The sequence below is a fragment of the Paenibacillus sp. FW101-FHT12H11 genome (assembly GCF_058790355.1).
In genome coordinates this window covers 144,705-256,211 of the sequence record NZ_JBYTCO010000011.1, presented here as the reverse complement: position 1 = coordinate 256,211, position 111,507 = coordinate 144,705, and the positions used below count along the sequence as shown (strand labels likewise).

The window sequence follows — 111,507 nt, the reverse complement described above, 5'->3', positions numbered from 1 at the left end:
GATGATTTCGAGCGATCATTTTAATAATCTCGTACTGCACGGTGTTCGTATCTTGAAATTCATCGACGCTGATATAAGAAAACTTCCGCTCCAGCGAGCGCAGGATATCGCCATTGTCCTTCAGCAGCTGATAAGCGAGAATCAAAATATCGTCGAAATCAATCTTCATCTGCTCCATTTTCCACTGTTCATATTGCAGAAAAATTCGCTTCATCTCCTGATCTTCTTCCGTATCTTCGGGAAGGTCGCTGACGTTGATCAGCTGCATTTTGTAGGAGGAGAGGATGGAGATGAGAACCTCGGGTTGGTAGGTATCCTGAAGTCCCATGCTCAGCATGATACGTTTGAAAACAATCTGCTGATAACGGCCGTCGCTCAGAATCTCCTGATTGAACCCGTTCATTCGCAGCAACCGGAGGCAGAAGGCATGGAACGTCCTCACTTGCATCGAGTGAGTCATACTTGCATCCAGGCCAGGCAGGGAAGTGAGGCGCTCCCGCATTTCTTCAGCGGCTTTTTTCGAAAATGTAATGAGCAGCACATTCGACGGATGCACTCGGTGAACGCGCAGCAAATAAGCCACTCGGCATACCAGCACGGTTGTTTTGCCAGAGCCTGCTCCCGCTAACGTGAGAAGAGGACCCTTGAAATGGCGCACAGCTTGTACCTGCGCTTCATTCAACAAAATGCGATGGCGTTCCAAATCGCGGAAAAAATAAGCGTCCCGATCCTCGTCGGGCACAAAATCGGAGCTATTCGTTAACCGGGCCATCTGCGCATGCGGAACCTTTCGCTCAGCGGCCGGTTTAGAGCTTATTGGAGTAGGGTAAATAGAAAGAGAGTTCATTAATTGGTAATCACCTGTTCCTTGCAGGACTGAACTACCTATTTTATCACAATTCTTGAGCAATGAAAGGATAACTCCGCCAATGGTTATATCTAACTTAAAATTGCTCTGGCACCAATTCCAAAAGCACGATGCTACGGGGCTGGCTGCACAGTGCGCCTACTATTTCTTGCTGTCGCTGTTCCCGTTTCTACTCTTTATTCTGAGCTTGCTCGGGTACTTGCCATTCTCATCTGACGATGTGGTGGCGCTAATCAAAGACTACATACCAGGCGCCGTTTCCAGCTGGCTTGAGGATACCTTGACCAATCTGCTCGATGTAAAAAGAGGCGGAACCTTGTCCTTCGGGTTAATCCTCGCCTTGGTGAGCGCTAGCGCAGCGATGAACGCGATCGTGATAGCCGTGAATAAAGCCTATGGCTTGCCGGAGCGCAAAAGCTTTATTCACTCGCGTTTTCTGGCGGTTATGCTGACGCTGGGCATGCTTATTGTTATTGCTTCCGCGCTGCTTCTGAGCGTATTCGGCCATTGGATTGGCGACTGGGTACAGGCGCATGTTCATCTGGCGGCAACGAAGGTTAACGTTTGGAACAATCTTCGCTGGATACTTAACTTCATTATCCTGTTCATTGTTTTCACAGGCATTTATTACATAGCTCCGAACACCTGTCTGACGTGTAAAAGTGTGCTCCCCGGCGCCTTATTCGCCTCCCTTGGCTGGCAGGGGACAGGTCTAGGTTTCTCTTTCTACGTGAATAACTTTACGAATTATAGCGCCACTTATGGCAGTGTCGGGGGGATTATTGTCCTTATGACTTGGTTCTACATCTCCGCGCTGCTCATTATTATCGGGGGGGAGATCAATGCCCTGAAGCATGTGAAGATGCAGGATCATGTTCATACCTTTCCGTTGGATAAACGGGACAGGCCGGATAAACCGGAGAGGCAGGATAAACAGGACATGCAGGATAAGAAGGATAGGACTGTGTGGTAACAGGTCACGGATGTCCGAAACATATGGAAAGTCTACCTCTAATCCGAGCTGCATCAGCCCAGGAAACGGAATACTGGAGAAGCCCCATCTAAATCGTTGGTTTCTCCGGGGAGTAATCAGCACTAATACCTGTTGCTTCCTCCTAGCTGCCTAATAACCCCGCGGCTCGGCCAGAGCCTCTCGTTCAACCGAACTCGAAAAACCGTAGAACCAAGCGAAATCCGCTACGTTCTACGGTTTTTCTTTACCACTCCAAAATGCCTCCATCAATCCGCTTAATCCCTCGGATCTTGCCGAGCTGCTCTGCCAGCCGGAATAAGGAAAGATCCTTCATCTTCGCCTCTATCATGACGTCGACTCGCTCCAGACCTGCTTCCTTGCAGCTTTTGAGGAAAGCTACGAGCTGTTCCGGCTCTATGTAGTCAGCATGGGAGCGAAACTCCTTCGTATCCTTTGGTGATTTCGGAGAAGAAATATGGATTTTCATGGGGACCTCGCCCCAAGTCTTCACGATCTGCGGGAGCAGTTCCTGAGGTGTAGCCTCCGAAGGGTTGCACCAATCGTGGTGCAAATCCAGCATGCAGGGACGCTGCAGCCGCTCGCTCACGGCGAGGGTTTCCTCGAGGGTATAGGTTTTATCGTCATTTTCAAAAGTAAGCCGCTTCATGATGTGATCCGGCACCTCGGGGATCTTAGCAAACAGCCGCTCTGTCGCGGCTGCTTTGTCGCCGTACACGCCTCCGACGTGGATGTTGATGATGGCCGATTCATCCAGTCCCATCCCGTCGAGAATCGCAGCATGGTAGCGCAAGTCCTGAATCGCCGCCGCAACCACCGAGTCGCTTCCGTTCAGCAGGGTGAACTGGTTGGGGTGCATGCTGAGGCGAATGTCATGTGCCTTGGCGAATTCGCCGAGTTTCTTGAGCTCTTTTTTATATTCGCCGGCTACATCAATTTGCACATCCGGATGCGTGGCGAGCGGGATGAGCGACGAAGAAAGACGGAACAAGCGAATCCCATGAGCGGCATTGTAAAAGAGGATGCGCTGCGTGGCTTCGAGGTTTTTGCGTCCGATAGCAATCGCACGCTGAAGGGCTTCCTCTCGCGGCCGCTGCGAGAACAGCTTATACGTAAATGTCGAGCTGGGCGTATTATTAAAAATCGCGAGCGCAATCGATACGAATCCAAGTCGGATAATCATGAAACCTCCCGTTAAAAGTGCATGATAAAGTTACCGTTAATGTGCCCCTTGGCTGAGGTTATTACAAGCAAGAAAAGACACCCATAAGGCGTCTTTTCTCAATTGTGGATCTCTTTGTTCTCTCTGATCCATCTAATCTCTCTTTTTATCCGATCTATCCGATTCTCTCCAAAATAGCGTAACCGACTTAAACCCGCTCAACCTTCAACAGGTTGGTCGTTCCCGATTTCCCGACAGGAACACCAGCAGAAACGACGGTAAGATCGCCTTTTTTCACGTAGCCAAGTGTTTCGGCATGTCCGATCGCCGAGCGAATCATCGCATCCGTCGACTCGCAGAACTCGCCATGGATCGGGATTACGCCCTGTACCATGCTAAGCAGATTGATCGCGTACTCATTGGAAGTCACCGCAATAATCGGCGCCTCCGGACGGTACTTGGCGATCATCCGTGCGGTAAATCCGCTCTCTGTCGGCGTCAGAATCGCCGCTGCCTTCAGCTTATTCGCGGAAGATACAACCGCTTGGCACAGCACTTCCGTCACTTCGTTGTTCGATTGCAGCTGTGCATCGATCATGGAGCTGCGCTCCATCGTCTGCTCAACGCGCTCGGCAATGGTCGCCATCATCGTTACGGACTCGACGGGATATTTGCCTGCAGCGGTTTCGCCGGAAAGCATGACCATGTCGCTGCCGTCAAGCACGGCGTTCGCGACATCGCTCACTTCTGCGCGCGTCGGACGCGGGTTACGCTGCATGGAATCCAGCATTTGCGTTGCTGTGATAACCGGCTTGCCGGCTAGATTACAAGCACGAATCATATCTTTTTGCGCGATAGGTACTTCTTCAGTAGGAATTTCAACCCCGAGATCTCCGCGGGCAACCATGATGCCGTCGGAAGCTTCAAGGATCGAAGCGAAATTCGTCATGCCTTCTTCATTCTCGATTTTGGAGATAATCGGCGTATTGCCTGCGCCATGCTGCTCCAGAATGCCGCGAACTTCCTGCACATCGTTCCCGTTGCGCACGAACGACATCGCGACGATGGAGATGTTCTCTTCGATACCGAATTTGATGTGCATCACGTCACGCTCAGTGACACCTGGCAGAGAGGTGCGAACACCTGGCAAGTTAACGCCTTTACGCTGCTTGAGAACACTTTGGTTCAAGACGCTGCAGATCACTTCCGTGCCATCGATGGATTCAACGCGAAGCTCAATGGAGCCGTCATCGATAAGCACAAGGTTGCCTGGCTTAACGTCCTGAGGAAGGCCAGGGTAATTCACGGAAACGCGGCTGCCGTCGCCGACGATTTGTTCTGTCGTCAGGACGATGCGATCGCCGGCTTTTAAATCATAGGAAGCATCTTTCAGTTGTCCGATGCGGATTTCCGGTCCTTTGATATCCATCAGAATCGGAACGACAACACCTAACTCCTGAGCCGCTTGACGAACGCGCTGAATGCGTCCGCGGTGCTCATCCAAATCGCCATGAGCCATATTCAGTCGGGCAACGCTCATACCGGAGCGAATGAGTTCCTTTAGAGTCGGGACGGAATCGCAAGCAGGTCCCATGGTGCAAATGATTTTCGTTTTACGCATTGTTTAGGACTTCCTTTCGTTGTGAACGAATCAATTTTGGCTTCATTATATGCCTTATTTCGACAAAATTCCATGAAATATAGTATGCTATATGGAATATAGTACTTAGGTGGTGGAAAATGAAGGTATCAAGCTACACGTATGATAAAAGCAGCAATTGGTACGGGGAATCACAGGAGGGCTGCGAGGATTGGACGCTTGTGCTTGTTACTTATGGCCGCTGCGTGTATTGGATCGAGGAAAAAAAGCAGGTGCTGGAGAAGGGGCAATGGCTGCTCATCCCGAGCAGTATTCCCTTTTACGGACGAAGTGTTCCAACCATGCTGCACGAAAAATATGTCGTTCAATTTGATCCGAGAGCCGTTCAAGCTCAAGCGGCATTTCCGCTTTTTAAGCTGCCTAGCGCCACAAGTCGATTCACAAGCAAATATGAACTGATTCTAGACCGGTTGCGACATATCCATCAGCAATGGCAGGACAAACAGCCCTATTATCAGACGCTGTGTGAAGCGCTGTTGACAGAGCTGTTCGTTTATTTGCAGAGAGAGTGGGACCAAGAAGCTGCAACTAGCACTACGCTGCAACTAGTCGAGCAGATGAAGGGTTACATCCAGAACCACTACCGGGAGCATGTCACCAAGGAAGAATTGGGTGCCTGCATTAGCAGATCGCCGAACTACGCGGCGACCCTTTTTCGCAAAGTGACAGGACAGACAATCAGTGAATTCGTGCATGCAGCCAGGATCAAAACCGCGGTATACATGCTCAGGCATTCGGCGTTAACAGTGACAGAAATATCCGATTTCATCGGGTACAATGACCCGTCCTATTTTTATCGTGTGTTTAAAAGGTTGACTGGGCTAGTGCCGACGGATCTGGTCTCCGACCGCGAAAACGTCCGTAAATAGCGGGAGTTCATCTACTTGGATTGACTACATCGTTCCGCCGCCACGGCGCACTTCAGGCGGGATCTTTTCAGGGCCTTTATCGATATACTGGTAAATGAAAGTTCCCACGCTGGCTTCGTCAAACTTAGGAAGCTGCATCGTTTTCGTCCAGGCGGTTACGACAACCTCTTTATCGCTGGGCACATCCTGGTTAGGTACAGCTAGCACACCGGCGCCAGCTTGTTTGAAATGGCTCAAATAGTCGAGGCGATCCTTGAGTTCCTGAGGCGCATCGGGATGGTAGTAGATGATGATGTCGCCGTGCTCCAAGTTATGGACAAGCATCGCATATGTCGGTCTTTCCTTGTAAAAACCAAACTTTAAATCATGCGGGCTATGCGTGCCTGAAGTTGGGATTTTCATCTCGTAGGTCAGCATACCTTCATCATGATTGCGCCCGTAATCCTTATCCGTCGTGACTTCGATAGGCGCATTGTAATTAAGCTTTTCGACGCTATATTTGTTGGATGAGGTCTGGATTAGAGAAGTTCCTAAAGAGCAAACCGCTAAAATTATAAGAGCATGAGACAGCAGCATCCAAGTCTTGTGCTTTTTGTGCAGGGCCATCTTCTCGGCTTTTTTCAGCTTGCTCGTGTTCGCTTTGTTCGTCTTCGCGGCAAGCACGTAACCAATGATGGCCAAAATGAAAAGTGCTGCCCCTATATAAAGCAAAATTGCAGTAAGATTCGATCCGTTCTGCATGGTGGTAGTATCCATTTGATATGAGCTCCTTTACGTTAATAATCCGTCATACACTACATATTGTAGTTTCGATAGAGGCAAGAAGTCAAATTCTTTGTAAAGATCCCGTTTTGGGCATAGAAAAAGGAGGATTTTCCCTTTCAATTGTTGAATCATGTAAGTAAATGTCTATTTTTGTAGAAAAAATTATAGAAAAGAGGGGGTATGACCAAATGACAGCACAAATGCTGGAACTACATAAAAGAAACGGGCTAATGGTGAAGCTGTTATGGGCTTGTTTGGTGTTAGGAATGGGGGCTTCCTATAGATCCATGGGAGTCGTTATGACGCTGCTGACTTTTGGAGCGCCTATTGCGCTCATTTGCACGCTGCTGATCTGGAGGAAAATCGGGGTCACTTACACCAAGTATATTATTGCCATAGGCCTTAATGTGATTTCATATTTCTTTATGACGCATAATCTCGCTTTGTCCAGCATGCTTATCTTGTATTTAAGTTTAGCGCTGGTCTCCTTGTATATGGATTATAAGCCGTTACTGCTTAATGGTGTTATCGGAATCGTTAATTTGAACTATTTCTGTTCCACGTTGTCGGGTTTTTTATGTGCTAATCATCATTACGCTAATAGGTCAAGGCCAGATAGGATTCCGATTATTAAGCCGTGTAGCTCAGAGCGGTCGGGAGTCCGAGGTGTCACGGATGAAGACGGAAGAGGTTTTGACAGGCGTCCGTACGACAACAGAGGCGCTAGGAACTTCCAGTAATACGCTTCATGAAAATGCCTCCGTGACAGGCAGAATTACAGAAGAAGTTGTTGCGGCTTTCCAAGAAATTTCCATCGGTATTGAATCTCAAGCCACTTCTATTACGGACATTACAGCGGCTATCCAAGAAGTGAATGAGACGGTGGAGATGACCTCATCCGCATCGAATACGATGAGCAGCAGATCCCGGGATACAGCTCGCATGACGAATGAAGGCAAGAGCCAGATGGAGGATCTGACGCATAAAATCAAGGATATTACTGTGATCGTAACGGAAACGTCGAGCATCATGAATGAAGTGAACGAAGAAAATGTGAAAATCGGAAATATCGTGACAACGATTGCCGATATCGCGAATCAAACGAATCTTCTGTCGCTCAATGCGTCCATCGAGGCAGCTCGAGCCGGGGAACATGGCAAAGGGTTTGCCGTAGTTGCCGGTGAGATTCGGAAACTTGCAATGAACGCACACGTAGCTTCAACGGATATCTCGGAGATTCTAGGCTCTATTCAGCAGAAGGTGGAGACCGCAGTTGAGAAGGTAACCGTTGGCAAACTGGCGGTAGAATCGGGCAGAAAATCAGCGGAAAGTGTTGATCAGCTTTTCGAGGTTATTAACACGAATACAGCTGAGGTCATGGAGCAAGCGGAGAATTTGCAGCGCATGAACCAGCAGTTGCAATTGTCTTCCCAGAAGGTGGCCGAGGAGATGACATCCGTGGCAGCGATTACGGAAGAGTCTGCTGCATCCGTGCAGCAAGTGCTCGCAAGCGCGGAAGTGCAGCAGAAACGAGTGGAAGATATCGTTGATAGCATCCGCCAGTTATACGGATTGACGCTGGATTTAAAACTTCTGATGGATAAATAATTTCTCCAAAGGCATTGCGAGTGATAAAAATAAAGATGGACATCGTTTTTACATACGGTGTCCATCTTTATTTTTGTTTATCCGAATTTTATTTACCGAGAATGCACGACTATAACGAGAAAAATTCATGGAAAATACCATTTTTGAATTTTTATTGGAAAATAATAGAATTATATGGTATATTGTATGAGGATATTCGGCCGATACCCAAATAATGAAAATGGAGGGAAATAACTTGCTTAAATTAAAGAAAATAGTTCCAGCGCTAGTTATAACTGCTTCTCTTTTATTCTCATCCCAATCTGCATTTGCTATCTTCGGTATAAACGATACTAAGGAAAATGCAGCAATCGCTTTTGCAAACATTAACTATACTTGGAAACTTGACGCACCAGCAGATGAAGATTGGAAATACTATACGAATACTTCTGGCACAAGTAAGAACTTATCTGGGTACTTACGTCCTCCTACTGGTAAAAATTATGACTTGCAACTTGTTCTCAAATTAGCGAGTGGGTACGAGTATACATTTAGTACTACGGACAATGGTCCTGGGAATTCTGATGGATTCAATACGACTCTTCAGCCTGGAGATACAATCTATTTCAAAATTAAATCGCATAATTTTGACTACGATACTGTTAATCCGTATCTATTCACATTTACAGCTAGTTAATAATTGTAAGATGAGCTTATAAAAGCGCCCTTAGGGGTGCTTTTATTTTTAATAAATGCATAAATTATGAAGCCCTATAACTCAAAAAAAGATGAAGTAAAATAAACTTATTGCTAATTTTAGAATGCTGATGTAAGATTTTTCTGTGAGATAAACTAACCGAATAGCTTTATCGGGAGCTTGAGTAGTCAGGCTGAGAGTGCGGGATTATACCGCTGACCGTTCGATCTGATCTAGATAATGCTAGCGCAGAGAATGATAGTACGCTACTTTTGGAGTAGTGTGCCTATGTCAAAGTATATGGCCGCAGAGACTTTATTGTCTTTTGCGGCTTTTTTAATGTCCTATTATAACTCTGGGTAATGCCAGCGTAGAGAAATGGAGTGCCTCTTTCTGCACTAATTTTATGCCTGTCGCATCCCGGTAGGCTTTTTTTTGTCGTGTTCGCCTATCTCATTTGAAAATCGTATCCAAGAAAAGGAGTGGGAAGTAGAAATGGCACAAAAAGAAACAGGAGCAAAAGGGTTAAAATTAACCGATATCTTGGTCACGATCGTGATCGCGGCGGTATTTGGGGTGATTTACCGTGTATGGGGTCCGTTATATGACAGTCTCAAACCGATCGGCCTGCACGTCGATCAACTAGGTTACGGTATGTGGTTCATGGCGGCTACATTTGCTTTTCTGGTTATTAGGAAGCCAGGGGTTGCGTTATTGGCGGAAGTTGCAGCCGCGACGATAGAAGCGCTTTTTGGAGGGACATGGGGGGCAGCGACGCTTGCCTACGGTATCCTTCAGGGGCTTGGAGCAGAACTGATTTTCGCGCTTTTCCTATATCGTCGGGTGAATGTGGGGGTAACGGTGCTTGCGTCCTTCGCGTCCGCGGTGGTCTCCCTGTTTATAGATAAATACTATGGCTATATTGATCAGCTAACCTTCTGGAATTATTGCTTATTTATTGGACTTCGTCTCATTGGTTCTGCCATTATCGCTGGCGTATTCGCCTATTACTTGGCCCAAGCATTGGCTCGTACCGGTGTGCTTAACTTGGTTCGTCCCGTTTCCAAGAAAGATTACGATGCACTGGGGTAATGGGTTATGAGCGAGGAAATCGGTGTTACCAATCTGCGCTTAAAATATCCCGGTGACGAGGTTCCCCTGTTATTTCAAGGGGTTTCCTTTTCGGTCATGCCGGGGGAAAAGGTGCTGCTGCTCGGGCCAAGCGGCTGCGGGAAATCGACACTGCTCCAAGTGCTGAGCGGGATCGTCCCCGATATTATCGAGATTCCGTTGAAAGCAGATAAGCTTGTCACACCAAGCCGCTGGGGGTACGTGTTTCAAGATCCGGACGCTCAGTTCTGCATGCCGTATGTGGATGAGGAAATTGCTTTTGTTTTGGAAAATAAACAGGTCCCCCGCGAGGAAATGCCGGAACGAATCACGCATTATCTGAGCTTGGTGGGGTTGCAGCTGGAAGACGCTCATACCTTAATTGGTCAACTGTCGCAGGGAATGAAGCAGCGATTGGCGATTGCAAGCGTGCTCGCGTTGGAGCCGGAAGTGCTATTTCTAGATGAGCCTACGGCGTTATTGGATGATGAGGGCACGGGGCTTGTTTGGGAAACGATCCGGTCCATTAGCGCTGACAAAACCTTGGTCATTGTGGAGCATAAAATCAGCGGCATTCTCGATCTCATCGACCGTTTGATTGTCATCTCTCCAGATGGGGAGATCCTGGCTGATGGCTTACCACACGTTGTATTTGATAAGTATAAAAAGCAGCTTGCCGACTACGGGATTTGGTATCCGGGCGTTTGGAACGACCTCGACGTGGGACGTACAGGTAAGAGCAAGTCGGCCGAGGAAGCTGAGAATCGGCAGCCGATCATGTCCTTTCGGGATTTCATCGGGCTTCGCGGCGGACAGATCAAGACCTCTGTGGATAACTTAAGCGTCTATTCCGGTGACTGGATCGCCATCATCGGTGCCAACGGCGCGGGCAAAAGCTCGCTCCTGCTCGCCATCATGCGGCTCATCCCGACCAAGGGCAGCTGCTGGATCGAAGGCGTGAAGGGCAGCAAAATCGAGCAGCTTGCGGAGCAAGTGGGCTTCGTGTTCCAAAACCCCGAATTCCAATTCGTGACGAATTCGGTGGAAGAAGAATTGCTCTACTCCCTGCCGGAGGCGGAGGGAGGGAAGGACACCCAGCAGGCCGCTCTAGAGGAGCTACTGCGGGAGTACGATCTGCTCGCACTGCGCAAGCGGCATCCGTTCCAGCTCTCGATGGGCCAGAAGCGCCGCTTAAGCGTAGCTTCGGCGATGGTGCGCAGCCCGCGTATCCTGCTGCTCGATGAGCCCACCTTCGGGCTCGACGCAAGCGGCACGATGCGCATGCTGGAGCAACTGGAACGGCTGCGCGCAGGCGGGACCGTCATCGTGATGGTGACGCACGATGAGGAGATCGTCAAACGCTGCGCCACGCGCGTTTGGCAGGTTGAAGCCGGGTGTGTGATGGAACAGTCTGCGACTTTCGCAGCACACACCGAGGAAGGAGCGCCGATGGTATGCAAATAACGTTCACGTATCGTGAAACCTGGCTGCATCGGGTTAATCCGGGAGTGAAGCTTGTCCTGTCGCTGCTTCTCTTTATCATTGTGGTATTCACGCATAATCTGAATACGATGATGTATTTGACAGCGGGCGCGCTGGTGCCGCTGTTCGTTTATTCAGGGCAGCCGATGCGGCGCCTGCTGCTGTATGCTTCGCCGTTCCTGCTCATCTTCATCTCCTCTGCGGCGGGGATGATGATGTTCGGCAGCGGGGACACGGAGTGGTTTCGTCTCGGATTCATTCGAATCACGGAAGAGAGCTTTTACCGCGGTTTGCATCTGGGCTTCCGCGGCTTACAGGTGGCGGCTGTCGGCTTGCTGTTCAGCCTGACGACGCGTCCTGTTGCCCTGTTCTATGCGCTGATGCAGCAGTGGAAGGTCGCGCCGAAGTACGCTTACAGCTTCCTTGCCGCATTGCGCATGCTGCCGCTTATGCTTGAGGAATTCCAGACGCTGCGCTACGCGCTCAAGGTGCGGGGTAGGAAGCAGAGACGCAGCTGGCTGACAGGTTGGTACACCGTGATGCGCATGTATGCCATACCGCTTCTTGCGCAGAGCATCCGCCGCGCTCATCGGACAGCTGTGGCCATGGAAGCCAAGCGTTTTTCCACACAAACCAAACGAACTTATTATTATCAATCCAGCTACTCCAAGTTAGATATTTATTATCTGATGTATTGGCTGCTTCTTGTTATATTCGCGTTTTGGGCGGGGACGGCGTGGCCGATTTGGAGTGCTTTCGATGTACGATAAAGGAAGTCGGCTATTGCCCCCATTTGAGTGCTAAGGTTACCTCACAGCAGGGGGTGTCAGGGGTTTGCGGATCAATCGTAAACTTCACGGAGCTTGGTGAATAACTAGTCACAATAACAGATTTAACGCCGAAGGAGTGGACAATACGATCCACTTCTTTTTGATTTCCCTGTTGGGCATGTGTCATTAACTCGTGAGCGATGGCGGGTTCAGATAGTTTTTGAATGAGAAGAGAAGCGTCCTTCAGCAGATGATGGGAAGAGGCAATCGAGTTGGATAAAATTTTAGAATCAACCGTTGGATAATCACGAGGAATGATCGTATTTGTATGGTAATGAGGATAATGCTGCTCCCAACCTGTCCAAACTTCCGAATGATCTTGGTGTTCATATTGGCCATATAGTCGCATATTTTGGGAAACGGATACAGTCGCGGAATGCGGATATAAAGGTTGTTGTTGAAAGAAATAAGCAGGGTAGTTGTACATGGGACGGACCCCTTTTCTTAAGAAGTTGAGCTTGCGCATGCTTTAGCAATATATGTTTATTGGGCGTGTTGGTGCATGTGAGGCGCAGAACGCAAAAAAAGGCCGCCATAAAGTAGTGAAACTACTTCTGGCAGCCAATTTTGAAAGTGTAATTAGTTGCGTTGTAATGTTACAAAGCTTGTTGCTTCTTGCCCCGTAGGAGTAACAGCCGTTAATTCAAAGGAAACAACGTTTCCTTCAACGTGAACTTTCCCATTTTCACCAATCGTTACAGTACCTACTGGGTCAACTCCGTTACCTTTTACTTTATTGGCCATAAAAAGTGTGCCTAGTGCAAAGTTATAATCCGCAATCTCGTTGTTTTCATATTTGATACCATAATTATCTGTTAAAGTAAGGTCCATCTCTGTATACGCATTAATATCTGCTGTGTACACACCGTTAGTCACTGTCATGATTTTAGTGATAGAAGTTTCGTCTGCTTTAATCTCTTTCGCAATAACTGCGTCGTTGGTAACAGTCACCGTTAAATGCAGTTGTTTGGAATCACCATTACCGACTTGAACGACCAAACTGATATCAGCTGTTCCAGCTTTGTTGCCGAGTACGTAAGCGTGATGATCAGATGTAAGACCAACTTTAGCAATATTATTATCAGACGAGAATACAGATTGCACAATCCCAGGAACGGCTACAATGTCACCGCTAGCGTTTTTAACTTGGATTTCAATTTCTTTGGCAAATTTACTTTTTGTGGGATCTTCGGCAATCGCCTGAGTAATGTTGCCTTTTGCTGAACCTGTTAGACCGCTATCGATAACGGAAGCCAACGTGTATTTACCTTTAATTGAAGTATTGCCCGTGTCAATAGGAGCTACGCTGAAGCTGCCAGTAGCTGTTTTAATCGTAGATGCGTCAAGTCCGCCTAGTGTTACAGTATAGTCTCCCGTAGCAAGCGCAGTGTCAACCGCAAGCGTTGCTGTAAGACCGTCTGCCGACCAAGTTGTTGTTGCAGGAACTGTTGTTGTACCATTTTTAAGCGTGAATGTTGCTTTCGCTGCGTCTACTTTTTTGTTCAGTGTAACTTGAACTTGTTTATAGTCGGAAGAAGCTTGAACTTTTGTAATCGAAATAAGAGCTTGGTTATCAGTGTCAAAAGCTTGCTGTGCTACGTAAGAGCTAGTAACAAGGTCAGCGCGGTTAGCAGCTTGATCACCGGATTTTCCAGTTGGGTGAATGCCAAGTTCCGTTGCCTGTTTCACAGCGTCCGCGTACCATGGCGTGCCTGTTACGGAAACGGTTTTCCCCAGTCCTTTAAGCAGCAAAGTGTCGAGCTGACCCGCAGTGACGGAATCGCCAGGAACGAAGGTTGTATCTGTCACGCCGTCGATCAATCCAGCTTTTTTCGCAGCTTCGATGTAAGGAATTGCCCAACCGTTAGCGGAATCGTCCGCATGAACATCAGTAAAGCTGGACACCTTAACAGTAAGATCGACAGGAATGTCGTAAATCAGCGTTGCTACTTTTGCAAATTGGGCGCGAGTCATATTCTGCGTAATACCGAACGTATCATCGGACACGCCTTCGAATATATCGGATGCTAACATAGCATCGATTTTTGCTTTTAATGAAGCATCAACATTGGCTAAATCGGTGAAATCAGCACTCGTTTTGCCAGCTGCAGAAGCAGGGTGTGTTAGGACAGAAGATGTCAACAAAGAGAAAGCCATAGCAGCTGTTGCAATCATCGTTAATTTTTTCATTTAGATGTAGTACCTCCTAGGTATGAATATATGATTCTAGCAAGTAGTCTTGTTCGTTCTGTTGCTATAACTATAGCTTGACTGATAGCCATTGTCATTGTCAAATTCTTGGCAGTCGAAGAACGAGAGTGCTAAAAGGGAGGGAAAGTCCGCTGTCCGCTGTTTTTTTCACTTTCCTCTATCCATAGACGTCAATATGGCTAAAAAAGTTTCTGTAGTTCCGCTAAGCTTCCCAAAGAAATTCTCACAAGATACCGAAGCCTGTTGGAGAGGGAGTTTCCCCCGACCCGTCAGGTTTTCTTATTGTCTATATCATTATTTTTGAGTGACCTGTATGTTTGCTGTTGCAGGATCGTACATATAACAATAGACTTAGAGTAGATACATTAATGAAGTGTAATTTTAAGAGTGGAGTGGGAGAAGCATGGAATTGAAAGAAGCAATCCGCAATCGCCGAAGTATCGGGAAAGTCAAGCAAGACTCTGTTGACAAAGCGCTGATTGAAGAGATATTGGAAGCAGGTACTTGGGCGCCAAACCATTGCCATACGGAACCGTGGCGGTTTTGGGTCATGACGGGCGAAGGCCGCGGACTGCTTGGAAAAGGGTACGCGGAGGTCGCGGCGTCTGAAGCTGACCCGGCATTGACGGAAGAAGAGCTGGCTGCGCTGAAAGGCGCTCAGATGAAGAAAGCCTTCCGCGCGCCGGTGGTCATCGCCGTGGCGGTTACGCCTTCGGCACAAGCCGTTGTGCCGGAGATCGAAGAGTACGCGGCTGCACACTCCGCCGTACAAAATATGCTCCTGACCGCGCACGCGCTCGGTCTGGGTGCGATCTGGCGGACGGGAGCGCCGACCTATCATGCGAAGATGCGCGAAGTTTTCGGCCTCGGCGCGAAAGAGGAGCTCGTAGGCTTCGTCTACCTCGGATATCCGGATATGGCTACGCCGGCGAAAGCGGCGCGTACCCCGTTCGCGCAAAAAACACTTTGGGTCAGCGAGTAGTCTTCGCTGACAAATAAAAACCCTCCATATCCACGATGATCGTGGGCATGGAGGGTTTTGTTTATTTGCTCTTGAGCGCAACCGCAACCTTCGCGGCGGTTTCTGCATTGTGGTACACAAGCGCGATGTTCGTCTCGAGGCTGCGCCCTTCGGTCAGCTGCTTGATGCGCGCTAGCAGGAAAGGCGTGACCTTCTTGCCGGTCACGTTCTGATCTTTGGCTTCAGCAAGCGCCTGCTGGATGAAGCTTTCGATCTCAACATGGTCCATGGCGGATTCCACAGGGACCGGGTTGGCGATGATGGCGCCGCCGGCAAGGCCGAGCTCCCACTTCGTGCGGAGCATGGCCGCAATGCCTGCTGCCTCATCGAGGCGGAAGTCTACGCCGTAGCCGCTTTCGCGGGCGTAGAAGGACGGGAACTCGCTCGTTTTGTAGCCAACCACGGGAACACCGTGGGTTTCCAAATATTCGAGCGTGCGCCCAATATCGAGAATGGACTTCACGCCTGCGCAGACAACGGCAACGTTCGTCTGTGCCAGTTCAGTCAAATCGGCGGAGACGTCCATCGTCACTTCGCCTTCGCGGTGTACGCCGCCAATGCCGCCGGTAGCGAACACTTCGATGCCCGCAAGGGCAGCACCGATCATTGTGGCTGCGACAGTTGTCGCGCCGATTTGGCCCGACGAGAGGATGTAAGGGAAGTCGCGGCGGCTGACTTTTTCCACGTGAGGGTTCGTCGCGAAAGCTTCGAGCTCCTGCTCGTTCAAGCCGATTTTGATTTTACCGTCCATGATGCCAATCGTAGCTGGAACGGCGCCGTTATCACGGATGATTTGTTCGACCTTTTTGGCCATTTCTATATTTTGCGGGTAAGGCATCCCGTGAGAAATAATCGTAGTTTCTAAGGCAACAACAGGTTTATTATTCGCCAAAGCGTCTTTCACTTCATCAGTAAACGTTAGGTAAGTTGTATTCATCATTAGGATTCGTCTCCTTTGGTCAAGTGAAGTAGGGTTTGTTGCAGTCGTTCTTCCGTCAGCTCGCTCGCGACAGATTGGTCGGTTTGAAGCGTAATATGTGAAGCAGTAAGTCCATACATACACGATTCCATATAGGTGGATTGCCGCATGACCCCGTAAGCAATACCGGCGACAAAAGCATCGCCTGCACCCGTGACCTCCACAACCTTGGTGGGAATAGGGGGGAAGTGCCGCTCGCCTTCCTCGCCGGCATATATGACGCCTTGACTGCCGAGCGTAATAAAGACATGGCGGACGCCGCGAGCGCGGATCGCTCCTGCAATCGTGCTGTAATCGCTGTTGTTGCCGCCGTCGGGCGCGATGCCTGCCAGCTGGCAAGCCTCTTCCCAGTTAGGGAAGATAGCCGTTACGCCGTGCAGATCTTGCGGGAGCTTTTTAGCCTTTTCCGAAGACACGGGATCGATAAATAGCGGCAGGTTTTCTTCTTTGCATCGATCAATCAGCTCGGCGAGCGTCTCGGCGGGCAAATTCGTATCCGCAATGATGAGCTTGGCTGAAGCCACATGCGGCCATTTGTCGCGCAGCAAAGCAGGTGTACATTTATCGTAGATATCCATATTGGCAAAAGCGAGAAACATCTCGCCTGTCGCGTCGAGCAGCGCCGTGTACGTTCCGGTGTTCTCACCTTGGAGTACGATGGCTTGACTGACATCAACGCCGCGCTTTCGCGTTTCTTCCAGTACCCATTGGCCTGCCTTATCATCGCCAACAACCGTGAGCAGCGCCGCCTGGCAAGCTAGTCCCGCCAGCGTCTCCGCGATATTGCGCGCAACGCCGCCGCAGGACTCCGTCACCGTGACTGGATTCGAAGAGGCCAGACGGATGGCTTGCTTGCTAGTCGCTTTGCTGTCTAGGTTCGCACCGCCGATACATATGACCGTATTCTCATCCGAGGTCACGTATGCGCGCCCGCGGATCGTCCCTTTCTTAGTCAGGGCCGCGATGTAGCCGGCGACAGCGGATCGGGAAATGCCGATGATGCTGGCCATTTCATGCTGAGAGATGAATGGATTCTGACGAATGAGTGCTAAAATTTGCTGTTCACGATCCATGAAATGACTCCTTTCGATCGTAGACTATCTCTAGTTTATATCAGGTTCGGACAAATGTCCAACTAACAAACATTTGTCCTTAAAGTGTTCGCAAATGAAAAAGAGCCTGCCTCCCGAAACCGGGAACAGTGCTCCTAGAATGGCTTATTCCGAATAAGAAGACTCCGAACGGCTTCGGATACCGAGCAGCCCCAGCAGTCCCAACAGGCCGATATAGCTCCATCCGCCCCAGCCCTTATTTGTTTTGTCCTGTGTAGGAACCATTAAGGCTTTCATCGAGGTTGGCGGTGTAAGTCCATATGCCGCGGCATGTTGCTTCATATCCGTAGTCATATGCAGTCTTGCCTCTGCCCCAGGCATACCGAATGGATTGGTCTGATAAAAAGTGGGCGAACCTTGCTTGGCCGCCTCCCAGCTTTCAGCAGAGGAGATCATTTGCTGATTATGAGGATGCTTGCGATAATGATGAGCCCCAAGCAGGACGGTAATACACAGAAATGAAATCAAAGCCAGTTTCATAAATCGGGGAAACATATTCCATACCTCCAAGCACTTCTTAAATAGTGGCCTGTAAATGCAGGTAGGATTAGCTTCCCCAATGCCTGAAAACTTATGTATTTAATAAATGATGACAAACTTATTGATTAATGAATTTCTCAAAAACGAAGCCGAAATCCTTCACTTTGTATTGCTTATGCGTGCTCACGAGCCAGTCGAAAGCGCCTTGATTCACCTGCTTGAATTCCTCAGAGAGCTTCTGCCCTTCGGTTTTCGTCGTACGGTTTAATGTGGCGGAAGCCAGCTCGATACTTTGCTTCGCGTAATCCAGGAAGTGCTCATTTTCCTGTGTGATTTCGGAAATTTTAAACAGAGCTTTATACAAGTCTTTCAGTTCTTCAACATGCTTTTTGTGGACATCAATCGAGAAATGGACAGAACCCAGCACGAATTTGATCTCCACATCGAGATCGACCGTACCTGCTGTTTCGAAAGATACTTGGGAGAGGGCATATTTGCTGTAAGGGTAACGGTTCAGCACCCGTTTCTTGCTTATGGCGCTCGTGCCGTCGAGATGAATTAATGCTTGGTTCGTGAAGCAATATTCATCCGATTTGGATTTAATCAAAAAGAAAATTTTCTCGTTATCCTCATGCATAACATAATCATCGGCATCGACCTTATCGTAATTTTCAGGCTTGATCACGGAACCTACATCACTTAACCCCAGAATATCAGCTGCTACTTTACCAAACATAAAATCAACCCTCTCATGAACAAATAAATACCTATTTAGTATAGTACAAAATATGGAAAGCAGGCGAGTGTTATGACGCAAAAAAAAGGCTACCCAGAAGTAGAAACATCTACTTGAGGATAGCCTTTGTACTATTTAGTAACCGTCACTTGAACTGTTGTTCTCATGTTGGAATATGTCACCGTAATTCTTGCTGTTCCTTTGCCGGTTGCTTTGATGATGCCGTCTTTCACATCTGCGATCATGATATTCGAGGATGTCCACAAAGCTGGTTTCGTTACATCTTCTTCAGATCCGTCCGTGTATGTGGCTAGAGCGTTAATGTTGGCTGTGCTGCCTTCTTTGAGCTCAACTTTGACCACATCGGTTTTTAAATATTTCAAGGAGTCGATTTCCACAGGAATCGCAACCATTTTGCCACCAAAGGACCCGGTGATCGTTGTTTTACCAGAAGCTGTAGGTGTGAAAAGTCCATTTGTCACGGTACCCAGCTTATAGGCGCTAACTTTCCATGTCGCTGATTCCGTGACATCTTTCGTTGTACCGTTTGACAGCGTTGCTGTCAATTTAATTTGGACTTGATCGCCCCGTTTTGTGACGATGAACGTCTTGTCTGCCGTAAGTCCTGCAACTACGCCGATTTCGACCGGAATCGAAACGCTTTTGCCGCCGTAAGTTGCCGTAATGGTTGCTTTCCCTCGTGATACCGGAGTTACAACCCCTTTGGATACCGATACAATTGCGTTATTGCTTGTTTTCCACTCGGCATCATTGGTAACTGTACGCGATGCGCCTGAGGAATCGGTAGCCGTCAGAACAATCGTGCGTGTTTCATTCATGTCAAAAACCAGATTAGGTACATTCGCCGTTAGATCACTTGCCATATCGATTTGAACCGAAATCGTAACTGTTTTGCTGTCTAGTTGAGCAGTCAATGTAGCTTCTCCAGAAGCTATAGCTTTCACGACTCCGCCGTCGACGGTCGCGGTTTTCGCATTGCTGCTTGTCCAGATCACGTCGGAAGTAACATCTTTTTTCGTTTCATCCGTGTAAAGCGCTTCGGCTTTCAAGTTCACGGTGTCGCCTTTTTTCATAATCAGCTTCTCTTGGCTGACCGTAAGGCTCTTCAGAACACCAACAGACACTTGAATGACCGCTGTGCGCGTTCCATATTTCGCCGTAATGGTCGCTGCGCCTGTAGCAAGACCGAAGATTTCGCCATTCTGTGCTTCCGCAATGTCCTTGGAGCTAGTTGTCCACTCCGCTTTGTTCGTGACATCCACCTCGCGGCCGTCCTTGAAAGAGGCCATCAAAGTGACTTTATCGGAACCGCCGATTTGTAGATTAACGGTTTTTTTGCTTGGTTTGATCATTGTAGGGATATCAACTTCCACTTTCGTAGTTGTTGTTTTGCCGCCATATTGCGCAGTTATTGTAGCGACACCAGGTTTGTAAGTTGTGACTTTTCCTTTGATAACGAAAGCTACATTCTCATCATCTACGCTCCAGTCAGCGCTATCCGTAACGACTGAGCTTGTGCCATCGGCATAGGTAGCGTGAAGGACCAGAAGCTGCTCTTGTCCTGTCTGTAAGGAAACAAGATCGGTATCTACAACCAAGCGGCGCGGAACTTCCACGTCTACATTGGCTACAACAGCTTTATCTCCGTATTTCGCGTAAATCTTCGCTTCGCCAATCGCGATTGCGGAGAGCTTACCTTTGGAAACTTGAACGATATCCGCATCACTGGACGCCCACTCGGCGCGATCTGTGATATCTTCCGTTTTGCCGTCGGCATACGTAGCGGTTAATTTCAATACGCCAGTAGTATCTTTCTTCAGAAGCAAATTCTGTTTATCTAATTCGAGTTTGAGCGTACTATCCACGTCAACCGTAATTGTCGTAGATTTGGTGCCGTAAGTTGCTGTCAGGTTGGCTGTGCCCACGCTGTAGCCTGTAACTTTACCTTTGATAGCGTCGGCGACATTAGGTTTATCTGTCGTCCAAACGACTTTCTCTGAAACGTCGGCCATATCGCCGTTTGGATAAGTTGCCATTATTTTAATGTCAGCTGTTCCGTTCAAAAGCAAGGAAACGGTTGAGCTCTCCGCGTCAATACGGCGGACAACCTCAACATCAACAGGTACCGTCAGGGATTGATTCATATATTTGACCGTTACAGTTGCGCTGCCTGGATTTTGTCCTTTGACCAAACCATTGGTAACAGTAACGATGGAGCTTGTATCTACTGTGTAGTCTGCTTTACTCGTCACATCCTCAGATGTGCCGTCATCGTAATAAGCGGTAATTAATAGTTGATCTGTGCCATTCAGACGAAGCTCGAGAGAGCGTTTGTCAGTCGTTAACGATTTTACTTTTTTGCTTACAGTGACATTCACGATTTCGGTTTTACCCATATATGTAGCGGTAATCACAGCTTTTCCTTCTTTTTTGGCTGTCACTACACCTGCATAAACGGAAGCAACGTCTGTCGTACCGGAATTCCAATCCGTTTTGACCGTTGCATTCTCGGTAGATCCACTTACGAAAATAGCGGTCGCTGTTAGATTCGCAGTATCCCCAACTTGCAAAGCAAGCTCATTCTTGTTCAGGACGAGTTTGGAAATCTCATCAGCGGCAAAGGCGTTTCCTGCGATTAAAGATTGACTGGCTAAAATGAAAATGAATACCAAGGATAACCACTTGCTGTGTCTAAACCTCACGTTAATAATCCCTCCGATATCGTTCCGTAATTAAGTTATGAATGAAAAACTGGGAACCTAATTAGTATCGGATAATCAGGGCTCGAAATGAATAGCTGTCACAATATCTACCGAATTTTAACCTTGGGATGATAAAAAAAGTTTCGCTTTTTCATAAAACAACTTAAAACAATTAATAAAAATAAAATAAATAAAAATTAGTTGTGTTTATTGTCTGCTTTTTGAATGACCTGTATATTTAAAAGCAGATTACTCAGGGGAGATGAGAAAATGAAGAAGATCAGATTTATAAGCATCGTTGGGAACTTGAAAATTAGCATGAAAATATTGGCGTTGAATGTGTTGGCTGTCGTTTTCCTCATCGTTCTGACGGTGACGAGCTTCTTTTTTCTCAGTGAAATCAACAAGAAAGCGGAAAAGATGTACCAAAGCGATTATTTGCCAACAATTTGGATCAATGAAGTGGAGAGTAGCGTACATACGATAAACGACAGGCTCCTGGAGCATGTCTTAACACCGGATAACCACTACAAGGATGTACTAGATAATGAGATCAGCAAGACGCGTGTCAAAACCAATCAATTATTGAAAGATTACGAAGTATCCCTGGAAGGAGAGCCTGTAGGGACTTTATGGATATCCAAGTTAAAAGAGGCGCTAATCTCTTATGAGGAAAATCAGCGAAAAGTGGAGTCTCTGTCGGAGTCGGGGCAGACCCAAGAGGCATATCAGTACTATAAAACACACATCAAAGGCACGATGGATGATATCCACGGTTATGTGGAGAGCTTGCTGAACGACCGTTTGGAAACTTCAGAGGCAATAAACAAAGAACGTAACCAGCAGTACCGACATCTGATCTGGACATTGATCATATCCTCGGTTTGTGCAATCGGCATCTTTTATGTGATAGGAAGATGGCTATCAGCGCTCATTGTCAGGCCGCTGCATGTTATGCAGGGGCTCATGGCCGAAGCGGAGGCGGGGAACCTTTCTCTGTCCATTGACGGGGCTGTTTCGAAGGATGAGGTTGGCAATTTGCAGCGCTCGTTCCAATCCATGTTAATCAGCCTGCGGGCGTTTATCGGGAATGTTCAGCAAGGCGCGCAGGTCCTCACCCAGCAGGCCGAACAGTTCGCCAGCCATGCGGAGCAAAGCAAATTGGCTGCGGAAACGATCGCTGTTTCAACAGACTCCTTGTCGCAAGGCATTCAGGAGCAAGTGGCTATTGTCACAGAGACGTTATCTACCATCCAAGTTGTGAAGGAGGATATGGCTGCTATTAGCGCAGACAGCCGTCATATGGCGCAGTTGGCTGAATCGGCAGCAGATGTGTCATTAGCCGGTATGGAGGCTGTAGGGAGAATGCGGGAGCGGATTGGGCTCGTTTCTGACAAAGTTTCGGCGGCAGGGACGATTGCGAACGAATTGCGTGACAGCTGTGGCCAAATAGGTTCCATCATTCGCGTCATTACGGAAATTGCGAAGCAAACCAATATGCTGGCATTGAATGCTTCTATCGAGGCCGCCAGAGCAGGGGAGGCGGGCAAAGGTTTCAGCATTGTAGCGGGAGAGGTGCAGAAGCTGTCTGGACAAACGAATGATGCGGCGAAACAGATTGCAAGCCTTCTTCGTGAGATTGAAGACAAGGCCGGGGATGTGGATACGGCGATGTTTCAAGGGATGAAACTGACGGAAGATGGCGTGATCGCTTCACAACAAGTGAACGACTCGCTGCTGTCGATGAAGCAAGCTTTTGGCGGGGTCCTAATGAAAGTGGAGGATGTGAGTGCAGCGATCGCCCAAGTCACGACCCGCAGCGACGAAGTCGTTACGCATATGGAGCGCGTTACGGAGTCTGCGAACATAGGAGCGGCTGCGAGCCAGGATTCAGCGGCAGCCAATGAAGAGCAGCTCGCCATGATGGAGGAGATCTCCACCTCCTCCAGGTCGTTGTCCGACATGGCAGGACAGCTTCGGGAAGCAGTTGACCGTTTCCGGGTGTAAACGATTAAAGGATAGAGCCGCCAGTAGTCTTCTGGCACTCTATCCTTTTTTCCTATGTGTTCATCCACGTTTAACGACTTTGAAATTTTCCTCCAGGAGCAGCCAGTTTTGAGGGAATCTAAGGCCCAGCTTCCAATAACTGATACCGCGTAAGCCCAGTTCTTTCAGCAAACGGAACTTTGCCTGTATGGAGCGGGCATCCTCAAACCAGACTGTATGCTCTTTGCCGGCATCATCCCAATAATTGAAGTGAGGAGCCTGCGCTGAGTAATCGTATAAAATCTGCGCATTGTATTTGCGGGCCAAATCAATCGCAGCTTGCGGGGAGACGGCTTTGGCGAACGGACCGCCTTTCACGAAAGGCAGCGTCCAATCATAGCCGTACAGGTTCTGGCCCATCATCACTTTGGATGCCGGCATTTCACTTATGGCATATTCGAGGACTTTGCGCACGGGACCGATGGGAGAGACCGCCATAGGGGGACCGCCGCTATAGCCCCATTCGTACGTCATAATGATAACAAAGTCTGCGATTTGACCATGCGCTCTATAGTCGTGAGCGGAGTACCACTCGCCCGCTTGGGTGGCGCTTGTTTTGGGCGCGAGCGCCGTCGACATCAGGTAGCCTTGCTGATGGATCAGATCGGCCGCCTTCCGCAGGAAGCGGTTGTAGGCATCGCGATCATTCGGATATAGATGCTCTATATCGAAGTGAATATCTTTGAAGCCAAGCTCTTTGGCCGTGGATAGAATCGTTTGGAGCAAGCGGTTCTGAACGGTTTCGTCCGTGAGAATCACATGCCCAAGCTCCGCACTGAACTGATCCTTCTCCAGGTTGGTCACAACCATCATCAGGGTGGCCCCATGCTGCGAGGCGATGCCGCCGAGATCGTCGAGAGGAGGAGGCTGCAAAGTCCCATCCCGCTGAATGCGGAAGGAGAAAGGGGCTAAGTAAGTAAGGTGCGGAACTGCTTCCCTGGCGGCTTGCGTCAGGGCTGGTGACACTTCGTTCCCCCTTGCTTCCAAGTAGGCATTTACTTCCGCTTGTGTGCGGGGAGCTGGCGGGATATATAATCGGAAGCCGACGGGTAAAGGCTGGTACAGGGTGAGTCCATTGATAGATGCAAGTTCGTGGAGGTCAAGACCGAGCTTATGAACAATCGAATAGAGGCTTTCGCCGGGCTGTACCCAATAGTACGAGCCTACGATTGGAATGACCAATGCCTGTCCGATGACCAGTGATTGGCTGGGCGTCATCTCATTGGCTGCTGCAATCGTATCCACGGACACACCGTATGTTTGCGAAATGCGATATAACGTTTGTCCCCTTTGGACAACGTGGATTTGCATGGGGATTCCTCACTTTTCTTACGTAAGCAAGGAACCGGATCCGAGCCTACTTTTTCTTTACCATATTCCAAATCGGGCGAGTGGGTGTATGTCTACACACAAACAATTGTCGAAAAGGCATGCATATCTTACACACCAGCGAAGATAATAGAATAACTGGAAACTTATTCTTCATAAGGATGCTGCACATGCCACAGAAACCCCGCCGTCAAATCGCTTTCGTCAGTTTATTAGGCATTACCCAGCTGCATTTGCGGAACCCCTATATCATTGCTTGGTGGTCTGCGGCTTTCCCGGGTTTCGGACATTTGCTGCTATCCAAGTACTTTCGCGGCTTCATGCTGATTGGTTGGGAGATGCTGATTAACAGCCAAATGCATTTGAACGAAGCTATTGTGTATACCTTCACGGGGCAATTCGAGAAAGCCAATGAGGTATTAAACATTCGCTGGATGTCTCTCTATGCTCCTGTTTATTTATTTTCCATCTATGACAGCTATCGCACCGCTGTGGATATGAATCATCACTATTTGCTTGCCAGGCGGGAGAACGCGCCGATTGAACCCTTCAAAATGTCTGGCATGGAAATAAACTACTTAGACAAACGCTCCCCTTGGCTAGCCGTTGTCTGGTCGCTGCTGATGCCGGGCATGGGGCAGCTCTATACCCAACGTATTATTAATGCCTTCTTTGTTCTTGGGAACTGGATCCTTGTATCCTATTGGTCCCATTTACTTGAAGGAATTCATTATCTCTTGTATTGGGACCTATCTAGAGCGAGCAGCGTTCTACATATGCACTGGATTCTATTTCTGCCTTCCATTTATGGGTTTGCTGTTTATGATGCTTACGTCAATACGGTCGAATATAACAAGCTATTTGATCATGAACAGGCAGTGATGTTAAAAAGCAGCTACCAACCCTCACAGTTTTCATTTCCTAAATCACCGCTTCGAAAATAAGGAGGATACCATGCATGTCATAGCATCATTTGAACATTCCATTTATTTGGAGCTGGCGATAACGGCTGTTGAAGAAGCGGGTATTCTTAAGGAAAATATCTATGCAGTCCCGCTGCAGGAGAGACCCGGCAAGCCGGGGATGTTCGACAGCATCCATGGATCGGACGGCATTAGTTTATTTGATGCGGGCGCGGCTTTGGCAACAGCCTTCACGGTTATAGGCTCTACCTATGGTTTTGTGTTAAAAGGAGGAGCGATTCTTTGGGGGCTGATTGGCGCAGCAGCGGGGTTTACGATCGGGGTGATTATTGATATTTTGCATAAAAAGAAGAAAGGAGTGAAACATCCGGCGCCGGGCAAAAAGACCGAAGTGGTCGTTCTCGTCAACTGCACCAAAGAGGAGGCGAAGTACATCCAGACGATGTTTTGGGAACATATGGCGTTGGGTGTGGCCGTTTGCGATTGATGGGTACTATTGGTAAATAGTACTTTTTGAGATGTGTTCATTCTCCTATACTAAGTATCAAGAGCAAGATACTAAACGGTTGCAGCAGCAGCCACAGGAGGATTTCAGAGATGATACTCAATACTCGCAAACGGAATACAACGGCATTTACATTTATGGCATGGGCATCTTTTATCGGCGCTTTTCTTGCCATGTTTATCGGAATATATACGTTGGAGGAATCACTAAGTGTAAAAGGTTATTTTGCCGTCTGCGCTTTATTCCTGACGATGTCGGCGTTCGTGCTGCAGAAGGTTATTCGCGATAATTTGGAAGACAGCTATGATTCCCGGAAACGAAACACATCGGCTTTCACCTTCCTGGCCTGGAGCTCTTTCGCTCTTGCGCTGCTCGGCATGTTCATCGGCATCATTAATCTCGAACAACTGCTTTCTGTAAAAGGGTATTACGCGGTTACTGCCTTATTTCTTACGATGTCTTCTTTCGTGCTTCAAAAAACAGTGCGTGACAACAACGACGACGCTCCGCTGCAAGCTGTAGAAAAAGTTTCCGAAGAACTGTAGGACAAACGAGTTTTTTCTAAAAGGGGCGAAGTCGTTCCTCCTTGTCTCAGGGTTAAATGGAAGCAATTCGGGCATATTGGGAAATAGGAGATTTCATGCAGAAAGGCTGAGTACCATGACCGTGGAACGGGTAATTTTGATCGCCATTTGGATCGTTTGCATCATTATCATACCGATTAAGATACCCAAACATCGGACTCGGGAAGCCGTTCTGTTATTCTTATCAACGCAAATGGTCGCTTGGATCATGAGCTTGCTGTTAGTCGAATGGCAGGCCATTGCCAATCCGATTCGTGAATTTCCTGCTGCCTCGGGGAGTAATTTCACTAATAACTACATCTTTTTCCCAATGGTCTCAACGCTGTTTGCGCTTTATTATCCAAGCCGGAAATCGGGTGTAATCAAGTTTTTTTATCATCTTCGTATCATTTTGTTCTTGGCGATTTATTTAACTTTGGTTTCCAGTTTTACGGAAATTCTGAAATATGTGCAATTCAATATCGTCCTTCATACGGTGCTCTTATGGCTGGTCTTAAATGCGGTAAGAACGTATGTGGAGTGGTTTTATCAAAGGAAGATACAAAAGGAAGGGTAGAACGACGGTTATGAATGTTAAGGTAGACTATTTCATTATCTTAGCCGTGTGGGTGATCTCGGCCATAGGAATGCTCCTTGTGCCCAAACGCGACCGTCGTAAAGCGCATGTTGCGTTTCTATTTCAGCAATTTTTAAGCTGGATTCTGGGCCTTATCGTTGTGGAACACAAATGGCTGGAATATCCGGTTAGAGAGCTTCAGCGCAACTACTCGAGTCTCACGTTTGAATTTATCGGCTATCCGATCATTGCCGTTTATTTGAATATTTATTATCCGAAGGTGAAAAAGGGGTGGGCTCGCTTTCTCTTCGTGCTGGCCTTTCCGACAGCGATTACGGTGATTGAGGTTATCCTTGAAGCGCAAACCCAGCTGATCAAATATCATACTTGGAGCTGGTATTGGACGTTCATTAGCATATGGGCGACTCTTCAGCTATCCCTTGTGTTTAATCATTGGTTTTTTGCGCGTGATGATGGGGGGAAGCAGCCAGAGGTGCAGCGTTAGTGTTGTAAAGCAAGCGTGGCTGCTGCGGCGGGTAGCGTAATCGCGCGGTGATTCTCACTGAAACGTTGTTTTTCAGCATGAAAGTGTGGTCAATGCTCCGAAGTTATGCGGTAATGCTGTAAAACAAGCTTAACTGCTGCGGGGAAGGCCGATCCCGCCGTGTTTCTCGCTGTAACGTTGTTTATCAGTATGAAAGTGTGGTCATCGCTCGAAAGTTCTGTGGTAACGCTGTAGAACAAGCTTAACTGCTGCGGGGAAGGCCGACCCCGCCATGTTTTTCGCTGTAATGTCGTTTATCAGCATAAAAGTGTGGTCATCGCTCGAAAGTTACCGTTTGAGCACAAATCTAGCGCCCTCACTGCACTTCGTACAATGAAGGGAAAAGAAAACCGCAAAACCCCCTAACATTGCTGCACAATGTACAACATAGGGGGGCTTACATCACTAAAACAAGCTTGGCTATCCCGGGGATAGCCGCAAGAAACTAAGCCAGCTACTTCGTAGCAGCGTAGTCTTGCCTGAGGCATCGGCTCCGTCTGCCTATGTTGTACTTTCTACAACCATTTGGCCACAATTGGCTTGTTCGGATAAGCTACATTGCACTTTCTGCAACGATTTGCCCTCGAAAGTTACCGTTTGAGCACAAATCCAGCGCCTTCATTGCACTTCGTACAATGAAGGGAAAGTAAAACCGCAAAAACCCCTATCATCGTTGCACAATGTACAACATAGGGGGACTTACAGCACTAAAACAAGCTTATCTATCCCGTGGATACTCGCAAGAAATCAAGGTAGCTAACTCAAAGTACAATATAGGTATACTAGCAGTACGAGGCAGTTAATCCGCAATCAAACTTGCTAATCAACCAACCTGCTCAGCAGCCGCAGCGCAGATAAAAAAGACTGCCCCTCAGGCCATATCTGGCCTTCGAAGACAGTCTCATGGTTTGCTCGGCGCGAGTACCGCACGCCTAATCAGCAGGTAATTATGCGTTAATCAGATACTGATTAACAGTAGCCTTAATCAATTCCAAACGACCGGATTGGTTAACAATGTTGTGGCTGTTCTCAAGCGCATAAGCTTCAAGTGTTTTGAAGTTTGCTTTGCCGGACACGATATCCGCGCCGATGCCGGATTTGAAGGAAGCGTAGCGTGTGTCGAGAATGTTATCGAATACGCGGTCTTCGATCATTTTGGCAGCGACTTGCAAGCCGCGTGCGAAGGAGTCCATACCCGCAATGTGAGCATAAACCACATCAATAGGCTCGAAGGACGTACGGCGAACCTTAGCGTCAAAGTTCACGCCGCCTCTGCCGATTCCGCCTTCGTTAAGAAGGATTTCGTACATCGCAAGTGTCGTTGCGTACAGGTCAGTCGGGAACTCGTCGGTATCCCAGCCGAGCAATAGATCGCCTTGGTTCGCATCGATGGAACCAAGCACGCCGTTAATGCGGGCAACGCGAAGCTCGTGCTCGAAAGTGTGTCCAGCCAGCGTAGCATGGTTAGCTTCGAGGTTTAATTTGAAATACGGAAGCAGGTCGTATTTTTGCAAGAATGATAGCGTAGTAGCCGCATCGAAATCGTACTGATGCTTGGAAGGCTCTTTCGGCTTAGGTTCGATCAGGAATTGGCCGGTGTAGCCGATTTCTTTGGCATAATCAACCGCCATGTGCAGGAAGCGGGCAAGGTTGTCGAGCTCCAGACCCAGGTCCGTGTTCAGCAGCGTCTCATAACCTTCACGGCCGCCCCAGAAAACGTAGTTCTCAGCGCCAAGTTCTTTGGCATGATCCAAAGCCTTTTTCACTTGTGCAGCAGCATAAGCAAAAACTTCAGCATTATTTGTTGTAGCAGCGCCGTGCACGAAACGAGGGTTCGTGAACATATTTGCTGTGTTCCACAGCAATTTTTTGCCGGAAGCTTGCATCTTGTCTTTGATCAGACCTACGATTTCGTCCAGGTATTGGTTTGTTTCTTGCAGCGTGCTGCCTTCTGGCGCGATGTCGCGGTCATGGAAAGCGAAGTAGTCCACATCAAGAATGTGCAGCAGCTCGAAACATGCGTCAACGCGCGCTTTCGCCAGTTCAAGGCCGGAATATTGATCCCAAGCGCGAACAGCCGTACCGCTGCCGAACGGATCGGAGCCGTTAGCAGAGAAGGAGTGCCAGTAAGCGATTGCAAAACGCATATGTTCACGCATCGTTTTGCCTAGAATCACTTGGTCAGGGTTATAAAATTTAAATGCCAGCGGGTTCGTCGATGTGCGGCCTTCGTATTTGATTTGTTGGATGTTATCAAAGTAGCTCATGAATTCAGCCTCCAAAATGAGTTTATAAATGCTTATGAAGTCATCATAGCATCATTCGCAAAGTTTGTAAATTCATTAAACAAACTTAGTTAGTGCGTGAGGATGCCATTCGTGTTAAAATCAGTTCAATTACAAGAAAAGACAAGCTATTGGAGCGGTGTGGGGGCTAGTTATGAAACAAACAGGTGATTTGAATTTAGTGAAAAAAATAAATAAATCCATCGTGTTGCACCATATTCGCACGGATTCGCCGATATCCCGCGCACGGATCGCGGAGATTACAGGGCTTACGAAAGCGACGGTATCCAGCCTCGTGAACGAGTTAATCGAAAGCAGCCTGGTCGATGAAATCGGCGCCGGCGAGTCCAGCGGCGGGCGTAAGCCGATGATGCTGCTGTTCAATGGGACGGCCGGATATGCCATCGGCGTCGATCTGGGCGTCCATGATATTCTGGCTGTTTTGACAGATTTAACGGGCAAGGTGATCAGCGAAAAAAGAGTTCAACATGACAACGCATCCGTTGAATCCGTCATTCAGCTGCTGAAGGTAACGATCCGCAAGCTGATCGACAGTGCGCCGGCGAGCACTTACGGCATCATTGGCATCGGTATTGGTGTGCCGGGCATCTGCGATGATGACGGCAATCTGTTGTTCGCACCTAACTTAAGCTGGGAGAACGTGCCATTGCAAAAGGATATCGAGGAAGCGTTCGGCATTCCTGTCGTCATTGATAATGAAGCGAATGCAGGAGCTGTAGGAGAAAAGCAGTTCGGAGCGGGGAAAGATACAGCGAACCTCGTGTACATTTCGATCGGGATCGGAATTGGCGCCGGGATCATCATTAAGGGAGAGCTGTACCGTGGAGCAACCGGATTCTCCGGTGAGATCGGGCACATTTCGATCCAGCATGACGGACCGAAGTGCCGCTGCGGGAGCTTAGGCTGCTGGGAGCTGTACGCGTCCGAACATGCGCTGCTGGAGCAAGCCCGCCTGGAATTGGGAGAGCCCGCGCAGCTCGATATGCTGCTGAGCAAGGCGGAAGCCGGCGATCAGAAAGTCATTGCACTCTTCGAGCGACTCGGATATTATCTCGGCGTCGGAGTCGTTAACATCATTAACGGTTATAATCCCGAGTTCATCATTCTCGGAGGCCGCTTGGCCGGAGCGGAGAAGTGGCTCATGAAGCCGCTGCTTCAACTGTTGGAGAAACGCTCATTGCCGCTTCCACGGAAGCTGCTGAACGTGGAGTTCTCGCAGCTGAGCGACCGTTCGACGGTTCTGGGGGCGGCATCGTTTGCGGTATCGAAGTTTTTTGCCTCAACGACGGTGTCTATAGATGGTAACTAATCATTAACGTGGTTAATATATACGAAAATTGGATTTGACCATCCTATCCAACTTTATGTAAAATAAGAAGGGTTTTGAGCCTCTTATGACTCTTCCTATGACTTACAATAAAGGACGGAACTCATCGATGCTTTTACGTTCACTCGTTATTTGCTGTTATTTAATGGGCGCTTACTGGGCATCCTATCATTTTCCATCGCTCCGGATGGTCTTTTATCCCACGCTTGGTGCCTTCAGCTTTCTCTTCATGCATCGTGTGGATCAAATTAAAGATGTCGGGCGAATTACCCTTGGGGCGATTATTGCGGTCACCCTCGGAAGCGTTATGTACAGCATTAGTCATGGCACGCTCTCCTTTTTTCTAACAGCTATAATTACGATCTCACTTATTCAGGTTTTAAAATGGAACGCTGCTCCGATCTTGTCGGTGTCGTTTATTCCTTTTTTTGCGCATACGACTTCGATTTGGGCTCTACCGGTAGCCGTATTGGTTTCTCTGCTCGGACTCATCATATTTGTGTGGCTCATCGCGAAAGTCGAGCAAGTGCCGGTCGTCTCCAGATGGTCGGAAGCCTTCTCGCAGTTTCTCAGCAAGATGACCCCAACCCCAACGGCTATAAAAAAAGAACTTTAAACCAAACAAATAAAAGCGACCAGCCTAAGAACTGCTGTCGCTTTTTCGCGTAGAGGAGACTGAAAGGATGAAGCTTCACAAGGGCGAGACGTTGTTTCGTCAAGGGGAATCAGGGGGCTTATACCGGCTCAAAAGCGGACTGCTCAAAATTGTCCGTGTACACGAAGACGGTCATGCTACACTCGTGAATATCATTGTGCCAGAGGAAACGATTCCTCACCATTCACTGATTAGCCCCAAGCCTTATTATGGGACGGCAGTCGCACTGGTAGCCAGTGAAATTGAAACCATTCCTTCCGAGGACTGGTACCGTGAACTGGATCAGAACCCTGAGCGCTTCCGGATCATTGCGCAGCAGCTGCAAGAGAAGCTGCGGATGATGCAGCAGCGGATCGATCAATTGACCGAAGTAACCCCGACGGTGAAGCTGCAAAAGCTGGAACAGTGGATGCACAGCTACCTGGGCACCACGGTATTAACGGATGTGCTGACACAAGAAGAGATCGGCCAATTGATCGGGCTGCGGCGGGAAACCGTGAACCGGCTTCTACGGGAGAAGGTGGCGAAATTATAAGCTTCCGGCAGGGCCGAAGAACTCAAAGTGCCGGTCCTCTTCCGGGATACCCCACTCGCGAAGGGCGTTGTTTACAGCTTTCATGAAAGGCACGGGACCGCAGAAATAGAAGCTTGCCGCGGACGTAGGCACAACGCTTTGAAGCCAGTCCAGGCTAACGTGACCTTCTCTATGAAAAGAGTTCTCTGCCCGATCTGAGGCCGTAGGTTTATCGTAGCACCAATAAAAGCTCAGTGCTGGATGCTGTGAGGCGAGCTCCTCAATATGCCCTTTGAAGGCATGATGCTGACTGTTCTGAGCGGCATGAATGAATGTCACTTGACGCTCGGGATTCGTGGCGGCCAATGTTTGCAGCATGCTAACCATCGGTGTTAATCCTACGCCCCCGCTGATGAGCACGACAGGACGGGTATCCTGCTGATCCAAGGTGAAATCCCCCGCTGGCGCAGAAATCAGAACAACATCGCCTTCCTTTGTCTCGTTGTGCAGGAACATCGAAACTTTACCGTCCGGACGCTCGGCCATGAGATCTTCCCGTTTCACCGATATTCGGTAATAGGCCTTTCCAGGGGCGTCCGAGAGGCTGTACTGGCGGATATGTGTGTACGTGTCGTCTGGAATTTCGAGTTTGACGCTGATATATTGCCCCGGTTCAAATGTTGGGAGTGGAGCCCCGTCCTCAGGCATAAGATAAAAGGAAGTAATTACATCGCTTTCCTTCACCTTCCGAGCAATCCGAAAACGTTTAAAATCCGACCAACCGCCCGTTTGCGTTTCTGTTTGGCGATACATATCCGCTTCAACTCCGATGAAAGCATCCGCGATAATGCCATAGGCCTCGGCCCAAGCTTGCAAAATCTCCGGCGTAGCCGCTTCTCCGAGCACTTCTTGGATGGCGGCAAGCAGATGTTGGCCGACAATCGGGTAATGCTCCGGCTTCACGCCAAGGCTGCGGTGTTTATGAGCAATCTGTTTCACAACGGGCAAAATGGCTTCGAGCCGGTCAATATGAAGCGCAGCGGCGTAAACGGCATTCGCCAAAGCGGTTTGCTGCCTGCCCTGTTTTTGATTAGCATGGTTAAATATATTCAGCAGTTCGGGGTGTGAAGTGAATAACATTTCATAGAAACGTTTCGTAATGGATGTACCATGTATCTCTAATACGGGAGCTGTGGATTTAATGATGTCGATGGATTGTTGACTTAGCATAGGGACTCGCCTCACTTCAGAAAGTTTTGGTGGTTATGAGGTAAGTATAGTAAAAACCAAATGGGTGAGGTGTGATTGTAATCACATGAAAAGACAACAATCTGTGTCTGTATTCATTTCAATCTTTTTCGCGTTATACTAGAAATGAACAAATTTCCATATCATTATAAGAGACAGGAGCGCATAGATGCCTGACTGGTCTTATCATTCGATATTTAAACCACTTTTGTTTCGTTTGCCCTCCAAGATCGCGCGGGACCTTACATTACATACGATGGGCGGACTAAGCCGCATGCCGGGCGGTACCTTCGTGATCAAAACGATGGGGCATTTCGAGCAATCGGCCGTGCTGCAAGATGAAATCGCCGGTGTGCCGATTCCGTGTCCCGTCGGCTTGAGCGGAGCGCTCGATCCCGAAGGCATCGCGCACAAAGCGCTGGCCCAGCTCGGGATCGGCTTCATCGAGCTCGGCCCCGTCACCGTGCGCGAGGTGCGCTGCGACGCGCCTATCGAGCGCGTCCCCGAGCAGGAAGCCATCGTGTACCCCGATGGCTACGCCAATGCCGGCGCAGACGCGGTCGCTGAGAGGCTGCGCAAGGGCAAGGGGCACCGCCTGCCGCACTTCGTGCGGCTCCGGCCGATGCCGGGCAGCACGCCGCGCGAAGCGCTGCTTCAGCAGCAGGAGCTGCTGGAGAAGCTGGCGCCGTACGCGGCGGGCTTCTACATCGATGGTCTCGCCGAAGGCTGGACACCTGAGGAAGCTTTGGCGTACCTCCGCGAGGTGCGCCAATTGGCAGCCGCTGCGGGCAAGCCGGCGCTGCTGTACATCCCGCCGCAGCTGCCCGAAGGCATGCTGCGTGAGCTCCAGCCGGCGGGCTGGAGCGGGGTCGTCGCCGGCGAAGCGCAGCGCGAGGAGGGCAGCCGCCGTATCTGTGTTGGCGGCCAGGCTCTCCTCAGCGCGCAGCTGAGCCTGGTTCGCCGTCTCCGCGCAGCCGGGGCGGCCACGATCGTTGCAGCTGGCGCGGTGAGCCAGCCGCAGGATGCGCTGGAGCTGCTGGCCGCGGGCGCGAACAGCGTGCAGCTGCACAGCGGGCTAGTATACGCAGGGCCTGGGCTGCCAAAGCGGATCAACGAAGCGATTCTTTATGAGCGCATTCGTGACACAGAGGAGCCGGAGCCGCCGTCGTTTTGGGCGAATTGGGGCTGGATGAGCTTGCTCGGCATCGGCATGATGATCGGCGGTGTGCTGGCTTGGCTGATCGCTTCAACGAGCGTGCTTTTGCCCTATGATGAAACCTTCCTTGGCGTGAGCCGGAGTGTCATAAATCGATTTAACGGGCATATTATACATTTCATGTCTCATGACCGTATTACCTTAGCGGGGACCATGATCTCGATAGGCATCTTTTATTACCAACTGGCCGCGCATGGTTTGCGGTTTGGCTCGCACTGGGCTCGTACCGCGCTGCTTACTTCATGCACAGTAGGCTTCAGCAGCTTTTTTCTGTATCTTGGTTATGGCTATTTCGACCCGCTGCATGCAATTGCAGCTGCTGTGCTTCTCCCCATGCTGCTGCTCACTCTGCGAGGGTTGAAGGATTATCCTTCACGGAAGCCTCCGGGCTTACGGAATGACGCCGTCTGGTACAGAGCCCAGTGGGGACAGTGCTGCTTCGTCGTCCTTGGGTTTGGTCTGGCGATCGGCGGGCTGACTATTTCTTTTGTCGGGATTACGCAGGTGTTCGTTCCGACCGATTTAGCATATCTGGGTGTAACCGCTGAGCTTCTTGCAGATTGGAACGAGCATCTGATTCCGCTTATCGCGCACGACAGGGCTGGTTTTGGGGGCGCCTTATTTTCATTGGCTGTAGCCATTGCGGCTTCGGCGCTCTGGGGAGTGAACCAAGGCGAAAGCTGGCTGTGGTGGACGTTCCTGTGGGGCGGAATACCAGGCTTTGCAGCAGGGTTGCTGGTCCATTTTCATATTGGCTATACAGATTTCATTCATTTGCTTCCCGTTTACATAGCTGTGCTGCTGTATGTCGTTGGCCTATACCTGTTGTATCCGTTTCTATTTCGGAGGGTGGGGAAAGAGGCGGAAGTGACAGTAACGGCATCATCAGCGGAGGAATTATTTTAATCTAAAGGCAGGTGCGGCTTGATGGAGAAACTAGCCCTTATTTCAGATATCCATGGCAATATGCCTGCATATGAAGCGGTCATGCACGATATTCAGGAGCGGAATGTGACGCAAATCATTTGTCTCGGCGATCTCGTCGGCAAAGGACCGCATTCCGAACAGGTCGTGGACCGTGTAAGGGAATCCTGTGATGTCGTGATCAAAGGAAATTGGGATGATTTCATCGGAAACCAAGTAACGGATCCGGTTTTACTTTGGCAGCAGGAACGGCTGGGGATAGAGCGGACGACGTATCTAAAAGAGCTGCCTTTTTCCTATGAATTTTGGATGAGCGGTAAATTTGTGAGATTGTTCCACGCTTCGCCAAGAAGCGTCTACGAACGCATCCAGCCGTGGGACTCTATGGAGAGCCGGTTGTCGATGTTCGAATCCTCCGAAGCTTGCGGTGACCCCAGGGAAGCAGATGTGGCAGGCTACGCCGATGTCCATAATGCTTTTCTACAAATTCTCAAAGGACGGATGCTTTTCAACACAGGCAGTGTGGGCAACCCTCTAGATATGACGCAGGCTTCCTATGTCCTATTGGAGGGGCATTACCATAGCAAAGAGCCTGGCACATTTAATCTTCAGCATGTGAGGGTTCCATACGATATCGAGCTTGCTGTACAGCATGCCAAGGATGAGCAAATGCTGGATGCCGATGCGTATATTCTGGAGTTGCGAACGGGGCAATACCGTGGACGTAAAAAAACATAAACCAAAAAGCTAAGCAGACCGTAGGCCGGTTTACTTAGCTTTTTTTGTGTTGGAGGGAACTGTGATCCTCTATTTCCATGGAAAGGCACAATTTTTACAGGGAAGGGGAACTACGTTCCTCTATTTAAGTGTTTTTACCTAAAAAGTACACGATGGCGGATAAATAAGAGCCTTTAGTTCCGCTGGTAGTGGAAACAGCTCATTTTTCTCCTGATCGCGGCCTCCGGTTCCCTTATTATCTGGCTCTCACACGATGGATGTAGTGGGTGATCGTAGTTTCACAGACAGCCCTAGAAGCTCTTCGCCAAATCCTTAGCTTTAGCAATCGCTTCTTCTTTAATTTGCTCCGCTCTATCCGCAAACTGAGCGGTTCCCTCAACGAAGATCCCTTGGAAGTCAGTAATTCCGAAGAAAGACATAATAATGCCAATATAACGATGGCCCATCTCCATGGCTGCCGCCGGACCTTCCGAGTACACGCCGCCTCGGGCTTGGATGTGCAGCGCTTTTTTGCCAGGCAGCAAGCCTACGGGTCCGCTTTCTGTGTATTTGAAGGTTTTGCCGGCTGTACACAGCGAGTCGAGATAGGCTTTCATGATGGGAGGAAAGGAAAAGTTCCACATCGGCGTCACAAAAACATATTTATCCGCGGCGACAAACTGGTCGGTTAATTCACCTAGGCGAGCTACCTTGGCTTGTTCTTCCTTGCTTAGCGAAGCAAATTCTTGGCCGCTTCGTAATTTGCCCCATCCGCTGAATACATCGGCGTCAATATGCGGCACCGAAATTTTGTACAAGTCGATGGGAATCACTTCGTCGTTCGGATTAGCCTCGCGATAAGCATCGATAAAGCTTTTCCCTACAGCCATACTGTAGGAAGTCTGATGATCGTGAGGGTGTGCGGTAATGTGTAAAATAGTTGCCAAATTCGGTCATCCTCCCTAATGTGTTGTGCGCTGTTCATTCAAGCCTTTTTTAATGTTCATTAATCCGAAGCAAACTATACGATGCTAATTCTGGATGGCTTTTAGGTCTTGCTGGAATTGGATAGCAGGTCGTTCTCAAAATTGTAAACCTCTGTACATTGAGTGGAGGCTCCTTTTGGTATATGATGAAAGACGGTGCTTTTTGGCCCTCAAAAATACGCATATAAATTTTATATAAAGTGAGATGGATGAATTGATGAAACCTAAGGATTTAGGCTATAAAATGCCTGCAGAGTGGACAACTCATGAACGTACTTTCATTTCGTGGCCTGTTCAAGCTTCTATGGTTTACCCTGAGGATCATGCTGTTGTAACAAAAGGCTACGCGGATTTGGCTAAGGCTATCGCGGAATTCGAGCCTGTGACGGTTGTTGTCAACCCTGCGGATGCCGAACAAGTGAAGGCGATGTTTACTGAGCCTAACGTTGATTTCCTAATAATTGAACATAACGATGCCTGGTTCCGTGATAATGGCCCTACCTTTTTGCTGAACGAACAGCAAGAAATCGCCGCAGTGAATTGGAAATTCAATGCATGGGGCGGCAAATATGCGCCTTGGGATCTGGATGATAACGTGGCTCCGCAAATTTTGGAGCACCATGGCGTGAAGCGTTTTGACGCTCCGCTCGTGATGGAGGGCGGCTCCATTCATGTCGATGGTGAAGGCACGCTTCTGACCACGGAAGAATGTCTACTTAATACAAACCGTAATCCGGAGTTAAGCCGCGAAGCGATTGAAGAACTCGTGAAGGACTTCGTGAATGTCGAGAAAATCATTTGGCTGAACAAAGGACTCGATGGCGACGAAACGGACGGCCATGTCGATAATATCGCTTGCTTCGCTGCCCCTGGCAAAGTCATCTTGCAAGTGTGCAATGACCCTTCCGATGCGAATTATGCGATCACACAAGAGAATCTTGAGATTCTGCGCAAGGCGACAGATGCCAAAGGCCGTTCTTTCGAGATTATCCAAATTGAACAACCGCCTCTTACTTTCTTTGAAGAGCAGCGTTTAACGCTTAGTTATTTGAACTTTTATTTCGTGAACGGCGGCATCATTTTGCCGGTGTTCGGCGGGACTGCCGAGGAGACGGATCGCAAAGCGGAAGAAGTGCTGAGCGCAGCATTCCCGGACCGCAGAATCCGCAAAATCAACGGGATGTCCATTATCAAAGAGGGCGGCAACGTCCACTGCACAACGCAGCAAATGCCAGCTAGCCAGAAAGGGTGATACATCGTGAGAAACGTTAAAGTAGCAGCCACACAAATGAGCTGTTCCACAAACATTGATGAAAACATTCGCAAAGCAGAAGCTTTGGTTCGCCAAGCGGCTGCGAAGGGCGCGCAAATCATTTTGATTCAAGAGCTTTTCGAGACGCCTTATTTCTGCCAAAAAGAAAAGTCCGATTACTACGTGTACGCGACGGAACTCGAGAATAATAAAGCCATTAATCATTTCCGTGAGATTGCCAAAGAGCTTAACGTCGTGTTGCCGATTTCTTTTTATGAGAAAAAAAATTATGCTCGCTACAATTCGCTTGCCGTTATTGACGCCGATGGCCAAGTGCTTGGCACTTACCGTAAAAGCCACATTCCGGACGGTCCTGGGTATGAAGAGAAGTTTTATTTCAATCCTGGCGACACCGGCTTCAAAGTGTGGAAAACCCGTTACGCCAAAATCGGCGTAGGCGTATGTTGGGACCAGTGGTACCCGGAAGCTGCAAGAGTGATGGCTTTGATGGGGGCTGAACTTCTGTTCTACCCAACAGCAATCGGCTCTGAGCCGCAAGATGGCTCCATTGATTCCAAAGATCACTGGCAAATGTGCATGCGCGGACACGCCGCGTCGAATCTGATGCCGGTTATTGCTTCGAACCGCATTGGGAAAGAAGTAGACGAAGATTCCAGCATCGACTTCTATGGTTCTTCTTTCATTGCCGGCCCGCAGGGCAACATGATCGAGGAAGCAGGCCGCACGGAAGAAACGGTGCTTGTCGCCGAATTCGATTTGGATCAATTGGAAATTCAACGGATCGAATGGGGTATTTTCCGCGATCGTCGTCCGGATCTTTACAAAAAAATTGCGACTTATGATGGAGATCAGGTGCTGTAAGTTATGCTCATTGCGTTGTTGAAAGGTATTTTACTTGGGCTCTCGATTGCAGCGCCGGTCGGGCCCATTGGTATTTTGTGCATTCGAAGAACCATTACCTCGGGCCGCTTGCATGGCTTCTTGTCAGGGCTGGGGGCTGCGACAGCTGACGCTTTCTACGGCTTCATCGCCGGATTCGGCCTGACGCTGGTCACCGGTTTTCTCCTTGACCAGAAGGTACTTCTGCAAGCGGTAGGCGGTTTATTCCTGGTCTACTTGGGTGTGCAAACCTTTCGTTCCCGGCCTGCTACGGAAGCGGCCAAAGCCTCTGGTGACACGCTGCTCAAATCGTATGCGTCGACCCTCATGCTCACCATCACCAACCCGATGACCATCATGTCTTTCCTCGGCGCTTTTGCAGGTTTAGGCATGGGTGGCGCGCAAAACGGCATGGCTGCGGCCATCGCTCTGGTGATTGGCGTATTCGCCGGTTCTGCCTTATGGTGGCTGGCGCTTAGCTTCGTGATCGGGATGTTTCGCGATCGTATCCATGTTTCCGTGTATCGCTGGATTAACCGGATATCGGGTGTCATTTTAACCATATTCGGCCTTGTAGCCATTGTTGGGCTGCTCCTTGGGGGGTAGCCTTTTGTCTTGCGGATGCGAGAGGGTGCGATTTAGCTCATCACCATCGATAGTGGTATAATGGGGATAAGAATGGAGTGATCGCGAAATGGACGCTTCTAAATATCAAAAGTATTTTAATCGGGATGATTTTTGGTCCAAATTGAAAAAAGGCGCTAAAAAGGCAGGAAGCAAAGTGATTTACAGTTGCTTGTTGCTTTATTATGCCGTCGAAAGTCCTCGAACACCGCTAAAAGCGAAAGTACAAATCTACGGAACACTCGGCTATCTCATTCTGCCGCTGGATCTTATCCCTGATTTGCTGCCGATTGTCGGTTATGTCGATGATTTGAGCGCGCTTGGACTAGCTCTCGCCGTCGTCGCGAAAAATATTGACGACGATGTGAAGTTCAAAGCCAAGAGCAAGCTGAGGGACTTTTTCGGAGATGAAGCCGTGAAATCCAAAGATATTATCGATATTGACGGTAAGTTGGTGGCTGATCAGAAAAAAGAAGAAGCACCTGAGCAGAAGTGAGACGAGTTCATGTTGATCTAACAGAAAGCGCCCCGCAGACTATGGCTGTGGGGCCAAATACTATCATTTAGTTTCATGCAAGATGTAAAGATAGGCATAATTGGTTCAGAAACTGCTTTCGTGGTAGCTTCTACGCACGATGTAAGGAATAACCTGCAAGGCTTCTTGGCCTTACTTCTTGTCGTACAGCTTATAACTATCATATAATAGTTAAATAAATATTTTATAAATAGGGTTAGTTTTGATCCAGAAAAGATGTGTGACTAGCTTGCTCCCTGGCTTGCTGTAGCGTCTTACCAAGAACGCCTACATCCTTTCTGCAAATCTTAGGGTATAAGGACGGTTAAAATGAGCAACAGACAAATGAAAACAGATGTTATCTTAATTGGTGCCGGAATCATGAGTGCGACCTTGGGGTCACTGTTGAAAGAGTTAGTGCCGGAATGGAAAATTACAGTGATTGAGAAGCTCGCAAGCGCTGGCGAGGAAAGCTCTAACGAATGGAATAATGCGGGAACGGGACATTCTTCATTGTGCGAGCTTAACTACACCGTCGAAAAATCGGACGGATCCATAGATATCAGCAAAGCTATCAAAACGAATGAAGAGTTTCAAGTTTCCAAACAATTCTGGTCTTATCTGGTCAATAGCAAGCTGATCCGTAATCCGCAGGATTTTATCTCACCGCTGCCTCATATGAGTCTAGTACAAGGGGCGCAAAATGTAGCATTTCTGAAAAAACGCTTTGAAGCACTAACGAACAATCCGTTGTTCCAAGGGATGGAATTTTCCGATGATCCGGCTAAACTGGCGGAATGGATTCCACTTATTATGAAAGATCGGGAATTGAATGAACCTATCGCAGCAACAAGAATTGAATCAGGCACTGATGTCAACTTTGGCGCGTTAACGCGTAACTTGTTTGCTCACCTAAAGGATCAAAACGCCGATATCTTGTACAAACATAGCGTGGATGATATCAAACGTGCGAGCGATGGCTCGTGGGAGCTCAAAGTACGGAACCTCGATAGTGGTAACGTCGATCATCACTCGGCCAAATTCGTCTTTATCGGCGCAGGCGGAGGCAGCCTCCATTTGCTGCAAAAATCCGGTATTCCGGAAGGAAGAGGGATTGGCGGATTCCCGGTAAGCGGGATATTCATGGTATGTCAGAAACCGGAAATTGTCGAGCAGCATTTTGCCAAAGTATACGGCAAGGCGCCGGTTGGTGCTCCTCCGATGTCGGTTCCGCATTTGGATACGCGATTTATTGATAAGAAAAAATCGTTATTCTTTGGACCGTTTGCCGGCTTCTCACCAAAGTTCTTAAAAACCGGCTCCATGTTTGACTTGATCACTTCCGTCAAAACGGATAATCTTGTGACGATGCTCGCGGCAGGCAGCAAAAACATGTCATTGACCAAATACCTGATCAAGGAAGTTATGTTATCCAAAGAGCAGCGTATGGAAGCTTTGCGCGAATTTGTCCCTAACGCCAAAAGCGAAGACTGGGAGCTGGTTGTCGCTGGCCAGCGCGTGCAGGTTATCAAAGATACAGCTGCCGGCAAAGGCACGCTTCAATTCGGTACGGAGCTTGTTAGCGCCGCTGATGGTTCGATAGCAGCTTTGCTTGGTGCTTCTCCGGGGGCATCGACAGCCGTTTCCGTCATGCTTGACTTAATCAAAAAATGCTTCCCGCAACAGGTCAAAGCGTGGGAACCGAAAATTAAGGAAATGATTCCTTCATTTGGCGTTTCCTTATTGAAAAACCCTGAGCTTATCAAACAAATTGATTCTTCAACAGCACGGGCGCTTGGTTTAGTTGAAAACTTGCCGTTAACGGTAGCAAGCCGAACCGTATCATAAATAACCGGTTGTATACGGACTTAAGGGTTAAGCGAAAGCTTAGCTCTTATTTTGTTTGGAGCAATATGGCGATTTAGTACGATGCCTTGCAATAACGGGGAAAGCTACCGATATTTTGCACTGCGACAGTCCGGGGAATGTATTAGAAGGAGAACTGGAAGTAGCGGATATGGTGAATAGTGAGAGCGGGTGGTGGAGAATGGGGAGAGTAGCTGCTTGTAAGTAAAAAGAACCTTTCCAACCACCTATGTGGAAGGAAAGGTTCTTCAATATACCGGATGCGATTAGCAAGTTACCATCCAACTATGTTTATCCGCGATGCGGCCGTACTGGATGCCAGTGATCGTGTCGTAGAGCTTGTGGACAAGCTCGCCGATCTGGCCATTGTTAATGACCATAGGAGTGCCTTGCCACAGCAGGCTGCCGATAGGCGAAACAACGGCGGCTGTGCCTGTGCCGAAGGCCTCTTCCAGCGTGCCATTTTCATACGCTTGCACGATTTCGTCGATGGAGATTTTACGCTCGATGACAGGGATGCCCCAATCGTTCAGCAAGTGGATAATGCTTTTGCGGGTGATGCCCTCCAAGATCGAGCCGCTGAGGCTTGGCGTTACAACTTCCCCACCAATTTTGAAGAAGACGTTCATGCTGCCGACTTCTTCTAAGCTTTTCTTGTCGATAGCGTCGAGCCACAGCACCTGCGCGCAGTCATGCTCCTTAGCGAGCACTTGGGCTTTCAAGCTGGCTGCGTAGTTACCAGCAGCTTTGGCACCGCCAGTACCGCCTTGAACGGCTCTGGCGTAGTGGCTTTCTACGAGGATTTTGACAGGCTGAAGCCCTTCCTCATAGTAAGCGCCTACCGGCGACATAATGACAATGAAGGAGTAGCGCGAAGAAGGACGCACGCCTAGGGCGGCTTCAGTAGCAATCACGAAGGGACGAATATATAGAGATGCACCTTGTTTGCTTGGTACCCAGTCAGCGTCGACACGTACGAGCGCTTGAATGGCGTTTACGATGAAGTCCTCATCGATCGGGGGCATGTTAAGCCGTTCACTGGAACGGTTGAGTCGTTTGGCATTTTGGTCGGGACGGAAAATTTGAATCTCTCCGTTCTCGGTACGAAACGCTTTTAACCCTTCAAAAACAGCTTGCCCATAATGAAAAATCATCGCGGCAGGGTCATAAGAGAGCGGGGCATAAGGAACGATCCGCGGATCGTGCCAACCTTGTCCTTCGATGTAGTCCAGCACAAACATATGGTCTGTAAAGATACGCCCAAAGCCTAGGTCATCCTGGACACCTGGTTTTGTTTTGAGGTGCGGATTGCGTTCAAATCGAATTTGTCCATACATGGCAAGTAACCACCTTTCGTTTACGATCTTAATCGTTATTCTATACTATAGAAAAATAACAATCATTGATCAATTGGCAAATATCAATTACGATCATAGTTAATCGCTATGAACGGGGGCTAAGTGAATGGATTATCGGTTATTGGCCTACTTTTTGGCTGTTTGCGAAGAACTGCATTTCACGAAAGCCGCAGAGAAGCTGGGAATCAGCCAGCCCACATTAAGCCAGCAAATTCGCATCTTGGAGCAGCGAATCGGTTCGCCTCTTTTTCAGCGCATCGGCAAAAAGGTTTATGTGACGGAGGCCGGAGAGATTTTGCTTAAGCACAGCCGCAATATTTTTCATGAGTTGGAGCAAGCGCAGGCTGCTTTCAACGAGATTCAAGGCATGCAGCGGGGGCGGCTGCGTATTGGCTGTTCGGGCAATCACCTGCTGACGGCTACGATTATGGCTTTTCATGCTGAGTATCCGAAAATAGAGCTGTCGGTAGCTGAACTGGCCACCGAAGAGACGATAGAAGGGCTGCTGAACAATCAGCTGGATTTAGGCGTTGTTTTTTTGCCGGATGAGGATGAGCAGTTGGTTCGGATTCCCTTGTATAAGGAAAAACTGCTGCTAGTCGTCTCCAAAGATCACCCGTTGTCTGACGCCGAAGCGATCCGGCTGGAGGATCTTGTGCAGCTGCCAGTCGCCATGCTGCCTAAGAAATTTTATGTCCGGCATATGATAGAGGCATGCTGCGAGCAGTCAGATTTGCTATGTAAGCCGGTGTTGGAGCTGTCCACTTTGGAGTCTTTGCTGCAAATGGCTAAAAATCATGTATGCGGTGCGGTTTTACCCGGCTCCTATTTGGAAGGCATTCAGAGCAGTGAGATCCGCTGTATTCCCATTATGGATCCTGTGCCGCAAAAGGATGTAGGCATCGTATATCGCAAGGACATGTTCTTGTGCCAGACGACCAAAACGTTCATGAAGCAAGTCACACAGCAATTTCTAAGCGGAAGCAAAGATGTTACATCCTAACACAGATTCACATTTAAAATGAGGGATACCGATCAATGGAACACATCTATATTTACGCTTGCCATGAAGACGAGCAGGCGCTATGTCAGTTAGAGATGCGCACCTTACTGGGCGCAGGGACCGTGCTGGGCGCGGGCTACGCCGTCAGCCCGCGCAGGGTGGAACCGAGCCGCAGCCCGTTCCTGAAGCTGCGGCTGGATGTTCGCTACGAGGCCGGCAGCCTGCCGGAGCTGGCCTCGCAGGTCGAGACGTTGACCGTAAGCGGGTCAACGTTCAAGGTTGTGTTCGCGGAGACGGACACGCCGGTCAGCTATGACCGGCGGCGGGACGTCGAACGCGAACTAGGCCGGCATCTCCGAGGCAAAGCCGAGATGCGGAAGCCGGAGCAGTGGTTCGCCGTGACGCAGCTGGGGGACCGCTGGTTGTTCGGCGACTGCTCCTACGGCGAAGCCGTCTGGCTTCAGCATCAGCAGAAGCCGCAGAACTACTCCACCGCCCTGAGTACGCGCGTAGCGCGGGCGGTGGTGAACATCGCCGTGCCCGTCATAGCGGGCACGCGGGTCATTGACCCGTGCTGCGGCATCGGCACGGTGCTGGTGGAAGCGATGTCGATGGGCATCGACATCGTCGGCAACGACATGAACCCGCTGGCGGTGCGCGGCGCGCGGGTGAATCTGGCCCACTTCGGCATGCCGAACGTGGTCACGCTTGGAGACATGAGGTCGCTGGACCTGCCAGGGGCCTCCCATGTCTCTGTTGTCCCAGCTGCTGCTCCAGCCCCAGCCGCCGCTACACCAGCAGCTGGCACCGCAGAGAGCCGCTATGACGCGCTGCTCCTGGACATGCCGTACAACCTATGCTCGAAGTTGCCGGAGGACGAGCAGCTGCAAATGCTGCAGTCAGCTCGCCGCTTGGCGCAGCGTGCGGTGATTATTACGACGGAGCAGATTGATCCGCTGATCGAGCAGGCGGGCTTTCACATAGCAGACCGCTGCGCAGTCAACAAAGGAAAGTTTAGCCGACAAATCATCGTCTGCGGTTAACTGAACATTTTCCCCAGCGGCCCCTCTTCAGCAATGATGTCTTGAAGGGCATACACAGAAATAGGGAAATAAAGAAAACCGTACACATATGCGGCCAGCTCGTAAACTTGAAAATAGATGACGAGTGCTTTATCCGCGATATAAAAATCCTGATCCGGCCGAATCGCTTTAAAGTCAACGAGCAGGGGAATATCCCGCAGCTTAATTTCAGCTTTAATCATTTCGCTGAGCTTGCCCACATAATCGCTGCCCGGTTTAAACAAATCTTTTAACGCATAAGCCTGCCCGGTTTCTGTATTGAAAGTTAAAGCGTTTTGAATGGTAAGGCCATGAGCGCCGCCGGAAAACGCATAATTCCATAAAGTTAAGCTAAGCACCCCTCGCTGATTGTTTTTCAGTTCGTAGTAGGCGGTAACGTCTGTCTTCGGATTTTGGGGGTAGCCTTGTTCATGAAGCTGCTTGTTAACGGCATTAACAATCGCAATGTTCATGGCGCGTTCCGCGGTGTAAGGCGTATGATGAATAACGGCGGGGTAAAGCAGCTTTAATTTATCGTGGAGCATCTGGTAGGTTTGTATACTTACAGGGTGATCTAATCCGTCCATGCTTAACATCCATCCCTAACGTTTTTGCTACAATTTATTCGGTGGATGGGCGTTTGGTTCATGGAGCGGAGGAAGAGATACCAGTATTGCTGGATATAAAAAGAGCTCTCCCCAGGTCCAGATTGACCTGTCGGGAAAGCTCTTTTTGTGTTTGTCTCTAAGGACAAACACTACTCTTCAGAGGACGTATCCTCATTGGCATCGGCTGTTGAGCTTTGCAGCATGGAGCTTAGCTCTTCCACTTGCTGCTGCGCTTGGCTGTCTTCCGCATTGGCCTGAGCTGCGTTGATGGCGTGGCTTACCACATCGTTTTGATTGTTCGTTGACATGAACACTCACCTCCTCATTTTTCAACCAACTAAGTATGCCTCCAGGATTCTTGAATTATACAAATAATTTCCAAATTTTTTTGGATGTAAACTGGCGAGAGATCATAGGCAATAACTATAAAGCATGCCTGAGAAATATATTTCACAAATAGAGTGAAGAGGAGCATAATAGAAGAAAATGGAAAGGTGGAGAGCGCAATGGGGAAATCATTTGAGGCCATACTGCCGGAACATGAGGCGTTTATTGCCAAGCAGCACATCTTTTTCGTAGGATCGGCCCCGCTGTCGGGGGATGGGCATGTGAATTTATCACCGAAAGGCCATGACGTTCTGCGCATTATCAATGCGAATGAAGTGGCCTATTTGGATTTAACGGGAAGCGGGAATGAAACGAGCGCACATCTCGAAGAGAACGGAAGGATAACGGTGATGTTTACGGCATTCGAAGGCCCGCCGATGATTCTGCGCTTATACGGGCAGGGGCGCGTCATTCTGCCGGATACCCAGGAGTGGGAGGCGTTAGCCCCCATGTTCACTATGCTGCCTGGAGCCCGGCAAATCATCGCTGTCAAAGTCCATGAGGTCAAGACTTCCTGCGGTTTCAGCGTGCCCTTTTACAATTATGAGGGTGAGCGGAATACGCTGCAGAAATGGGCTGTAAATAAAGGGGAAGACGGTCTGCTGGCGTATTGGCAAGAGAAAAACATGATCAGCATGGACGGCATGCCGACGCCACTTGGAGAAAAGTTATCCACAGGTAACCTTTAATTTTCTTTTTTTAGCTAAAATGTTTCCGCAGCGCTTCGGGCGCTTCCACGCTTTTGCGTGTCGTGCTGTCCATCGTGACGCTGGTTACCAGAGCATCTGCGCATAGTTCTCCGCGCTCATTATAAATTTCTTGCTTCAGCACGTAGCTGGAGCGTCCCATTTTATCCGGGCGGCAGGTAATGGTGAGATGTTCACCTTGCTTGCATTCTTTTTTGTAATTAATGTTGATGTTCACCGTTACGGTTTGAATGCCCATCGAGCCGAAGGTTTCGTAGGACAGTTGGGAAAGCTCGTACCATTCCTCACGGCCCCACTCCAGATACTCCAAATATTTGGCGTTGTTGACGTGGCCGTTCACATCGATTTCCGTCGAGCGGACGATGATAGCAAGTCTGGATTCCATGCGTGAGAGCTCCTTTGTTTACCCCTGTGCAGCGCACATGGTTTGTTAGTTATCCTTGATTATAGCTTGTTTGCAAGGGAGAAAACCAGTTTATGGCTCATAGCGTTCCATCATTTGGGCAAACTATGCTTCATGTGTTTGAGGCTAGCCATTGGCTGGTTAACAGAAGGTATCGGCGGTCAGCGCCTACATAGGAGGATGATTGGTTTGGAGCAGCAATTCCGGATTGAACGAGATACGATGGGGGAAATCAGAGTACCTGTGGATAAGTTGTGGGGCGCTCAGACGCAGCGCAGCTTCGAGAATTTCAAGATTGGAACTGAACGGATGCCGGAGCGGTTAATCGCTGCTTTTGCCTTATTGAAAAAAGCGGCTGCTATTGTTAACCGTGAGCTTGGCGGGTTAACGCCCGGCAAAGCGGACGCTATCGCGCAGGCGGCGGACGAAATCGTGCAGGGCCGCTGGAGCGGCGAGTTCCCGCTCGTTGTCTGGCAGACCGGCAGCGGGACGCAGTCGAACATGAACGTCAACGAGGTGATTGCGCATCGCGGCACCGAATTGCTCGGGGATGGAGCGCGCATCCATCCCAATGACGACGTGAATCGTTCGCAGAGCTCGAACGATACGTTCCCTACCGCGATGCACGTGGCCGGCGTACTCGCGGTGGAGCAAGAGCTGCTGCCTGCGCTAGAGCTATTGCAGGCAACGCTGCACAGCAAGATGGAAGCCTACGCCTCCATCGTCAAAATCGGCCGCACGCACCTGCAGGACGCCACCCCGCTGACGCTGGGGCAGGAGATCAGCGGCTGGTGGGCGATGCTGGAGCAGAGCTCGCGCATGGTGCGCAGCAGCGTGGATACGATGCGCGAGCTGGCCATCGGCGGCACCGCGGTGGGCACCGGGCTGAACGCGCATCCGGAATTCGGCGCGCGCGTGGCCGAGCAGCTCTCCAGCGAGACGGGCACGAGCTTCGTCTCGGCGGCGAACAAGTTTCATGCGCTGACCAGCCATGATCAGATCGTGTACGCTCACGGCGCGCTGAAGGCGCTCGCGGCGAACTTGATGAAGATAGCCAACGACGTGCGGTGGCTATCGAGCGGTCCCCGCTGCGGGATCGGCGAAATCACGATCCCGGAGAACGAGCCCGGCTCTTCGATTATGCCGGGCAAGGTGAACCCGACCCAGAGCGAAGCGATGACGATGGTCGTGTGCCAGGTCATGGGCAACGATGCGGCCATCGGCTTCGCCGCCAGCCAGGGCAACTTCGAGCTGAACGTATTCAAGCCCGTCATCATTCACAACTTCCTGCAGTCCGTCCGGCTGCTGGCCGATAGCATGCGCTCGTTCAACGATAACTGCCTCGCGGGGATGGAGCCGAATCGCGAGGTGATTCAGCGCAATCTTGAACAATCGCTCATGCTGGTTACGGCGCTCAATCCGTATATCGGGTATGAGAAAGCGGCCAGCATTGCGAAGCAAGCCCACAAGGAAGGGCTGACGTTGAAAGAGTCAGCTGTGCGCAGCGGCTACTTGACGGCGGAGCAGTTTGATACTTATGTGCGGCCGGAAGATATGGTGCAGCCGAAATAAAAAAAGGTTGAGCAGCGCTTCCTGTGCTGCTCAACCTTTTTTTTACAATTTACGAATAGGCATAATGTTGACGTAGTTATCTTCAAATCTTACCTTGGCTTCGATCTGGTAAATATCTTTAAGAAATTCAGCCGTTATGACTTCCTTGGGATTGCCTGTTTGCTGGATTTCCCCCCTTTTCATAGCGACGAGGTAATGGCAGTAATTCGCAGCTTGCTGAAGATCATGAAGAACCATAACAATTGTTATACGATAAGCTTCGTTGATCTTCACTAGCATTTCCATAACATCCAGCTGATGGGCGATATCAAGGAAAGTAGTCGGTTCATCGAGTAAAATAATCGTCGTTTTTTGAGCGAGTGCCATCGCAATCCGCGCCTTTTGCTGTTCGCCCCCCGACAGGGTGTGAAACATGCGGTTTTCATGCCTCAGCGTGTGCGTGACCTTCATGGCCCATTGAACAATATCTCGATCTTCCGGATTCATATGGTCAAATAATCGTTTGTATGGCGAGCGGCCATATGCGACGAGTTCACCTACGGTTAGATTCGGTATCGTATGTTTGGATTGCGTCATAAGCGCGATTGTCCGCGCTAGTTCAATCGTTTTATAACGCTGCAGGGGCTTATCCTGTACAAAAACTTCTCCCTGATCAGGCGTCAATAGACGAGTCAGGGTTTGGAGTAGAGTCGATTTGCCGGAGCCGTTGGGCCCTACGATGGCTGTGATTTTTTCAGATGGAATGGAAAGCGTTACATGCTGAAGTTGAAAACCGCCAACATGGAGGTGTATCTGTCTCGTTTCAATAGCAGACATTACATAATCCTCCGCTTCTTCAACAAGTATAAAAAGAATGGCGCACCCAGCCCTGCAAGCAAAATGCCGACAGGGAGTTCAATCGGATCAAACCACGATCGCGCCACCGTATCGGCAAGAACGACGAGGGCCGCTCCGCCCAGAATGGATAACGGAAGCAAAAACCGATAATCATCCCCAATCAGCAGGCGAATGGCATGAGGGACAATCAAGCCGACGAAGCCAACTAAGCCTGCTACGCTGACAGCAGCCCCCGCCAATAAGGAAGACAACAAGATGATAAGGAGCCGCTGAAGTTCGACTTTCTGGCCTAATAACTGCGCAGTATGATCACCCAACTGCAGCAGATTGGAGGGTTTGATCATCAAGGCGGACAAACCGAGACCAATGAGCGCGTAGGGAGCCATAAATGCCAAGTGATGCCAGCTTCTCCCGTTCAGTCCGCCCGCCAACCAAGGCAAAATAGCCTGGACACGGTCGCTGAATACGACCATAACTCCGCTTGTAGTGGCCCCTAGCAGAGCATTGATGGCGACTCCGGCCAAAATAATTTTGAGTGGCGAGGAACCTTTATCCCATGCCAGTAAATAAATGAAAATGGAAGTGACGAAGGCTCCGAGAAAAGCGGCAATTGGCAGCAAATAGCTGTATTGCGGAAAAATAATCATCATCACAACGGCGGCAAGACCTCCGCCGGCCGAGACGCCAATGACCCCTGGGTCGGATAACGGATTTTTCATTGCGCCTTGGAGCAAGGCACCGGACGCAGCCAAGCATGCACCGACGAGCAATCCAATGAGCACCCTTGGAAGTCGGAGATTCATAACGATTTTCTCGTGCAAAGGCGATCCCTCCGCCATGAAAACGGACCAGATTTCTCTAAGCGAGATATGGACGGAACCGTAAGTAAGCCCATAGATGGACACGAGTGCAACGAGGATGGGAGCGACAGCAAAACTTAGTTTTCTTCTAGTATTACGCTGTTGTATGTTCATAGTTATTTAACAGAGAGGAGAAGCTTCTGCATTAATGCAAGGGATTCCATGATGCGTGTTCCCGGATTGGAGCCGAACAGATCCGATGGCAGCACTTCAATGCGATTATTTTTTACGGCGTCCAAACTGTTCCAAGCCGCATTCATCTGCATCTCCTTCAGAAAACCCTCCTTCACTTTGTCTGTATCTCCATGCGCCATAAAGAAAATGACCTGCGGGTTCGATTTCATAATTTTTTCGGTGTTTAGCTGCGCATATTGCGGATATTTATCCAGGCTTGGATAGTCTGACGCAATGTTCTCCCCTCCTGCGATGGAGAGAATATCACCGCTCAGGGAATTGTTAAGAGCAGCCATATAGGTGCCTGGAGCACCGTAAACAAGTAGGGCACGTATCTTTGCTGATGGCTGATTTTTTTGCAACTCACTAATTTTCTTATCAATGGCTTGGACTTGCTCGTCGGCACGTGTTTTCTTGGCCAGCACTTCGCCAAAAAGCCCGATTTGTTTTTTGATTTCCGCGACACTGTTGGCATCTGTCAAGATCATCTTGGAGCCGAGTGCTTCGACAGCAGGCACGTCCTTCAGGTTCAAAGGGTTATTGCCGAGAACGACATCCGGCTGGACGAGCGCCACTTTCTCCATGTCCATGCCGTGAGGCGTCCCGATCTGTTCAACGCTAGATGCTTCTTTGTTGGCAAGAGGAGCAGCGGACGTAGGCCTGCCAACCAATTCGCCGCCTAGCGCGTATACGATATCCATTTCACCGTTGCTAAGAGCGGCAATTTTCGTTGGAACCTTGGAGAAGGTCACTTTGCGTCCGGAAAAATCTGTAACGGAAAGTGAGCCGTTGCTCGTTTGCTGGATGGTATCCGAAGTCTGTGGGGGAGGAGCGGAACAACCCGCTAACATGCCAACCAACAGTGTGCTTACTAAGAGAAAATGAATTTTTTTCATAAAAGATGACCTCCAGATATCTTAAGAAAATGATGTGACCGATCCATATGACAACACCATTAAAATGATAATGAAAATCATTATCAAATGTCAATCGTAATTTTTATAATAAATCTAGGGGGTTAGAATGTATTGACAATTTTCAGTAGGCTAGGCTAAGATTAAACCACAGACCAATTAATAATGATTATCATTCTCTATAAACGAGCGACTTCTGCTATCTTTAGCATTCGGCTTGCAGAGGGGGTGTGTGCGAAGTAATAGAATAGAAAGCCTATTCTTTTTTTTTGCTGTTTATTGATAATGATTATCATTATCTTAATTTTCGCGGATGATGAAAGGAGGGGAAAGAACATGAAAAAATGCTTATCCATCTCGGCTTCACTTTTGATGATGCTAATTTTTGTAATGCTCATTAACGTGCCTGTATCGAAGGCTGCTGCTCTTGCAGACGGGACGTACTCCATTGGATATACAGTGCTTCAAGGAGATAATGACTCTGCTTCCATGGCTAACGATTACTGGGAAAAGCCAGCGATTCTCCAAGTGAAAAATGGGGAAATGACCATGCAAATGACATTGAATCACAGTTCATGGGTTACGGTTTTTAAAGTGGACAATGACGGAGGTTTCGCGGATACCCAAGTGCTAAAAAGCAATAGTCCCGATGATACGCGGATGGTTCAGTTTAAAGTGAAGGATGTATCGAGTCCGCTCAAGGCCAAAATCCATGTGACGGTGAAATCCGTCGATTACGATCATGATTATACGATTCGCTTTGCTTTTGACGCGAAGAGCATGAAAGCACTGAGCACCGCTGAAACAAAGTCCGACACCGCTGCAAACGTAACGCCGAAAGCGAAAAGTGACAGCCCGGCTCCCTCAGCAGCTCCCGCTGTTAATACAGAGCATAAGAAGCCTGCGGTAGTGAATCCGCAAACCGGGGACACGACTCCAGTTACTGTGCTGGTTGCCCTGTTAGTGATCTCATCATTTATTTTAATCCGCAAGTTCGTAAAGCCTTAACTCATCAATCATGATTTTAGGACGAAGGAGAGTATTCATTTTGAAGAATCGATTAAGGAAAGTCGGAACGATCTTTCTTATGTTTTTTGTGCTGTTAAGCACCTTTCAGTTCCCGTTAAGCCAAGTAGCTCATGCGGCCAGCAGTAATATAAATCTTCCAGACGGGGAATACCCTGTCAAATTTACTTTATATAAAGATGGTACGAATGAACCGTCGATGATGCAGAGTTATGCCGACTCCAATAGCGGACGTTTAACGGTGAAAGACGGCGCAGTGAAGGCTTCTTTCACATTAAATCACAGCTCATGGATTACATCGTTTATGACTGCATTGAATGGCAGCCTGGTTGAAGTTGCTACACTCGAGTCTAATCAGCAAGAAAACACGAGAACGGTTCAATTTGCAGTAGCGGATCTGTCGCTCCGACTGGATGCCAGAGTCAAAGTGGATGTACCCGAGTTTAATATCCACGAAGACCAGCCTTTGCAAATCGGTTTTGATACAGAAGGTATCACGCCACCTGAACAAACGCCAGTTGATAAAACAAACCTGAATCAATTAATCGTTACAGCGCAAGCGAAACAAGATGCAGCGAAAGAAGGCATTTATAACGGTCAATATCCGGCTAATGCGATAAGCGCATTGCTGGTTGAGATCACTGCGGCGAAGGCAGTGGCTGAGAATGCGAATGCTACGCAGGCTCAAGTAAACGATGCTTTGGGCAAGCTGCAAACAGCCGTTACGGCCTTCGATGCCTCCGTAATAACTAATAATCCAAAGCCAGGTGCTGTGAGTGCTGGCGTGTATAACATTTATTTTTCGGCATTAAATGCAACGGATCCGACAAAAACATCTTCGATGGAAGCTTACTTCGTGAAACCGGCCAGATTGACGGTAGATGAGAATGGGAAAACGACGATTCGTTTCACTGTGGTTAAGAGCACGGATACGGACTCGCTGAAAACGAAGGATCAGAATGGGCAGTACGTGGAAATGAACGTTGTCAGCACGAATAAGGCAGCGAACACCCGAGAAGTTGAGTTTGAGATAGCCGATTTGACTCAAAATGTAGCTGCCAGAGTACATAACACGATAGCGCCGCCACAATACGCTACAAACGACTTCCAGTTTAAATTCGATACTGGCAGCATCGTGCCGTTTATCGCAGATGGCGTATACAGCATTCCTTTTCAAGCGTTGAACGCAACGAACCCAAGCAAAGAATCCAGCATGAAAAGTTATTTTGTAAATCCTGCAACCCTATCTGTTCAGCAGGGGAAAAGAAAAGTGATTTTGACGGTGGTGAAGAGCACGGATACAGATGTCATTCAGACACAACTGAATGGACAGATGGTTGATGCTGTGGTTAAAAGCCAGGATACTGCTGCCAATACGAGAGTCATTGAGTTTGAAGTGAGGGATCTCTCGACCAATATCCTTGCTTACGTACATAACACGATAGCGCCGCCACAATACGCAGGCAATAACTTCTTGTTTAAATTTGATGCTAATGGCATTGTGCCCAAGTCACAGGTCGCTGAGTTAATCGGTGCGCCAACTGTGGAGCCGAAGCAAGTGTTGGATCTGAATTTCAGAGTTACGGGTGTGAGCCAAAGCGTCTATCAACAGGTATATAGTCAAGAGATGACGTTGACGTACGATTCTAACCTGCTTGAACTCGATAAAACGAAATCCAAGTCGCTGATTGATAATTTCTCCTTAGGGTATACCGATCAAGCTGACGGACAGCTGAAACTGACTTTAACAGGCGCAAGCGGAAAAAGCTTTGATGCCAACAATACATATCTGATGCTTGAATTCAAAGCTAAGTCGGTTATCCAATCGACTTATGCGCCGGTGGCGTTGACCGATATCGGGCTTGTGAACAGTGAGGGTAACAAGCTAAAAGTAACGGATGTTTCGTATTCCACTACCATCGTTCCAGCGAATAAAACAAAGCTGAATTTAGCGCTTGCAGGCGCCAAAGATAAGCATGACACAGCGGAGGAAGGAATTTATAACGGCCAATTCCCGGCTAGTGCCATAAGCGCTCTGCAAACCGCGATTACGACTGCACAGGTTACGGCTGATAATGCCGATGCAACACAAAAGCAAGTGGATGACGCTTTAACTAAACTGCAAACGGCAGTTACGGCTTTTGATGCTTCGGTGATTACAAACAATCCTAAGCCGACACAGCCAGGGCAGCCCGGACAACCTGAAGACGGATCCTACAAAATTAATTTTAATCTGCATAAAGACGGAACAAATGAAACGTCATTGATGGAGAATTACGTTGATTTAATGAGTGGACGCTTGAAAGTTCAGAATGGGAAAAAGACGGTTTCCCTTACGCTGAAGAACAGCTCTTGGATCACGTCTTTCAAAACGGAACTAAACGGGACTCTGGTGGAGACAACGACACTTACTTCCAATCCATCCGAAGATACGAGAAGCGTTCAATTCGAAGTTAACGATTTGTCAGTGAAGCTGAACGCAAGAGTCGTGGTTGATGTGACAAACGTTGTTCACGAAGATCAACCTTTGCAAATTGCTTTTGATGCGAGCAGCCTGACACCCATCTTGCCTCTCGATCAGCCGCTTCCGGAAGGCAATTACAATGTAAGTCTGAACGGTAGCGCGCTCGGCGGTGCTCAAGCTCCGGTAAGTTCCTACCTTGATAACACGAGCAGATTAACCGTACAGAACGGCAAAAATGTGATGTTCTTTAAGCTGAAAAACGGGACATCGATTACGAAACTGCAATTGGTACGTCCTGACCAGACTACAGAGGACATTTTGCCTGCAGTGGCAATGAAAAGTTCAGACCTTGTTACCATTTTGTCAGCTTCCCAAGAAGTAAAATACGAATTGCCGAATTTAACATCGGCCTACAACCTGTTTTTATCCGCAACAGCGAACGGTCAGACCGTCAATCCAAGTTATCAAATCAGCTTTAGCGACGCTACGTCTGCAGGTACCGATCCTGTAGATCCTGTTGACCCAGTGGATCCTGGGACGCCTCCGGGTACAGGTCCAGGTACAGGTCCTATTGCGCCATCCGTACCTTCCAATATCCATGGGATTGCAGACGGCATATACAGCATCGACTATAAAATTCTTAAGTATGGAACTACGGAAAGATCGGTTATGCAGGACTACGTCGTAACGCCTGGTACGTTAACTGTGAGCAGCGGCAAGATGTTGGTGTCGTTTACGCTGAAACAAAGCAAAGAAACAACGGATTTCCAAGTACAGTATAATGGAAGTTTAAGGGATACCAATGTTATAAGCACAGATCACGCTAAAAATACGCGTGTTATTCAATTCCCTGTCGTTGATTTGACGGTTAAAACCATGGGTTGGGTGAAAGTAAATTGGCCTGAACTCAACTACAATCATTCTTACGATGTAGATCTTACATTTGATAAGAACAGTATTGTAAGCGTGCAATCTCCTGGTGAAATCAAGCCGGAAATTGTAAGACCATTAAGTGTGGCATACGTGCCTGGCGACTATACGGCTGACTTCAGTATTATACTGCGTGGAAGCAATCAAAAATCCATTACGAATGACTTTGTGAAGCATCCGGCTATTTTGAAGATTGTTGATGGCAAAAGCTACGTATATCTCACCATAACCAAGAGCAAAGAGGCGCCGGGCTTTAAAATTCAGTTAGAAGATGGAACGCTTGCCGATGCGGAAGTTGTTAGTACGAGTGAAGTTGAGAACAGCAGAGTCATCCGATTTGCTGTGAAGGACTTTGCTTCGGAAACAAAGATTTATGCTCAGATCAAAATGGACTGGGCCGGTCATTATACAGGGGATTACGATGTGCAGTTGTTGTTTAATGGAGATGACATCAAACCTTACGTCAAGAAAGACGATGAAACGGATGGCAGTCAGCCGGAAGTGAAGAAGTGGGCGGATATTCAAGGCCATTGGGCTAAAGCCGCTATTGAGAAAGCGATTGATCTAGGTATCGTCAGCGGTTATGAGGATGGTCAATTCCGTCCTAACGGTCAAGTGACGCGCGCTGAATTTGCTGTGATGCTAGGCAACGCATTGAAGCTGAAAGCAGCGGAAGGTTCGCTCGCATTCAGTGACCGTGAGCAAATTCCTGCTTGGGTGAAGCCGAGCTTATCGGCAATAGCCGGATTGCAGATCATTAATGGCTATGAAGATGGTTCGTTCCGCGCTGGACAAAACATAAACCGTTCTGAATTGGTTGTTATGATTGTTCGTGCATTAGGTTTATCCACAGCAGGAAATGCTGCGTTAACCTTTACGGATGCTGATGAAATCCCGCAGTGGGCACAATCCGCTGTAGCGGAAGCCTTCCGTGTGGGATTGGTTAGCGGCCGTGAGAACAATACGTTTGCTCCAAACTTGAGCGCTAGCCGGGCGGAAGCCGTTACTTTGGTTCTAGCGATGCTGAAACAAGCAGAATCCAAGTAATCAAGAGAATGAGGCAAGAAAGGGGATACCAGTTTACTGGTGTCCTCTGTAATTTTTAAGGGGAAGGATGTAGAACTGGGCATGAACAAGAGAATAGGAGCCATACTGCTTGCCGGTATGTTGGTCATAGCAGGCTGCTCGTCGGGAACGCCTTCGGAGAGCAGCGCTGCTGCTTCTCAGACAGCGGCTCCGGCTGCGGATGTGCAGAGCGAGAAGCGGGTTATTGCGACTACGGTTGCGGCTGCGCAAATGATGGATGCTTTGGAGATAGACTTGGTCGGCGTCCCTACTAGCACGAAGGAACTTCCCAAGCGTTACGATGGGGCAACCAAGGTCGGGAATCCGATGAGTCCCAATATGGAGGTCGTGAAATCATTGGATCCGACAGACGTACTGTCGGTGACGACATTAGAATATGATTTGGCCCCGGTATTTAAAAATGCTGCTGTCGAAGCGACTTTTCTTAATCTCACAAGTCTAGACAAAATGAATAAGGAAATTATCGCACTTGGTGATAAGTACAATCGTCAGAAGCAAGCACAGGCCATCGTCGCGAAGTATCAAGATAAGCAAAAGGAAATCAATCAGAAAATTGCCGGCAAGAAGCAGCCAAGCGTGCTGATTTTGCTTGGCGTGCCGGGAAGTTATCTGGTAGCCACGGAGAACTCTTACATCGGGGATCTAGTAAAGTTGGCCGGCGGCATCAATGTGGTGCAAGGGCAGAAAGTTGAATATTTGGCTTCGAACACCGAATATTTACAGCAGGCGAATCCGGACATTATTTTACGAGCGGCTCATGGCCTGCCGGATGAAGTTATCAAAATGTTCGATAAGGAATTCCAGAAAAATGATATATGGAAGCATTTCGAGGCGGTTCAGCATAAACGAGTTTATGATTTGCAGGAGGATTTGTTCGGAACAACGGGTAATCTTGCCGCTACAGAAGCCCTTGATGAGCTTGTGAAGATGCTATATCCAACAAATAGGAATGAATAAAGGAAGAGAATACATGAATAAAATTGGATGGAGCTTGGTTGTCGTTGTCCTCCTGCTCGTCATCGTAACGTTAGTGTCCATAACCACAGGAAGCATTAAGATCGGCAGTCTTGAATTTATACAAGGCCTTTTCACGGGGACCAACAAGAAAGTAGAGATTATTAAGGATTTGCGCTTACCGCGAATTATAGTAGCTCTATTCGTTGGAGCAACACTAGCCGTTTCCGGTGTTCTGCTGCAAGCTGTTATGAGAAACCCTTTGGCTGACGCCGGGGTGATCGGCATTTCCTCGGGAGCGGGCGTCGTTTCGCTGCTGTTCGTTACGCTGTTTCCGCAGCTGTTTTACTGGCTGCCGATGTTCGCCTTTTTTGGAGGGGCGCTGGCGTGTTTCCTGGTCTATTCCTTTTCCTGGAATTCCGGTCTGAGTCCGATCCGTATTATCTTGGTAGGTCTCGCCATTAACGCTACTTTTACAGGATTGGGACAGTCGTTTAATTATCGAGGAAGCTACGCGGTCACCAGCATTAATCAGGCAGTCACCTCGATTTTTACGATGAAAACATGGAATGACGTCCAAGTGATGCTTATCTATGGGACAATCGGTTTAGTGGTAGCCTTCTTGTTATATTCTTGGTGCAATATGCTGTCGCTTCAGGATAAATCGGCCCAAAACTTGGGGTTAAGAGTAACTCGGGCACGTCTGCTTATCTCTGTAGTGGCCGTAATGCTCGCTGCGGTAGCGACCGCAATTGGCGGAATGATCGCTTTTGTCGGCTTGCTGGTTCCTCACATCGCTCGTCTGCTGGTAGGTTCGGATCATAAGATTTTGATTCCTTTCTCGGCTTTGGGCGGAGCGCTGTTAATCTTATCTGCCGATACGCTGGGGCGCACGGTGCTTGCACCTTCCGAAATTCCCGCCTCGATTATCATGGCTGTAATCGGCGGGCCGTTTCTAATCTTCATGCTGAGAAAGAGTGATCAGATTCGTGGAAATTAACAATATCTCTTTTTCCTATGATAAAAAGAACGATCAATTGACATCCGTAACGAGCGAAATCGTTATGGGTAAAATTACGACCATCATTGGCCCCAATGGCTGTGGGAAGTCAACGCTTCTTGGTGTGATGTCGAACAATTATACCCCTCATATCGGTCAGGTTGTTCTCGATGGCAAAGAGCTAAACATGTATAGAACAAAGGATTTGGCCAAAAAGCTGGCTGTTGTCCACCAGAGCAATGAGGCTCCTTCCGATTTAACCGTTGAAAAGTTAACGAGCTTTGGGCGGTTGCCTCATAGAACCTTATTCGCTCAGGAGAGAAAGGAAGATGAAGAAGCGATTGAGTGGGCGCTGACCTGCACGAATCTGCAAGACAAACGCAGCAAGACCCTGCAGCAATTGTCGGGTGGGGAAAGGCAGCGTGTCTGGATTGCTATGGCGATTGCTCAGCGTACTTCCATTTTATTTCTGGATGAACCTACGACGTTCCTGGATATGTATTATCAGATCGAAATTTTGGAGTTAATCAAGAAGTTAAATGTCGATCACGGATTGACAATTGTTATGGTCCTGCACGATATGAATCAGGCCATTCGATATAGCGACCGGCTCATCGTCATGAAGAACGGGCAATTGTTTATGGAAGGCGCTCCGCATGACATTATGACGGAGTCGATGATCAAATCAGTTTATGGAGTTGACGTCATCGTAAAACATGATCAAGATACGGGTTTATACATGGTGCCGGTCGGGATTTAGGAAGTTAAGCAAAAAAGGTTTGTGGTCTAACCTTGTGACGCTTCTCTGTTTAGTTGTTTTTATTGGTTCCGCCTTTAAGCTAGCTAACTATGGGTTAGTTAACTCGGAGAATAGCAAAGTGATGAATGAGGCGCGTGAACTGTATAAGTCTGGAAGCTGGCCTTTGGCTCAGCTTGCGCTGACGTCTGGACAGGATACGAAGCCGAAGCCATCCAAATTCGATCGCTTGCTTGAGAAGAATCCGGATACGATTGGTTGGCTGCAAATCAGTAATACCCAAATTGATTATCCTGTCGTGCAAGCTTCTGATAACGATTACTATTTGAGCAGAAACTACGAGCGGGAACCCATGGAAGCCGGAAGTATATTTATGGATTTCCGGAACGATGCGAGCGGGGACGAACGCCATACCATTATTTATGGCCACCGGATGAAGAACGGTTCCATGTTCGGGGATTTGAAAAAATATTTGGACCCGGCATTTTTTCAATCCCACCGGACGTTTTTTTACGAAAGCTTATATCAATCCTATCGGGTGGACATTTTTGCGGTTTACTATACGACGACTGAATTCAACTATATTCAAACCGATTTTGCCGATGACGTGGAATATGCATCATTCCTGCATACGATTCAGAACCGCTCGATCTATGAGACTAATGAAGCGTTAACAGCAAGGGACTCCATTCTTACGCTTTCAACTTGCGACTACACGCTGATTTCCAAAGAGGGAAGATTAGTCATACACGGGAAGCTCACTCCATTGACGGAATGATGTGTGAACGCAAAAAAAGGTTGAACAGGAAGCTACTCCTGTCCAACCTTTTTTTATTGAATCGGGTCCGGGATCAGATTCTTCTCGATCAGCTCGCTGTTGGTCTTCATGTGCTTCATTTCATTGCCGAGTTTCTTGATCTCGTCCAAATCTTGCGCCATGGAGCTGTTGTTGGCTTCCTCCAAGGTTTTACCGGAGGGGCCGTTGCACAGCCGTTCTAATTCGATCAGTTTGTCCAGCGCGATCCGGCGGACCTCCAGCGGAACAAATCTATTGTCCGGAAAGCCTGCCTCATGGAAGTGCACGGTGGTATTCCCATGCTCGGAGGTGAGCGTCGTCAAGGTAAGCGGATAGGAGGCAGCTGTAGCCTCACTATAGATATTATATTGATAGACGGCCTTTTCCTTATATTCCACACGTTCTAAACCGAAATCGGTTAGTTGTCGATGCAGCATGTTTTTATCCATTTCAAACCACTCCTTTCAAGATGGTGGCGTACTCTTTTAATGCCGATTACTCGAGTACTCCGGTTTAGCCGACTGCAAAGGCTCGGCAATCTCCTGCACCTTGGCACTAGCCTTCTCGCCAATGTCTTTCGCCTTCTCACTAGCTTTTTCACCAAACGCTTGCACCTTATCGCTCGCCATTTCGGCTAAGTCCTGCGTTTTATCGCTCAGTTTTTCAGCCATCTCTTCCGTTTTATCACCGGTTTTGGCGGCCATTTCCTTTGCTTTTTGCCCTAGGGCTGCGGCGAATTCGTTTGTTTTATCGGATAAGTTTCGATATGTCGTTGTGAGGTTGTCTCGCAGTTCTGCTCCCTTTTTCGGGGCTAATAACAATGAGGCTACAGCGCCTATCGCACCACCGATTACCAGGCCTAACAATAGTCCGCTTCTGTTTGTTTCGACAGTTTCACTCATGAGTCATCTCTCCTTCAATTGGGGTTTAGTGGGTCATGCCTTATACTAGGTTGTAACCCTATTTTCTTGTTTTGAAACAGGAGGAGGTCATTTATAAATTCGGCTGTCCGTTTACAATGATTGAAATTTTTGCAGGCGGGTAGTACATAGAGAAGCTCTTTGTTTTTGAACTATGGTAAACTAGATGAGGGTTCCAGTTAACTTTTACCCGAAAGGGGTTATGGCGATGAGCATTGTCATTGTGGACGATAACGCAACAAATTTACTAATTATTGAAAAAATATTGCTTAAAGCGGGATACACGGATCTCCAAATGGTGTCCTCGGCGAAAGAGCTGTATCAGTTATTAGATATGCATGCCCCCAGTCCGGCGGAGGTGCCGGTAGATCTCATCTTAATGGATATGATGATGCCGGAGATCGATGGCGTAGAGGCCTGCCGCACGATTCAAGCGAATGAGAGGCTGCGGGATATTCCCATTATTTTCGTGACGGCGATGGGGGATTCGAATAAGCTTGCTGAGGCTTTGGATGCAGGGGCGCTTGATTATGTGATGAAGCCGATTAATAAGGTGGAGCTGCTCGCCCGAATCCGTGCGACGCTCCGTTTGAAATATGAGAAGGATTGGCACAAAGAGCGGGATAAGCGGATTAAATATGAGCTGGATTTGGCGAAACAGGTACAGCGCAGCGTGCTCAGCAACCCCATAGAGGAGGAAAATATCCGAATCTCTGCCGTCTATAAGCCATCGTCGGAATTGGCGGGGGACTTCTACGCGTGGTATCCGATCGGACCGAATCGGTATGGCGTTATTTTGCTGGATATGATGGGGCACGGTATTTCGTCTTCCCTGGTGTGTATGTATATTTACTCGGCTTTGAAGGATACGATCACGCATATTTGCGATCCGGAGGGTGTGATGCGCGAGCTGAATGGCAGGATGAATCAGCTGCATCAATCGGACAGCTTGATCAATTATTATTTTACGGCGATCTACTTGGTGCTGGATACGGAGAAACAAACGATTGAGTATGTGAATGCAGGGCACCCGGCAGGCATTGCGGAGTTGGATGGCGAGGTGAAGCTGTTGACGGAAGGCTGCTGCGCCATTGGTTTTTTTGAGGAAATTGAAGTAACCAAAGGCGTAATTCGTTATGAGCAAGTGGCGCGTATTGTCTTATTTACAGACGGTCTATCGGAATGGCTGGATGATGAGGAACAGGACGGTATCACGAAAATACGGCAAGGCCTGCAGTCTTCTGGCAGCACACATGATCCAGAGGAGCTGGTGGAGCAGATTTATCCGCATGACAAAAGCGAGGCTCCGCAGGACGATATGTGCCTGGTCATGATTAGCGTTTCGTAATTGGTACTTATTACTAACAAATGGATACATGCACGAGTTTGTCCCAAAAATTGGGCGGCTTGTGCATTTTTTGTTTCAATAGGCGCTAACGGGGGTAATAAAAGGTATGAAGTTAATCAATGGCGGGGAGGAAAATGGATGACAACGATGACATCGTCACCGGGTTCAGACGCTCTATATTTGTTGCATGAGGGTACGCAGTACCAAAGTTATCGGTTTCTGGGCTCTCACTTGGAGGAAAAAGATGCTGTGAAGGGCGTCCAGTTTGCCGTGTGGGCACCAAATGCCAAGCAAGTGAACGTATCGGGCAACTTCAATGGTTGGGATGGCCGGAATCATGGCATGACGTTGTCAGACGGCGTGTGGACGCTCTTTATCCCCGAATTGAAGGAAGGTACCTTATACAAATATGAAATCATTACTTCAGAGGATGATTGTTATTTGAAGTCAGACCCTTATGCGTTTTCTTCTGAGCTTAGACCCGGAACCGCTTCCATCGTTACTTCCTTGGAAGGTTATGATTGGCAGGATGGAGCTTGGCTTGCAGGGAAGACGTCCCACCAATTTCTACAGCAGCCGCTTCTGGTTTATGAAGTGCATCTGGGCAGCTGGAAGCGTAAGGAAGATGGCGGTTTCTACAGCTATGGGGAATTAGCCGACGAGTTAGTCGATTATGTCGTAGCCCATGGCTTTACGCACATCGAGCTTATGCCGCTTATGGAGCATCCGCTGGATAAATCCTGGGGCTATCAGATAACGGGGTATTACTCAGTGACGAGCCGCTTCGGAACGCCGCAGGAGTTCATGTATCTGGTTGATCGCTGCCATCAGAAGGGGATCGGCGTCATTATGGATTGGGTGCCGGCGCATTTCTGCAAAGACGGTCACGGATTAGCCCGATTCGACGGAAAACCGCTGTACGAATACGCCGACAGCCGTAAAGCTGAGCATCCGACATGGGGGACCTACATTTTTGATTATGGGAAACCCGAAGTGCATAGCTTTTTAATTTCCAATGCTTTGTTCTGGATGGATGTTTATCATATTGACGGCTTGCGTGTCGACGCGGTTTACAGCATGTTGACGCTTAATTTCGACAGGTCGGAAGGTGACTGCATCACGAATAACGAGGGTGGCGAGGAAAATTTGGAAGGCATCGCTTTTCTCCAAAAGCTGAATGCCGTCATCTTCGCCAGATACCCGAACGCCTTGATGATGGCGGAGGATTCCAGTTCATACCCGGGAGTAACCAAACCGGTTGAACAGGGAGGACTGGGTTTTAATTATAAATGGCATTTAGGCTTTACGTGGAACACACTCGACTATATGAAAAAGAATCAGGAGCAGCGCAGCGGGCTGGAGCCGCAGTTGACGAGATCGCTGCAGCAGGCTTGGGATGAGAATTACATTCTCCCTTATGCGCATGACGAGATGGCTAATCCGGATAAGTCTCTCCTGGGTAAAATGTCGGGAAACGACAATTGGCAGCGATTTGCCAATCTGCGCGTACTGTACGCCTATCTGATCGGGCATCCCGGCAAAAAGCTCCTGTTCATGGGCAGTGAATTCGGCCAGGAACAGGATTGGGACTCGGAAGCGGCACTCGCGTGGGACGTGCTGCAGGATCGTGAACATCAACAGTTCCAACATTTTGTGAAGACATTGAATCATTTTTATATATCGGAGAAGGCTCTGTGGGAGCGGGATTATGCACCTGAGGGGTTTGAAGGGATTGATTTTGAGGATACGGCGGATGGTCTGGTGTTATTTGGCCGGAAAGGGGAGGAGAAGGAAGATCTCCTCATGGTTTGCAATTTCAAGCCCGAAACACACGAAGGTTACCGTATTGGAGTGAAAGAGCTTGCGCAATATCAAGAAGTATTTAACAGTGATCGCCCAGAATTCGGTGGATCGGGTGTGATGAATGAGTCTGCACAGACTGCGGAAGAGTGGTCGTGTCAGAATCAACCTTATAGCATTCAAGTAACGATACCGCCACTGGCGGCTGTCATTTTCAAAAAAAACCAAACGGAAGGATGAGCTGATGATGAAAAAGCAGGAATGTGTAGCTATGCTGTTGGCTGGCGGAGAAGGGAGCAGGCTTCGTCCGTTAACGAGGTATATGGCGAAACCGGCGGTTCATTTTGGAGCGAAATACCGGATGATTGACTTTGCTTTGAGCAATTGCCGCAATTCAGGAATTGGTACGATTGGCGTACTGACGCAGTATAAACCGGCCGTTTTGCATGCGCACATTGGAACCGGGGATGTTTGGCAGGTGGAAGGTGCTGGCAGTGGCGGTAGCGGCATCTCCCTGCTGGAACGGCAGGCCGGAGCACCTAATGCATATAAAGGAACTGCAGATGCCGTCTATCAAAACCTGGCTTATCTGGAGGAGCATAACCCGAGTTATGTGCTGATCCTCTCCGGCGATCATATTTATAACATGGATTATAGGACGATGCTGGAACATCATCAGGCAACCGGCGCGGATGCCACGATTTCGGTTATGCCGGTGAAATGGGAGGAAACCAGCCGGTTCGGGATTGTTAGCGCAGATGAGCAGCATCGGATTACCGCATTTGCGGAAAAGCCGTTCAAACCGGCCAGCAACTTAGCCTCCATGGGGATTTACATATTCAACTGGGAGTTCCTGAAGTCCTGTTTGGAGCAGGATGCGGATCATCCGGCATCGAGCCATGATTTTGGCCATGACATTATTCCCGGGCTGTTGGCTGCGGGTGCGCATGTATCCGCTTATCCGTTTGAAGGATACTGGAAGGATGTCGGCACGATAGAAAGCCTATGGGAATCCCACATGGATTTACTTGGTTATGATCCGAGGCTGCAGATGGATCAGGAGGCATGGCCTGTACTGACAGCCCGTCGGAACTTCTCCAGAAGCCAAGTGGCGCTTGACGCACGGGTTAATAACGCCGAAATGGGGGATGGCGTCTCTGTTTACGGCAATGTCAGCCACTCGGTTTTATTCGATGGTGTGACAGTCGGCAAGCATAGCCGGGTGCTGAACAGCGTCATTATGCCCGGCGTTCAGATCGGGGAGCATGCTCTTATCCTTAACGCGATTATCGGGGAAGGGTCGATTATCAAAGACGGCGCTATTGTAGGCAAGCCAGGAAATCCGGGCATTACCGTCGTCGGCGAGAAATCCGTGATTGGACGTCATTACCCGGCCTCTATACCTGCTCCATTGACCGGTACGCGGCTGAATTTCGTGTAAGCCCAAAGGAGGAATGCCTTATGGAAAATGTTCTTGGCTTCATTAATCTCATGAATGAACAAAGCGAGTTATCCACACTTACCCGTGACCGGTGCGTGGGGGCGGTGCCTTTTGCCGGCCGGTACAGGTTAGCGGATTTTGCGCTTTCCAATATGAGCAATGCCGGCATTCAAGAGGTGGTGGTGCTAGCTGCTCCGAAGGCGGAGTCGCTGCTTCAGCATATCGGAAACGGTCGGCACTATGGGTTAGAGGCGCTGCACACCCTATCCGCCCAGCATGACGATGAGCTTCAGTTGGATTACCCTCTGGATTACTTGAAATCCAGAGCGGAGAAGTATGTTTTGCTTGCACCCAGCCGTATTATTTATCATTCCCATTATGATCAGATGATGGATTACCATCACAATAGTGGAGCGGACATTACGGTACTCTTCAAACATTTGACGGAGATGGACCGCCATGCGCATATTGGACATGCTTACAGCTTAAATATAAATGATCAAGGCCGGGTTGTTGGCGCCGCTCCCACCTACCATGCGCTGCCAAGCCTCTCTCCGCAAAATATTGATCTGGATACGATGGTTCTGGAGCGCAAGCTGCTGATTGATCTCATTGAGATGAGCTTGAAGCCCGGAAAATCCATGGATCTGAAACAGGCTGTATGGGAGCAACTGGATCATCTTCATGTACAAGGTTATGCCAATCATGGCTATATGGCGATTATGGATTCCATCGACAGTTATTATGCGCACAGTATGCAACTGCTGCAGCCGCATGGATGGAGGCAGTTCATGGAACATCATGAGTCTGTGTATACGCGAAAAGAGGACGAGACTGCTATCGCCTGTCATCAGCAAGCTTTGATCCGCAATGCGTTCGTTGCGCCCGGCTGCCGAATAGAGGGTTATGTGGAGAACAGCATCTTGTTCCCCGGGGTTGCTGTTCATGCGGGAGCGCACGTCAAAAATAGCGTGATCATGCAGGATTGCATGATCCAGGCAGGCGCCTATTTGGACCGGGTTATTTTGGACAAACAAGTCATGGTGGAGCAGGGAGCGGTCATTTGCGGCGAGTACGCCCATCCATTCGTAGCGGAGAAGAGCGGAGTGTTGTAAGCGGAGGCTGGCCGGATTGGCCGGCTTCGTTGCATGTCCGGAAAGTCCGGGCAGATCAGGCTTTTGGCTGTAAACCTTGTGTAAAGGCTAGGCACTTGTTACACTTGAAAGAGCAAATCACATAGAAGGAGTGTGGCTCATGTCCGTAGAAAAGTTCCAAGTTGATCAAGAAGAATTGGAAACATCTATACTGCTTCATATCCGCGGTGAACTCGATTTGGCAGCAGCTTTAACGTTCCGCCATGCGCTCGAAGCGGTTGTTCATAGAACCGATAAGGCGTTAATTCTAGACGTAAGTAAGTTAACATACATCGATAGCACGGGGATCGGTATTGTGGTCTCTGCTTTGAAAATACGCGATGAGTTGAAAGCGCCGTTTGCCGTACGCCATATTCCATCCGGTATTAAAAGGCTGTTTGACCTTACAGGCATTTCCGGATTTCTTAATGAAGGGATCGAAGGAACCGCATGAACGTCGTTCGTCTGCACATACCCGCAGCAGCGGAGTACCTGGACCTCGTCAGGCTTAGTCTCTACGGGGTTGCCTCTAAGCTGGGGTTTTCCTATGAGGATATCGAGGATATGAAAGTAGCGGTTTCGGAAGCCTGCAACAATGCAGTGCTTCATGGGGAGACGTCGGCCATGCTGGGGCAAATCCAAATCAGCTTTGAGCTTGGTGAAGGCAAATTGATTGTGAAAGTGAAAGATGACGGTCCTGGCTTTGATTACCAAAGTCAGCAAGAGCAGTCGGAACCTCCGGATGGCCGGACACTTGGCGAACTGCAGTCTGGAGGCCTTGGCATGTATCTCATGCAAGCGCTGATGGACGAGGTGACGGTGAGCACCGAGCAAGGGACGGAAGTCACGCTCGTTAAATATGTATAAAAAAGGGCTATCTCTAAGGTCAAGTATGACCTATGGAGATAGCCCTTTTTCTGGTTAAGGGAACTATGATCCTCTATTCTCACGAAAATCGATGCTTCGATCAGGGAGTGGGAACTACGGTCCTCTATTTTAGCCCTGCAAACTCAAATGTGAGCTTTTTGGAGCAAATAGCGCCCTGTAGTTCCGTCTGGACCCGAAAGCAGCTGATTTTGCTAGAATAAGGGCCTGTGGTTCCCCTTGAATCAGCCCACAGCCCGCCTCGGCCGAGCCCAACTCGACCCGCAGCCGAGCCTAGCCCGGTCAACTCAAGGCCCGATCCGCCCCGGCCGAGCCCGCCCCGACCAAGCCCGGGCTAATTCCGCCCATAGCCGCTTAGCGGCCAAGGAAAGATTCCAGCATCCAGCTGTGCTTCTCAAGCGAAGCACGAATCCCGATCAGCATGTCAGCCGTCGGCTGATCCTTGCTTTCTTCGGCAAGCGCGATCCCCTCGGTCATCTCCGAGCAGATGAGGGTGAAGTCGCTTGCCAACTGCTTCACCATCTCCGCTGCGGAAGCCCCCTTGTTAGCTTCTTTAATAGAAGCAAGCTCCAGATGCTCCTGCAGGGTAGCCGTTGGCACGGCGCGCAACGATAGCATTCGCTCGGCGATAACGTCCAGATGCAGCGCGGCCTCCGTGTACAACTCTTCGAATTTCAGATGCAACGTGAAGAAATTTTCTCCTTTTACATACCAGTGATAGTTATGCAGTTTCATATATAGAATTGAGAAGTTCGCTACTTGCTTGTCCAACGTGTCGGTAATGGCATTTTCCTTCAATGCGGTTTTCACCATGTGAAATTCCTCCATTCAATTAATAGGATTGTTTCCTTGTTTCTATCTTGTCTTTACCCGGGAGATTCTCTTTTGAAACATGCCATTGAAACATCTGGAAATTCATGGAGGGCTGTTTCATTTCTCGGCGATGCGGGTAACGATAAGTAATCAAGCAAACTAATCAAGCGAACAGGGGTGATTGACATGTTGGTCGAACTTAGCGCAGTCCTTGCTGCCATAGCTTTCGTATTCCTTGTCTTCTATTTGATTCAAACCTTGAAATCACTGAAGCTGTCTCTGGATCAGATCACTCTGACGATGGGGCAAATGAAGGACGAAGTCACACAGATTTCTTCCGAAGTACAGGACGTTATTCTCAATACCAATGAGATGGCTATAGATGTTCGTGCGAAGCTGGCAAAGTTGAATCATCTGTTCAGCTCCGTGAACGACGTTGGTCAAGTCGTCCACGAACTTACATCTTCTATGAAGCAATCAGCCACAGGTTTCATCGACGCGGTGAAACAAACGCGATTGCCGAAAGATACGCCGTCATTAAGCCGCAGATGGCAAACGATTTTGCAGGGAGCGGCGGTTTCGGTCGAGATGTGGAAAAAGTTTAAATCCAAAAAGACGCCTCATATGGGCAGCATGAAATAGGAAGGAGCTATCTTTGTGAACATACGTAAATTTACGGTTTATAAGCAATCGAATGGGGAAGAAAATATTATATACTTAAGCGGGGAACTTGATTTGTCAGCAGCCTCCGAGCTTGCGGCCGTCCTGGATTCTGTCGTTTCCCAAGGCGATCAGCAATTAACTTTAGACTTGAAAGAGCTGCGTTATATTGACAGCACGGGGATCGGTTTAATTGTCTCGGTGCTCAAAGTAAGAGCTGCGATGGGCGCATCCTTCCGTATTCAGCATATTCCCGCGAGAATTCAGCGTTTATTTGAAATCACAGGCGTTGCTCGCTACTTGGTGGACGGAGAATTGCAAATTCATAATCAAGGCAGAGCAGAAAGGAAAGAAGAAATCATATGAACCCATACATCGGCCTTACGATCCCGGCACAGGCGGAATACCTGGATATTGTCCGACTTACCTTATACGGTGTAGCCTCGAAAGCGGGCTTCTCATTTGAAGATATTGAAGATATGAAGGTAGCTGTAGCAGAAGCCTGCAATAATGCCATTCTGCATGCTTATGAGCAGGGGCAGCCTGGAACCATTGAGATTCAGTACGAGCAGCAGGACGGATTTTTGCAGATTAGCGTTAAGGATGAAGGGAACAGCTTTCATTATGTGCAAGCCGAATCCGATACGGTTGCGCTGCATCATAAATCTATTAGTGAAGCGGCGGTGGGAGGGTTAGGATTATTCCTCATGCAGGCTTTAATGGACGATGTGCAGGTGTTGACGGAAAGCGGCAAAGGCACTCAGGTTGTTTTGAAGAAGCAGCTAACAGGGCAGATGAATAGAAAAGAGGAAATGGTATGAATGTGAATGCATCATCCAATAAGCCTCTCTATGACATGTATGTGAAAATGAAAATTTATAAAGAGACGGCTTGCCAAGAGACGGCTACGGCACTGCTGCTGCACTATGAACCTATCGTTCGTATGGCAGTCGGCAAGATGTCACGGAGCCGTCCTGATCTATATGAAGATCTGTATCAGGTCGGGCAGATGTCTTTGCTGCGGCTGTTCACCCAGTACGATAGTACATTAGATACTCCTTTTGAAGCCTATGCGATGAAAAGCTTGATCGGTCACTTGAAGAACTATTTGCGTGACAAGTCATGGTACATACAGGTTCCGCGACGAATTAAGGAGAAGGGAGCCCTCGTTCAGAGAGCCCTGGATGAGCTCACCGTCAAGCTCGAACGTTCGCCGAATATCGATGAAATGGCGGCTTATTTGGAGCTAAGCGCGGAAGAGACCATCGAAATATTGGCAGGCCGAGACTATTATCATTACACTTCGCTGGATACGCCGCTGAACAGTGAAGGGGACAGTGCGACGATTGGCGATATGATTGCCGGGTCAACCGACGAATATCAATCCCTGGAGAGACGTATGGACTTGGAAGAAGCGATGACCTGCTTGAAAGAGGAAGAAAGGAAAGTCATTCATCTTATTTATCAGGAAGGGCTCTCACAGCGTCAAATTGCGGATCAGCTAGGGATATCCCAGATGAGTGTTTCCCGTATTCAGAAGCGGGCAATACTTAAATTGAAGGCAGTTCTTACACCCAATCCTTAGAGGAGGCCGGCCTATGCCAGTCAAGCATAAATTGGAATATGGAAAAAAGTTTCGTTTAGCGAATATCGATCCCAATGATACCGGGGCCGTCCATGACCGGGAAGAGGTAGAAGCTGAGGTAGAACGCTTGAAAGAGCAGCTGGAAGCTCTGCAAAATAAGCTGTACGCCGAGAAGAAGCAATCCGTTCTCTTTGTCATACAGGGGATGGATTGCAGCGGGAAAGACGGCGTTGTTAAGCATGCCCTTGGCGGCTTGCATCCGCAGGGGTTCCGGGTAAACAGTTTCCGTGCCCCAACGGAAGAAGAAGCGGCTCATGATTTCTTATGGCGCGCCCACCAGATTGCACCGGCCAAAGGGATGATCGGAGCCTTCATTCGTTCGTATTACGAAGATGTGCTCATTACGAGAGTCCATAATTGGATTAACGGGGCGGAAGTGAAGAGCAGATTCAAGCATATTAACCGATTTGAGAAATTATTGGAGAGCGGTGGCGTGAAAATCGTGAAGATTTTTCTCCACATCTCGAAAGATTTCCAACTTGCGAAACTGCGGAATCGGCTGACAGATCCTACGAAGCATTGGAAATTTGATAAAAATGATTTGGTAGAGCGGGAGTCATGGGCCGAATATGAGGAAGCCTATGAAGCGGTATTTAAGCATTGCAGCTCTGAAACGGCGCCTTGGTACATTGTGCCAGCCAATCATCGCTGGTACCGGGATTGGGCTGTGCTGCAAATCGCTGTAGAAGCGCTAGAGAGCATGGATCTAGCATTTCCAGAGTCAGATCCGGAGCTCGATGAAATACTAGAAAAACTACAGGAATAGGCGTTGTTTTTCTCTCTACCTCCGTAACTATGGTATAGTTAGATTAGTAGAATGTTAACTAACGTTCTCTATGAACTGTACTAGGAGGCTGCTATGGGCAAATTTTTTCGTGCGAATATACGTGCAAAAATAATAATGGGATATGTATTTATTATCATATGCTTAGGAATTGCTCTTCTCATTGTGAGCGGTCGTGTCAATGCGCTGCAGAAGGAAGTGGATTTCGTCTCCAGTCATGATTTGGAAGCGCATGATCTTATCAATGCCATACAGAAAAACATGGTTGATATGGAAACCGGCATGCGAGGCTACATCATTACTGGAGACGTTCAATACTTGGAACCCTACGATACAGCCAACAAAACATGGCTGGATAATTATAATAAGCTTCTGCAGTTAGTCAGTTATAACCCCGCTCAGAAGGAGAGTTTGGAGCGTATTAAGCCGACGATCCAAAGTTGGATCCGCACGGCCGGTGATAATGTGATTCTGATGAAGAAAGAAAACAAACAGGCGGCAATTGAGGATTTTTTCAGGCAAAATTCAGGAAAAAAACTGATGGATCAACTGCGTACCCAATTCGATTCTTTTCTTGCGGCAGAAAAGCAGCTGACGACGGCTAGAGCCGAGCAGCTCGCTCAAAGTAATAATAATCTTAAAATTGTGCTTTTCACACTTCTTGGCATCATTTCTATTTTTGCAATAATTGTAGCACTGGTCTTATCTAATTCTATTACGAGTACGATCAAGCAAGTTACGAGAATGATTCGTTATATTACATCTTCCGAAGGGAATCTGACGTCGAGAATTGAACTGACCAGCCATGATGAAATAAGAGAGTTGGCGGAAGCGACTAATGATATGTTGGGAGATTTGGAGAAGCAAAACTGGATTCAAACGAATATCGCCGAAGTCGCCACTTTGTATCAGGGAATTAATGATATCGGCTGTTTGGGTGGAACTTTTATCAGCAAATTGGCGCCAATGCTGGATAGCGTCTATGGGGTTGTCTACCTTCGTGAAAACGTCGGGGAAGAAACTCGCTATGTGAAAATAGCCGGGTATGCGGCGTCCGGGAAGGATCCTGCTGCGGCTGTTTTCCGGTTGGGAGAAGGTCTGGTTGGCCAATGTGCGGTGGATCAGCGTATTTTCCTCATTGATAACCTGCCGGAAAATCATGTGAAACTTACGTCTGGTATAGGTGCTTCGGTCCCTCGTACCTTACTGGTAGCGCCCATTCTTGTGGATGGCCACACAGAGGCTGTCATCGAGCTAGCGTCTCTTCATACGTTCCAGGCTCAGCATTTGACCTTGGTTGACTCGCTGCAAGAGAAGTTTGGTTCGGCCATCACGAATGTGCGCAGCCGCATGGAAGTAGAGCGATTGCTATCCGAGTCTCAAATATTGACGGAAGAGCTTCAAGCGCAATCCGAGGAGCTGCAGGCGCAGTCGGAAGAGCTGCAAATGCAGCAGGAACAGCTGCGCATGACCAACGAATTTTTAGAAGAGCAGAACCATTTCTCTGAGCAAAAGGCGTTGGAATTAAAGAAGGCCAAAGACGAGCTGGAAGATTATTCGTTAAAGCTGGAGACGAGCTCTCAGTACAAATCTGATTTTCTTGCCAATATGTCGCATGAACTGCGTACGCCGCTCAATAGTATCATGATTTTGTCCCAGATGCTGGCGGAAAATAACGGCGATTTGCAAATGTCAGAGATTGTGGAATATTCGCGCGTGGTGAATGCCGCAGGGAAGGATTTGCTGGCGCTGATCGACGATATCCTGGATTTATCCAAAGTCGAGGCGGGCAAAATAGAAATCATGACGGACGATTTCAATGTGACCGAACTGCCGCAATTGATGAAGCTTATGTTTGCTCCGGTGGCGGAGAAAAAGGGACTCGACTTTGACATCACCTTGGATCCGGATGTGCCGAATGTCATTCAGACGGACGGTCAGCGCCTACAGCAAATATTGAAGAATCTGCTTTCCAACGCGTTTAAATTTACCGAAAAAGGTTCCGTGATGATGAAAATCGCGCTTGCCGACCCGGTTCGTGTGAAGGAACTCCTGCACAGAGACCCGACAGAAAAAGTGCTTGCCATCTCGATTACGGATACCGGTATCGGGATTCCCATCGACAAGCAGCAGGTCATTTTCGAAGCGTTCCGCCAGGTGGATGGCACAACCAACCGGCAATTCGGCGGAACAGGGCTTGGTTTATCCATTTGCCGCGAGTTTACGCGTCTGCTTGGGGGCTCTATTGTTGTGAAAAGCGAGGTGCACAAGGGCAGCACATTTACGCTCTACGTGCCTAACGCAATTGAAACGGAGCAGGATCATGAGACGCCCGGCAATGATTCTCATGGAGGGGAAATTGCTGCGGCTGTGGAAGAGCGAACGATTATTTCTACGCAAGCCGTTGAGCCGTCTGCCGTTTCATCGGTTGAAACGATAATTTCGGACGCGGAAGTCATCCATTCGGATGCGCAGCTGTTCCAAGGCAAAAGAGTGCTGCTCGTCGACGATGATGCGCGCAACGTTTTCGCGCTCGTTACTGCGTTGGAGACGAAGGGAGTCACCGTGGATGTAGCGGATCACGGGAAAGATGCCCTGGAGATGTTAGGAGGAGGCGCCGAGTACGATCTCATCTTAATGGACATCATGATGCCGGTCATGGACGGTTATGAGGCCATGCAGGCGATTCGAGGAGAACTGCATATGCATGAACTGCCGATCATTGCCCTTACGGCCAAAGCGATGAAAAGTGAGAAAGAGAAATGCTTGGAAGCCGGCGCTTCCGACTATATTACGAAGCCGCTAAATATGGATCAGCTATTTTCGCTCATGCGTGTATGGCTAACGAAGCAGGTGAAAAAACATTGAATCGTAAACCTGTGGAGGAGCCCGTCGACTTGGAGACCCCGCCTTATGAGGATGAACGACAAAACATTGAGATTAATCTCCTCTTAGAAGGCCTGTATCAAATGTACGGGTTTGATTTCCGCCACTATGTCCGTTCTTCCTTACGGAGGCGGGTTCTGAATCGCATGAAAGCAGAGAAGCTGCCGAACGTCACTGCACTATTGGAGAAGGTTCTCCATGAACCTGGCTTCGTGGATCGCTTGCTCAATGACATGTCGATCCGCGTCACTGAGATGTTCAGGGATCCCAGCTTTTTCCGTGCTTTTCGCAATCTGGTCGTGCCTGAGCTCAGGAAGTACCCCGAGATTCGCATCTGGCATGCCGGCTGCGCAACGGGTGAGGAAGTGTACTCCATGGCGATCCTGATGCAGGAGGAGGGCTTGGCGGAGAGAACGAAGATCTACGCAACGGATATGAATGAGAAAGCGATTGATGCCGCGCAAAAAGGGGCATTCCCGCTTAAGCAGATGCAATATTTCACCAAAAATTATTTGGATTCCGGCGGGACCAAAGCTTTCTCCGAATATTACACAACGGATCATCAGTACGCCTATTTCCAACCGGTCATGAAGGATAACTTGATGTTTGCGCAGCACAACTTGGCCACGGACGGTTCCTTTAACGAATTTCATGTGATCTTGTGCCGCAATGTCTTGATCTACTTTGATCATAAGCTGCAGACCCAGGTGCACAGCCTGTTTCACGGCAGCTTAGTCGGCGGCGGGTACCTCGGGTTAGGCAAAAAGGAGTCGATCCTTTTTGTGCCGGAAGGCGTGCATTACGAGGAGTACGTTCCGCAGGAACGAATATACCGTAAGAGGTAAAACCACTTGAGACGATGAGGGTATCGTTGTCTCAAGTGGTTTTTTTGTTGTTAGCTGCGGGGAGGGAACTGAGAGACTCTATTTTTGGGGAAAAGAGCATTTTTCCTCGCTGAGCGGAACTGCAGAGCACTATTCGGCCTCCGTGGCACACTTATCGGGCGGGAACGGCAAAATAGTGGCCCACAGTTCTCTCTATCTGTATGGAACAAGCTATTTTAGGAGAATAGACTCCATCACCCTTGTTTCGCCCGCAGCGGCTACGGTTAACAATGTTTATAAATCACCAGAAAGAAGGAGATTACAATGAGCATAGTTGATGAGCAGAAGTCTCCGAATGAGCGCATACCCGACAAGTTGATCCAAGAGTTGGAACGCGATACGCATGCCAGGCTTAATATCGAGCAGTTGACCCGAATTACTGCAATGGTCAGAGAGTATCAAGGAAATATCAAGTCGCATTTGACACAGCAGCAGGCCAAAAAATCGTCCTGGGCGGACCGCATTGCCGACCGCATCGCGGTATTCGGCGGAAGCTGGACGTTTATCGTGCTGTTCGCTCTTTTTCTGGTGAGCTGGATGCTGCTCAATCTGACGCGTTTTGCCTACGATAAGCCGCCGTTCATTTTGCTGAATTTGATATTATCGTGTATATCGGCTTTTCAAGCGCCGGTTATCCTCATGAGCCAGAATCGTCAGGCGAATCGAGATAAGCAGGAGGCCATCCTGGATTTTGCCATTAATTATAGGGCTGAACAAGAGAATATGGAGATGAAGGAACTGCTCGAACGGATGGATCAGAGGCTGGAGAGAATGGAGCGGGAGATTTTCCACCGATAAAATGTTTCATTTTAGGGACAAGCGGTTAATAGATATCATAGCCAAGCAACACAAATTACTGATGAAAAGAGGGTGTTTCCTATGTTAGGCTGGGCTGTCATGTTCTTAATCATTGCTCTCGTAGCTGGTGTATTCGGATTTTTTGGAATTGTTTCAGCGGCAGTAGGAATTGCCAAAGTCCTGTTCTTCGTATTCCTGATCATGTTTGTCGTATCGCTGATTTTCGGCAGACGCCGAGGCATCTAGTCTACATGAACTCACAGTAACAATCGCTTTACCCTATAAAATCAATCGAAAGAGGAGGAATTACCATGAGTACTTACACAAGAGTGAGTGTGACAACCAATCTTCAAGAAGCGCAGGAGAAAGTACAGCAATTGTACAGGGAAGGCTTTTCGAGGGAACACATTTATGTGCTGACGCACAGTGCTGAAGGTACCGATTTCGTCGCAAATTATACGGGTGCAGAGCAGATTACCATGCAGGAGGAGGGCATGCTGACGGCTATTGCGAATCTTTTCCGTTCCCGCGGCGATGAGCTTAGGGCGAAGATGAAGGCTCTCGGCGTGCCTGATGTAGAGGCCGGTCGTTTGGAAGGTGAACTGGATCGGGGGAAAATCCTTGTCCTGGCGAAGCCCTCCAGCGAGTACCAAGCCTATGATGAAGCAGATTTTCAGCGTACGATTTTATAAAAATGGACAAGGAGACTCCTTCGCGGGTCTCTTTTTTCCGTAGATGAGAAAAAAGACGGCTGTGCAGCAAAGTTGAAGGGCTACGTTGCATTACATACAACGTAATGGTGTGGTCAGACCGCGATTGCGGTCTTTCGTTGCACATCATACAACCATTTGTTGCAAAAGGTGAATTATAAGCGGTTCTTGAAGAAATCGGGTTAGGCGGTCAAATAGGGCCCTGCAGTTCCGCTTGAACGCTGAAACGGGCTTAATTTGTTAGAATAGCGCCCTGTAGTTCCTCCAAGTAGCTAGCTAGCTTACCTCTCCTATGAGGATGCCCCCTCCGCCAAATGTCTCAGTAACGCTGGATTTTTAGCGGCGTCGGGTGTTCTCCACCGCCAAAATTCGCTCCCACCGGGCTCTTAACAAGCTAAACTACGGAGGGAAATTAACTCCTCCAATGATTCCTTTCTCCTCAACGAGGAACTGCTGGGCTCCATTTCATTGAAATAGGCCCTTTTTCAAAAGATAAGAATTTATATGTTTTGGGTTGAGCGAAAGCTCAACCTTTATTTTGTTCATAGCACTAAAAATAGCAAAGCCCTTATTGCCTCCATTCTCGGAGACAATAAGGGCTTCGGGTACTACCGTAGGCTGTATTACTAATTATCGCCTGCTGCTTGTGTTCGATAAGGTTGGGAGCATCTTTGAATCCTTGACCATGGCAGAATGACAAATCGGACATTCCGGACTTTCGTCGAATGAAAAGTTATCTCTCATCCAACATGAGCACTGTTCCGTGCTGCAGGTCCAAATGTTCGTTTGCTCTTCGGGCACAGGTTCCATCGATTTCTTTGAAAAGTACATGTGAACTCCTCCTTGTCATTATAGACTCAGCCTCAGACTCGCAAGCAGTGTATAGCAATATGTGGTAAGGACTACAGCTTGACTACATTTTCAGCTTGCGGTCCGCGGTTACCTTGAACAACTTCAAATTGTACGCGTTGGCCTTCATCCAAGCTTTTGAAACCTTCCCCTGTAATAGCGCTGAAGTGAACGAACACATCATTGCCGCCTTCCATTTCGATAAAACCAAATCCTTTTTCTGCATTAAACCATTTTACCGTACCTGTTTCCATGTAGACATAAACCTCCAATAATTTGTTCCTGCGTGTTGCTCTTGGATCATTCAGAACCTGACAGCTTGTTAACGCAGCTTTGATAATATATCCAATTCGAAGGGAGCTTATTCCAATTTCATGAAAATTCATTTCAAACCGATTGATGCACTGCCAAAAGTTTCCTATACTGAGGTGTACCACCGTTTTCGACCATCATTATGTATTTCCGCAGCAAAATAGCGCCCATTTCATCGATAAACAATTTGAAGCGGCTGAGCGCCTAGGCATTCGCTTCGTAGCTTCCAGAGGGTCCATGACGCTTGGCAAGGATCAAGGAGGCTTACCTCCTATGAGCGTCGTGCAGGACCTGGATACGATCCTTGCTGACAGCGAGAGGCTGATTGATCGTTATCACGATGCCAGCGCAGGCTCGATGCGTCAGGTGGTGCTGGCGCCGTGCTCACCCTTCAGCGTCTCCGCCGATCTGATGCGGGAATCGGCGAAGCTGGCTAGAGCCAAGGGCGTACGGCTTCATACGCATCTGGCTGAGACGAAGAATGAAGAAGCCTATACGCTTGAAAGGTTCGGCATGAGACCGCTGGCTTATAGAGAATGAAAAAAGCCCGCACCTCACGCAAGGCCTTTATGGACCAAGTGGGGGGCGAACTTTCTCTTAAGCAAGCAATAAAATGACTAGCAGCTCGAACAGAACTAACGTCAAAATTTGATTGTACTGAGCAGGCGTATAAATAGGTCTATGGTGCCCGTAAGGCTGAGCATGCGGGGGAACATGCAGATAAGCGTGGTGCCCATCCACATTCACCAGTACGCCTTCATGCGTTTGCCCGTCTATGGTTGTGACGCGAATCGTACGACCGACATGGGGGTGAACAGCTCCCATAATTGCGTTACGCTTGTGCATCATTTGATGCTGCCAGTTTGGTTCTGCTTGATAAAGAACTTGCGATCCATGATGTCCGGGGTGTTGCGACGGATTCGTATACATAGCTTTCGCTCCTTTTTCGTGCGGCTGCGCGCATCGGTAGGCTTTTCGCCTAGGTTCACTACAGACTATTCAGCCGTCCGAAAAAGGTGCGTTTGCCCATACACTTATTCCAAGATACTAATCGCGTTTAATTGTCACCACACGAGTCTCATCGTCAAAGGATACTTTACCGCCAAGCGACTCTGCGATGAAACGAATTGGCACGAAGGTAGATCCATTATGGAGCGTTGCAGCACTTTCCAACTCAATGGAAGCACCGTCAACCGTAGCAATTTTACTATCGAGTTTCAGCACAATCGTTTTACCGCTTAACAAGTCTTTAATAGTAACTTCCTGCAAGTCGCCGTTCCAGCCAACCTCAGCGCCAAGCTTTTCGGAGATAAAACGCACCGGCACCATGGTTTTGTTATCTGCATTAATGAATGGCTGCGGTGTATCGCTCGTTGAGCCAGCATCGCCATCCGCCAGCTTTAAGTTAACTTCCTTCTTCGTTACTTTCATATCTTCGCGAAGCATTTTGTAGAAAGTAGACTGTTTATCCAAGTTATCCAGCACGCGATATAAGGAGGCAGCGTCCTTACCAACTTGCACGGCACCGTCGGAGACATCAATGGCCTCGGCTGTAACCGGCTTATCCATATTCCAAGTTTCACTTGCGAAGGAAATTTTAAGCCCTGCAACGCCAGTGCCTTTATCCGGAAGCGGGATATTGGCCGCAAGTGTTTGCTTACGAATGAATTTATCAGCATCGATATAAAGATCAGCCTGCAGCGTGGATTTAGCGTCAAACAGGCCTTTAATAGGCATTACACCCTGTTCGGTATTCCCCGCAATGGCTTCTTCGAAAGAAGCAGCTGTTTTCTCCAGGAAATCACGGATAGGCTCATACACGAGTCCGATGGCTAATTGTTTGTTGCTCAAAATCGTTAGGGCGAAGTCTGCGGAACCGGCCTTGACTTGTTCTTCAATTATAGGTGACAAAGCATCGTACAATTGGCTCAGCAGGTCTTTTAAACCAGCTTCGTCCGCCAAGATATTGCTGAACAGTTTCTGGAGCAGGGTGGCTAGCTCAGTTCCGTTCAGTTCAATATGTGCTTGCTGGAGGGAGAGGTCGGCACCGTTAACTTTGTCCGTAACCGATGTGACCGAAATATGCGAAGGATTTGCCGTATTCGCTAAAATAAGTCCAATAACCGAAGATTTAATCTCGGCTAGTTTGTTCCCGAACTGTTCCTGAATGACGGTTGGCAGCATTTTGGTGAGCGTTGCATCTGACCCGCCTAAGACGTCATAAACAATCGGCTTTTTCGCGCCTTCGATACTCAAAATAATTTTCGTGCCTTCTGTAGCGAGCTTAAAGGGGATGGAGCCCTTCCCGTATGTAATGGTACCTTCTGCAGATGTCTGTTGGGCGTTCTGTGTTTTCACGTTCGTAAGCTCAACTTTTACATTTTGGAGAGCGCTGAGCGACTTCTGCTCGTCAGCTGTTAGCTTGGAGGTGTCGCCGGGAACGAACTCAATCTGCAAGGTGCCTTTGGATTCGGAGGACTTCACGGTTGCACTGTTTTTAATCGCCTCAGCAAGGTCTAAGCCTTGTACAGCTTGGCAGCCTGTCAGCGCAAGCAGCAGGAACACCATGGCGGCGGATACCCACCAAGTCATTTTCTTTTTGTACATGTGCTAATCTACTCCTTAGTTTTAATAGAATTAACAAAAAGACGTCCAATGATTATACGCGATGCACCAAAGAAGGATTCGCGTGCAAACGGATTATTTTTTGACCGCAACCTTTTATTACCAATTTCGTATATATTTATTAGACGGACTATGCTTCCTGAAGGAGGCCACAAGGAGGTGACGTCTATGATGACTTTGTTTGCGGTATGTTTTTTTGTAGGCCTTGTGTTAACTGTTCTTGTTACATTTTTTGGAGGCGACTTCTTTGAAGTCCATGGAGATACCGGAGGAGCCCATGGCCATGGGGGACCGTCCTTTTTCAACTTGTCTTCCCTTTTAGCGAGTTTAACGGTATTCGGCGGGATGGGGTATATGCTGAATCAGGTAGGAATGACCAGCAGTTTATTGATCCTGCTCATTGCTATTGGCGCCGGGCTATTTGTAGGTTGGCTGTTCTTCCTTTTCTATGCCAAAGTCATCTATAAGCATGATGACAGCATGAGGGAAAGCGATTTTGAACTCAATGGACAGTTAGGGAAGCTGATTGTGCCCATTAACGGGAAGGGGATCGGCGAGATGGTGATTGTGTTGCAGGGGACCAAACGGTCCATCAGCGTTCGATCCGAGCTTGGAGAATCGATACCCAAAGGAGCAAGGGTCGTCATTCTTCATATGGACAAAGGCGTCGCTACAGTAAGTCAATTTAGTGACTAAGCTTGAAGGTATTACTAACTTCCGGGAGGTTATTTGATGACGTTAACGATTTTGTATACGGTTGTTGCGATTGTACTTGTTGTTTTCATTTTACTTACTACCATTGTTAGAGCCTATAAGAAAGTTCCGCCGAATGAGGCGATGATCGTGTTCGGTTTGGGCGGCAAACGCGTCGTACAGGGCGGAGGAACGTTCGTCATTCCGGGTTTTCAGAGCTACAAAACAATCTCGATGATGCTCATGAGCTTCGACGTCAAGCCGGATCAGCCCATGTTCTCGCAACAGGGGATACGGCTTAAGATCGAGGCGGTTGCCCAGATCAAAATTCAAAGCGACCCCATCGCCATCGCCACGGCTTCCGAGCAGTTTCTGGACCACACGCTGCTGGAGCGTGAAATGATGATTCTTCATTCCGTTGAGGGGCATCTGCGTGGGTTGGTTGGACAATTAACGGTTGAAGCTATCCTCAAGAATCCGGATGAGTTGAACAGCAAGATGAGGGAAACGTGCTCGGAGGATTTGGATAAAATGGGGCTGAGCCTGATCTCCTTCGTCCTCAAGCGTGTAGCGGACGATCAAGGTTACATTGAGAACCTTGGAGTACCGGAAGTGGAGCGCGTCCGTAAAAGCGCCAGCATTGCCAGAGCCGAGGTCGAACGGGACATCCAGATCCGACAAGCGGATACGGACAAAGAATCGGCGATTCGCAAAGCAGAAGCACACCAGCTGAAGGTTGAAGCTGAAACGCTCGCCTCGGCCAAAGAGGCGCAGTACCGCAAGGAGCTAAGCATGCGGGAAGCGGAGTTCAAGCAGGAAACGACGAGCCGGCAGGCGGAAGCGGACTTGGCTTATGAGCTGAAGCAGAAGCAGATTCAGCAGTCGCTCGTGACGGAGCAGGTGAGAATCAGGCAGATGGAAGCTGAAGCGAACAAGACCGTACGGCAGATTGAAGTTGAGCTGAAGCAAAAGGAACTCGAGGCGTCGGTCATTAAGCCTGCCGAAGCGGAGAAGCAGGCTGCGATTATGCGCGCCGAAGTGAACAAACAGCGGCAAATTCTCGAAGCCGAGGCGGATGCCGAGTCGACGAGAAAGCGCGGTGAAGCGACAGCCGAGGCGGAGCTCGCCAAAGGGAAAGCGAATGCGGAAGTCGTTCGCTTGGCGGGACTTGCTGAAGCGGAGGCGCTGGAGAAGAAAGCTGAAGCCTACAAGCAGTACACGCAGGCAGCGGTGACGGTGGAAATTCTGCGCATTTTGCCGGAGTTAGCGGAGAAGATTGCGGCGCCACTGAGCAACGTGGACAAAATCACGGTGATCTCCCAAGACGGTGCGACATCCGGCGTGAACAAAGTGACAGGCGATATCGTCAAAATGATCGCCCAAGTGCCTGAAATTACGCAGACATTAACAGGCCAGAGTGTTACGGAGCTTGCACGCGCCTTCCTTGGCAAGGACAATGTGGCTAATGTGCCTAATGTGCCTAATGTGCCTAATGCGCCTAATGTGAATAAGGAACCGGAATGAATCGATACGATTGTCCTTGGCCCCTAGGGCTGAGGGCATTTTTTTATAAGCATAAAAGATCGGATTGCTATACAATAGGGACTAAGTTTAGTGTGAAATGAGGCATCCGTCATGGTTATTTACCAAAGGTTTCTGCGAGATTTGATTCGTAACTATATCATAGGTTCAGGCATTGCTGTTGTTGTGGTTGGCGGGGTCATTATTTCAACGACCTTGTCCATTTCGAATGCAGAAATGGTGCGTATTTTCTTCATTATGACCATTTCCCTGGGCGTCATGCTGTTGGCGGAGCTGTGGGTGTTTCGCCGGCACATGCAGCCCATTCGGGTTCTGCTGGAGCAGGAGGCGCCTGGTTTAACGTCCATTCGGGATGCTTATTTGCAAACGCACCGCTTTCCAGCGCTCTCCGTGAAACGCATTTTGGGACCCCATTTTCTTGGCTTGTCCATTCCAGCCATGACGATGGCGTCCATCGGGATTGCGATGGGCTGGCTTTCATTTCCTGCCTATTATATAGGGCTTGCAGGAATTGGTGCTGTGCTTGTGGCGAGCATGCATGCTTTGCTTGAATTTTTCACGACAGCCCGGGCGATCAGGCCGGTGCTTATCCATATCCGCGAGGTAGGCCATCGCCTTTATGGAGAGGACGTCTCTTTGGATGGGCGTGTGATTGTTTCCATTCAGCGCAAATTCCAGCTAAGCGCGTTCCTGATTGGAACGATGCCGTTGTTTCTTTTTAGCTTAGCCACGCAAATTCGTCTTCTTTCACAGCCATCGGATTTTACGGTGGATTATTGGAAGTGGGCAGGTATCATTCTGCTGCTTGGCGTGGGGTTTTCCTCTCTTGGGGCACGGATGCTGGCGAGAGATATTCAACAGCCTATCGGAGACTTGTACCAGGCGATGAAACAAGTGCAGTCCGGGGACTTGCAGGTTAGGGCTTCGGATTTATATTCCGATGAATTTTCAAGATTGGTTACAGGTTTTAATCATATGGTCAAAGGGCTTGAAGCACGCGAGAGCATGAATAATCAGCTGCTGCAGAGTTATTATTCCACCTTAGCTGCTGCCCTTGACGCTAGAGATGCTTATACGGCAGGGCATTCCACACGCGTTGCCCAGTATTCTCTTCTGATTGGAAAAGCTGTGGCTTTAAGTGAACAGGAACTCGATCTGTTGAAAAAAACAGCCCTGCTGCATGACATAGGGAAGATTGGCGTTCGCGACAATGTACTGCTGAAGGAGGGCCGATTGACGGATGAGGAGTTTGAGAAAATCAAGCTGCATCCGGTGCTGGGCGAATCGATCCTGAAGCAAATTGAGCCGGCGGAGGCGATGGCGCCTTTGCTCCCGGGCGTGCGCTCACATCATGAGCGCTATGACGGCAAGGGATATCCGGACGGCCTGAAAGGCCAGGAGATCCCGGAATTTGGGCGCATCATCGCGGTAGCCGATGCGTTCGATGCCATGACCTCCGATCGTCCTTATCGGAAGGGGATGGCGGTCGAGAAGGCGATGGCCATTCTCGCGGAGGGCAAGGGGACGCAGTGGGATCCCCGCTATGCGCAGACGTTTATTGATGTTTTCATGAGCTTGAATCATGGGAAGAAGACGTCGCAGGTAAGCTGACCACATGAAACAGCAAATGCATAAATAATAGAGCCCGCTGCTGCGTGAAGGGAGGCCTATTATTTATGCAATCTATGACGATCAATTGATGACCGGATAACCTAAAAATTCGGCAATCTTATCAAGCAATCGTTGCTGTGCCGTCATTTTTTGAAACATGTCATCGTATTTTTTGTTCCATTCTTCTTTCAGTTGGTTCATTTCCCCAGTAATGCCTTCATACTGCTGGTTCAGCAGCTCCGTTGTGGCAATTAGCAGTTCACCTTTGACGTCTTGTTCAGAAGCTTCTTGGATCTGCTGTTGAATAGCCTGAATCACGTTCTGAAGTCCTTTCACTTTAAGTGAAGCACCTTCAAATTGTCTGTGTAACAATTCAATGGTTGTAGCGATTTCACTGCGGATGTCCTGTTCAATGAGCTCAGCTATCTTGTTAACGAGAATCTGATTGACGCTGCTCAGTTCCGTGACTTCCTCCGTAAGGGCGTCACATCGATTGCCCAGCATTTGTACTTCCTCCGAAACACCCTCGACTTGTGGTTTCAGCAATTCTGTGGCAGCGGACAGTATCTCACTTTTGAGATCGGTCTCCGAAATTTCGGGTTGTGCTTGAACTTGTGCTTGTTCTTGCGCTTGTTCCTGCGCTAGTTCTTGCGCTTGTGCGAGACGCTGGATTTCATTACGCAGGTCCGCGATTTCATCCGAAACGCTATGATAGCGCGTATCCAATGCCTCAACGGTGGTTACCAAGTTTTCTTCCTTACTTGTTTGTTCCGGTGTTTTTATGACCTTCTGCATGAGAGAGTGGACCATGGCGCTTAGCTCTGTGAATTTATGTGTTAAAAGATCGAACTGAAAGTTGGAAGGATCCAAAGCAGGTGATGAAGCTCTGCCAGCTGTAACTGACGCTATACTGGCTTTTTGATTCAGGTTATCTGTGTAGTCCTTTAACTTCTCTGGCGTTTTGTTCGATTCTATCTTTTGCTTGAGGAGCTGCACCGAGTTACGTAATTCGATCGTATCATTACTAAATTGCGCGTTTGATTTGTTAACAGCCAGCGGGGGCAAATTGGAGCCGGAAATAGCAGGAGCCGTAGAGGAAACTGAAGGAGCCGGAGCTTCAGGCGGCGTGGTTTGTATTTCTTTAGGCGGTGAAAGAGCTTCCTTATCACGCATTTCCTGTAACTGTTCTTTGATGAACTTAAGTGGCTTATTGGCGTCTTTCATCCTGGCGATGGCTCGAAACATTTCGATGGCCTCTTCCGTGTATCTGAGTGACCCGTCAACAGCTACGATCGGAAGAAATTCACGAAAGTGATTGGACCATTCGACCACAGATGCACGTGTTTTTCCGATTTTGCCGGCGATTTCGGTGAGCTTATATGATCTTTTCATTGTGCTTTATCGTCATCCTTTCGTCTTAAGCTCTTTAGGCTTAGGCATTCAGCTGTAACATTGTATTCAGGAGATGAAGCAAGTGACAATGAAAAAAAGGGCCCATTCCCAATAACTGGAGAATGGACCCTTCCTTTATTTATTCAATTGACGGCACGCGTTTATCCGTCTCTGGTGCTAAATACCGGCCAACCTTATCAATCCATTCCTCGACATAATGATCCGTGGCCCACTGCGCCATGACAAGCTGCTCACCGGGGAGCAGATTCAGCACAAGCTGTGGATCACTGCCGGGTGCCTGGCCGTAGGGATAGAACTTGAGCTTGCCGTCTTCGAAGATAACGAGCATGTCGTTCATCGGCGAAGTCAAAGCATCGGTCGCTTGCGGCCAGGAAGACCGAATGGCGTTCCAGTTGCAGCACAGATCGTCGTGGTTGACGACTTTATCGGGCAGCTCTCGCGGGAAGTCATGCAGCGCATAGCTGTCGGGTACTGCCGCCGTGGTTGTCACACGCGGCGTTTCAGCGACCTTGCCAACCCAGTGCCCTGGTTCGCGCTGAACCGTCCAGCTCTCGCCGGATACCTCGCCGCGCAAACTGCTGGATACACTGGCGAGCACGCCGCTGATATTCGTGTTCGTGCCATAGACATCAGCGATAGACACATGATTCTTGTCCACCGGCTTGTTGTAGAACTGTACGGTGTGGCCTTCTTTTAATTGCGGCAGGGTACGGACCCAGATGCGATCTGCCTGATAGGGCGCACCGCCTCGCACGGTCTGTTCCGCCTCGGCAATAGACACATATTGATTCCCCGCAAATAGGAGGGTTTCTGTCCGATTGAGCTGTTCGCTTTCATCATCCGGGAAAGTTTCCGGTTTCACAGGCTGATCCGCCAAATGAGCGGATAAGTAATGGAATTCATCCGTTTTCGTTCGATGGACCAGCGAGTCGATTTTCCAGAAGTTTTGCTTATAAGGCATAAGAATCCCCGAACCTTCGGACGTCTTCTGCAGTTGTCCGCGAACAGGTGCGATCAGCATCGTGCGATAGGTACTATAACGCATAGGTTTCAGCGCGCGCCCAGGCTCGTTGGCAGGTTCATGCTCAGTCCTTAAGCCAATCAGCAAAGCCGTGGTAATCGGCGTAGGAGAGAGGTTTAAGGACGCTGTTGTTGCTGTTATTGCTGTATCTGCCACAGGTGCGGCATCACTTTGGGTATGTAGCGTGTTCCAAGGGAAAAGCAAGATCGCGGCCACGATTGCACCGACACCAGCGAAGCAAAGCACAGGCTTGATCCTTGGCTTCGTTCGTTCTTTGCGTTCAACCGCTTCTTCAATCTCGCGCTGAAGCTTGGAAGTAAAGCCGGGGCGCTCAAGCGGTCCTGATTCCAATTGTTTGCGTAAATCATCCGGATCAGGATTCTTCAAGAGCCTCACGCTCCTTCAATTTGACCACCTTGAGTCTGGCGTGATGAAGCCGTGATTTAACGGTTCCCTCCGATATGTTAAGGATAGACGCCATTTCTTTCGTTGAGAGCTGATAGTGGGCATGCAAAATCAGAATTTCCCTATATTTCGGTGGAAGGGAAATAACTTTTTTCCAGATGTCGCTGGCATATAATTTCTCCATGGCTTCTGTTTCGGCGGAACTCGATGTACCTGTAGATTGAATGAAGCCAACAAGGGTCACTTTGCGCCAGAAGGCTTTGCGTAAATAGTCATAAGTCGTATTGCGCGTAATCGTAAGAAGCCAAGTCTTAACCGAAGCTTCGCCGCGGAATGTAGTAAGATTGCGATAAACTTTTAGGAAGGCATCTTGGGCAATATCATCAGCTAAGTCTGAGTTGCGGCAAATGCTGAAAGCGTAATTCCAAACATCATTTCCGTAGGTCTCCATCAAATTGCGAAGAATGACTTTTTGATCTGTTGTTTCAGACACGTACTTTAAATACTCAAATACATGGACACCGGTCGTCTCCATTCTCTCACCTCTCTGAATTAGACGCTTGCAGGTTCCAAAAAGTTCGCAAAACGCCCAAAAATATTTCACGGCATCATCCCATACCTAAATAATTCGAAAGGATATTGCCGCAAGAGTCGGAGTATGAAGAAAATTTGTAGAAAAGAAGTAGGTCGGATTCTGGAGGAGTTTTGAGCCGGGGAAGAGAAAGGATCCTATATATAGAAATTGGACATCGATTATCCGTCTAGCTAAGACGGCTGAAGCGTTCCAACGTGTTGTTCAGCCGTTTAAAGTGCAGGATTAGCGTGCTGGCGGTCGATTCTACCCACGGTGATAGCTTTATAACGCCAGAACGTTGCATGAATGAGCTCAGCCTCCTTCTCATTTAGATACTGGACCAGCACCGTCACTTCCGGAAGCTTATGCTTTTGATGAGGGAGGGAATGTTTGGATTTGATAAGGAGTCCGATACCGAACCCGAGCAGGAAGCCGCCAAAACCGTAGATAAGTCCCCAAATGATAGGACCCCATTCCAGGATGAAGCCTAGGCTAATCCCAAAGACACTGCAAGCTGTTGCGCTGGCAAAGCCGATTTCAACGGATTTAGCTGTACGATCAAAGCGTTGATCAACAATAGATAATGATTTATCTGCATGGGCGTCCATGAGGACGGGGCGAATGCGGGCTGGATGAATACCGCTGTGCTCCAACATGCTTAAAGCTTGCTCTAACTCCGTACAATGCTCAAATGTGCCAATCATCCACAAAGGGGAGTTCATCTCGGTTCCATTCATCGATGCGATCCTGGCTTTCTCATAATAATCGGTTAAATGCTGACGTTGGGTTATGCGGAAAAGCCGATTTTGTTCAATCGAGCTGGTATAAGAATGGTACATGGCACCTCCTAGAACGGAAGGCATAAACATGAGCCATTGAGGGTTCAGAATACTGACAACCATACGGTTATGACCCAGGATGAGAGCCATAAGGGCTTCATAGAAGTGAGAAAATGTGAGATAAATCCACCACCAGAAAATGCCGTAAAAGCCAAGCCAAATGTGCTTGTTGTAAAGCTGTCCAAGACCCGGGAAAAGAAATGAGCAATAAGCGGCGATAAGAGGTCTCTTCTTCTCAAGAAACTGGATGCCGGTTGAACGCATGAGATGTACGGGGATTCGGCCGTTTTCCAGCATAGACAGTTCGTAGTGCTTATTCGCTTCAATGGAGCAGCGATAGCTGTCCCAGATTGCAAAAAAATAAATAAACATATAACCGAATAGCCAATTGGGATGCAAAACTTGCTTTGCCATCGCGAAATTGCCGCTAAACGAATACACCATAGCCAGATTGATTTTGGCCAATGAATTAATAATGACTTCGGAAAGCGTTAACAGAACACCTGTTGCATTTTTGTACATGAGCAGATGCCCAAAGCCAGGGAAGGAAGCCGACCACCAGGCAACCATGAAGGGGTTGCGGCGCTGGGCGTAGATAATATCGAACCTTCTGACAGCAGCCATTGTCCATCGGGGGGTGGAATGTGTTGGCAAAGGAAACCCGTCCTCTTCACTTCAAAATGTCTTTGGATTAGTATTGCAGGTATTGGTATTTTTTATGCAAATAATAGGAAGAATGCGAATTGCAGCCTTGACAATAGAAGGTATTAGCACGCAATATGTAGGAAGGATACTGCATGTAAATCAGGTCCTTTGGAGAGGAAGAACACAATGAATTTCGTTGAGCATGTCATGGATCACCTGCGTTCCGGAGTCATTAACAATTACCCTCAGCCAGTTGCTTTGAATATGGGCCTAGTGTATACCGTTAAACTGGAAGATAAGAAGACGAATTTAATTTGGCTGCCTTTTGAGTATACAGGTCTTGCATACGTGGATATGGGGCGACAGATCAATGTGCATCCTTACTATAGAGGCGTGATTTTTGAGGAAGTTGAACTCTCTCGGGGAACGGATCTTCACAAGCCGCAAACGGAAGAGGCCTTCGTGAAAGCCGTATTTCAGAAAAGCTTTGAGATGCATCAGCTGCTGCAGCAGGAGAAATATGCCTACCTGCAGGGGAGCGCACCGGATTTCCTAACGAAAATGTTATACATAACAGATTGGCTCCGTTACTACAATTCAATGAAAACCGTTGGCGCAGGCAGAAAGTTAGGCTGAGTGCCGGAATAATAGGACTATACTTTCTACGCTTGTAGAGGGTGTGGTCCTTTTTGATACGCAGAAAGACGGAATCAGCTTCATGGATGAAAGCCCCGCCCTGCGGCTATAGACCCAATCCTGCTAGTGCTTGGCACTCCTCTCTTACTAGGCTTTAAGGCTATTCTCAAAGGTTAATAGAAGCCTTATCCTAGAGAATGGTACAAGTTGGTATCAAAAATTTGTAGAGGGCGGAGAGTTTTAACATGGGGCAGTTGAATAAATGGATAGCCATAGCAGTGGCTTGCTGTGTAATAACCATAGGGGTTGGACAAACAAAAAGCGAAGCGGCTACGATGTCGGACATACGCGGGCACTGGGCGGAGCAGACGATTACCCAGATGGCGCAGCAAGGGCTGCTGGACGGCTTCCCGGACGGAACGTTTCGACCAGATGATGCGGTAACGGCTGACCAATTCGTGAAAATCGTTTTGCTTGCGTTCACGGATAAGTTTCCGAACGGTGAGCGCAACTGGAAAACAAGCTTTCTGCAGGCGCTAAGCGCGGGCAATCAGAGCATTTTGAAACAGGATTATCGGGATTTCACCTTTAAGCCAAGCACGGTCGGATATTGGGCGAAGCCATACCTGGATTTGGCCAGTGATCTTCATTTCATTAGTAAAGGGCAGTTCACGGATTATAAGGCGAAGCTGAAACGTGAAGACGTAGCTGAGATTTTGTATTACTTGCTGAAGGAAACCGAATATTTGGAAGATGAGGTATACAGCCTCAAAGCGGCCTCCCAATTCGGTGATCTGCAAAGCGCAACGTCCAGACAGCAGAAATTTATCGGCGAAGCGATGACGAAAGGGATTATGGAAGGATACCCGAACGGGTATTTTGGTGTGGGACGAGATGTTACCCGTGCGGAAGCCTTACAAATCATTACTCGCTTACAGACGAAGTCCAAGAGGATCAATGTGAAAAACGAGGGAGACGCTTTCATTAAAGTTGTACCTACCAAGGATGGCAGCTATAAAAAGCTCATCTTCCCTGATCAGCGCATGCTCGATGCTTACAGCATAATGGAGGAGGCAGGCAAGCTGCGAGGGACGAATTATGACTTGGAAGAAACTACGCTCCGCCTGTTCCGTGATGCGGATGCCAAAGCGCTTGCCGTGAACGGGGCGACAGCGGCTATACGTAACAGTAATGAAGCATCGTTGTGGCTTGATCCGCAATTTTTGACCTATGGCGTAACGGTTCGCCTGGAGGATGGGACTCTGGCGCGTAATATGGAAAGCATTCGCAAGTTTACGGATTTCCTTTTTGGTTATGATGCGGATATCTTCTATCGCCACTTTACGGATACGTGTGAGCGCGCCGCAGCGAAGGGCGTACTGGAAACAACGACGAAGCAGATTGGCAGTTTCTCTGTGGAGACGCGGCTTGAGCCGGATGGCAAAACCCTTGTTTTTTCAATTATACATGCTTAATCATGAACAGCATTAAAAAGTGAGGTGTACATACAAGTTGTGCACCTAAAACTTTATATCTCCACTATCTAGATAACATGTACGTACAAGTGTATAATAGTACATTATACGTACATTCATATCGGAAGGTGTTGAGTACACGTGCTGGAGAATTTGAAACAAGCGGTACTGGAAGCAAATTTGGATTTGCCCAAATATCAGCTCGTCACATTTACGTGGGGCAATGTCAGCGGGATTGACCGGGAGCAAGGGCTTGTCGTGATCAAGCCTAGCGGTGTGCCTTACGAGGACTTGAAGGCCGAAGATCTCGTGGTCGTCGATCTGGAAGGCCGAGTCGTAGAAGGCACGTTGAAGCCTTCCTCAGACACGCCGACGCATTTGGCGTTGTACCGCGCCTTCCCGGCCATTGGCGGGATCGTGCACACGCATTCGCCATGGGCGACAAGCTGGGCGCAGGCCGGAAGAGGCATCCCTGCCCTGGGCACAACACACGCGGACTACTTCTACGGCGAAGTCCCTTGCACGCGTCTCATGACGGAGGCTGAGATTAAAGGAGCCTACGAGCTGGAGACGGGCAACGTCATCATCGAGACGTTCCGCGATCTCGACCCGGCAATGGTACCGGGCGTGCTGGTGAACTGCCATGCCCCTTTCAGTTGGGGGAAGGACCCGCACAATGCGGTGCATAACGCAGTCGTTCTAGAGGAGGTCGCGAAGATTGGTTATCGCACCTTCGAGCTGAATTCAGCGATCCAACCTATGGATCAAACGCTGCTGGATCGGCACTTTCTGAGAAAGCACGGCGTTAATGCCTATTACGGGCAAAAATAAATGAAAGACAGCCGGCATCTCGACGTGTGCGGCTGTCTTTTTTGTATTCAGATAGGGAAGTAACAGGTAAATCTTATCCTTTGGCGGAAATGTGCACTTTTTGGTATGATGAGAGAGCAAGAATGTTAAGGGGAAGAAGGATGATAGACCATGTTCGCGAAGTCAGGTTATGAAGGAACAAGAGAAGAGAATTATACCTTGCTGATTCAGCAAGTTAAAGCATTGATACATGATGAACCAAACCGAATTGCCAATTTATCCAATGCCGCGGCACTGCTCGGGCAGTTTTTGACCGATGTGAATTGGGTGGGTTTCTATCTGGTGGATAAGGCGCAAGAGAAGGAAGAGCTTGTTCTGGGCCCTTTCCAAGGATTGCCGGCATGCGTTCGGATCCCGCTGGGTAAAGGCGTTTGCGGCACGTCCGCACAGCTTCGGGAAACGGTGCTAGTACCCGACGTTCATGCGTTCCCGGGCCATATCGCCTGCGATGCCGCTTCGCAATCGGAAATCGTCGTTCCGATCCTTAGCGGGGGCGAGTTGATCGGCGTGCTGGATATCGATAGCCCTAGCCTGAACCGTTTTGATGAACTCGATCAGCGCTATTTGGAGCAGTTCGTGCAAGCTCTGGCTGCCGCTATGTAAGGTCGTAAGTCATGGCATAAATATCATCCATATCTTCATCGGAACAAAAGCTGCAGCTTGCCAAGACGTTGGTGTGTCTCAAACGAGAACCCAACATAATCAGGTGGCTAGTCAACTGCTGTTCGATCGCTTTATCTGCGATGCTGAATTCAATCCCGTATTCATAGAGGGAGGGCTTCAGCATCGTTTTTCGTTTAATGATGCCTAGTATTTTCATTTCTTGATGGAAGAGATGAAACGTAAATTCCAATAGCAAGCTCATCTCGGTAGGGAGATTCAAGGGCGTATGCATACGAATGCCCCCTGCGCTGATGTCCCTGATCATGATTTTGGAATGCTTCGTGTCGGCGGCTTTATTTTTGATCCCTATAATTTTGAATAGGGCGGTTAAAGGTATTTGGAGATGCAGCCTGAAACTGGAGCGTTTATTTGGTTGTGACATGGAGAGGCTCCTCTTCATTAATAGGCATATTATACTATGAAAGTAGATATTTTGAACCATATATCAGAAAGAAAAAGCCCCTTATTTATGCTTAAGGAGCTTGGCCTCGAAAGCTTGTAAATCTTCCTCGCCATTAACAAAAAGCCGTTTCAGCAGGAAAGGGGACTGCTCGTTTGTTGCAAATCCTTGATCGATGGTAAAAGCATATCGGAATCCGTGCTGCTTAAGCAGCTTCAACGTTGTTTTGTTACGTTCGCCGTACGGGTAGCAAAAGATATCGGCTTTGGTGCCCAGATGTTCCTCAATCAGCTTTCTGGCTTCCACGATTTCGTACGCTTGTTCATCCGCCGTCAGCTTGGGGAGGTGAGGATGCGACATGCCATGCGGCTGAATGTCCCAGCCTCCAGCCTGCATCTTCTTGATTTGCTCCCAATTGAGATAGCCGTCCTGTTCCGTCATGCCAGGGGAGACGAAGAGTGTGGCAGGGAACCCGTATTTCGCGAGAATCGGCATCGCTTGCTCATAATTATCGATATAGCCGTCATCGAATGTCAGCAGTATCGGCTTCTCCGGAGCTTTCTCGGATGTGTCTCCTTCCAGAAGACTTATAAACGCATCGAGTGAGAGCGGTGTGTATCCGTGATCGTGCAAATACGCCATTTGTGCTTCCAGCTTATCCGGAGAAATGACAACAATATTCCCTGGATCTATCGCTACACTGTGGTAGTTGAGCACAGGGATACTGACTTTGGACGAAGTCTTGCCCGTGATCTTTGGCGGAACGATAGGCACATAAGTGTTCGTAGTAACAGAAGAGGGAACCGGTTTCGTGTCCTCAGAGAGTGGATGAAACAGGGTGGTCCCTACGTTGGAATCTTGCTCTGGTTCAGCGCCAGGTATCGCATTAGTTACAGCCTCAGGTACAACGCTAGGCACAGCAGCAGGTGCCGTAACCGGTTCTGCTTCTGCCGGAGGCTCGTCCGCTTGTACAGCGGGATGCTCCTGTTGTCCACCGGCAGCCGTAATGAGGTAAGCAGCCGCTGCGTCAGCCTCCTCCTCAGTTCCATACTCCGCAGAGGGAAGGCAGCTGACTAAGAGCAGCAGCACTATCGTGATAATCCCGATAAATAACGCAAACGACAGGATTCCCTTTCTTCGAAAGCTCATAGGCTCACCAACCATTTCTAGAGGAATAGTCTATTACTCTATTTGTAAGCAATGGTTGGGAGAATTATACCTAATTTGTAGAAGAGATTACTGGAAATTGGAACTTTGTTTAATCTTTGCTTTGAATAACCAAGAGGAGACCCGTCTGCAGCTCGATGAGACCTTCCGGTTCGTTAAGGATATTACTGATCCCGAGGGATTGGCCGATTTGTAACGTCGCTTGATGTAGCGGATACGCAAAGCCGTGGAGTGTAATGCCTGTAACTTCCAGGCTAAGCGGAAGTAAAGAGATATGCGAATAGTGTCCACGCTCAATGCGAGTGGTTTGATTCATAACGATGATTTGGTTATTAGCATCGATAATGGAGCAGGCAATGCCCAACTCCGTTCCTTTGCGCAGCAGATGCACATTGGCTAACGAATGATCGAAGCGAGTGCCCAGGGCACCCAGCAGGATGACCTGCTCAGGCTGCTCGGCAAGAGCCCAATTAAAGGCCATCTCTGTGTCGGTCAAATCTTTATGGATAGGGTCGCATTCGATAAACGATAGGCTTGAAGAACGAATAAGGCTTAACTCTTCAGCCGTTACCGAATCGAAATCCCCTAGTGAAATATGAGGTTTATAGCCGTGCTGAATCAAATACAAGGCACCGCGGTCTGAGCCGACCAATACATCATTCTTTTGAATGACCCCCAGCGCCCAATCGCCAAGCGTGCCGCCAGTTACAATAATTATTCGTTTCCCGTTCATGCTTGTTCCCCCAGCGCTTATTATCATCCCCTTAGTATACCATATCGAAGCAAAAAACCGAGCTGCATCCTGGCAGCCCGGTTCTAAGATTAGGTTCGATTATCAGCGCGCTTGCGCATAGGATTAAGCTCCGTTTGATCGTGATCAATCTCGGCTTCTTCCGCGAAGCCCTGCAACTCCCATGTCGTTCTGCCCAGCACGAGGTCCGCAGGAAATTCATCACCGCGTTTGAGGGTAACCTCTTGCCCTGCCTCATTGGCATAAATTCCGTCTGTCTCTACAATATCGCCTGTCATCGGTTCCATTGATTTGTCTTTCGCCATGCCGTATTCCTCCTTTCCTGTTGCTTATCCATACCATTTCCAAGCATGGAGGAAATTATGAATAGAATCATGTAGAATGATAAGGTTGTCATATACGGAATACATACTTGGGTCAGGCAGAAAGGAAATGAACAAAATGGCATTATGGGGAACGATCGTGAATGCTGCCGCTATCATCATCGGGGGATTATTGGGGCTGCTTCTGCCACGCATTTCGGAAGGCATAAAAAGCACAGTTATGCAGGGCCTGGGGCTCGCAATTACGGTGTTGGGGATTACGATGGCTCTGAAATCGAGTCAAATCGTGCTTGTTATTTTGAGCGTCGTCATCGGAGGCATTCTGGGAGAGCTGCTCCGCATCGAATACCGGCTAGGCCAGCTTGGCGACTGGCTGCAAGCCCAAATGCGCAAAAGCTCCTCACAGCATCAAGGCAGCGTCTCGGAAGGCTTCGTGACTTGTACGCTGATTTACTGCATCGGAGCTATGGCGATTCTAGGTCCGCTGGACAGCGGCCTGCGGCATAATCATGATATTTTGTACACGAAAGCGCTGCTGGATGGATTCCTATCCATTATTTTCGCTTCTACTTTAGGCGTAGGCGTGATCTTCTCAGCCATGTCCGTTTTCATCATGCAGGGAACGATTGCACTGGCTGCAACTGTGATCGCCATGGCATTCAGCCAAGCGTCGCTGGACGCGATGATCATTCAAATTACAGCCGTTGGAGGTATTCTGGTGATCGGCGTAGGCATCAATATTCTTCAAATCAAGAAAATCAATGTCGCCAATATGCTTCCAGCATTAGTTATAGCGGCGGCCGCTGTGCCTTTGCAGCATCATATCTCCGCTTGGTGGGAGCGATTGTTCTAGACCGCAGAACCGTTAAATTTATAGCCGACACCGCGCACCGTAATAATGTACCGAGGTTCGGCCGGATTCATCTCAATTTTCTTGCGGAGATTGCTGATATGTACAATGAGTGTACGTGGGTCGCCCATACTGTCCAGGCTCCAGATAAGCTCAAACAAGTGCTCGATTTTGTAAACCCGATTAGGGGTTTTGGCCATAAGGGAAAGTAAATCAAATTCTTTGGCAGATAGCGAAATGGTCTGCCCATTCACGCGAACGATGTGGCTGACCAAATCAATCTCAAGACCCGGAAACTTCACCAGCTGCGGGTCATCCTGATGTTGTTCGCGGATCGAATTTCGGCGCAGAAGGGCCTTCACCCTTGCAACAAGCTGACTAGGGCTGAAAGGTTTCGTCATATAATCGTCGCCACCCATGCTCAATCCGAGAATGATATCGATATCCTCGCTTTTACAGGAGATGAACAGAATTGGCGTATTGCTGGTTTTGCGGAGCTGGCGGCAAACTTCTATGCCATCAAGTCCTGGCAGCAGTATGTCCAGAACAATAAGATCGGGCTTGTGTTCCTTGACGATTTCAAAAACATCTTGTCCATTGTTGGCACTGATGACTTTGTATCCTTCTCTCGCTAGATAGAGTTGGATTAGTTGGACAATTTCTTGTTCATCATCCACGACTAAAATTGTTTCTCCTGCCATACTAGAAATCCTCCTCAGTAACGGAACGGCTCATGATGGGAGCGGAGAACCCGCTCACAAATATTACCTTCATTATAGAACGATTCTCCTAAAAATTTCTATCCTTTTATTGACAGATCGCTAGATTTGGTACTGTTTACAGTATAAATTGGGTACTATGCCCTATTGCTGACCTAGAATTTTATCGAAACAGGAAGAAAATAGACGGAAAAGGACTTTATTTGACGCAAACTTTAGGTGAGCTTTATGAAATCTTTATGTTCCCATGCTAATCTACCCTTGTCTCTATGCATGAGTAGAGAAGGGGGCGACGAAAGTAATGAGTCATTCGGCTGATTTGAATCCCGTCACGCATCCATGGTTGCAGAAGGATAACTTCGTACGCCAATTCATTGAGCAGGCTTGGGATTTGTTTTGTATTTTCGATGTACATGGAAATTTAACCTATGCGTCCAAGAGTTTTAACCCCGTGATTGGCCTTATTCCTGAGGATTTTCAGCAAATTGTAGACTTTATCGATTCCGAATACCGGATGGATATACATAAAATGTTTATCAAAACCTTGCAGACGAGCAGCAGCAGTAAGCTGGAGCTTCGTATGAAAGGGACCAGCGAGAGCTTCAACTGGTTTGAATGTACCGCGATGCCGATCTGTAATGGAGAAGGAAATCTCTCAGAGATTTGTTTCGTACTTAATGATATTACGCTGCGTAAGAATCACGAGAGCCGGCTAATCGCGATGGCTTTCCATGATCCATTGACCGGTTTGCCGAATCGGCGGCTGTTCAAGGAGCAGTTGCAGCAGATGTTTTTGCAGGCTAAACGAACGAACAGGCCTTTTGCGCTGTTATATGTGGATATCGATGATTTTAAAATGATTAATGACACGATGGGGCACGATGTGGGGGATGCTTTCCTGCAGGATTTTGCCCACCGCATTCAAGACTGTCTCCGCGAGGTCGATTTGTTTGCCCGGATGGGCGGCGATGAGTTCACCATTCTTCTGCCATCCGTAGATTGCGAAGAGCATGTGAATAGTGTGGCTAGGCGAATCCTGCACTGTGTGGATCAGCCGTGGGAGGTTCAAGGCCATCTGTTCAGGGCCACGGTCAGCATGGGAATTACGATGTATAACCAGGACCAGACAGAAGCATCACATATGATGAAAGAAGTGGATCTAGCGCTCTATCAAGTGAAAGGCAAGGGGCGAAATCACTTCCAATTTTATCAAGAACAATAGATTCATATCCTGTTAATAACTAACCGCTGTAAGGGGACCTAAAGCCCGCTGTATAGCGGTTTTTTTGCGTTCACCAATATTTACAACTAGCGATTTAATACGCATTCTAAGATGATAGAGGAATGGTAGTCTCGGAGAATGCTAGAGAAGGGAATGAGTGTAAATGCCGACGAACAAGCGATGGCGTAAAATCTTTGTTGCCTTAGCGGCAGCGGGGATACTGACGATAGCAACAAACTCGGAACCTCACGATGCTCTGGCTCAAGCTGGTTCGGCGCAGGGGAAATTCAATATGTCCTACATGTATTTTGGGAGCCCGAGTTCGTATACAGCTCAAGTGGATAAAAGCGGAGAAACCCTCGATGTCGTGGCACCGAGTTATTTTCATATCGATGCAAACGGTAATTTGGAACTATCCGATTCTTTGCTAGCTTCTTTCATTGCAGACATGCATCAAAGGGGAAAACGGGTTGTACCGTTTCTTAGCAATGATTTTGATCGGTTACTTGGAGAAAAGGCGATTGATAATCGCGAAGCGCTGGCGGATCAAATTGTGAAGGCAATTCAAGATAACAACCTCGATGGCATTCAGTTCGATATCGAAAATGTAGATGCCGCTTACCGGGATAAATACACGGATTTAGTGAAAATCATTCGTAATAAACTAGGCAGCGACAAGGAAGTTTCCGTCGCGGTGGCTGCCAATCCAACCGGCACAACGCAGGGGTGGACAGGTCTGTATGACTATAAGGCCTTAGCCGCAGTTACTGATTATTTGATGGTCATGGCTTATGACGAAAGCTATCCCGGCGATACGACGCCAGGACCTGTGGCTAGTTTGCCCTTTGTAGAGAAATCGATTCAATATGCGATTTCACAGGCGCCTGCGGATAAGGTTGTCTTGGGGATCCCGTTCTATGGAAGGTACTGGAACCAAAATGCAGCGGATAACGGAGCCGGTGTGTCCACTCAAACCCTTAGCAAGCTAATCCAAAAATATGGGGGAACCGTTCGTTATGATACGGCTAGCCAGTCTCCAGTTGCCTCCTTTACAATTCTCCCAACGGATGAATCGTTTAGTATCAACGGCAATAGTCTGGTGCCTGGCGATTATACGGTTTGGTTTGAGAACGAACAATCGCTGAAGGAAAAGTTGAAGCTGGTCAGCAAGTACAACTTGAAAGGTACCGGAAGCTGGAGCTTGAACCAGGAAACAGCCGATACCTGGGATTATTATGGTTTGTGGGCGGATGGCTTCTATTTCACGGACGTGCAGCAGCACTGGGCGAAAGAAGATATCCTCGCCGCAGCGAACAACGGCTGGATGCTAGGCACTGCCGCAGACCGGTTCGCGCCGGACGCGGCGCTCACCAGAGCCGAAGCCGCGACGATCATCGTGCGCGCGCTTGGCTTGCAAGGCGAGGCTGCCGGCAGCGCCTCGTTCACGGATGTGCCTGCGAGCCACTGGGCCTCGCAGGATATCCGGATCGCGAAGAGCAGCGGGCTGATCCAAGGGATCAGCGACGAGCGCTTCGCGCCGGATCAGATCATAACGCGGGAGGAGATGAGCATGCTGCTCTCCCGCGCCTTGCACTTGACTTCGCAGAGCGGCTCAGCCGCTGCGAAGAGCTTCTCTGACGTGCCGGCAGGCAGCTGGTCGGCGGAGGCCATTGCTGCTATGAGCAAGAGTGGCCTTGTCGACGGCTACGCGAACGGTACGTTCCGCCCCGGCGCGTCCTTGACGCGCGCGGAGATGGCTGCGCTGCTAAACCGCGCGCAGCCCCTGCTCACGAAGTGAGCACGCCAAAGAACCGCTTCCACCGATGAGGGTGGGGGCGGTTCTTTGTTTAATGGACCCTACAAGCCAGGCGGCGGCTTGATCGCAGGCAGAACGTCGCCGATAACGTCCTCGGTGCCAAGTTTGATAAAGGTTTGCTGTCCATGAGGACCGGGCTTGTTGGTCACGAATTGACGGATGTTTTTGATGCGGGATTCGCTTCCAATTACGCGGTTGCTGCCGATCTGGAGCACGGAGGTCGAACTAACGTTAAGCACTTTGATGCCCCTCACTCGGATATAGGAGCCCAAGTTATCCACACACATTGTAAATGGTTCCGGCGGCTGTGGTGTGGGAATAGGACGTTGATAGAAGGGGTAGGCTTTGAAGCTCCCTTCATTCCCGTAATAAATCGGTACTTCGCGCTGCACAGCGAAGACATTGGTATCTAACGCGGTGGTCACGTTATCTCCGACCTGTAGGACACTGCTGGCGCCGATTTCAATCACATAGACGTAACCGACAATAGAGAGGCGCGCCATCCCTTAGGCCTCAGGCGGGAGCGGGACGAATGGCGAGATGATGACGGCTTCCGGAGGTGTGTCGAACATCGAGGACAGGGAGATGACTTCCGTATCGCCGATGAGAAAGACGGAGGAGCTGGCAACCCCGACGATGCGTACGTCCCCTACGAAAATTTGCTTGTTTTCCACATTTAAATTGAACATAGTTATCCCTCATTTCTTGGCAGACTGGATATGTAGCTTTCAACTGCGCTGATAATGTCTTGTTTCGTTTTATCGATAATACTGGTTGTTACAGCTTCCATCGGTTCTTTAAATCCTACACCGCGGTATTGGTTGATATAATGCTGGATGCGAGCGTCCAGTTGCTTGCGAATATCATCGATGATCAGGTCTTTGTAATCTTCATCCAAATGGTATTGGTATTTATTTTCCAGATTCAACATATCGGAATGGAGCCCATATTGCAGATAATGCGCGATCCCTTTCGAAACATCCTGCTGCATGACAGCTCCTGAATGGGCTTGCCCTTCCGTGCCCTGCTGCTTTCTCGTATTCCCGGTATTCATAGGTCCAATTCCGAATTCTTGCCCTGTTCCCATCCCCATCTCTTGTACCTGGGCGAACGGATTCTGATCCTGATTTTGATTTTGTCCGGCATCTTTGCCTACTGAGGCGCCATTGACTGTGAAGTCGTCGACATGATCCAGCGAGCTCGGGCTGATGCCTATGGTCAAGGTTCCGTCCAGTTTTTCAACTTTCAGTTGGTCGAAATTATATTCGATTTTATCGATATGGAACCGTTTCTCAACTTTTAGCGCATCGAGATCGGACTGTAGTTTCTTAACGGTTTCTTCCAATTTATCGATACGCTGCTTCTGCATTTCAATATAGGCGGAAAGCTGCTGGGCCCATTGCTGCCACGTGATTGAATTATGCATATATGGCACCTCCTTCCGGTTCATTAGAAAACCTTTCATGACAAGCATGAGGGTCATTTACTAGCGGCGATCAGGTAGGTGGCGGCAGTCGAACGAGGGCAACGGGATTCACTTCACTCGAACCAAGCTCTGGCGTAGGTTCAACAAAACCGCCTGTATTATAGAGGTTGGATAAGGAACGGATGGAACCTGCGGTGCCGATTTGAAGAACGGAGGAGTTGGCAACGGAGTTCACTTTTAGCTGCTGAATCATGATGGTTTGGTGAATGATCATGTTCATGAGGAACACCTCGCTGTGTTTGACATCGTGTTTGTTAGACGATCACTCCGCTAGTGGCGTTCGCTTCGATAAGATCCGAATCATTAGTGACGGTAGTGCTGTATGCATTATAGACACGAGGGAAATCACCCGTATTAAAGGAGCCTGCTCCTGCGAATGTTTTGGAAGAGCTGGTAGGTGCGATGATGAAGGTATCGCCGAAGTGGACAACTGAGCTGGAACCAACGCTGATGATTTTCACGTTCCCTACAATAGATGGCATATTTCGGCCTCCCTGACTTCAGGCTTCTCACACCTTTAGTATATGAGGGTATTCGCCCAGAGGTGATCTGTTTTTCAGATTGGTGTCACATCAGGGCGTAGGCACATATACTGCAAGAGAAAACGAGGTGATAGGCTTGAGCGGGTTTAATCGCCATCCTTGGCTGAAATGGGATCATGTAGAGAAGTTTCTCGGGCAAAAGCTGCCTTTCGCTGAAAAAGGGCAGACCTTTCTAGATAATATGACGTGGGTTGAGGGATATGTACAGGACATGCTGAAAAAAGCTATGCCGGGCATGGACGCAAGCATTTCTACGCAAGGAGCATCCGGAGCCGAAATCTTTGAAACGCATGAACATGTCATTATCAAAGTAAAAATCGCCAAAGGCGAAGATCCAAGGGCACTTCGCGTATTTGTAAAATCGAATCAGATGAAGCTCACCGGATTCACTAGCGGGAAGGGCCGAATTATTAAATTTCCGACGCTTGTGCTTCCTAGATCGGCGAGAGTCAGTTACAAGCAGCGTTTACTCCAGATTAAGGTGCGTAAAAGAGGATTAAAGGAGAATTATACGGAAGCCTACATTCGTTATTAGCGGCGGCGAAGACACATAAAAACCGTTCCTATCGTGGTGGGTGGGAGGCCTAAGGGACCCGCCATTTTACGAAGGAACGGTTTTGGTATATGCGTATGCGATGGGGAACTGCAGCCGAGTGTGTACATCCTTACAATATGCGGCGGGCGGTCATGTAGCGGGAGGACCAAGTCCCAAAGACATATTGTGTGAAGGACGAGCAGTCGAACGTGTTCGTTTGACCTGATCTTGAACCGAATAGGTAAGGTGTGCCCAAGTAGTTTTCCCGATGCTGATGACGCTGTTCGCACGGGAGGTCGCTGTGACCGATGCCTCGATGGTTGCATTCGTGGTGGCGGCGTCGGCTTGATGAGGTGAGGATATCATTCCTGCAGAAAATCCTATGAAAATGTTCTTATTGACAGGTTGTCGGTAGTTTGACAATCACTGTAGTCCCTTCTCCCAAACGGCTTTGAATCTCAATAGTGCCCTTATGCTTCTGTACGATATGCAGGGCTATGGCCAGTCCCAGACCCACGCCGCCCTGTTTGCGATTCCTAGCTTTATCACTGCGATAGAACCTGTCGAAGAGATGGGGGATATCGCCTTCAGCGATACCGATGCCCTGATCGATGACTCTCAGGATGACCCAATTATCCTCTGTGAGTTCGATGTGCATGATGATCTTCTGCTGGCTGTATTTCAGCGCATTATCTAGCAAGATAATAAGCAGCTGTTTTATTTTATAGGAGTCACCGCTCATGAGAAGTTCTTGCTGTTCCGAAGCCAACTCTACATCAATTTCTCTCCCGGATGTCATGTGAAGGGAAGCCGCGGTTTGACGGGCGAGAGGAAGCAGGTCGAAGTCGACGTCCTGCTCACAGTTCTCCCGGACGACATCCGTGAGAGAGAGCAGGTTCTGCGTTAGCTGCTTTAACTGAGCGGATTCGGAAATAATCGCTTCAAGCGCTTCCTCCCGCAGCTTTTCATCATGGAAAGCCCATCTTCTTAGCAAGCTCGCATAGCTCTCTATGATGGTCAAGGGTGTGCGCAGCTCGTGGGAAGCATCGGCAAGGAATTGTTCCTGCTTTTGAAACATATCCTGCAGCCTGTCGATCATTCGGTTGAAAGTCGCGCCAAGTATCACCAATTCATCGTTCGTATCTTTCGCTGGCAGGTTGATGTGCCGAAAGGAGCCGCTCTGCTCGATGTTCTGCATCGTGCAGACGAAGTCCTGAAGCGGGCGGAAGAGGACGTTTGTATAGAAATATCCCCCGATCAGAGCGAGAATCAGCGTTCCTGTTGAGGTCAAGAGGAGTACAGAGATGAGCATGTCCGCATATTGGCCCAATCTCCGCAGGCTGCGGCCAATTTCAAGCGTTGCCAGCTGATGGCCCTCTTTAAAAACGGGCATTTTCACAAAGACATAGATGCCGTCCGAAGCCGTTTCTACCGTAATGGTATCTTTATTCACATAGGTGACGGGGTAGCGAATTAGCGTCTCATCGGAATAAATCTGATAAATGACCTTGGAATCCGGTCCAATATAGCGCAGCATTTCCTGAGGGATGAGGAGTTCTTCCATCGAGGAATTGTCCTGCCAATACTCAGGATGATTGGGCAAATCTTTTAACAGCAGCGTCCTCGCCTTCTCTTTGAGCAAATCAGCTTCGCCATTGGTGGTAACCCGAATGAACATATAGTAGGCAAAAGTAAAGCTGATAAAAAGGATTAGCATGAGACCGACGGCAACGCCCAGTGTAATTTTCAGCTTTAAACTCATAAAGGTTTTTCTTTGGGGGCAGTTCCACCCGATGCTTCCTCTGCTTCTTTGGATGCTTGCGCCGAATCGACCTTAATTAGATAACCGACTCCGCGGATCGTTTGGATAAGCTTGGAGGAAAAGGGCTTGTCCACTTTCTGCCGAAGATATCGAATATAAACATCAACGACGTTCGTATCCCCTACAAAATCATAGCCCCAAACCTCGGAAATAATCTGTTCCCTCGTCATGACTTCATCTCGATGTTGAATCAGGAAGCGCAGCAGTTCAAACTCAGTTGGCGTAAGTTCAATAGTGGTTCCCTCTCGAACTACGGATCTGCTTTTCATATCCATGGTCAAATCATCGATTTTCAGCAAATGAGGCTGCTCTGCCGGCTGGTCCTGCAGATTCCGCTGTCTGAGCAAGCTGCGTATGCGCGCCAACAGTTCAATTGTGGCAAAAGGCTTCGTCACATAATCGTTAGCGCCTTGATCCAACCCGCTGACCCTGTCAGACACAGCATCCCTTGCCGTCAGCAAAATAATAGGCAGTGTAGCGTTAACTTGGCGAACACGGCGCAGCACTTCCAGCCCGCTTAATTCCGGCAGCATGACGTCCAGTAAAATAAGATCCCACTCGGTTTCAGACAGAGCGGCATCCAGTCCTGCGCGCCCGTCTGGCTTCGTATGTACTTCATAGCCCTCATGCTCAAGCTCCAGCTTCAACACGCGGGCGATGCGTTCTTCATCCTCAATCAGCAATATGCGGCTCATTCGGAAAAATATTCACTCCCAGCTCCCGCCAGAACAGCGGCGTCAATTCATCGTCTTAGTTTCTCAGGTAAGGCGCTTTTACATACATGAACGCTAGTGCCGAAGCTGCCCAGTCTTTCATAGAGTGATCATTAGCCTAGTCCGCGTTTAACCTTCGTGACATAAACTAGCACAGAGAATGCTGATAAAGGAGCCGAACAGATGAGCATATCACCCGAAAAGAAAGTCCGCGCCAAGACGGTACAGAAAGTAGTCATTTTACTGCAGGACCAAGATGCGACAGGAAGAGTGTATGTACGAATTGAGGGTGGGTTAAAATCGCGTGAAGCGATGGTTGAAGCGATCAAACGTTTGGACGGCGGCCTGATTTATGCCGATGAGGATTGCACGCAGCTTATAGACAGTGAATATATCGAGGTGTTCCGGAAAAGGGGAAGCGCTCGCCGGGAGGAAGAGGACTTCACATTCCTTATTGACCGGGAATATGCCGAGGATTACGTGGTTTCAGCCAAAATCATCAAATAAGTCCCCGTTTTTTTTCGTGCCCATAAGAAAAACCCCTTTTCGCTCATTCAAAGGCAATGCCTTACGAACAAGCTGACAAGGGGTTCTTTGATCGGAATTTAGCCTTTGTGTGAAGCAGGCACAGTCTCTACGGAAGTCAAACGATCGTAGAAATCTACGAAGTTATTTCTTTCTGCTGAGCTGAGCAGTGCCATGGCTGTGCGTGGGTGCTCATCGAGCGCACCTACGATCATGTAAGGAATGAGGTAGCCCCAATCCCATTTCTCGCGCATCGTGATCATGTGTTTTTCAATGATTTCGAGTACAGGACGAATATCGTAGCGCGCGCCTTTCAAATGGCTGAGCAGCAATTCCGTCGTACAGTTTCCTGCAGCCCGACCCATACCGTATACGGAGGAATCCAGGAAGGTTACGCCACTGGCTGCGCCGGTAATCGTGTTGGCGAAAGCAAGCTGCATGTTGTTATGCATATGCAAGCCAAGCTCTTTCTCAGGAAGCAAGCGCTGGAATTTCGTTACCAGGTAATCAATATCTTTAGGAGCCATGCTGCCGTAGGAGTCTACGATATAGACAACGTCAACGGGGCTTTTGTTAATTTCTTCGAATGCTTCGATCAACTCATTCTCCATCACATGGGAAAGCGCCATGATGTTCAGGGACGTTTCGTAGCCCATATCGTGGAACTTTTGAACAAGCTCCAGACCTTTGTCCACATCTTTGTTATAACAAGCGACGCGGATCAGATCAAGCAAGCTGTCTTCACGGGGTAAAATGTCTTTCTCATCGACACGGCCGATATCTACGAGCGCAGATAGCTTGGTATCTGTCTTTTTGGTAATGACATCACGCAGAAAAGCCTCGTTCAAAAATCTCCATGGTCCGGATGCTCCGCCTTTCAGCAGTTTCTCCGAGTTTTTGTAGCCGATCTCCATATACTCTACGCCGGCTGCACTTAAACCGCGATACATGTCTTGGACAAACTCCACGCTAAAATCCCAGTCGTTCACCAAACCGCCGTCCCGAATCGTGCAATCCAAAATCTTGTGTTGATGATGCTTTACCATGCTCGTAATGCCCCTTTCGACTGCTCATATCGCTTAATATTTTGCTATATTATCACTTATGAAGAGGTTGCTTGTCAATGTAAGTGGCTTCATATAAGTCAACTTTCTTAGGGAACATATGGTAAAATGACTACATCTAATGAATGTTTCCACGAAGGGGATAGGGAATATGGATCGTAAGGAACGGTTATTGGCCAGAGAAGTTGCTGTGAAAGCAGCGTCCAAGGCGGGAGAATTGGCAAGAGAGCACTTCGGCAGTAAGTTGAATATTCAGCATAAGGATGAGCGTGGCGACTTGGTGACCGAGGTCGATGTGAAAGCGGATCGTCTCATTGTCGATGATATCTTGGCGGTGTTCCCAACACATCGTATCTATAGTGAAGAAGCCGGTGAAGGCGGTGCGGCAAGCGAATGGGTTTGGCACGTTGATCCGCTGGATGGAACGAATAATTTCGCTCTCGGCATACCGCTTTACGGAGTCTCCATCTCCTTAAGCTATCAGGGGCGGATTGTACTCGGCGTGATCCACGATTCTGCACTTGGGCTTAATTATGCCGCCCTGCAGGGGGATGGTGCTTGGCAGGATGGCAGAAAGCTTGCGGCAGAGCCCAGCGGAGCGCTTGTCAAATCCACCATCTCATGGATTCAGGGCCATGCCGTTGGCAAAAATGATCAAGGAGCGCTAGGGCTCCGGCATCATCTGGAGCATTCGGTGAAAAGGGTGCTGCGCATGTGGGCGCCGTCCTTGACATGGGCGATGCTGGCCAGAGGCGATCTGCATGGGATTGTCCTGTACAACTCCGAAGGGGAGGATTTGTACGCGGGGCTGCTGCTGGCGCAGGAGGCGGGCGTGAAGGTGACGGACTTTGACGGGAATTCGCTTGCGCTGCTTGGCGGAAATGGATCTGAATCTGGATTTGGTTCTGGTTCTGGGGACGGGAAGCCGGCTTATATCGTCGCTGCAGTGCCAGCATATCATGCAGAGCTGCTCAAAATCGTGCAGGAAGCCACGAAGTAGAATAGGCAGGGAACAAGTTGCAGAAGCTAATGGCAGACTTTTCATTTGGAGGAAGAAAGGATGCTATGCGATGAAGAACTTTGTTCCTATCTTTTTTGGTTTTGATAAGGAGCGGGATGCGCTGCTTGCGCTGGATACATTGGAGGAGCTCGGCTATAAGCCGGAGCTGCTGGAAGGGGAGAGGACGACGCTGCACATTCATCTCGACGACCAGGAAATGACCTCAGCGCTTGAGATCGCGCAGGCACACGGTGGGCGTCTGGTGGAACGGCAGCCCACGCAGTCCGAGCCGGCTACCTACGCTATGGCGTATGATCTGGAGGGCTCCATCCGCATCCCGGCTCACACCGTGAATGAGGACTGGCCGGACAACTACGCTTCAGCGCGTGATGCCGATGCCGTGCCGAGCGAGGAAGAAGCGGCTTTTGATCCATCTTCTGACGACTATAATCACTTCAGCGCCGGCATACGGATTTAAGCAGACGGATTAGCTCCATTTAAGGCATGGTTTGTAAAATTCGTTCGTAATTACACAAATATTGTGAGAAAAAACCGCATTTTATCTCGGATTAACGAGCATAAAATTCGGTTTTTTTGCATTATTTTAAATTAACCATTGACATGTAACTTCTAATGTCATATTCTAATTCCATTAAACCAAGTAAGATCGTAGGAATTAAGGAGATGATTCTAGTGAAAAATAACCTGGTCACCGCATTCACATCGAACTGGGTCAGCTTAGTCGTATCAATATTAATTATTGGTTTGCTCGTTTTCTTGGGGAGAAAAAGAGTAAGCTTCGGTAACCGCGTTTTCATCGGCTTGGGTCTTGGTCTCGTTGCCGGGATAGCGTTTAACCAATTGCATTTGGAGTACAAAAGCGTAAGCACGATCGGAACGATTTATGTTAACTTGATTAAAATGCTCGTAATGCCTCTGGTCCTTATCTTAGTTATTAACAGTATTTCCTCTTTATCCAGTCTAGGTCAGCTTCGTAAACTCGGTCTGAAAACAATCGGCTGGTTTTTGCTGACAACAGGGATTGCATCTGTGATTGGTTTGGTCATTGCTCTGGCGTTCGATCCGGGTAACGGGATTGCGCAGGCTGTACCAAAAGATTTTAAAGCCAAAGAAATTCCGACGTTCTCCCAAGTTATTCTGGATCTGGTACCGTCCAACCCGATTAACGATATGGCGACAGGAAAAGTTGTACCCGTTCTGATCTTCGCGATCTTCGTGGCTGTAGCTATTGTACACGTTGGTTCCAAGAAGCCTGAGAGCGTAGCAGCTGTTAAAGCGTTTATTACATCAGCAACTGCTGTGATTCACCAAGTTGTTAAGTATGTTATTCGTCTGACACCTTATGGTGTATATGCATTGATCGCAGGTATGGCGGCGAAATACGGTCTTGAAACCCTTGCTCCGCTTGCTAAAATTATCTTAACTTCTTATGTAGCACTTATTATTCACTTCGTCTTGATTTTCGGTGGTTTAGTCCTTCTGATCGCGAAAGTTAACCCTATTAAGTTTTTCAAAAAAGCGTATCCGACGATCGCTGTTGCATTCACAACACGAAGCAGTTACGCAACGCTGCCGGTGAACTTGGAAGTTATCACGAAGCGTCTACGCATTTCACCGCGTATTGCCAGCTTCGTAGCCCCTCTTGGCGCGACAATGAACTTCAATGGTTGCGGCGGTGTGTGGCCGGCGGTTGTAGCGATTTTCGTAGCGAAAGTTTACAATCTTCCACTTAGTGGATCCGACTACTTTATCCTTATCTTAGTAAGTGTAATTTCCTCCATTGGTGTTGCCGGTGTTCCGGGACCTGCTGCGATTTCGACGACCGTTGTATTGACAGCTCTTGGTTTGCCTCTGGAAGGTATGGGTCTTGTACTTGGCGTCGAGGCGCTGATCGACATGGGTCGTACAGCCGTTAACGCAACAGGTACAACCGTTACAGCTTTGCTTGTAGCTGA

Annotated in this window: 115 protein-coding genes, 1 pseudogene and 1 riboswitch (2 of these 117 running past the window's edge); of the genes and pseudogenes, 68 read left to right on the top strand and 48 right to left on the bottom strand. The window is 48.6% G+C overall.

Annotated elements, in window-relative coordinates; genetic code table 11:
• Positions 1–847 carry the start of a UvrD-helicase domain-containing protein gene (locus tag AC3WTJ_RS31160; RefSeq protein WP_492524999.1) on the bottom strand. It extends 1,463 nt beyond the left edge of the window, so 847 of the gene's 2,310 nt are visible here — the first part of the coding sequence; its start codon is at positions 845–847; the stop codon falls past the left edge of the window.
• An 82-nt stretch (positions 848–929) separates the two neighbouring features.
• Here AC3WTJ_RS31160 and AC3WTJ_RS31155 point away from each other — a divergent pair, with 82 nt between their 5' ends.
• On the top strand, positions 930–1,841 hold the full coding sequence (locus AC3WTJ_RS31155; RefSeq protein WP_492524998.1) for a YihY/virulence factor BrkB family protein: 912 nt from the start codon (positions 930–932) through the stop codon (positions 1,839–1,841).
• Between the two features lie 244 nt (positions 1,842–2,085).
• Here AC3WTJ_RS31155 and uvsE read toward each other — a convergent pair whose 3' ends face one another.
• Both uvsE and pyk read right to left on the bottom strand, forming a co-directional pair.
• Entirely contained in the window at positions 2,086–3,042 is a 957-nt protein-coding gene (uvsE, locus tag AC3WTJ_RS31150) for a UV DNA damage repair endonuclease UvsE (RefSeq protein WP_492524997.1), read from the bottom strand.
• Between the two features lie 187 nt (positions 3,043–3,229).
• The gene (gene pyk / locus AC3WTJ_RS31145) at positions 3,230–4,642 is read right to left on the bottom strand and encodes a pyruvate kinase (protein ID WP_127457063.1); all 1,413 of its coding nucleotides are present in this window, start codon (positions 4,640–4,642) and stop codon (positions 3,230–3,232) included.
• 119 nt (positions 4,643–4,761) lie between these two features.
• Between pyk and AC3WTJ_RS31140 the strand changes: the two genes are divergently transcribed.
• Positions 4,762–5,550, top strand: coding sequence for a helix-turn-helix domain-containing protein (locus AC3WTJ_RS31140; RefSeq protein ID WP_492524996.1), 789 nt, complete (start codon positions 4,762–4,764; stop codon positions 5,548–5,550).
• A 24-nt stretch (positions 5,551–5,574) separates the two neighbouring features.
• Here the strand turns inward: AC3WTJ_RS31140 and AC3WTJ_RS31135 are convergent, their stop codons facing one another.
• Entirely contained in the window at positions 5,575–6,306 is a 732-nt protein-coding gene (locus AC3WTJ_RS31135) for a DUF3105 domain-containing protein (protein WP_492524995.1), read from the bottom strand.
• A 197-nt stretch (positions 6,307–6,503) separates the two neighbouring features.
• Between AC3WTJ_RS31135 and AC3WTJ_RS31130 the strand changes: the two genes are divergently transcribed.
• The 6 genes from AC3WTJ_RS31130 to AC3WTJ_RS31105 all read left to right on the top strand — a co-directional run bounded on the left by AC3WTJ_RS31130 (position 6,504) and on the right by AC3WTJ_RS31105 (position 11,961).
• The gene (locus tag AC3WTJ_RS31130) at positions 6,504–7,055 is read left to right on the top strand and encodes a hypothetical protein (RefSeq protein ID WP_492524994.1); all 552 of its coding nucleotides are present in this window, start codon (positions 6,504–6,506) and stop codon (positions 7,053–7,055) included.
• Positions 6,991–7,923 carry a methyl-accepting chemotaxis protein gene (locus AC3WTJ_RS31125; RefSeq protein WP_492525059.1) on the top strand — a complete coding sequence of 311 codons (933 nt, stop codon included), beginning with the start codon at positions 6,991–6,993 and terminating at the stop codon, positions 7,921–7,923. The genes AC3WTJ_RS31130 and AC3WTJ_RS31125 overlap by 65 nt, the downstream gene beginning before the upstream one ends.
• A gap of 235 nt (positions 7,924–8,158) precedes the next feature.
• Positions 8,159–8,599: a hypothetical protein gene (locus tag AC3WTJ_RS31120; RefSeq protein WP_492524993.1), complete on the top strand. Its 441-nt coding sequence runs from the start codon at positions 8,159–8,161 to the stop codon at positions 8,597–8,599.
• 162 nt (positions 8,600–8,761) lie between these two features.
• Positions 8,762–8,872, top strand: a riboswitch (TPP riboswitch).
• Positions 8,873–9,094: 222 nt separating this feature from the next.
• A complete protein-coding gene (locus AC3WTJ_RS31115; protein ID WP_492524992.1) occupies positions 9,095–9,691 on the top strand; it encodes an ECF transporter S component in 597 nt (198 codons plus the stop codon).
• Between the two features lie 6 nt (positions 9,692–9,697).
• Positions 9,698–11,173, top strand: coding sequence for an ABC transporter ATP-binding protein (locus AC3WTJ_RS31110; RefSeq protein ID WP_492524991.1), 1,476 nt, complete (start codon positions 9,698–9,700; stop codon positions 11,171–11,173).
• Positions 11,164–11,961 carry an energy-coupling factor transporter transmembrane component T family protein gene (locus tag AC3WTJ_RS31105; protein WP_492524990.1) on the top strand — a complete coding sequence of 266 codons (798 nt, stop codon included), beginning with the start codon at positions 11,164–11,166 and terminating at the stop codon, positions 11,959–11,961. Before AC3WTJ_RS31110 ends, AC3WTJ_RS31105 begins: the two co-directional genes overlap by 10 nt.
• Positions 11,962–11,971: 10 nt before the next feature.
• Here AC3WTJ_RS31105 and AC3WTJ_RS31100 read toward each other — a convergent pair whose 3' ends face one another.
• Both AC3WTJ_RS31100 and AC3WTJ_RS31095 read right to left on the bottom strand, forming a co-directional pair.
• Positions 11,972–12,448, bottom strand: a complete 477-nt coding sequence (locus AC3WTJ_RS31100) for a YuzC family spore coat inner layer protein (protein WP_492524989.1) — start codon at positions 12,446–12,448, stop codon at positions 11,972–11,974.
• Positions 12,449–12,600: 152 nt separating this feature from the next.
• Positions 12,601–14,211, bottom strand: coding sequence for an S-layer homology domain-containing protein (locus tag AC3WTJ_RS31095; RefSeq protein WP_492524988.1), 1,611 nt, complete (start codon positions 14,209–14,211; stop codon positions 12,601–12,603).
• Positions 14,212–14,635: 424 nt separating this feature from the next.
• Here AC3WTJ_RS31095 and AC3WTJ_RS31090 point away from each other — a divergent pair, with 424 nt between their 5' ends.
• A complete protein-coding gene (locus AC3WTJ_RS31090; RefSeq protein ID WP_492524987.1) occupies positions 14,636–15,214 on the top strand; it encodes a nitroreductase family protein in 579 nt (192 codons plus the stop codon).
• A 61-nt stretch (positions 15,215–15,275) separates the two neighbouring features.
• Here the strand turns inward: AC3WTJ_RS31090 and AC3WTJ_RS31085 are convergent, their stop codons facing one another.
• From AC3WTJ_RS31085 to AC3WTJ_RS31065, 5 genes are all read right to left on the bottom strand, one after another.
• Positions 15,276–16,190, bottom strand: coding sequence for a pseudouridine-5'-phosphate glycosidase (locus AC3WTJ_RS31085; RefSeq protein ID WP_492525058.1), 915 nt, complete (start codon positions 16,188–16,190; stop codon positions 15,276–15,278).
• Positions 16,191–16,192: 2 nt separating this feature from the next.
• Positions 16,193–17,305, bottom strand: a complete 1,113-nt coding sequence (locus tag AC3WTJ_RS31080; protein WP_492524986.1) for a carbohydrate kinase — start codon at positions 17,303–17,305, stop codon at positions 16,193–16,195.
• A 144-nt stretch (positions 17,306–17,449) separates the two neighbouring features.
• Complete coding sequence (locus AC3WTJ_RS31075) at positions 17,450–17,839, bottom strand: hypothetical protein (protein ID WP_492524985.1); 390 nt, start codon at positions 17,837–17,839, stop codon at positions 17,450–17,452.
• Between the two features lie 103 nt (positions 17,840–17,942).
• Entirely contained in the window at positions 17,943–18,560 is a 618-nt protein-coding gene (locus AC3WTJ_RS31070) for a PH domain-containing protein (protein ID WP_315955041.1), read from the bottom strand.
• A 131-nt stretch (positions 18,561–18,691) separates the two neighbouring features.
• A complete protein-coding gene (locus tag AC3WTJ_RS31065; RefSeq protein ID WP_492524984.1) occupies positions 18,692–21,283 on the bottom strand; it encodes an Ig-like domain-containing protein in 2,592 nt (863 codons plus the stop codon).
• Positions 21,284–21,553: 270 nt separating this feature from the next.
• Here AC3WTJ_RS31065 and AC3WTJ_RS31060 point away from each other — a divergent pair, with 270 nt between their 5' ends.
• Positions 21,554–23,290 (top strand): methyl-accepting chemotaxis protein, encoded by a 1,737-nt coding sequence (locus tag AC3WTJ_RS31060; RefSeq protein WP_492524983.1) that lies wholly within the window; start codon positions 21,554–21,556, stop codon positions 23,288–23,290.
• Between the two features lie 60 nt (positions 23,291–23,350).
• Here AC3WTJ_RS31060 and AC3WTJ_RS31055 read toward each other — a convergent pair whose 3' ends face one another.
• Positions 23,351–24,640 (bottom strand): LysM peptidoglycan-binding domain-containing protein, encoded by a 1,290-nt coding sequence (locus tag AC3WTJ_RS31055; protein ID WP_492524982.1) that lies wholly within the window; start codon positions 24,638–24,640, stop codon positions 23,351–23,353.
• Between the two features lie 188 nt (positions 24,641–24,828).
• Between AC3WTJ_RS31055 and AC3WTJ_RS31050 the strand changes: the two genes are divergently transcribed.
• The 6 genes and pseudogenes from AC3WTJ_RS31050 to AC3WTJ_RS31025 all read left to right on the top strand — a co-directional run bounded on the left by AC3WTJ_RS31050 (position 24,829) and on the right by AC3WTJ_RS31025 (position 27,731).
• The gene (locus AC3WTJ_RS31050) at positions 24,829–25,602 is read left to right on the top strand and encodes a hypothetical protein (RefSeq protein WP_492524981.1); all 774 of its coding nucleotides are present in this window, start codon (positions 24,829–24,831) and stop codon (positions 25,600–25,602) included.
• A gap of 10 nt (positions 25,603–25,612) precedes the next feature.
• The gene (locus AC3WTJ_RS31045; protein ID WP_220138884.1) at positions 25,613–26,068 is read left to right on the top strand and encodes a hypothetical protein; all 456 of its coding nucleotides are present in this window, start codon (positions 25,613–25,615) and stop codon (positions 26,066–26,068) included.
• A 110-nt stretch (positions 26,069–26,178) separates the two neighbouring features.
• A pseudogene (locus tag AC3WTJ_RS31040) lies at positions 26,179–26,388 on the top strand (YiaA/YiaB family inner membrane protein); the annotation flags it as partial.
• Complete coding sequence (locus AC3WTJ_RS31035; protein WP_492525057.1) at positions 26,377–26,631, top strand: YiaA/YiaB family inner membrane protein; 255 nt, start codon at positions 26,377–26,379, stop codon at positions 26,629–26,631. The pseudogene AC3WTJ_RS31040 and the gene AC3WTJ_RS31035, both read left to right, overlap by 12 nt.
• Before the next feature lie 115 nt (positions 26,632–26,746).
• Positions 26,747–27,226 carry a CBO0543 family protein gene (locus tag AC3WTJ_RS31030; protein WP_492524980.1) on the top strand — a complete coding sequence of 160 codons (480 nt, stop codon included), beginning with the start codon at positions 26,747–26,749 and terminating at the stop codon, positions 27,224–27,226.
• 10 nt (positions 27,227–27,236) lie between these two features.
• Positions 27,237–27,731: a CBO0543 family protein gene (locus AC3WTJ_RS31025; protein WP_492524979.1), complete on the top strand. Its 495-nt coding sequence runs from the start codon at positions 27,237–27,239 to the stop codon at positions 27,729–27,731.
• A gap of 986 nt (positions 27,732–28,717) precedes the next feature.
• On the opposite strand, the gene xylA is transcribed toward AC3WTJ_RS31025, so the two are convergent.
• Positions 28,718–30,037, bottom strand: a complete 1,320-nt coding sequence (gene xylA, locus AC3WTJ_RS31020) for a xylose isomerase (RefSeq protein ID WP_492524978.1) — start codon at positions 30,035–30,037, stop codon at positions 28,718–28,720.
• Positions 30,038–30,209: 172 nt separating this feature from the next.
• On the opposite strand from xylA, the gene AC3WTJ_RS31015 reads away from it, so the two are divergent.
• The 3 genes from AC3WTJ_RS31015 to AC3WTJ_RS31005 all read left to right on the top strand — a co-directional run bounded on the left by AC3WTJ_RS31015 (position 30,210) and on the right by AC3WTJ_RS31005 (position 32,593).
• A complete protein-coding gene (locus AC3WTJ_RS31015; RefSeq protein ID WP_315955032.1) occupies positions 30,210–31,385 on the top strand; it encodes an ROK family protein in 1,176 nt (391 codons plus the stop codon).
• 127 nt (positions 31,386–31,512) lie between these two features.
• Entirely contained in the window at positions 31,513–32,019 is a 507-nt protein-coding gene (locus AC3WTJ_RS31010) for a hypothetical protein (RefSeq protein WP_492524977.1), read from the top strand.
• A gap of 67 nt (positions 32,020–32,086) precedes the next feature.
• Positions 32,087–32,593, top strand: coding sequence for a Crp/Fnr family transcriptional regulator (locus tag AC3WTJ_RS31005; RefSeq protein ID WP_492524976.1), 507 nt, complete (start codon positions 32,087–32,089; stop codon positions 32,591–32,593).
• Here AC3WTJ_RS31005 and hmpA read toward each other — a convergent pair.
• Together hmpA and AC3WTJ_RS30995 are read right to left on the bottom strand one after the other, a co-directional pair.
• On the bottom strand, positions 32,588–33,802 hold the full coding sequence (gene hmpA, locus AC3WTJ_RS31000; protein WP_492524975.1) for an NO-inducible flavohemoprotein: 1,215 nt from the start codon (positions 33,800–33,802) through the stop codon (positions 32,588–32,590). The genes AC3WTJ_RS31005 and hmpA overlap by 6 nt on opposite strands.
• 283 nt (positions 33,803–34,085) lie before the next feature.
• Positions 34,086–34,424 (bottom strand): hypothetical protein, encoded by a 339-nt coding sequence (locus tag AC3WTJ_RS30995; RefSeq protein ID WP_492524974.1) that lies wholly within the window; start codon positions 34,422–34,424, stop codon positions 34,086–34,088.
• Between the two features lie 18 nt (positions 34,425–34,442).
• Here AC3WTJ_RS30995 and AC3WTJ_RS30990 point away from each other — a divergent pair, with 18 nt between their 5' ends.
• Together AC3WTJ_RS30990 and AC3WTJ_RS30985 are read left to right on the top strand one after the other, a co-directional pair.
• On the top strand, positions 34,443–35,942 hold the full coding sequence (locus tag AC3WTJ_RS30990; RefSeq protein ID WP_492524973.1) for a dihydroorotate dehydrogenase: 1,500 nt from the start codon (positions 34,443–34,445) through the stop codon (positions 35,940–35,942).
• A gap of 21 nt (positions 35,943–35,963) precedes the next feature.
• Positions 35,964–36,698: a metallophosphoesterase family protein gene (locus AC3WTJ_RS30985; RefSeq protein ID WP_492524972.1), complete on the top strand. Its 735-nt coding sequence runs from the start codon at positions 35,964–35,966 to the stop codon at positions 36,696–36,698.
• 290 nt (positions 36,699–36,988) lie between these two features.
• Here AC3WTJ_RS30985 and AC3WTJ_RS30980 read toward each other — a convergent pair whose 3' ends face one another.
• Positions 36,989–37,624 (bottom strand): FMN-dependent NADH-azoreductase, encoded by a 636-nt coding sequence (locus AC3WTJ_RS30980; RefSeq protein WP_492524971.1) that lies wholly within the window; start codon positions 37,622–37,624, stop codon positions 36,989–36,991.
• 256 nt (positions 37,625–37,880) lie between these two features.
• Here AC3WTJ_RS30980 and AC3WTJ_RS30975 point away from each other — a divergent pair, with 256 nt between their 5' ends.
• The 5 genes from AC3WTJ_RS30975 to AC3WTJ_RS30955 all read left to right on the top strand — a co-directional run bounded on the left by AC3WTJ_RS30975 (position 37,881) and on the right by AC3WTJ_RS30955 (position 42,801).
• Positions 37,881–38,915 carry an agmatine deiminase family protein gene (locus AC3WTJ_RS30975; RefSeq protein ID WP_492524970.1) on the top strand — a complete coding sequence of 345 codons (1,035 nt, stop codon included), beginning with the start codon at positions 37,881–37,883 and terminating at the stop codon, positions 38,913–38,915.
• Positions 38,916–38,921: 6 nt separating this feature from the next.
• Positions 38,922–39,797, top strand: a complete 876-nt coding sequence (gene aguB, locus AC3WTJ_RS30970) for an N-carbamoylputrescine amidase (RefSeq protein ID WP_127458187.1) — start codon at positions 38,922–38,924, stop codon at positions 39,795–39,797.
• Between the two features lie 3 nt (positions 39,798–39,800).
• Positions 39,801–40,421 carry a LysE/ArgO family amino acid transporter gene (locus AC3WTJ_RS30965; protein ID WP_492524969.1) on the top strand — a complete coding sequence of 207 codons (621 nt, stop codon included), beginning with the start codon at positions 39,801–39,803 and terminating at the stop codon, positions 40,419–40,421.
• An 88-nt stretch (positions 40,422–40,509) separates the two neighbouring features.
• Positions 40,510–40,935, top strand: a complete 426-nt coding sequence (locus AC3WTJ_RS30960) for a YkvA family protein (protein WP_492524968.1) — start codon at positions 40,510–40,512, stop codon at positions 40,933–40,935.
• Positions 40,936–41,283: 348 nt separating this feature from the next.
• Entirely contained in the window at positions 41,284–42,801 is a 1,518-nt protein-coding gene (locus AC3WTJ_RS30955; protein WP_492524967.1) for a malate:quinone oxidoreductase, read from the top strand.
• A 284-nt stretch (positions 42,802–43,085) separates the two neighbouring features.
• Here the strand turns inward: AC3WTJ_RS30955 and AC3WTJ_RS30950 are convergent, their stop codons facing one another.
• The gene (locus AC3WTJ_RS30950) at positions 43,086–44,156 is read right to left on the bottom strand and encodes a branched-chain amino acid aminotransferase (RefSeq protein ID WP_492524966.1); all 1,071 of its coding nucleotides are present in this window, start codon (positions 44,154–44,156) and stop codon (positions 43,086–43,088) included.
• 127 nt (positions 44,157–44,283) lie between these two features.
• On the opposite strand from AC3WTJ_RS30950, the gene AC3WTJ_RS30945 reads away from it, so the two are divergent.
• Both AC3WTJ_RS30945 and AC3WTJ_RS30940 read left to right on the top strand, forming a co-directional pair.
• Positions 44,284–45,180 (top strand): LysR family transcriptional regulator, encoded by an 897-nt coding sequence (locus AC3WTJ_RS30945; RefSeq protein WP_492524965.1) that lies wholly within the window; start codon positions 44,284–44,286, stop codon positions 45,178–45,180.
• 35 nt (positions 45,181–45,215) lie between these two features.
• On the top strand, positions 45,216–46,223 hold the full coding sequence (locus AC3WTJ_RS30940) for a TRM11 family SAM-dependent methyltransferase (RefSeq protein ID WP_492524964.1): 1,008 nt from the start codon (positions 45,216–45,218) through the stop codon (positions 46,221–46,223).
• On the opposite strand, the gene AC3WTJ_RS30935 is transcribed toward AC3WTJ_RS30940, so the two are convergent.
• On the bottom strand, positions 46,220–46,828 hold the full coding sequence (locus AC3WTJ_RS30935; RefSeq protein ID WP_492524963.1) for a DUF3298 and DUF4163 domain-containing protein: 609 nt from the start codon (positions 46,826–46,828) through the stop codon (positions 46,220–46,222). The genes AC3WTJ_RS30940 and AC3WTJ_RS30935 overlap by 4 nt on opposite strands.
• Positions 46,829–46,998: 170 nt before the next feature.
• Positions 46,999–47,157 (bottom strand): hypothetical protein, encoded by a 159-nt coding sequence (locus tag AC3WTJ_RS30930; RefSeq protein WP_164819822.1) that lies wholly within the window; start codon positions 47,155–47,157, stop codon positions 46,999–47,001.
• Positions 47,158–47,355: 198 nt separating this feature from the next.
• Here AC3WTJ_RS30930 and AC3WTJ_RS30925 point away from each other — a divergent pair, with 198 nt between their 5' ends.
• Positions 47,356–47,925, top strand: a complete 570-nt coding sequence (locus AC3WTJ_RS30925) for a pyridoxamine 5'-phosphate oxidase family protein (RefSeq protein ID WP_492524962.1) — start codon at positions 47,356–47,358, stop codon at positions 47,923–47,925.
• 10 nt (positions 47,926–47,935) lie between these two features.
• Here AC3WTJ_RS30925 and AC3WTJ_RS30920 read toward each other — a convergent pair whose 3' ends face one another.
• Complete coding sequence (locus tag AC3WTJ_RS30920; RefSeq protein ID WP_127458178.1) at positions 47,936–48,328, bottom strand: acyl-CoA thioesterase; 393 nt, start codon at positions 48,326–48,328, stop codon at positions 47,936–47,938.
• A gap of 207 nt (positions 48,329–48,535) precedes the next feature.
• Between AC3WTJ_RS30920 and fumC the strand changes: the two genes are divergently transcribed.
• Positions 48,536–49,918, top strand: coding sequence for a class II fumarate hydratase (gene fumC / locus AC3WTJ_RS30915; RefSeq protein ID WP_492524961.1), 1,383 nt, complete (start codon positions 48,536–48,538; stop codon positions 49,916–49,918).
• A gap of 42 nt (positions 49,919–49,960) precedes the next feature.
• On the opposite strand, the gene AC3WTJ_RS30910 is transcribed toward fumC, so the two are convergent.
• From AC3WTJ_RS30910 to AC3WTJ_RS30900, 3 genes are read right to left on the bottom strand one after another with little or no spacing between them, the layout of a single operon-like run.
• On the bottom strand, positions 49,961–50,734 hold the full coding sequence (locus AC3WTJ_RS30910; RefSeq protein ID WP_492524960.1) for an ABC transporter ATP-binding protein: 774 nt from the start codon (positions 50,732–50,734) through the stop codon (positions 49,961–49,963).
• Positions 50,734–51,729, bottom strand: a complete 996-nt coding sequence (locus AC3WTJ_RS30905) for a FecCD family ABC transporter permease (RefSeq protein ID WP_492524959.1) — start codon at positions 51,727–51,729, stop codon at positions 50,734–50,736. The genes AC3WTJ_RS30910 and AC3WTJ_RS30905 overlap by 1 nt, the downstream gene beginning before the upstream one ends.
• A 2-nt stretch (positions 51,730–51,731) precedes the next feature.
• Positions 51,732–52,685 carry an ABC transporter substrate-binding protein gene (locus AC3WTJ_RS30900; RefSeq protein ID WP_492524958.1) on the bottom strand — a complete coding sequence of 318 codons (954 nt, stop codon included), beginning with the start codon at positions 52,683–52,685 and terminating at the stop codon, positions 51,732–51,734.
• Positions 52,686–53,039: 354 nt separating this feature from the next.
• Here AC3WTJ_RS30900 and isdC point away from each other — a divergent pair, with 354 nt between their 5' ends.
• The 6 genes from isdC to srtB all read left to right on the top strand — a co-directional run bounded on the left by isdC (position 53,040) and on the right by srtB (position 61,698).
• Positions 53,040–53,711 carry a heme uptake protein IsdC gene (gene isdC, locus AC3WTJ_RS30895; RefSeq protein ID WP_492524957.1) on the top strand — a complete coding sequence of 224 codons (672 nt, stop codon included), beginning with the start codon at positions 53,040–53,042 and terminating at the stop codon, positions 53,709–53,711.
• Positions 53,712–53,751: 40 nt separating this feature from the next.
• The gene (locus tag AC3WTJ_RS30890) at positions 53,752–58,170 is read left to right on the top strand and encodes an NEAT domain-containing protein (RefSeq protein WP_492524956.1); all 4,419 of its coding nucleotides are present in this window, start codon (positions 53,752–53,754) and stop codon (positions 58,168–58,170) included.
• 81 nt (positions 58,171–58,251) lie between these two features.
• The gene (gene isdE, locus AC3WTJ_RS30885; RefSeq protein WP_492524955.1) at positions 58,252–59,166 is read left to right on the top strand and encodes a heme ABC transporter substrate-binding protein IsdE; all 915 of its coding nucleotides are present in this window, start codon (positions 58,252–58,254) and stop codon (positions 59,164–59,166) included.
• A 13-nt stretch (positions 59,167–59,179) separates the two neighbouring features.
• Positions 59,180–60,163 carry a FecCD family ABC transporter permease gene (locus AC3WTJ_RS30880; protein ID WP_492524954.1) on the top strand — a complete coding sequence of 328 codons (984 nt, stop codon included), beginning with the start codon at positions 59,180–59,182 and terminating at the stop codon, positions 60,161–60,163.
• A complete protein-coding gene (locus AC3WTJ_RS30875) occupies positions 60,153–60,923 on the top strand; it encodes an ABC transporter ATP-binding protein (RefSeq protein WP_492524953.1) in 771 nt (256 codons plus the stop codon). Before AC3WTJ_RS30880 ends, AC3WTJ_RS30875 begins: the two co-directional genes overlap by 11 nt.
• Before the next feature lie 34 nt (positions 60,924–60,957).
• Positions 60,958–61,698: a class B sortase gene (gene srtB / locus AC3WTJ_RS30870; RefSeq protein WP_492524952.1), complete on the top strand. Its 741-nt coding sequence runs from the start codon at positions 60,958–60,960 to the stop codon at positions 61,696–61,698.
• Between the two features lie 53 nt (positions 61,699–61,751).
• Here srtB and AC3WTJ_RS30865 read toward each other — a convergent pair whose 3' ends face one another.
• Entirely contained in the window at positions 61,752–62,165 is a 414-nt protein-coding gene (locus tag AC3WTJ_RS30865) for a hypothetical protein (RefSeq protein ID WP_492524951.1), read from the bottom strand.
• A gap of 36 nt (positions 62,166–62,201) precedes the next feature.
• On the bottom strand, positions 62,202–62,618 hold the full coding sequence (locus tag AC3WTJ_RS30860; RefSeq protein ID WP_492524950.1) for a YtxH domain-containing protein: 417 nt from the start codon (positions 62,616–62,618) through the stop codon (positions 62,202–62,204).
• A 226-nt stretch (positions 62,619–62,844) separates the two neighbouring features.
• Here AC3WTJ_RS30860 and AC3WTJ_RS30855 point away from each other — a divergent pair, with 226 nt between their 5' ends.
• The 6 genes from AC3WTJ_RS30855 to rsbW (AC3WTJ_RS30830) all read left to right on the top strand — a co-directional run bounded on the left by AC3WTJ_RS30855 (position 62,845) and on the right by rsbW (AC3WTJ_RS30830) (position 69,225).
• Positions 62,845–63,984 (top strand): PP2C family protein-serine/threonine phosphatase, encoded by a 1,140-nt coding sequence (locus AC3WTJ_RS30855; RefSeq protein ID WP_492524949.1) that lies wholly within the window; start codon positions 62,845–62,847, stop codon positions 63,982–63,984.
• Positions 63,985–64,122: 138 nt separating this feature from the next.
• Complete coding sequence (gene glgB / locus AC3WTJ_RS30850) at positions 64,123–66,024, top strand: 1,4-alpha-glucan branching protein GlgB (protein WP_492524948.1); 1,902 nt, start codon at positions 64,123–64,125, stop codon at positions 66,022–66,024.
• Between the two features lie 4 nt (positions 66,025–66,028).
• The gene (locus AC3WTJ_RS30845; protein WP_492524947.1) at positions 66,029–67,225 is read left to right on the top strand and encodes a glucose-1-phosphate adenylyltransferase; all 1,197 of its coding nucleotides are present in this window, start codon (positions 66,029–66,031) and stop codon (positions 67,223–67,225) included.
• 20 nt (positions 67,226–67,245) lie between these two features.
• On the top strand, positions 67,246–68,340 hold the full coding sequence (glgD, locus tag AC3WTJ_RS30840) for a glucose-1-phosphate adenylyltransferase subunit GlgD (RefSeq protein WP_492524946.1): 1,095 nt from the start codon (positions 67,246–67,248) through the stop codon (positions 68,338–68,340).
• 139 nt (positions 68,341–68,479) lie between these two features.
• Positions 68,480–68,812: an STAS domain-containing protein gene (locus AC3WTJ_RS30835; RefSeq protein ID WP_326062291.1), complete on the top strand. Its 333-nt coding sequence runs from the start codon at positions 68,480–68,482 to the stop codon at positions 68,810–68,812.
• The gene (rsbW, locus tag AC3WTJ_RS30830; protein ID WP_492524945.1) at positions 68,809–69,225 is read left to right on the top strand and encodes an anti-sigma B factor RsbW; all 417 of its coding nucleotides are present in this window, start codon (positions 68,809–68,811) and stop codon (positions 69,223–69,225) included. The genes AC3WTJ_RS30835 and rsbW (AC3WTJ_RS30830) overlap by 4 nt, the downstream gene beginning before the upstream one ends.
• A gap of 372 nt (positions 69,226–69,597) precedes the next feature.
• Here rsbW (AC3WTJ_RS30830) and AC3WTJ_RS30825 read toward each other — a convergent pair whose 3' ends face one another.
• Positions 69,598–70,056, bottom strand: a complete 459-nt coding sequence (locus AC3WTJ_RS30825) for a Dps family protein (RefSeq protein ID WP_492524944.1) — start codon at positions 70,054–70,056, stop codon at positions 69,598–69,600.
• A gap of 186 nt (positions 70,057–70,242) precedes the next feature.
• Here AC3WTJ_RS30825 and AC3WTJ_RS30820 point away from each other — a divergent pair, with 186 nt between their 5' ends.
• The 10 genes from AC3WTJ_RS30820 (at position 70,243) to AC3WTJ_RS30775 (ending at position 78,405) form a co-directional block, all read left to right on the top strand.
• Positions 70,243–70,698, top strand: a complete 456-nt coding sequence (locus tag AC3WTJ_RS30820) for a DUF948 domain-containing protein (protein WP_326062288.1) — start codon at positions 70,243–70,245, stop codon at positions 70,696–70,698.
• A gap of 15 nt (positions 70,699–70,713) precedes the next feature.
• Positions 70,714–71,082 (top strand): STAS domain-containing protein, encoded by a 369-nt coding sequence (locus AC3WTJ_RS30815; RefSeq protein WP_492524943.1) that lies wholly within the window; start codon positions 70,714–70,716, stop codon positions 71,080–71,082.
• Positions 71,079–71,537 carry an anti-sigma B factor RsbW gene (gene rsbW, locus AC3WTJ_RS30810; RefSeq protein ID WP_407870306.1) on the top strand — a complete coding sequence of 153 codons (459 nt, stop codon included), beginning with the start codon at positions 71,079–71,081 and terminating at the stop codon, positions 71,535–71,537. Before AC3WTJ_RS30815 ends, rsbW (AC3WTJ_RS30810) begins: the two co-directional genes overlap by 4 nt.
• Positions 71,534–72,301 (top strand): sigma-70 family RNA polymerase sigma factor, encoded by a 768-nt coding sequence (locus AC3WTJ_RS30805; protein ID WP_157323541.1) that lies wholly within the window; start codon positions 71,534–71,536, stop codon positions 72,299–72,301. The genes rsbW (AC3WTJ_RS30810) and AC3WTJ_RS30805 overlap by 4 nt, the downstream gene beginning before the upstream one ends.
• A gap of 13 nt (positions 72,302–72,314) precedes the next feature.
• Positions 72,315–73,127: a PPK2 family polyphosphate kinase gene (locus AC3WTJ_RS30800; protein ID WP_492524942.1), complete on the top strand. Its 813-nt coding sequence runs from the start codon at positions 72,315–72,317 to the stop codon at positions 73,125–73,127.
• 93 nt (positions 73,128–73,220) lie between these two features.
• Entirely contained in the window at positions 73,221–76,013 is a 2,793-nt protein-coding gene (locus tag AC3WTJ_RS30795) for a CHASE3 domain-containing protein (RefSeq protein ID WP_492524941.1), read from the top strand.
• A complete protein-coding gene (locus AC3WTJ_RS30790; RefSeq protein ID WP_492524940.1) occupies positions 75,983–76,876 on the top strand; it encodes a CheR family methyltransferase in 894 nt (297 codons plus the stop codon). The genes AC3WTJ_RS30795 and AC3WTJ_RS30790 overlap by 31 nt, the downstream gene beginning before the upstream one ends.
• Positions 76,877–77,179: 303 nt before the next feature.
• Positions 77,180–77,713, top strand: a complete 534-nt coding sequence (locus AC3WTJ_RS30785; RefSeq protein ID WP_492524939.1) for a DUF1003 domain-containing protein — start codon at positions 77,180–77,182, stop codon at positions 77,711–77,713.
• A gap of 81 nt (positions 77,714–77,794) precedes the next feature.
• The gene (locus tag AC3WTJ_RS30780; protein ID WP_127458160.1) at positions 77,795–77,959 is read left to right on the top strand and encodes a DUF1328 domain-containing protein; all 165 of its coding nucleotides are present in this window, start codon (positions 77,795–77,797) and stop codon (positions 77,957–77,959) included.
• A gap of 65 nt (positions 77,960–78,024) precedes the next feature.
• A complete protein-coding gene (locus AC3WTJ_RS30775; RefSeq protein ID WP_492524938.1) occupies positions 78,025–78,405 on the top strand; it encodes a YflT domain-containing protein in 381 nt (126 codons plus the stop codon).
• Between the two features lie 648 nt (positions 78,406–79,053).
• On the opposite strand, the gene AC3WTJ_RS30770 is transcribed toward AC3WTJ_RS30775, so the two are convergent.
• Together AC3WTJ_RS30770 and AC3WTJ_RS30765 are read right to left on the bottom strand one after the other, a co-directional pair.
• The gene (locus tag AC3WTJ_RS30770; RefSeq protein WP_127457760.1) at positions 79,054–79,254 is read right to left on the bottom strand and encodes a cold-shock protein; all 201 of its coding nucleotides are present in this window, start codon (positions 79,252–79,254) and stop codon (positions 79,054–79,056) included.
• 71 nt (positions 79,255–79,325) lie between these two features.
• Positions 79,326–79,526 (bottom strand): cold-shock protein, encoded by a 201-nt coding sequence (locus AC3WTJ_RS30765; protein WP_028555458.1) that lies wholly within the window; start codon positions 79,524–79,526, stop codon positions 79,326–79,328.
• Between the two features lie 145 nt (positions 79,527–79,671).
• Between AC3WTJ_RS30765 and AC3WTJ_RS30760 the strand changes: the two genes are divergently transcribed.
• The gene (locus AC3WTJ_RS30760) at positions 79,672–80,124 is read left to right on the top strand and encodes an amidohydrolase family protein (protein ID WP_492524937.1); all 453 of its coding nucleotides are present in this window, start codon (positions 79,672–79,674) and stop codon (positions 80,122–80,124) included.
• A gap of 57 nt (positions 80,125–80,181) precedes the next feature.
• Here the strand turns inward: AC3WTJ_RS30760 and AC3WTJ_RS30755 are convergent, their stop codons facing one another.
• Positions 80,182–80,514 (bottom strand): LSm family protein, encoded by a 333-nt coding sequence (locus AC3WTJ_RS30755; RefSeq protein ID WP_492524936.1) that lies wholly within the window; start codon positions 80,512–80,514, stop codon positions 80,182–80,184.
• A gap of 117 nt (positions 80,515–80,631) precedes the next feature.
• Complete coding sequence (locus tag AC3WTJ_RS30750; RefSeq protein ID WP_492524935.1) at positions 80,632–82,191, bottom strand: copper amine oxidase N-terminal domain-containing protein; 1,560 nt, start codon at positions 82,189–82,191, stop codon at positions 80,632–80,634.
• A 186-nt stretch (positions 82,192–82,377) separates the two neighbouring features.
• Here AC3WTJ_RS30750 and AC3WTJ_RS30745 point away from each other — a divergent pair, with 186 nt between their 5' ends.
• From AC3WTJ_RS30745 to AC3WTJ_RS30735, 3 genes are all read left to right on the top strand, one after another.
• Positions 82,378–82,905: an NfeD family protein gene (locus AC3WTJ_RS30745; RefSeq protein WP_492524934.1), complete on the top strand. Its 528-nt coding sequence runs from the start codon at positions 82,378–82,380 to the stop codon at positions 82,903–82,905.
• A gap of 36 nt (positions 82,906–82,941) precedes the next feature.
• Positions 82,942–84,426 (top strand): flotillin family protein, encoded by a 1,485-nt coding sequence (locus tag AC3WTJ_RS30740; RefSeq protein ID WP_492524933.1) that lies wholly within the window; start codon positions 82,942–82,944, stop codon positions 84,424–84,426.
• Positions 84,427–84,537: 111 nt separating this feature from the next.
• Positions 84,538–86,055: an HD domain-containing phosphohydrolase gene (locus AC3WTJ_RS30735; protein WP_492524932.1), complete on the top strand. Its 1,518-nt coding sequence runs from the start codon at positions 84,538–84,540 to the stop codon at positions 86,053–86,055.
• 81 nt (positions 86,056–86,136) lie between these two features.
• Here the strand turns inward: AC3WTJ_RS30735 and AC3WTJ_RS30730 are convergent, their stop codons facing one another.
• The 4 genes from AC3WTJ_RS30730 to AC3WTJ_RS30715 form a co-directional block, all read right to left on the bottom strand.
• Positions 86,137–87,447 carry a MerR family transcriptional regulator gene (locus tag AC3WTJ_RS30730; protein ID WP_492524931.1) on the bottom strand — a complete coding sequence of 437 codons (1,311 nt, stop codon included), beginning with the start codon at positions 87,445–87,447 and terminating at the stop codon, positions 86,137–86,139.
• Positions 87,448–87,586: 139 nt separating this feature from the next.
• Positions 87,587–88,876 carry a hypothetical protein gene (locus tag AC3WTJ_RS30725; RefSeq protein ID WP_492524930.1) on the bottom strand — a complete coding sequence of 430 codons (1,290 nt, stop codon included), beginning with the start codon at positions 88,874–88,876 and terminating at the stop codon, positions 87,587–87,589.
• Complete coding sequence (locus tag AC3WTJ_RS30720; RefSeq protein WP_127457751.1) at positions 88,863–89,429, bottom strand: RNA polymerase sigma factor; 567 nt, start codon at positions 89,427–89,429, stop codon at positions 88,863–88,865. Before AC3WTJ_RS30720 ends, AC3WTJ_RS30725 begins: the two co-directional genes overlap by 14 nt.
• Before the next feature lie 269 nt (positions 89,430–89,698).
• Complete coding sequence (locus AC3WTJ_RS30715; RefSeq protein ID WP_492524929.1) at positions 89,699–90,961, bottom strand: hypothetical protein; 1,263 nt, start codon at positions 90,959–90,961, stop codon at positions 89,699–89,701.
• Between the two features lie 177 nt (positions 90,962–91,138).
• Between AC3WTJ_RS30715 and AC3WTJ_RS30710 the strand changes: the two genes are divergently transcribed.
• The 4 genes from AC3WTJ_RS30710 to AC3WTJ_RS30695 all read left to right on the top strand — a co-directional run bounded on the left by AC3WTJ_RS30710 (position 91,139) and on the right by AC3WTJ_RS30695 (position 94,536).
• A complete protein-coding gene (locus AC3WTJ_RS30710; RefSeq protein WP_246239494.1) occupies positions 91,139–91,588 on the top strand; it encodes a hypothetical protein in 450 nt (149 codons plus the stop codon).
• A 245-nt stretch (positions 91,589–91,833) separates the two neighbouring features.
• Positions 91,834–93,063 (top strand): S-layer homology domain-containing protein, encoded by a 1,230-nt coding sequence (locus tag AC3WTJ_RS30705; protein WP_127457750.1) that lies wholly within the window; start codon positions 91,834–91,836, stop codon positions 93,061–93,063.
• A 141-nt stretch (positions 93,064–93,204) separates the two neighbouring features.
• The gene (gene araD / locus AC3WTJ_RS30700) at positions 93,205–93,894 is read left to right on the top strand and encodes an L-ribulose-5-phosphate 4-epimerase (protein ID WP_309492452.1); all 690 of its coding nucleotides are present in this window, start codon (positions 93,205–93,207) and stop codon (positions 93,892–93,894) included.
• 150 nt (positions 93,895–94,044) lie between these two features.
• The gene (locus AC3WTJ_RS30695) at positions 94,045–94,536 is read left to right on the top strand and encodes a GAF domain-containing protein (protein WP_127457748.1); all 492 of its coding nucleotides are present in this window, start codon (positions 94,045–94,047) and stop codon (positions 94,534–94,536) included.
• Here the strand turns inward: AC3WTJ_RS30695 and AC3WTJ_RS30690 are convergent.
• The 4 genes from AC3WTJ_RS30690 to AC3WTJ_RS30675 form a co-directional block, all read right to left on the bottom strand.
• Entirely contained in the window at positions 94,529–94,978 is a 450-nt protein-coding gene (locus tag AC3WTJ_RS30690) for a PilZ domain-containing protein (RefSeq protein ID WP_315954974.1), read from the bottom strand. The two genes, AC3WTJ_RS30695 and AC3WTJ_RS30690, sit on opposite strands and share 8 nt — an antisense overlap.
• Positions 94,979–95,059: 81 nt before the next feature.
• Positions 95,060–96,145, bottom strand: coding sequence for a polysaccharide deacetylase family protein (locus tag AC3WTJ_RS30685; protein ID WP_492524928.1), 1,086 nt, complete (start codon positions 96,143–96,145; stop codon positions 95,060–95,062).
• 109 nt (positions 96,146–96,254) lie between these two features.
• Entirely contained in the window at positions 96,255–96,896 is a 642-nt protein-coding gene (locus AC3WTJ_RS30680; protein WP_492524927.1) for a thiamine diphosphokinase, read from the bottom strand.
• A gap of 89 nt (positions 96,897–96,985) precedes the next feature.
• Complete coding sequence (locus AC3WTJ_RS30675; RefSeq protein ID WP_127457745.1) at positions 96,986–97,219, bottom strand: hypothetical protein; 234 nt, start codon at positions 97,217–97,219, stop codon at positions 96,986–96,988.
• A gap of 136 nt (positions 97,220–97,355) precedes the next feature.
• On the opposite strand from AC3WTJ_RS30675, the gene AC3WTJ_RS30670 reads away from it, so the two are divergent.
• Positions 97,356–98,090 carry a DUF554 domain-containing protein gene (locus AC3WTJ_RS30670; RefSeq protein WP_492525056.1) on the top strand — a complete coding sequence of 245 codons (735 nt, stop codon included), beginning with the start codon at positions 97,356–97,358 and terminating at the stop codon, positions 98,088–98,090.
• Here AC3WTJ_RS30670 and AC3WTJ_RS30665 read toward each other — a convergent pair.
• Complete coding sequence (locus AC3WTJ_RS30665) at positions 98,087–98,788, bottom strand: response regulator (RefSeq protein WP_127457744.1); 702 nt, start codon at positions 98,786–98,788, stop codon at positions 98,087–98,089. The two genes, AC3WTJ_RS30670 and AC3WTJ_RS30665, sit on opposite strands and share 4 nt — an antisense overlap.
• Positions 98,789–99,107: 319 nt before the next feature.
• Here AC3WTJ_RS30665 and AC3WTJ_RS30660 point away from each other — a divergent pair, with 319 nt between their 5' ends.
• Together AC3WTJ_RS30660 and AC3WTJ_RS30655 are read left to right on the top strand one after the other, a co-directional pair.
• Complete coding sequence (locus AC3WTJ_RS30660; protein WP_492524926.1) at positions 99,108–100,028, top strand: diguanylate cyclase domain-containing protein; 921 nt, start codon at positions 99,108–99,110, stop codon at positions 100,026–100,028.
• Positions 100,029–100,191: 163 nt separating this feature from the next.
• Positions 100,192–101,826, top strand: coding sequence for an S-layer homology domain-containing protein (locus tag AC3WTJ_RS30655; protein WP_492524925.1), 1,635 nt, complete (start codon positions 100,192–100,194; stop codon positions 101,824–101,826).
• A gap of 59 nt (positions 101,827–101,885) precedes the next feature.
• Here AC3WTJ_RS30655 and AC3WTJ_RS30650 read toward each other — a convergent pair whose 3' ends face one another.
• The 5 genes from AC3WTJ_RS30650 to AC3WTJ_RS30630 all read right to left on the bottom strand — a co-directional run bounded on the left by AC3WTJ_RS30650 (position 101,886) and on the right by AC3WTJ_RS30630 (position 103,812).
• Positions 101,886–102,347, bottom strand: coding sequence for a spore germination protein GerPE (locus AC3WTJ_RS30650; RefSeq protein WP_492524924.1), 462 nt, complete (start codon positions 102,345–102,347; stop codon positions 101,886–101,888).
• A 3-nt stretch (positions 102,348–102,350) separates the two neighbouring features.
• The gene (locus tag AC3WTJ_RS30645; RefSeq protein WP_492524923.1) at positions 102,351–102,533 is read right to left on the bottom strand and encodes a spore gernimation protein GerPD; all 183 of its coding nucleotides are present in this window, start codon (positions 102,531–102,533) and stop codon (positions 102,351–102,353) included.
• A gap of 2 nt (positions 102,534–102,535) precedes the next feature.
• Entirely contained in the window at positions 102,536–103,270 is a 735-nt protein-coding gene (gene gerPC / locus AC3WTJ_RS30640) for a spore germination protein GerPC (protein WP_492524922.1), read from the bottom strand.
• A 70-nt stretch (positions 103,271–103,340) separates the two neighbouring features.
• A complete protein-coding gene (locus tag AC3WTJ_RS30635; protein ID WP_492524921.1) occupies positions 103,341–103,550 on the bottom strand; it encodes a spore germination protein GerPB in 210 nt (69 codons plus the stop codon).
• 34 nt (positions 103,551–103,584) lie between these two features.
• Positions 103,585–103,812, bottom strand: coding sequence for a spore germination protein (locus AC3WTJ_RS30630; RefSeq protein WP_127457737.1), 228 nt, complete (start codon positions 103,810–103,812; stop codon positions 103,585–103,587).
• Between the two features lie 136 nt (positions 103,813–103,948).
• On the opposite strand from AC3WTJ_RS30630, the gene AC3WTJ_RS30625 reads away from it, so the two are divergent.
• The gene (locus tag AC3WTJ_RS30625) at positions 103,949–104,407 is read left to right on the top strand and encodes an Hsp20/alpha crystallin family protein (RefSeq protein ID WP_157323497.1); all 459 of its coding nucleotides are present in this window, start codon (positions 103,949–103,951) and stop codon (positions 104,405–104,407) included.
• A gap of 150 nt (positions 104,408–104,557) precedes the next feature.
• Here the strand turns inward: AC3WTJ_RS30625 and AC3WTJ_RS30620 are convergent, their stop codons facing one another.
• From AC3WTJ_RS30620 to AC3WTJ_RS30610, 3 genes are read right to left on the bottom strand one after another with little or no spacing between them, the layout of a single operon-like run.
• Positions 104,558–104,773 (bottom strand): hypothetical protein, encoded by a 216-nt coding sequence (locus tag AC3WTJ_RS30620; RefSeq protein WP_492524920.1) that lies wholly within the window; start codon positions 104,771–104,773, stop codon positions 104,558–104,560.
• A 28-nt stretch (positions 104,774–104,801) separates the two neighbouring features.
• Positions 104,802–106,169 carry a sensor histidine kinase gene (locus tag AC3WTJ_RS30615; RefSeq protein ID WP_492524919.1) on the bottom strand — a complete coding sequence of 456 codons (1,368 nt, stop codon included), beginning with the start codon at positions 106,167–106,169 and terminating at the stop codon, positions 104,802–104,804.
• Complete coding sequence (locus tag AC3WTJ_RS30610; protein WP_492524918.1) at positions 106,166–106,924, bottom strand: response regulator transcription factor; 759 nt, start codon at positions 106,922–106,924, stop codon at positions 106,166–106,168. The genes AC3WTJ_RS30615 and AC3WTJ_RS30610 overlap by 4 nt, the downstream gene beginning before the upstream one ends.
• Before the next feature lie 201 nt (positions 106,925–107,125).
• Here AC3WTJ_RS30610 and AC3WTJ_RS30605 point away from each other — a divergent pair, with 201 nt between their 5' ends.
• Positions 107,126–107,449, top strand: coding sequence for a hypothetical protein (locus tag AC3WTJ_RS30605; protein WP_407870330.1), 324 nt, complete (start codon positions 107,126–107,128; stop codon positions 107,447–107,449).
• Between the two features lie 98 nt (positions 107,450–107,547).
• Here AC3WTJ_RS30605 and AC3WTJ_RS30600 read toward each other — a convergent pair whose 3' ends face one another.
• Positions 107,548–108,513 (bottom strand): aldolase catalytic domain-containing protein, encoded by a 966-nt coding sequence (locus tag AC3WTJ_RS30600; RefSeq protein WP_492524917.1) that lies wholly within the window; start codon positions 108,511–108,513, stop codon positions 107,548–107,550.
• 169 nt (positions 108,514–108,682) lie between these two features.
• On the opposite strand from AC3WTJ_RS30600, the gene AC3WTJ_RS30595 reads away from it, so the two are divergent.
• From AC3WTJ_RS30595 to AC3WTJ_RS30585, 3 genes are all read left to right on the top strand, one after another.
• Positions 108,683–109,531: an inositol monophosphatase family protein gene (locus tag AC3WTJ_RS30595; protein WP_492524916.1), complete on the top strand. Its 849-nt coding sequence runs from the start codon at positions 108,683–108,685 to the stop codon at positions 109,529–109,531.
• Entirely contained in the window at positions 109,491–110,009 is a 519-nt protein-coding gene (locus AC3WTJ_RS30590) for a hypothetical protein (protein WP_492524915.1), read from the top strand. The genes AC3WTJ_RS30595 and AC3WTJ_RS30590 overlap by 41 nt, the downstream gene beginning before the upstream one ends.
• 215 nt (positions 110,010–110,224) lie before the next feature.
• Positions 110,225–111,507: the 5' portion of a dicarboxylate/amino acid:cation symporter gene (locus AC3WTJ_RS30585; protein ID WP_181646597.1), read on the top strand. It continues 73 nt past the right edge of the window; only the first 1,283 of its 1,356 coding nucleotides appear in the window; the start codon lies at positions 110,225–110,227; its stop codon lies beyond the right edge, outside the window.

What these genes read in the sequence shown, in the direction of transcription:
- AC3WTJ_RS31155 (WP_492524998.1), top strand. Translation starts at nt 930, where the DNA reads ATGGTTATATCTAACTTAAAATTGCTCTGGCACCAATTCCAAAAGCAC.
- uvsE (WP_492524997.1), bottom strand. Translation starts at nt 3,042, where the DNA reads ATGATTATCCGACTTGGATTCGTATCGATTGCGCTCGCGATTTTTAAT.
- pyk (WP_127457063.1), bottom strand. Translation starts at nt 4,642, where the DNA reads ATGCGTAAAACGAAAATCATTTGCACCATGGGACCTGCTTGCGATTCC.
- AC3WTJ_RS31140 (WP_492524996.1), top strand. Translation starts at nt 4,762, where the DNA reads ATGAAGGTATCAAGCTACACGTATGATAAAAGCAGCAATTGGTACGGG.
- AC3WTJ_RS31135 (WP_492524995.1), bottom strand. Translation starts at nt 6,306, where the DNA reads ATGGATACTACCACCATGCAGAACGGATCGAATCTTACTGCAATTTTG.
- AC3WTJ_RS31130 (WP_492524994.1), top strand. Translation starts at nt 6,504, where the DNA reads ATGACAGCACAAATGCTGGAACTACATAAAAGAAACGGGCTAATGGTG.
- AC3WTJ_RS31125 (WP_492525059.1), top strand. Translation starts at nt 6,991, where the DNA reads ATGAAGACGGAAGAGGTTTTGACAGGCGTCCGTACGACAACAGAGGCG.
- AC3WTJ_RS31115 (WP_492524992.1), top strand. Translation starts at nt 9,095, where the DNA reads ATGGCACAAAAAGAAACAGGAGCAAAAGGGTTAAAATTAACCGATATC.
- AC3WTJ_RS31110 (WP_492524991.1), top strand. Translation starts at nt 9,698, where the DNA reads ATGAGCGAGGAAATCGGTGTTACCAATCTGCGCTTAAAATATCCCGGT.
- AC3WTJ_RS31105 (WP_492524990.1), top strand. Translation starts at nt 11,164, where the DNA reads ATGCAAATAACGTTCACGTATCGTGAAACCTGGCTGCATCGGGTTAAT.
- AC3WTJ_RS31100 (WP_492524989.1), bottom strand. Translation starts at nt 12,448, where the DNA reads ATGTACAACTACCCTGCTTATTTCTTTCAACAACAACCTTTATATCCG.
- AC3WTJ_RS31095 (WP_492524988.1), bottom strand. Translation starts at nt 14,211, where the DNA reads ATGAAAAAATTAACGATGATTGCAACAGCTGCTATGGCTTTCTCTTTG.
- AC3WTJ_RS31090 (WP_492524987.1), top strand. Translation starts at nt 14,636, where the DNA reads ATGGAATTGAAAGAAGCAATCCGCAATCGCCGAAGTATCGGGAAAGTC.
- AC3WTJ_RS31085 (WP_492525058.1), bottom strand. Translation starts at nt 16,190, where the DNA reads ATGAATACAACTTACCTAACGTTTACTGATGAAGTGAAAGACGCTTTG.
- AC3WTJ_RS31080 (WP_492524986.1), bottom strand. Translation starts at nt 17,305, where the DNA reads ATGGATCGTGAACAGCAAATTTTAGCACTCATTCGTCAGAATCCATTC.
- AC3WTJ_RS31075 (WP_492524985.1), bottom strand. Translation starts at nt 17,839, where the DNA reads ATGTTTCCCCGATTTATGAAACTGGCTTTGATTTCATTTCTGTGTATT.
- AC3WTJ_RS31070 (WP_315955041.1), bottom strand. Translation starts at nt 18,560, where the DNA reads ATGTTTGGTAAAGTAGCAGCTGATATTCTGGGGTTAAGTGATGTAGGT.
- AC3WTJ_RS31060 (WP_492524983.1), top strand. Translation starts at nt 21,554, where the DNA reads ATGAAGAAGATCAGATTTATAAGCATCGTTGGGAACTTGAAAATTAGC.
- AC3WTJ_RS31055 (WP_492524982.1), bottom strand. Translation starts at nt 24,640, where the DNA reads ATGCAAATCCACGTTGTCCAAAGGGGACAAACGTTATATCGCATTTCG.
- AC3WTJ_RS31050 (WP_492524981.1), top strand. Translation starts at nt 24,829, where the DNA reads ATGCCACAGAAACCCCGCCGTCAAATCGCTTTCGTCAGTTTATTAGGC.
- AC3WTJ_RS31045 (WP_220138884.1), top strand. Translation starts at nt 25,613, where the DNA reads ATGCATGTCATAGCATCATTTGAACATTCCATTTATTTGGAGCTGGCG.
- AC3WTJ_RS31030 (WP_492524980.1), top strand. Translation starts at nt 26,747, where the DNA reads ATGACCGTGGAACGGGTAATTTTGATCGCCATTTGGATCGTTTGCATC.
- AC3WTJ_RS31025 (WP_492524979.1), top strand. Translation starts at nt 27,237, where the DNA reads ATGAATGTTAAGGTAGACTATTTCATTATCTTAGCCGTGTGGGTGATC.
- xylA (WP_492524978.1), bottom strand. Translation starts at nt 30,037, where the DNA reads ATGAGCTACTTTGATAACATCCAACAAATCAAATACGAAGGCCGCACA.
- AC3WTJ_RS31015 (WP_315955032.1), top strand. Translation starts at nt 30,210, where the DNA reads ATGAAACAAACAGGTGATTTGAATTTAGTGAAAAAAATAAATAAATCC.
- AC3WTJ_RS31010 (WP_492524977.1), top strand. Translation starts at nt 31,513, where the DNA reads ATGCTTTTACGTTCACTCGTTATTTGCTGTTATTTAATGGGCGCTTAC.
- AC3WTJ_RS31005 (WP_492524976.1), top strand. Translation starts at nt 32,087, where the DNA reads ATGAAGCTTCACAAGGGCGAGACGTTGTTTCGTCAAGGGGAATCAGGG.
- hmpA (WP_492524975.1), bottom strand. Translation starts at nt 33,802, where the DNA reads ATGCTAAGTCAACAATCCATCGACATCATTAAATCCACAGCTCCCGTA.
- AC3WTJ_RS30990 (WP_492524973.1), top strand. Translation starts at nt 34,443, where the DNA reads ATGCCGGGCAGCACGCCGCGCGAAGCGCTGCTTCAGCAGCAGGAGCTG.
- AC3WTJ_RS30985 (WP_492524972.1), top strand. Translation starts at nt 35,964, where the DNA reads ATGGAGAAACTAGCCCTTATTTCAGATATCCATGGCAATATGCCTGCA.
- AC3WTJ_RS30975 (WP_492524970.1), top strand. Translation starts at nt 37,881, where the DNA reads ATGAAACCTAAGGATTTAGGCTATAAAATGCCTGCAGAGTGGACAACT.
- AC3WTJ_RS30965 (WP_492524969.1), top strand. Translation starts at nt 39,801, where the DNA reads ATGCTCATTGCGTTGTTGAAAGGTATTTTACTTGGGCTCTCGATTGCA.
- AC3WTJ_RS30960 (WP_492524968.1), top strand. Translation starts at nt 40,510, where the DNA reads ATGGACGCTTCTAAATATCAAAAGTATTTTAATCGGGATGATTTTTGG.
- AC3WTJ_RS30955 (WP_492524967.1), top strand. Translation starts at nt 41,284, where the DNA reads ATGAGCAACAGACAAATGAAAACAGATGTTATCTTAATTGGTGCCGGA.
- AC3WTJ_RS30950 (WP_492524966.1), bottom strand. Translation starts at nt 44,156, where the DNA reads ATGTATGGACAAATTCGATTTGAACGCAATCCGCACCTCAAAACAAAA.
- AC3WTJ_RS30945 (WP_492524965.1), top strand. Translation starts at nt 44,284, where the DNA reads ATGGATTATCGGTTATTGGCCTACTTTTTGGCTGTTTGCGAAGAACTG.
- AC3WTJ_RS30940 (WP_492524964.1), top strand. Translation starts at nt 45,216, where the DNA reads ATGGAACACATCTATATTTACGCTTGCCATGAAGACGAGCAGGCGCTA.
- AC3WTJ_RS30935 (WP_492524963.1), bottom strand. Translation starts at nt 46,828, where the DNA reads ATGGACGGATTAGATCACCCTGTAAGTATACAAACCTACCAGATGCTC.
- AC3WTJ_RS30930 (WP_164819822.1), bottom strand. Translation starts at nt 47,157, where the DNA reads ATGTCAACGAACAATCAAAACGATGTGGTAAGCCACGCCATCAACGCA.
- AC3WTJ_RS30925 (WP_492524962.1), top strand. Translation starts at nt 47,356, where the DNA reads ATGGGGAAATCATTTGAGGCCATACTGCCGGAACATGAGGCGTTTATT.
- AC3WTJ_RS30920 (WP_127458178.1), bottom strand. Translation starts at nt 48,328, where the DNA reads ATGGAATCCAGACTTGCTATCATCGTCCGCTCGACGGAAATCGATGTG.
- AC3WTJ_RS30910 (WP_492524960.1), bottom strand. Translation starts at nt 50,734, where the DNA reads ATGTCTGCTATTGAAACGAGACAGATACACCTCCATGTTGGCGGTTTT.
- AC3WTJ_RS30905 (WP_492524959.1), bottom strand. Translation starts at nt 51,729, where the DNA reads ATGAACATACAACAGCGTAATACTAGAAGAAAACTAAGTTTTGCTGTC.
- AC3WTJ_RS30900 (WP_492524958.1), bottom strand. Translation starts at nt 52,685, where the DNA reads ATGAAAAAAATTCATTTTCTCTTAGTAAGCACACTGTTGGTTGGCATG.
- isdC (WP_492524957.1), top strand. Translation starts at nt 53,040, where the DNA reads ATGAAAAAATGCTTATCCATCTCGGCTTCACTTTTGATGATGCTAATT.
- isdE (WP_492524955.1), top strand. Translation starts at nt 58,252, where the DNA reads ATGAACAAGAGAATAGGAGCCATACTGCTTGCCGGTATGTTGGTCATA.
- AC3WTJ_RS30880 (WP_492524954.1), top strand. Translation starts at nt 59,180, where the DNA reads ATGAATAAAATTGGATGGAGCTTGGTTGTCGTTGTCCTCCTGCTCGTC.
- AC3WTJ_RS30865 (WP_492524951.1), bottom strand. Translation starts at nt 62,165, where the DNA reads ATGGATAAAAACATGCTGCATCGACAACTAACCGATTTCGGTTTAGAA.
- AC3WTJ_RS30860 (WP_492524950.1), bottom strand. Translation starts at nt 62,618, where the DNA reads ATGAGTGAAACTGTCGAAACAAACAGAAGCGGACTATTGTTAGGCCTG.
- AC3WTJ_RS30855 (WP_492524949.1), top strand. Translation starts at nt 62,845, where the DNA reads ATGAGCATTGTCATTGTGGACGATAACGCAACAAATTTACTAATTATT.
- glgB (WP_492524948.1), top strand. Translation starts at nt 64,123, where the DNA reads ATGACAACGATGACATCGTCACCGGGTTCAGACGCTCTATATTTGTTG.
- AC3WTJ_RS30845 (WP_492524947.1), top strand. Translation starts at nt 66,029, where the DNA reads ATGATGAAAAAGCAGGAATGTGTAGCTATGCTGTTGGCTGGCGGAGAA.
- glgD (WP_492524946.1), top strand. Translation starts at nt 67,246, where the DNA reads ATGGAAAATGTTCTTGGCTTCATTAATCTCATGAATGAACAAAGCGAG.
- AC3WTJ_RS30835 (WP_326062291.1), top strand. Translation starts at nt 68,480, where the DNA reads ATGTCCGTAGAAAAGTTCCAAGTTGATCAAGAAGAATTGGAAACATCT.
- rsbW (WP_492524945.1), top strand. Translation starts at nt 68,809, where the DNA reads ATGAACGTCGTTCGTCTGCACATACCCGCAGCAGCGGAGTACCTGGAC.
- AC3WTJ_RS30825 (WP_492524944.1), bottom strand. Translation starts at nt 70,056, where the DNA reads ATGGTGAAAACCGCATTGAAGGAAAATGCCATTACCGACACGTTGGAC.
- AC3WTJ_RS30820 (WP_326062288.1), top strand. Translation starts at nt 70,243, where the DNA reads ATGTTGGTCGAACTTAGCGCAGTCCTTGCTGCCATAGCTTTCGTATTC.
- rsbW (WP_407870306.1), top strand. Translation starts at nt 71,079, where the DNA reads ATGAACCCATACATCGGCCTTACGATCCCGGCACAGGCGGAATACCTG.
- AC3WTJ_RS30805 (WP_157323541.1), top strand. Translation starts at nt 71,534, where the DNA reads ATGAATGTGAATGCATCATCCAATAAGCCTCTCTATGACATGTATGTG.
- AC3WTJ_RS30800 (WP_492524942.1), top strand. Translation starts at nt 72,315, where the DNA reads ATGCCAGTCAAGCATAAATTGGAATATGGAAAAAAGTTTCGTTTAGCG.
- AC3WTJ_RS30795 (WP_492524941.1), top strand. Translation starts at nt 73,221, where the DNA reads ATGGGCAAATTTTTTCGTGCGAATATACGTGCAAAAATAATAATGGGA.
- AC3WTJ_RS30790 (WP_492524940.1), top strand. Translation starts at nt 75,983, where the DNA reads ATGGCTAACGAAGCAGGTGAAAAAACATTGAATCGTAAACCTGTGGAG.
- AC3WTJ_RS30785 (WP_492524939.1), top strand. Translation starts at nt 77,180, where the DNA reads ATGAGCATAGTTGATGAGCAGAAGTCTCCGAATGAGCGCATACCCGAC.
- AC3WTJ_RS30780 (WP_127458160.1), top strand. Translation starts at nt 77,795, where the DNA reads ATGTTAGGCTGGGCTGTCATGTTCTTAATCATTGCTCTCGTAGCTGGT.
- AC3WTJ_RS30775 (WP_492524938.1), top strand. Translation starts at nt 78,025, where the DNA reads ATGAGTACTTACACAAGAGTGAGTGTGACAACCAATCTTCAAGAAGCG.
- AC3WTJ_RS30770 (WP_127457760.1), bottom strand. Translation starts at nt 79,254, where the DNA reads ATGTACTTTTCAAAGAAATCGATGGAACCTGTGCCCGAAGAGCAAACG.
- AC3WTJ_RS30765 (WP_028555458.1), bottom strand. Translation starts at nt 79,526, where the DNA reads ATGGAAACAGGTACGGTAAAATGGTTTAATGCAGAAAAAGGATTTGGT.
- AC3WTJ_RS30760 (WP_492524937.1), top strand. Translation starts at nt 79,672, where the DNA reads ATGCACTGCCAAAAGTTTCCTATACTGAGGTGTACCACCGTTTTCGAC.
- AC3WTJ_RS30755 (WP_492524936.1), bottom strand. Translation starts at nt 80,514, where the DNA reads ATGTATACGAATCCGTCGCAACACCCCGGACATCATGGATCGCAAGTT.
- AC3WTJ_RS30750 (WP_492524935.1), bottom strand. Translation starts at nt 82,191, where the DNA reads ATGTACAAAAAGAAAATGACTTGGTGGGTATCCGCCGCCATGGTGTTC.
- AC3WTJ_RS30745 (WP_492524934.1), top strand. Translation starts at nt 82,378, where the DNA reads ATGATGACTTTGTTTGCGGTATGTTTTTTTGTAGGCCTTGTGTTAACT.
- AC3WTJ_RS30740 (WP_492524933.1), top strand. Translation starts at nt 82,942, where the DNA reads ATGACGTTAACGATTTTGTATACGGTTGTTGCGATTGTACTTGTTGTT.
- AC3WTJ_RS30735 (WP_492524932.1), top strand. Translation starts at nt 84,538, where the DNA reads ATGGTTATTTACCAAAGGTTTCTGCGAGATTTGATTCGTAACTATATC.
- AC3WTJ_RS30730 (WP_492524931.1), bottom strand. Translation starts at nt 87,447, where the DNA reads ATGAAAAGATCATATAAGCTCACCGAAATCGCCGGCAAAATCGGAAAA.
- AC3WTJ_RS30720 (WP_127457751.1), bottom strand. Translation starts at nt 89,429, where the DNA reads ATGGAGACGACCGGTGTCCATGTATTTGAGTATTTAAAGTACGTGTCT.
- AC3WTJ_RS30710 (WP_246239494.1), top strand. Translation starts at nt 91,139, where the DNA reads ATGAATTTCGTTGAGCATGTCATGGATCACCTGCGTTCCGGAGTCATT.
- AC3WTJ_RS30705 (WP_127457750.1), top strand. Translation starts at nt 91,834, where the DNA reads ATGGGGCAGTTGAATAAATGGATAGCCATAGCAGTGGCTTGCTGTGTA.
- AC3WTJ_RS30695 (WP_127457748.1), top strand. Translation starts at nt 94,045, where the DNA reads ATGTTCGCGAAGTCAGGTTATGAAGGAACAAGAGAAGAGAATTATACC.
- AC3WTJ_RS30690 (WP_315954974.1), bottom strand. Translation starts at nt 94,978, where the DNA reads ATGTCACAACCAAATAAACGCTCCAGTTTCAGGCTGCATCTCCAAATA.
- AC3WTJ_RS30685 (WP_492524928.1), bottom strand. Translation starts at nt 96,145, where the DNA reads ATGAGCTTTCGAAGAAAGGGAATCCTGTCGTTTGCGTTATTTATCGGG.
- AC3WTJ_RS30680 (WP_492524927.1), bottom strand. Translation starts at nt 96,896, where the DNA reads ATGAACGGGAAACGAATAATTATTGTAACTGGCGGCACGCTTGGCGAT.
- AC3WTJ_RS30675 (WP_127457745.1), bottom strand. Translation starts at nt 97,219, where the DNA reads ATGGCGAAAGACAAATCAATGGAACCGATGACAGGCGATATTGTAGAG.
- AC3WTJ_RS30670 (WP_492525056.1), top strand. Translation starts at nt 97,356, where the DNA reads ATGGCATTATGGGGAACGATCGTGAATGCTGCCGCTATCATCATCGGG.
- AC3WTJ_RS30665 (WP_127457744.1), bottom strand. Translation starts at nt 98,788, where the DNA reads ATGGCAGGAGAAACAATTTTAGTCGTGGATGATGAACAAGAAATTGTC.
- AC3WTJ_RS30660 (WP_492524926.1), top strand. Translation starts at nt 99,108, where the DNA reads ATGAGTCATTCGGCTGATTTGAATCCCGTCACGCATCCATGGTTGCAG.
- AC3WTJ_RS30655 (WP_492524925.1), top strand. Translation starts at nt 100,192, where the DNA reads ATGCCGACGAACAAGCGATGGCGTAAAATCTTTGTTGCCTTAGCGGCA.
- AC3WTJ_RS30650 (WP_492524924.1), bottom strand. Translation starts at nt 102,347, where the DNA reads ATGGCGCGCCTCTCTATTGTCGGTTACGTCTATGTGATTGAAATCGGC.
- AC3WTJ_RS30645 (WP_492524923.1), bottom strand. Translation starts at nt 102,533, where the DNA reads ATGTTCAATTTAAATGTGGAAAACAAGCAAATTTTCGTAGGGGACGTA.
- gerPC (WP_492524922.1), bottom strand. Translation starts at nt 103,270, where the DNA reads ATGCATAATTCAATCACGTGGCAGCAATGGGCCCAGCAGCTTTCCGCC.
- AC3WTJ_RS30635 (WP_492524921.1), bottom strand. Translation starts at nt 103,550, where the DNA reads ATGAACATGATCATTCACCAAACCATCATGATTCAGCAGCTAAAAGTG.
- AC3WTJ_RS30630 (WP_127457737.1), bottom strand. Translation starts at nt 103,812, where the DNA reads ATGCCATCTATTGTAGGGAACGTGAAAATCATCAGCGTTGGTTCCAGC.
- AC3WTJ_RS30620 (WP_492524920.1), bottom strand. Translation starts at nt 104,773, where the DNA reads ATGATATCCTCACCTCATCAAGCCGACGCCGCCACCACGAATGCAACC.
- AC3WTJ_RS30615 (WP_492524919.1), bottom strand. Translation starts at nt 106,169, where the DNA reads ATGAGTTTAAAGCTGAAAATTACACTGGGCGTTGCCGTCGGTCTCATG.
- AC3WTJ_RS30610 (WP_492524918.1), bottom strand. Translation starts at nt 106,924, where the DNA reads ATGAGCCGCATATTGCTGATTGAGGATGAAGAACGCATCGCCCGCGTG.
- AC3WTJ_RS30605 (WP_407870330.1), top strand. Translation starts at nt 107,126, where the DNA reads ATGAGCATATCACCCGAAAAGAAAGTCCGCGCCAAGACGGTACAGAAA.
- AC3WTJ_RS30600 (WP_492524917.1), bottom strand. Translation starts at nt 108,513, where the DNA reads ATGGTAAAGCATCATCAACACAAGATTTTGGATTGCACGATTCGGGAC.
- AC3WTJ_RS30595 (WP_492524916.1), top strand. Translation starts at nt 108,683, where the DNA reads ATGGATCGTAAGGAACGGTTATTGGCCAGAGAAGTTGCTGTGAAAGCA.
- AC3WTJ_RS30590 (WP_492524915.1), top strand. Translation starts at nt 109,491, where the DNA reads ATGCAGAGCTGCTCAAAATCGTGCAGGAAGCCACGAAGTAGAATAGGC.